115 protein-coding genes (2 of these 115 cut by a window edge) are annotated in these 109,523 nt (G+C 65.6%); 51 read left to right on the forward strand and 64 right to left on the reverse strand.

Going from position 1 to position 109,523, the window contains the following annotated elements:
* The 3 genes from WBR68_RS09080 to WBR68_RS09090 all read left to right on the forward strand — a co-directional run.
* Nucleotides 1–381, forward strand: the 3' portion of a protein-coding gene (locus tag WBR68_RS09080) for an aspartate carbamoyltransferase (protein WP_230694002.1). It extends 174 nt beyond the left edge of the window; 381 of the gene's 555 nt are visible here — the last part of the coding sequence; the start codon falls outside the window, past its left edge; the stop codon is at nt 379–381.
* Between the two features lie 114 nt (nt 382–495).
* Nucleotides 496–1,278, forward strand: a complete 783-nt coding sequence (locus tag WBR68_RS09085; protein ID WP_127184125.1) for a hypothetical protein — start codon at nt 496–498, stop codon at nt 1,276–1,278.
* 3 nt (nt 1,279–1,281) lie between these two features.
* Complete coding sequence (locus tag WBR68_RS09090) at nt 1,282–1,641, forward strand: alpha/beta fold hydrolase (RefSeq protein ID WP_050448587.1); 360 nt, start codon at nt 1,282–1,284, stop codon at nt 1,639–1,641.
* Between the two features lie 52 nt (nt 1,642–1,693).
* Here the strand turns inward: WBR68_RS09090 and WBR68_RS09095 are convergent, their stop codons facing one another.
* Nucleotides 1,694–2,083, reverse strand: coding sequence for a hypothetical protein (locus WBR68_RS09095; RefSeq protein WP_050448586.1), 390 nt, complete (start codon nt 2,081–2,083; stop codon nt 1,694–1,696).
* A 181-nt stretch (nt 2,084–2,264) separates the two neighbouring features.
* On the opposite strand from WBR68_RS09095, the gene WBR68_RS09100 reads away from it, so the two are divergent.
* Complete coding sequence (locus WBR68_RS09100) at nt 2,265–3,179, forward strand: PhzF family phenazine biosynthesis protein (protein WP_230694003.1); 915 nt, start codon at nt 2,265–2,267, stop codon at nt 3,177–3,179.
* 303 nt (nt 3,180–3,482) lie between these two features.
* Nucleotides 3,483–3,917 (forward strand): GNAT family acetyltransferase, encoded by a 435-nt coding sequence (locus WBR68_RS09105; protein WP_050448584.1) that lies wholly within the window; start codon nt 3,483–3,485, stop codon nt 3,915–3,917.
* A gap of 53 nt (nt 3,918–3,970) precedes the next feature.
* Here the strand turns inward: WBR68_RS09105 and WBR68_RS09110 are convergent, their stop codons facing one another.
* Nucleotides 3,971–4,924 (reverse strand): succinylglutamate desuccinylase/aspartoacylase domain-containing protein, encoded by a 954-nt coding sequence (locus tag WBR68_RS09110; protein ID WP_050448583.1) that lies wholly within the window; start codon nt 4,922–4,924, stop codon nt 3,971–3,973.
* Between the two features lie 257 nt (nt 4,925–5,181).
* Here WBR68_RS09110 and WBR68_RS09115 point away from each other — a divergent pair, with 257 nt between their 5' ends.
* Entirely contained in the window at nt 5,182–5,436 is a 255-nt protein-coding gene (locus WBR68_RS09115) for a hypothetical protein (RefSeq protein ID WP_050448582.1), read from the forward strand.
* 210 nt (nt 5,437–5,646) lie between these two features.
* Nucleotides 5,647–6,240, forward strand: a complete 594-nt coding sequence (locus WBR68_RS09120; RefSeq protein ID WP_050448581.1) for a BPSL1445 family SYLF domain-containing lipoprotein — start codon at nt 5,647–5,649, stop codon at nt 6,238–6,240.
* A gap of 84 nt (nt 6,241–6,324) precedes the next feature.
* On the opposite strand, the gene WBR68_RS09125 is transcribed toward WBR68_RS09120, so the two are convergent.
* Together WBR68_RS09125 and WBR68_RS09130 are read right to left on the reverse strand one after the other, a co-directional pair.
* The gene (locus WBR68_RS09125; RefSeq protein WP_050448580.1) at nt 6,325–6,558 is read right to left on the reverse strand and encodes a hypothetical protein; all 234 of its coding nucleotides are present in this window, start codon (nt 6,556–6,558) and stop codon (nt 6,325–6,327) included.
* A 114-nt stretch (nt 6,559–6,672) separates the two neighbouring features.
* Entirely contained in the window at nt 6,673–7,143 is a 471-nt protein-coding gene (locus WBR68_RS09130) for an Lrp/AsnC family transcriptional regulator (RefSeq protein WP_006218755.1), read from the reverse strand.
* Nucleotides 7,144–7,302: 159 nt separating this feature from the next.
* Here WBR68_RS09130 and WBR68_RS09135 point away from each other — a divergent pair, with 159 nt between their 5' ends.
* The 6 genes from WBR68_RS09135 (at nt 7,303) to WBR68_RS09160 (ending at nt 11,438) form a co-directional block, all read left to right on the forward strand.
* Complete coding sequence (locus tag WBR68_RS09135; protein ID WP_230694004.1) at nt 7,303–8,214, forward strand: DMT family transporter; 912 nt, start codon at nt 7,303–7,305, stop codon at nt 8,212–8,214.
* 60 nt (nt 8,215–8,274) lie between these two features.
* A complete protein-coding gene (locus WBR68_RS09140; RefSeq protein WP_230694005.1) occupies nt 8,275–9,021 on the forward strand; it encodes a sulfite exporter TauE/SafE family protein in 747 nt (248 codons plus the stop codon).
* Between the two features lie 55 nt (nt 9,022–9,076).
* The gene (locus WBR68_RS09145; RefSeq protein ID WP_050448577.1) at nt 9,077–9,301 is read left to right on the forward strand and encodes a hypothetical protein; all 225 of its coding nucleotides are present in this window, start codon (nt 9,077–9,079) and stop codon (nt 9,299–9,301) included.
* A 348-nt stretch (nt 9,302–9,649) separates the two neighbouring features.
* On the forward strand, nt 9,650–9,862 hold the full coding sequence (locus tag WBR68_RS09150; protein ID WP_006218759.1) for a hypothetical protein: 213 nt from the start codon (nt 9,650–9,652) through the stop codon (nt 9,860–9,862).
* Nucleotides 9,863–10,010: 148 nt separating this feature from the next.
* Nucleotides 10,011–11,120 (forward strand): AGE family epimerase/isomerase, encoded by a 1,110-nt coding sequence (locus WBR68_RS09155; RefSeq protein ID WP_050448636.1) that lies wholly within the window; start codon nt 10,011–10,013, stop codon nt 11,118–11,120.
* A 102-nt stretch (nt 11,121–11,222) separates the two neighbouring features.
* Nucleotides 11,223–11,438, forward strand: a complete 216-nt coding sequence (locus WBR68_RS09160) for a hypothetical protein (RefSeq protein WP_025135384.1) — start codon at nt 11,223–11,225, stop codon at nt 11,436–11,438.
* A 110-nt stretch (nt 11,439–11,548) separates the two neighbouring features.
* Here WBR68_RS09160 and WBR68_RS09165 read toward each other — a convergent pair whose 3' ends face one another.
* Nucleotides 11,549–12,484, reverse strand: a complete 936-nt coding sequence (locus WBR68_RS09165) for a LysR substrate-binding domain-containing protein (protein ID WP_230694006.1) — start codon at nt 12,482–12,484, stop codon at nt 11,549–11,551.
* 115 nt (nt 12,485–12,599) lie between these two features.
* On the opposite strand from WBR68_RS09165, the gene WBR68_RS09170 reads away from it, so the two are divergent.
* The 3 genes from WBR68_RS09170 to WBR68_RS09180 all read left to right on the forward strand — a co-directional run bounded on the left by WBR68_RS09170 (nt 12,600) and on the right by WBR68_RS09180 (nt 14,923).
* Complete coding sequence (locus WBR68_RS09170) at nt 12,600–13,592, forward strand: Bug family tripartite tricarboxylate transporter substrate binding protein (RefSeq protein WP_050448574.1); 993 nt, start codon at nt 12,600–12,602, stop codon at nt 13,590–13,592.
* 2 nt (nt 13,593–13,594) lie between these two features.
* Nucleotides 13,595–14,473: an N-formylglutamate amidohydrolase gene (locus WBR68_RS09175; protein WP_230694007.1), complete on the forward strand. Its 879-nt coding sequence runs from the start codon at nt 13,595–13,597 to the stop codon at nt 14,471–14,473.
* 147 nt (nt 14,474–14,620) lie between these two features.
* Nucleotides 14,621–14,923, forward strand: a complete 303-nt coding sequence (locus WBR68_RS09180) for a hypothetical protein (protein WP_050448572.1) — start codon at nt 14,621–14,623, stop codon at nt 14,921–14,923.
* A gap of 8 nt (nt 14,924–14,931) precedes the next feature.
* On the opposite strand, the gene WBR68_RS09185 is transcribed toward WBR68_RS09180, so the two are convergent.
* Nucleotides 14,932–15,774, reverse strand: a complete 843-nt coding sequence (locus WBR68_RS09185; RefSeq protein WP_127184132.1) for a LysR substrate-binding domain-containing protein — start codon at nt 15,772–15,774, stop codon at nt 14,932–14,934.
* Nucleotides 15,775–15,889: 115 nt separating this feature from the next.
* On the opposite strand from WBR68_RS09185, the gene WBR68_RS09190 reads away from it, so the two are divergent.
* On the forward strand, nt 15,890–16,873 hold the full coding sequence (locus WBR68_RS09190) for a bile acid:sodium symporter family protein (RefSeq protein ID WP_230694008.1): 984 nt from the start codon (nt 15,890–15,892) through the stop codon (nt 16,871–16,873).
* 21 nt (nt 16,874–16,894) lie between these two features.
* Here the strand turns inward: WBR68_RS09190 and WBR68_RS09195 are convergent, their stop codons facing one another.
* Together WBR68_RS09195 and WBR68_RS09200 are read right to left on the reverse strand one after the other, a co-directional pair.
* On the reverse strand, nt 16,895–17,293 hold the full coding sequence (locus WBR68_RS09195; protein ID WP_230694009.1) for a Rieske (2Fe-2S) protein: 399 nt from the start codon (nt 17,291–17,293) through the stop codon (nt 16,895–16,897).
* A gap of 51 nt (nt 17,294–17,344) precedes the next feature.
* Nucleotides 17,345–19,150, reverse strand: a complete 1,806-nt coding sequence (locus WBR68_RS09200; RefSeq protein WP_230694010.1) for an ABCB family ABC transporter ATP-binding protein/permease — start codon at nt 19,148–19,150, stop codon at nt 17,345–17,347.
* Nucleotides 19,151–19,435: 285 nt separating this feature from the next.
* Here WBR68_RS09200 and WBR68_RS09205 point away from each other — a divergent pair, with 285 nt between their 5' ends.
* Entirely contained in the window at nt 19,436–20,263 is an 828-nt protein-coding gene (locus tag WBR68_RS09205) for an aldo/keto reductase (RefSeq protein WP_230694011.1), read from the forward strand.
* Nucleotides 20,264–20,337: 74 nt separating this feature from the next.
* Here WBR68_RS09205 and WBR68_RS09210 read toward each other — a convergent pair whose 3' ends face one another.
* Complete coding sequence (locus WBR68_RS09210; protein ID WP_050450087.1) at nt 20,338–20,541, reverse strand: hypothetical protein; 204 nt, start codon at nt 20,539–20,541, stop codon at nt 20,338–20,340.
* On the reverse strand, nt 20,538–21,713 hold the full coding sequence (locus WBR68_RS09215; RefSeq protein ID WP_050450086.1) for a PepSY-associated TM helix domain-containing protein: 1,176 nt from the start codon (nt 21,711–21,713) through the stop codon (nt 20,538–20,540). Before WBR68_RS09215 ends, WBR68_RS09210 begins: the two co-directional genes overlap by 4 nt.
* 243 nt (nt 21,714–21,956) lie before the next feature.
* Between WBR68_RS09215 and WBR68_RS09220 the strand changes: the two genes are divergently transcribed.
* Entirely contained in the window at nt 21,957–22,670 is a 714-nt protein-coding gene (locus tag WBR68_RS09220; protein ID WP_230694012.1) for a metallophosphoesterase, read from the forward strand.
* A gap of 63 nt (nt 22,671–22,733) precedes the next feature.
* On the opposite strand, the gene WBR68_RS09225 is transcribed toward WBR68_RS09220, so the two are convergent.
* Both WBR68_RS09225 and WBR68_RS09230 read right to left on the reverse strand, forming a co-directional pair.
* A complete protein-coding gene (locus WBR68_RS09225) occupies nt 22,734–25,394 on the reverse strand; it encodes a PBP1A family penicillin-binding protein (protein WP_230694013.1) in 2,661 nt (886 codons plus the stop codon).
* A 261-nt stretch (nt 25,395–25,655) separates the two neighbouring features.
* Entirely contained in the window at nt 25,656–26,474 is an 819-nt protein-coding gene (locus tag WBR68_RS09230) for an AraC family transcriptional regulator (RefSeq protein WP_050450083.1), read from the reverse strand.
* Between the two features lie 165 nt (nt 26,475–26,639).
* On the opposite strand from WBR68_RS09230, the gene WBR68_RS09235 reads away from it, so the two are divergent.
* Complete coding sequence (locus tag WBR68_RS09235; RefSeq protein ID WP_230694014.1) at nt 26,640–27,878, forward strand: MFS transporter; 1,239 nt, start codon at nt 26,640–26,642, stop codon at nt 27,876–27,878.
* A gap of 424 nt (nt 27,879–28,302) precedes the next feature.
* On the forward strand, nt 28,303–29,544 hold the full coding sequence (locus WBR68_RS09240; RefSeq protein WP_127184139.1) for a GGDEF domain-containing protein: 1,242 nt from the start codon (nt 28,303–28,305) through the stop codon (nt 29,542–29,544).
* Here WBR68_RS09240 and WBR68_RS09245 read toward each other — a convergent pair.
* On the reverse strand, nt 29,541–31,457 hold the full coding sequence (locus tag WBR68_RS09245) for a S9 family peptidase (protein ID WP_370641208.1): 1,917 nt from the start codon (nt 31,455–31,457) through the stop codon (nt 29,541–29,543). The two genes, WBR68_RS09240 and WBR68_RS09245, sit on opposite strands and share 4 nt — an antisense overlap.
* 137 nt (nt 31,458–31,594) lie before the next feature.
* Between WBR68_RS09245 and WBR68_RS09250 the strand changes: the two genes are divergently transcribed.
* On the forward strand, nt 31,595–32,050 hold the full coding sequence (locus WBR68_RS09250; RefSeq protein WP_050450079.1) for a BPTD_2524 family lipoprotein: 456 nt from the start codon (nt 31,595–31,597) through the stop codon (nt 32,048–32,050).
* Nucleotides 32,051–32,089: 39 nt separating this feature from the next.
* Here WBR68_RS09250 and WBR68_RS09255 read toward each other — a convergent pair whose 3' ends face one another.
* Nucleotides 32,090–32,506, reverse strand: coding sequence for a PaaI family thioesterase (locus WBR68_RS09255; RefSeq protein WP_050450078.1), 417 nt, complete (start codon nt 32,504–32,506; stop codon nt 32,090–32,092).
* Between the two features lie 117 nt (nt 32,507–32,623).
* Here WBR68_RS09255 and dinB point away from each other — a divergent pair, with 117 nt between their 5' ends.
* Complete coding sequence (gene dinB / locus WBR68_RS09260) at nt 32,624–33,706, forward strand: DNA polymerase IV (protein ID WP_050450077.1); 1,083 nt, start codon at nt 32,624–32,626, stop codon at nt 33,704–33,706.
* A gap of 12 nt (nt 33,707–33,718) precedes the next feature.
* Here dinB and WBR68_RS09265 read toward each other — a convergent pair whose 3' ends face one another.
* The 19 genes from WBR68_RS09265 to WBR68_RS09355 form a co-directional block, all read right to left on the reverse strand.
* The gene (locus WBR68_RS09265; RefSeq protein ID WP_050450076.1) at nt 33,719–34,180 is read right to left on the reverse strand and encodes a GatB/YqeY domain-containing protein; all 462 of its coding nucleotides are present in this window, start codon (nt 34,178–34,180) and stop codon (nt 33,719–33,721) included.
* A 50-nt stretch (nt 34,181–34,230) separates the two neighbouring features.
* Complete coding sequence (locus tag WBR68_RS09270; RefSeq protein WP_050450075.1) at nt 34,231–34,671, reverse strand: hypothetical protein; 441 nt, start codon at nt 34,669–34,671, stop codon at nt 34,231–34,233.
* Between the two features lie 55 nt (nt 34,672–34,726).
* Nucleotides 34,727–35,953, reverse strand: coding sequence for a beta-ketoacyl-ACP synthase (locus WBR68_RS09275; protein WP_050450074.1), 1,227 nt, complete (start codon nt 35,951–35,953; stop codon nt 34,727–34,729).
* Nucleotides 35,953–36,684 (reverse strand): 3-oxoacyl-ACP reductase FabG, encoded by a 732-nt coding sequence (gene fabG, locus WBR68_RS09280; RefSeq protein WP_050450073.1) that lies wholly within the window; start codon nt 36,682–36,684, stop codon nt 35,953–35,955. Before fabG ends, WBR68_RS09275 begins: the two co-directional genes overlap by 1 nt.
* Nucleotides 36,681–37,169 carry an ApeP family dehydratase gene (locus tag WBR68_RS09285; RefSeq protein WP_127184142.1) on the reverse strand — a complete coding sequence of 163 codons (489 nt, stop codon included), beginning with the start codon at nt 37,167–37,169 and terminating at the stop codon, nt 36,681–36,683. The genes fabG and WBR68_RS09285 overlap by 4 nt, the downstream gene beginning before the upstream one ends.
* Complete coding sequence (locus tag WBR68_RS09290) at nt 37,166–38,380, reverse strand: beta-ketoacyl-ACP synthase (protein WP_230694015.1); 1,215 nt, start codon at nt 38,378–38,380, stop codon at nt 37,166–37,168. Before WBR68_RS09290 ends, WBR68_RS09285 begins: the two co-directional genes overlap by 4 nt.
* 74 nt (nt 38,381–38,454) lie before the next feature.
* Nucleotides 38,455–39,009 (reverse strand): hypothetical protein, encoded by a 555-nt coding sequence (locus WBR68_RS09295; RefSeq protein ID WP_230694016.1) that lies wholly within the window; start codon nt 39,007–39,009, stop codon nt 38,455–38,457.
* 8 nt (nt 39,010–39,017) lie between these two features.
* A complete protein-coding gene (locus WBR68_RS09300; protein WP_230694017.1) occupies nt 39,018–40,265 on the reverse strand; it encodes an NAD(P)/FAD-dependent oxidoreductase in 1,248 nt (415 codons plus the stop codon).
* Nucleotides 40,266–40,307: 42 nt separating this feature from the next.
* Nucleotides 40,308–42,635, reverse strand: coding sequence for an MMPL family transporter (locus WBR68_RS09305; RefSeq protein ID WP_230694018.1), 2,328 nt, complete (start codon nt 42,633–42,635; stop codon nt 40,308–40,310).
* Nucleotides 42,619–43,302 (reverse strand): outer membrane lipoprotein carrier protein LolA, encoded by a 684-nt coding sequence (locus WBR68_RS09310; RefSeq protein ID WP_230694019.1) that lies wholly within the window; start codon nt 43,300–43,302, stop codon nt 42,619–42,621. Before WBR68_RS09310 ends, WBR68_RS09305 begins: the two co-directional genes overlap by 17 nt.
* Nucleotides 43,299–43,742 (reverse strand): acyl-CoA thioesterase, encoded by a 444-nt coding sequence (locus WBR68_RS09315; protein WP_230694020.1) that lies wholly within the window; start codon nt 43,740–43,742, stop codon nt 43,299–43,301. Before WBR68_RS09315 ends, WBR68_RS09310 begins: the two co-directional genes overlap by 4 nt.
* Nucleotides 43,735–44,667, reverse strand: a complete 933-nt coding sequence (locus WBR68_RS09320; RefSeq protein WP_230694021.1) for an LpxL/LpxP family acyltransferase — start codon at nt 44,665–44,667, stop codon at nt 43,735–43,737. The genes WBR68_RS09315 and WBR68_RS09320 overlap by 8 nt, the downstream gene beginning before the upstream one ends.
* On the reverse strand, nt 44,664–45,419 hold the full coding sequence (locus WBR68_RS09325) for a glycosyltransferase family 2 protein (RefSeq protein ID WP_230694022.1): 756 nt from the start codon (nt 45,417–45,419) through the stop codon (nt 44,664–44,666). The genes WBR68_RS09320 and WBR68_RS09325 overlap by 4 nt, the downstream gene beginning before the upstream one ends.
* On the reverse strand, nt 45,403–47,103 hold the full coding sequence (locus tag WBR68_RS09330; RefSeq protein ID WP_127184146.1) for an AMP-binding protein: 1,701 nt from the start codon (nt 47,101–47,103) through the stop codon (nt 45,403–45,405). The genes WBR68_RS09325 and WBR68_RS09330 overlap by 17 nt, the downstream gene beginning before the upstream one ends.
* A gap of 3 nt (nt 47,104–47,106) precedes the next feature.
* Nucleotides 47,107–47,655: a COG4648 family protein gene (locus tag WBR68_RS09335; protein ID WP_050450364.1), complete on the reverse strand. Its 549-nt coding sequence runs from the start codon at nt 47,653–47,655 to the stop codon at nt 47,107–47,109.
* Nucleotides 47,652–47,906: an acyl carrier protein gene (locus tag WBR68_RS09340; RefSeq protein WP_050450365.1), complete on the reverse strand. Its 255-nt coding sequence runs from the start codon at nt 47,904–47,906 to the stop codon at nt 47,652–47,654. The genes WBR68_RS09335 and WBR68_RS09340 overlap by 4 nt, the downstream gene beginning before the upstream one ends.
* Nucleotides 47,907–47,921: 15 nt before the next feature.
* Nucleotides 47,922–48,182, reverse strand: coding sequence for a phosphopantetheine-binding protein (locus WBR68_RS09345; protein WP_050450366.1), 261 nt, complete (start codon nt 48,180–48,182; stop codon nt 47,922–47,924).
* On the reverse strand, nt 48,179–49,024 hold the full coding sequence (locus tag WBR68_RS09350; protein ID WP_127184147.1) for a lysophospholipid acyltransferase family protein: 846 nt from the start codon (nt 49,022–49,024) through the stop codon (nt 48,179–48,181). Before WBR68_RS09350 ends, WBR68_RS09345 begins: the two co-directional genes overlap by 4 nt.
* Entirely contained in the window at nt 49,021–49,785 is a 765-nt protein-coding gene (locus tag WBR68_RS09355) for a beta-ketoacyl synthase chain length factor (RefSeq protein WP_230694023.1), read from the reverse strand. The genes WBR68_RS09350 and WBR68_RS09355 overlap by 4 nt, the downstream gene beginning before the upstream one ends.
* A gap of 303 nt (nt 49,786–50,088) precedes the next feature.
* On the opposite strand from WBR68_RS09355, the gene WBR68_RS09360 reads away from it, so the two are divergent.
* The 6 genes from WBR68_RS09360 to WBR68_RS09385 all read left to right on the forward strand — a co-directional run bounded on the left by WBR68_RS09360 (nt 50,089) and on the right by WBR68_RS09385 (nt 55,741).
* Entirely contained in the window at nt 50,089–50,559 is a 471-nt protein-coding gene (locus tag WBR68_RS09360) for a 4'-phosphopantetheinyl transferase family protein (RefSeq protein WP_230694024.1), read from the forward strand.
* 102 nt (nt 50,560–50,661) lie between these two features.
* Complete coding sequence (hmpA, locus tag WBR68_RS09365) at nt 50,662–51,879, forward strand: NO-inducible flavohemoprotein (protein WP_127184149.1); 1,218 nt, start codon at nt 50,662–50,664, stop codon at nt 51,877–51,879.
* A 55-nt stretch (nt 51,880–51,934) separates the two neighbouring features.
* A complete protein-coding gene (locus tag WBR68_RS09370) occupies nt 51,935–52,372 on the forward strand; it encodes an Rrf2 family transcriptional regulator (protein ID WP_127184150.1) in 438 nt (145 codons plus the stop codon).
* Between the two features lie 111 nt (nt 52,373–52,483).
* Complete coding sequence (locus WBR68_RS09375; RefSeq protein WP_230694025.1) at nt 52,484–53,731, forward strand: D-amino acid dehydrogenase; 1,248 nt, start codon at nt 52,484–52,486, stop codon at nt 53,729–53,731.
* 83 nt (nt 53,732–53,814) lie between these two features.
* Entirely contained in the window at nt 53,815–54,810 is a 996-nt protein-coding gene (locus WBR68_RS09380; protein WP_230694026.1) for a proline dehydrogenase family protein, read from the forward strand.
* Nucleotides 54,811–54,850: 40 nt separating this feature from the next.
* The gene (locus WBR68_RS09385; RefSeq protein ID WP_050450373.1) at nt 54,851–55,741 is read left to right on the forward strand and encodes an AraC family transcriptional regulator; all 891 of its coding nucleotides are present in this window, start codon (nt 54,851–54,853) and stop codon (nt 55,739–55,741) included.
* Here WBR68_RS09385 and WBR68_RS09390 read toward each other — a convergent pair.
* Nucleotides 55,666–56,331, reverse strand: coding sequence for a flavodoxin family protein (locus WBR68_RS09390; protein WP_230694027.1), 666 nt, complete (start codon nt 56,329–56,331; stop codon nt 55,666–55,668). The two genes, WBR68_RS09385 and WBR68_RS09390, sit on opposite strands and share 76 nt — an antisense overlap.
* A gap of 133 nt (nt 56,332–56,464) precedes the next feature.
* Here WBR68_RS09390 and WBR68_RS09395 point away from each other — a divergent pair, with 133 nt between their 5' ends.
* Nucleotides 56,465–57,469, forward strand: a complete 1,005-nt coding sequence (locus WBR68_RS09395) for a LysR substrate-binding domain-containing protein (RefSeq protein WP_230694028.1) — start codon at nt 56,465–56,467, stop codon at nt 57,467–57,469.
* Here the strand turns inward: WBR68_RS09395 and WBR68_RS09400 are convergent.
* On the reverse strand, nt 57,426–58,835 hold the full coding sequence (locus WBR68_RS09400) for an MFS transporter (RefSeq protein WP_230694029.1): 1,410 nt from the start codon (nt 58,833–58,835) through the stop codon (nt 57,426–57,428). The genes WBR68_RS09395 and WBR68_RS09400 overlap by 44 nt on opposite strands.
* A gap of 108 nt (nt 58,836–58,943) precedes the next feature.
* Between WBR68_RS09400 and WBR68_RS09405 the strand changes: the two genes are divergently transcribed.
* The 4 genes from WBR68_RS09405 to WBR68_RS09420 all read left to right on the forward strand — a co-directional run bounded on the left by WBR68_RS09405 (nt 58,944) and on the right by WBR68_RS09420 (nt 62,672).
* The gene (locus tag WBR68_RS09405; RefSeq protein ID WP_050448031.1) at nt 58,944–59,909 is read left to right on the forward strand and encodes a LysR substrate-binding domain-containing protein; all 966 of its coding nucleotides are present in this window, start codon (nt 58,944–58,946) and stop codon (nt 59,907–59,909) included.
* A complete protein-coding gene (locus WBR68_RS09410) occupies nt 59,906–60,811 on the forward strand; it encodes a LysR family transcriptional regulator (RefSeq protein WP_050448030.1) in 906 nt (301 codons plus the stop codon). The genes WBR68_RS09405 and WBR68_RS09410 overlap by 4 nt, the downstream gene beginning before the upstream one ends.
* A gap of 139 nt (nt 60,812–60,950) precedes the next feature.
* Nucleotides 60,951–61,580: a glutathione S-transferase family protein gene (locus WBR68_RS09415; protein WP_230694030.1), complete on the forward strand. Its 630-nt coding sequence runs from the start codon at nt 60,951–60,953 to the stop codon at nt 61,578–61,580.
* Between the two features lie 63 nt (nt 61,581–61,643).
* The gene (locus WBR68_RS09420; protein WP_230694031.1) at nt 61,644–62,672 is read left to right on the forward strand and encodes a pyridoxamine 5'-phosphate oxidase family protein; all 1,029 of its coding nucleotides are present in this window, start codon (nt 61,644–61,646) and stop codon (nt 62,670–62,672) included.
* On the opposite strand, the gene WBR68_RS09425 is transcribed toward WBR68_RS09420, so the two are convergent.
* Nucleotides 62,669–63,127, reverse strand: coding sequence for a winged helix-turn-helix transcriptional regulator (locus tag WBR68_RS09425; RefSeq protein ID WP_230694032.1), 459 nt, complete (start codon nt 63,125–63,127; stop codon nt 62,669–62,671). The genes WBR68_RS09420 and WBR68_RS09425 overlap by 4 nt on opposite strands.
* 183 nt (nt 63,128–63,310) lie before the next feature.
* Here WBR68_RS09425 and WBR68_RS09430 point away from each other — a divergent pair, with 183 nt between their 5' ends.
* Nucleotides 63,311–64,504 (forward strand): MFS transporter, encoded by a 1,194-nt coding sequence (locus tag WBR68_RS09430; protein ID WP_230694062.1) that lies wholly within the window; start codon nt 63,311–63,313, stop codon nt 64,502–64,504.
* Here WBR68_RS09430 and WBR68_RS09435 read toward each other — a convergent pair.
* Nucleotides 64,486–66,255: an acyl-CoA dehydrogenase gene (locus WBR68_RS09435; RefSeq protein ID WP_230694033.1), complete on the reverse strand. Its 1,770-nt coding sequence runs from the start codon at nt 66,253–66,255 to the stop codon at nt 64,486–64,488. The genes WBR68_RS09430 and WBR68_RS09435 overlap by 19 nt on opposite strands.
* Nucleotides 66,256–66,297: 42 nt before the next feature.
* A complete protein-coding gene (locus WBR68_RS09440; RefSeq protein ID WP_230694034.1) occupies nt 66,298–68,010 on the reverse strand; it encodes an acyl-CoA synthetase in 1,713 nt (570 codons plus the stop codon).
* Between the two features lie 180 nt (nt 68,011–68,190).
* Between WBR68_RS09440 and WBR68_RS09445 the strand changes: the two genes are divergently transcribed.
* Nucleotides 68,191–68,901 (forward strand): Crp/Fnr family transcriptional regulator, encoded by a 711-nt coding sequence (locus tag WBR68_RS09445; RefSeq protein WP_230694035.1) that lies wholly within the window; start codon nt 68,191–68,193, stop codon nt 68,899–68,901.
* Nucleotides 68,902–68,907: 6 nt separating this feature from the next.
* Here WBR68_RS09445 and WBR68_RS09450 read toward each other — a convergent pair whose 3' ends face one another.
* Entirely contained in the window at nt 68,908–69,612 is a 705-nt protein-coding gene (locus tag WBR68_RS09450) for an aspartate/glutamate racemase family protein (RefSeq protein ID WP_050448022.1), read from the reverse strand.
* A 120-nt stretch (nt 69,613–69,732) separates the two neighbouring features.
* Between WBR68_RS09450 and gorA the strand changes: the two genes are divergently transcribed.
* Nucleotides 69,733–71,091 (forward strand): glutathione-disulfide reductase, encoded by a 1,359-nt coding sequence (gorA, locus tag WBR68_RS09455; protein WP_230694036.1) that lies wholly within the window; start codon nt 69,733–69,735, stop codon nt 71,089–71,091.
* Between the two features lie 2 nt (nt 71,092–71,093).
* On the opposite strand, the gene WBR68_RS09460 is transcribed toward gorA, so the two are convergent.
* On the reverse strand, nt 71,094–71,915 hold the full coding sequence (locus tag WBR68_RS09460) for a DUF72 domain-containing protein (RefSeq protein ID WP_230694037.1): 822 nt from the start codon (nt 71,913–71,915) through the stop codon (nt 71,094–71,096).
* Nucleotides 71,916–72,142: 227 nt separating this feature from the next.
* On the opposite strand from WBR68_RS09460, the gene WBR68_RS09465 reads away from it, so the two are divergent.
* The gene (locus tag WBR68_RS09465) at nt 72,143–72,775 is read left to right on the forward strand and encodes a LysE family translocator (protein ID WP_230694038.1); all 633 of its coding nucleotides are present in this window, start codon (nt 72,143–72,145) and stop codon (nt 72,773–72,775) included.
* Nucleotides 72,775–73,071 (forward strand): hypothetical protein, encoded by a 297-nt coding sequence (locus WBR68_RS09470; protein WP_230694039.1) that lies wholly within the window; start codon nt 72,775–72,777, stop codon nt 73,069–73,071. Before WBR68_RS09465 ends, WBR68_RS09470 begins: the two co-directional genes overlap by 1 nt.
* Here the strand turns inward: WBR68_RS09470 and pdxR are convergent.
* The gene (gene pdxR / locus WBR68_RS09475) at nt 73,068–74,576 is read right to left on the reverse strand and encodes a MocR-like pyridoxine biosynthesis transcription factor PdxR (protein WP_230694040.1); all 1,509 of its coding nucleotides are present in this window, start codon (nt 74,574–74,576) and stop codon (nt 73,068–73,070) included. The genes WBR68_RS09470 and pdxR overlap by 4 nt on opposite strands.
* A 335-nt stretch (nt 74,577–74,911) precedes the next feature.
* Between pdxR and WBR68_RS09480 the strand changes: the two genes are divergently transcribed.
* Together WBR68_RS09480 and WBR68_RS09485 are read left to right on the forward strand one after the other, a co-directional pair.
* A complete protein-coding gene (locus WBR68_RS09480) occupies nt 74,912–75,640 on the forward strand; it encodes a GNAT family N-acetyltransferase (protein WP_230694041.1) in 729 nt (242 codons plus the stop codon).
* On the forward strand, nt 75,631–76,515 hold the full coding sequence (locus WBR68_RS09485; RefSeq protein WP_050448015.1) for a DMT family transporter: 885 nt from the start codon (nt 75,631–75,633) through the stop codon (nt 76,513–76,515). Before WBR68_RS09480 ends, WBR68_RS09485 begins: the two co-directional genes overlap by 10 nt.
* A gap of 313 nt (nt 76,516–76,828) precedes the next feature.
* On the opposite strand, the gene WBR68_RS09490 is transcribed toward WBR68_RS09485, so the two are convergent.
* The 4 genes from WBR68_RS09490 to WBR68_RS09505 form a co-directional block, all read right to left on the reverse strand.
* Nucleotides 76,829–77,719 carry a DMT family transporter gene (locus tag WBR68_RS09490; RefSeq protein WP_230694063.1) on the reverse strand — a complete coding sequence of 297 codons (891 nt, stop codon included), beginning with the start codon at nt 77,717–77,719 and terminating at the stop codon, nt 76,829–76,831.
* Between the two features lie 164 nt (nt 77,720–77,883).
* Complete coding sequence (locus WBR68_RS09495; RefSeq protein ID WP_006226863.1) at nt 77,884–78,219, reverse strand: thioredoxin family protein; 336 nt, start codon at nt 78,217–78,219, stop codon at nt 77,884–77,886.
* 104 nt (nt 78,220–78,323) lie between these two features.
* Nucleotides 78,324–79,619, reverse strand: coding sequence for a Zn-dependent hydrolase (locus WBR68_RS09500; protein WP_230694042.1), 1,296 nt, complete (start codon nt 79,617–79,619; stop codon nt 78,324–78,326).
* Nucleotides 79,620–79,733: 114 nt separating this feature from the next.
* Nucleotides 79,734–80,528 carry an enoyl-CoA hydratase/isomerase family protein gene (locus tag WBR68_RS09505; protein WP_230694043.1) on the reverse strand — a complete coding sequence of 265 codons (795 nt, stop codon included), beginning with the start codon at nt 80,526–80,528 and terminating at the stop codon, nt 79,734–79,736.
* A 137-nt stretch (nt 80,529–80,665) separates the two neighbouring features.
* Between WBR68_RS09505 and WBR68_RS09510 the strand changes: the two genes are divergently transcribed.
* Nucleotides 80,666–81,619: an SDR family oxidoreductase gene (locus WBR68_RS09510; protein ID WP_230694044.1), complete on the forward strand. Its 954-nt coding sequence runs from the start codon at nt 80,666–80,668 to the stop codon at nt 81,617–81,619.
* Here WBR68_RS09510 and WBR68_RS09515 read toward each other — a convergent pair.
* Nucleotides 81,565–82,308: a TetR/AcrR family transcriptional regulator gene (locus tag WBR68_RS09515; RefSeq protein ID WP_230694045.1), complete on the reverse strand. Its 744-nt coding sequence runs from the start codon at nt 82,306–82,308 to the stop codon at nt 81,565–81,567. The genes WBR68_RS09510 and WBR68_RS09515 overlap by 55 nt on opposite strands.
* Nucleotides 82,309–82,413: 105 nt before the next feature.
* On the opposite strand from WBR68_RS09515, the gene WBR68_RS09520 reads away from it, so the two are divergent.
* The 4 genes from WBR68_RS09520 to WBR68_RS09535 all read left to right on the forward strand — a co-directional run bounded on the left by WBR68_RS09520 (nt 82,414) and on the right by WBR68_RS09535 (nt 87,340).
* Nucleotides 82,414–84,036 (forward strand): acyl-CoA synthetase, encoded by a 1,623-nt coding sequence (locus WBR68_RS09520; RefSeq protein WP_230694046.1) that lies wholly within the window; start codon nt 82,414–82,416, stop codon nt 84,034–84,036.
* A gap of 143 nt (nt 84,037–84,179) precedes the next feature.
* Nucleotides 84,180–86,036 carry a phosphoenolpyruvate carboxykinase (GTP) gene (locus WBR68_RS09525; protein WP_050448009.1) on the forward strand — a complete coding sequence of 619 codons (1,857 nt, stop codon included), beginning with the start codon at nt 84,180–84,182 and terminating at the stop codon, nt 86,034–86,036.
* 99 nt (nt 86,037–86,135) lie between these two features.
* On the forward strand, nt 86,136–86,714 hold the full coding sequence (locus tag WBR68_RS09530) for a PDDEXK nuclease domain-containing protein (RefSeq protein ID WP_446697885.1): 579 nt from the start codon (nt 86,136–86,138) through the stop codon (nt 86,712–86,714).
* Complete coding sequence (locus WBR68_RS09535) at nt 86,711–87,340, forward strand: class I SAM-dependent methyltransferase (RefSeq protein ID WP_230694047.1); 630 nt, start codon at nt 86,711–86,713, stop codon at nt 87,338–87,340. Before WBR68_RS09530 ends, WBR68_RS09535 begins: the two co-directional genes overlap by 4 nt.
* Before the next feature lie 36 nt (nt 87,341–87,376).
* Here WBR68_RS09535 and WBR68_RS09540 read toward each other — a convergent pair whose 3' ends face one another.
* The gene (locus tag WBR68_RS09540; RefSeq protein ID WP_050448006.1) at nt 87,377–88,246 is read right to left on the reverse strand and encodes a pirin family protein; all 870 of its coding nucleotides are present in this window, start codon (nt 88,244–88,246) and stop codon (nt 87,377–87,379) included.
* Nucleotides 88,247–88,547: 301 nt separating this feature from the next.
* On the opposite strand from WBR68_RS09540, the gene WBR68_RS09545 reads away from it, so the two are divergent.
* From WBR68_RS09545 to WBR68_RS09560, 4 genes are all read left to right on the forward strand, one after another.
* On the forward strand, nt 88,548–89,081 hold the full coding sequence (locus tag WBR68_RS09545) for a DNA-deoxyinosine glycosylase (RefSeq protein WP_050448005.1): 534 nt from the start codon (nt 88,548–88,550) through the stop codon (nt 89,079–89,081).
* Nucleotides 89,082–89,268: 187 nt separating this feature from the next.
* Complete coding sequence (dsrO, locus tag WBR68_RS09550) at nt 89,269–90,039, forward strand: sulfate reduction electron transfer complex DsrMKJOP subunit DsrO (protein WP_230694048.1); 771 nt, start codon at nt 89,269–89,271, stop codon at nt 90,037–90,039.
* A gap of 19 nt (nt 90,040–90,058) precedes the next feature.
* Nucleotides 90,059–91,093 carry an NrfD/PsrC family molybdoenzyme membrane anchor subunit gene (nrfD, locus tag WBR68_RS09555; protein WP_050448003.1) on the forward strand — a complete coding sequence of 345 codons (1,035 nt, stop codon included), beginning with the start codon at nt 90,059–90,061 and terminating at the stop codon, nt 91,091–91,093.
* 20 nt (nt 91,094–91,113) lie between these two features.
* Complete coding sequence (locus WBR68_RS09560) at nt 91,114–94,317, forward strand: tetrathionate reductase subunit A (protein WP_230694049.1); 3,204 nt, start codon at nt 91,114–91,116, stop codon at nt 94,315–94,317.
* A gap of 179 nt (nt 94,318–94,496) precedes the next feature.
* Here the strand turns inward: WBR68_RS09560 and ccmI are convergent, their stop codons facing one another.
* From ccmI to WBR68_RS09640, 16 genes are all read right to left on the reverse strand, one after another.
* Nucleotides 94,497–95,984, reverse strand: coding sequence for a c-type cytochrome biogenesis protein CcmI (gene ccmI / locus WBR68_RS09565; protein WP_230694050.1), 1,488 nt, complete (start codon nt 95,982–95,984; stop codon nt 94,497–94,499).
* A complete protein-coding gene (locus WBR68_RS09570) occupies nt 95,981–96,427 on the reverse strand; it encodes a cytochrome c-type biogenesis protein (protein WP_370641210.1) in 447 nt (148 codons plus the stop codon). The genes ccmI and WBR68_RS09570 overlap by 4 nt, the downstream gene beginning before the upstream one ends.
* 77 nt (nt 96,428–96,504) lie before the next feature.
* The gene (locus WBR68_RS09575) at nt 96,505–97,026 is read right to left on the reverse strand and encodes a DsbE family thiol:disulfide interchange protein (RefSeq protein ID WP_083447438.1); all 522 of its coding nucleotides are present in this window, start codon (nt 97,024–97,026) and stop codon (nt 96,505–96,507) included.
* Nucleotides 97,023–99,047, reverse strand: a complete 2,025-nt coding sequence (locus WBR68_RS09580) for a heme lyase CcmF/NrfE family subunit (RefSeq protein WP_230694051.1) — start codon at nt 99,045–99,047, stop codon at nt 97,023–97,025. Before WBR68_RS09580 ends, WBR68_RS09575 begins: the two co-directional genes overlap by 4 nt.
* Nucleotides 99,044–99,571, reverse strand: a complete 528-nt coding sequence (gene ccmE, locus WBR68_RS09585; protein ID WP_230694052.1) for a cytochrome c maturation protein CcmE — start codon at nt 99,569–99,571, stop codon at nt 99,044–99,046. The genes WBR68_RS09580 and ccmE overlap by 4 nt, the downstream gene beginning before the upstream one ends.
* Nucleotides 99,568–99,759 carry a heme exporter protein CcmD gene (ccmD, locus tag WBR68_RS09590; protein ID WP_342490495.1) on the reverse strand — a complete coding sequence of 64 codons (192 nt, stop codon included), beginning with the start codon at nt 99,757–99,759 and terminating at the stop codon, nt 99,568–99,570. Before ccmD ends, ccmE begins: the two co-directional genes overlap by 4 nt.
* On the reverse strand, nt 99,756–100,505 hold the full coding sequence (gene ccmC, locus WBR68_RS09595) for a heme ABC transporter permease CcmC (RefSeq protein WP_050448034.1): 750 nt from the start codon (nt 100,503–100,505) through the stop codon (nt 99,756–99,758). The genes ccmD and ccmC overlap by 4 nt, the downstream gene beginning before the upstream one ends.
* A 101-nt stretch (nt 100,506–100,606) precedes the next feature.
* Nucleotides 100,607–101,272, reverse strand: coding sequence for a heme exporter protein CcmB (gene ccmB / locus WBR68_RS09600; protein WP_050447999.1), 666 nt, complete (start codon nt 101,270–101,272; stop codon nt 100,607–100,609).
* Nucleotides 101,238–101,927, reverse strand: coding sequence for a heme ABC exporter ATP-binding protein CcmA (gene ccmA / locus WBR68_RS09605; protein ID WP_230694053.1), 690 nt, complete (start codon nt 101,925–101,927; stop codon nt 101,238–101,240). The genes ccmB and ccmA overlap by 35 nt, the downstream gene beginning before the upstream one ends.
* Complete coding sequence (locus WBR68_RS09610; protein WP_230694054.1) at nt 101,914–102,567, reverse strand: cytochrome c3 family protein; 654 nt, start codon at nt 102,565–102,567, stop codon at nt 101,914–101,916. The genes ccmA and WBR68_RS09610 overlap by 14 nt, the downstream gene beginning before the upstream one ends.
* A 16-nt stretch (nt 102,568–102,583) precedes the next feature.
* A complete protein-coding gene (locus tag WBR68_RS09615) occupies nt 102,584–103,072 on the reverse strand; it encodes a nitrate reductase cytochrome c-type subunit (RefSeq protein ID WP_050447996.1) in 489 nt (162 codons plus the stop codon).
* 19 nt (nt 103,073–103,091) lie between these two features.
* Nucleotides 103,092–105,587: a periplasmic nitrate reductase subunit alpha gene (gene napA, locus WBR68_RS09620; RefSeq protein ID WP_230694055.1), complete on the reverse strand. Its 2,496-nt coding sequence runs from the start codon at nt 105,585–105,587 to the stop codon at nt 103,092–103,094.
* Complete coding sequence (locus tag WBR68_RS09625; protein WP_230694056.1) at nt 105,571–105,888, reverse strand: chaperone NapD; 318 nt, start codon at nt 105,886–105,888, stop codon at nt 105,571–105,573. The genes napA and WBR68_RS09625 overlap by 17 nt, the downstream gene beginning before the upstream one ends.
* Nucleotides 105,889–105,911: 23 nt before the next feature.
* Entirely contained in the window at nt 105,912–106,070 is a 159-nt protein-coding gene (gene napE / locus WBR68_RS09630) for a periplasmic nitrate reductase, NapE protein (RefSeq protein ID WP_127184184.1), read from the reverse strand.
* A gap of 218 nt (nt 106,071–106,288) precedes the next feature.
* Nucleotides 106,289–107,143 (reverse strand): 3-keto-5-aminohexanoate cleavage protein, encoded by an 855-nt coding sequence (locus tag WBR68_RS09635; RefSeq protein WP_230694057.1) that lies wholly within the window; start codon nt 107,141–107,143, stop codon nt 106,289–106,291.
* On the reverse strand, nt 107,140–108,102 hold the full coding sequence (locus WBR68_RS09640) for a 3-hydroxyacyl-CoA dehydrogenase family protein (RefSeq protein ID WP_127184186.1): 963 nt from the start codon (nt 108,100–108,102) through the stop codon (nt 107,140–107,142). The genes WBR68_RS09635 and WBR68_RS09640 overlap by 4 nt, the downstream gene beginning before the upstream one ends.
* Nucleotides 108,103–108,225: 123 nt before the next feature.
* Here WBR68_RS09640 and WBR68_RS09645 point away from each other — a divergent pair, with 123 nt between their 5' ends.
* Nucleotides 108,226–109,134 carry a LysR family transcriptional regulator gene (locus WBR68_RS09645; protein WP_050447990.1) on the forward strand — a complete coding sequence of 303 codons (909 nt, stop codon included), beginning with the start codon at nt 108,226–108,228 and terminating at the stop codon, nt 109,132–109,134.
* A gap of 57 nt (nt 109,135–109,191) precedes the next feature.
* Here WBR68_RS09645 and WBR68_RS09650 read toward each other — a convergent pair whose 3' ends face one another.
* Nucleotides 109,192–109,523: the end of a hypothetical protein gene (locus tag WBR68_RS09650; RefSeq protein WP_230694058.1), read on the reverse strand. Its footprint extends 784 nt past the window's final position; 332 of the gene's 1,116 nt are visible here — the last part of the coding sequence; its start codon lies off the right edge, out of view — the gene reads right to left on this strand; the stop codon is at nt 109,192–109,194.

Here is a 109,523-nt window from a genome sequence, read left to right on the forward strand (position 1 = left end):
ATGCCCTTCAGCTTGTCGGCCACGACCCATATCTTCACCAAGAGTGCGGACGGTGGAGTTCAACGTGTGGTGGTGAAGGACGCGTCAGACGCCGACCAAGTCGAGCAGATTCGGCGGCATTTGCGGGAAATCCAGGCGCAGTTCTTGAAAGGAGACTTCTCGGGTCCGAGCCACATCCATGGCCAAGACATGCCAGGCTTGGCTGAGCTAAAGAAAGCCAGCCCTGGGCAACTCGAGATTGCCTACCAAGACGTCAAAGGCGGAGCGCAACTGACGTACAAAGCGAACGATGCGCATCTGGTAGGTGCGTTGCATAAGTGGTTTGATGCCCAGCTTTCTGATCATGGCAACGATGCTGTTGAAGCGCTTGATCCTCATTGACTGATAGCCTTTCCGGCGTCTTGCCTGCCGGAGCCACCATTGCGTTCATGACAACGAAAATCGCGGACTCTGGTGTAACGTACTGCTCCATCTCAGTCACCTAAAGGCAAGCCTGTGGCTAGCAAACTCGCTGGAACCCGGTTTATCGCGTTGACCTTCAAGGCCATCCGCCAACAAGGCCGTCGAATGATGACGGTCGCGCCTGGGTCATTGGCCGCATTCATTGTTTCGCTGCCCTTCGCGTTGCTGGTGTCCACCTCCGTGGGCACGATGCAGTTTGTGTTTCTACTGCTGGCCATGGTGAGCCTGCTGGCGTTGGCGCGGTTGACCTTTACTTGGCTTGCGATGCTTGTCGGCCGTGACGAGGCAGCGACACAGCTTGCGCGAGGGGGTAATGCCGAGGCCAAGCATCTGGCCTTGCTGGTGCTCTTTGTGGTCGTGGTGGGCGCGATATTGCGGGCGTCTGCTGATATTCCAATATTGCTTTACTTCGCGATGAAGGGCGTGGGCGATACCGGGTTCTTCCTCGCGCTGTTCATTGTGCTGGGCCTGCTTTGGGTGCCGTTTGTGTATGCCGGCGCGGTGGTGGCGTTGAGCTGGGTGCACGCCGTGGCGGCGGGTGAATATGGCTTCAATGCAATGCGGGGGGCGATGCGTTTCAAGCGTTGGCCTTTGGTGACTGCGCTGTTTGTCTTGCTCGTGTCCGTGGGCTTTACCAAGGCCATGGTGGCGGACGTGGCGCGTTTCCCGACGACGTCTGGCGTTGGGTTCAGCGTAGCCGGCATGCTGATCAGCATCGGCATGCTTGTGATCGTGACGATGATGTGCGCAGTGGCGTATCGCGAGTCCGTGCCGCGGGCTCCCGATACCTCGAGCGATCCCGGCGTGCTTGTGTGAGCCATGCGTACGCAACATCAAATCCGTTGCGGTCGTGCGACGCTTTTTGCGGAAGCTGAGGGTAGCGGCGACCCGGTGGTGTTCTTGCACGCCGCCATATTGCAGTCGCCGTATGGTGGGGCAAGCCTAGATGATTTGCCCACCTACGACCGTCTGAACGAGATTCGCAAGCCGGCGCTGGTGATGTGGGGTGACCGCGATTTTCCACATATTCAGGCACGTAGCAGGCAGGTGGTGACGATGCTGGCGAAGGGCACCGGTCAGGCGTTGCCAGGCACGGCCCATTTGCCCAGCTTGGATCGACCGGTCGAACTGACCGCCGAGATCTTGGCGTTTATCAATCGCATCGCCAACCAGGCCTGACCGCGCGCCACAGACGTCAGCGCCACCGACTTCAGCGCTACAGGACTTGGTTTCAACGCTTCTTGCCAGCCCCGCGCGGCATTGGCGCCAGCGGGGTGCCGACGTGCGAGGCCAGCCAGTGTTCGATCTTGTCGTCGCGGCGTGCTGCCCAGTCCTTGCCTAGTTCCAACACCAGCATGTTGCGAGTATCGCCAAGGTCTTGGCCGGGTTCCTTCTGGAACATGGCGCGCCAGATTTCCGAGGCCACCATATCCGTCGTGAGCAAAACGCCAATACCCTTGGCATCGATCCATAGAGGCGCGGCGCGGTCATCTACGTGCTTCTTCAGGTTTTCAAGCTGCTTTTGGGCGAGTGAGGCGTTGTCTTTGGACGCCGCGATCAAGATCAGATATTGCCGGTGGCCGATGGCGGGTTCTTCGGCGTCGCCAAAAGGGTTTTCCATGGTGCATTCCTTGCTGGAGTAAGCGCGCTGCGAGCCGCGAGGACGGCTCAGGAAGACAGGGTACTCGACCTGCGCGCCCGTGCCGCGCTGTTATGGCGAAAGTCCTTGCATTCTGTGCCTGTCGCCACGCATGCAGCGGCGCGCATACTGTTTCCATTCACACGCCAATGAGAGACCTTTGATGCGCTACCGCTATGTGACGGCCGATGTATTCACCACGCAAACCTATTGCGGCAACCCTCTGGCGGTGGTGCTGGACGCCGACGGGCTGGATAGTGCGCAGATGCAGCGCATTGCCCGCGAATTCAACTACTCCGAAACCAGCTTCGTATTGCCGCCGAAAGACCGCGCCAATACGGCCTGGGTGCGGATATTCACGCCGGATCGCGAGGTGCCGTTCGCGGGGCATCCCAACGTAGGCACCGCGGTGGTGCTGGCGCGCGAAATGGTTGCGGCTGGCCGCCCGGCGCCGGAGGCCTTTGTATTTGAAGAAGCGGCGGGCCTGGTGCGTATCGCCTTGCGCTCGGGCGCGAAGGGAGTGGAAAGCGTGGAGCTGCAAGCGCCGCAGCCGCTGATGCGTGCAAGCGAGGTTTCCGCCGAGGCCCTGGCTCGTGCACTGAAATTGGAGCCGTCCGACATCGACACGTCCGAGCACGCGCCGCAGGTGGTGTCGGTAGGGCTGATCTTCCTGGTGGCGCAGTTGGCCAGTCGCGACGCCTTGCGCCGTGCATCGCCGGATTCGAACGGCTACGCGGCGCTGCTGCCGTTGGATGGGGCGAAGTCGATCTACGTCTACACCACCGACACGCGTGGCGATACCATCGACGCCCCAACCGATATTCAGGCGCGGATGTTTACCGGCCGCATGACGGAAGACCCCGCGACGGGCAGCGCCACGGCTGCCTTCACGGCGTTACGCGCCGCCTTGCGCGGGCGCGGGAAACTGGAATTGCGCGTAGGACAGGGGGTGGACATGGGGCGGGCCAGCCTGTTGCTGGCGCATGCCGAACCCCGCGCCGATGGCGTATGGGCGAGCGTGGCGGGCAATGCGGTGGTGGTGATGGAAGGCACGTTGCCCGCGCCAGAGCAGGGCTGAATCCATCTTGATTGCGCGCGGGGGCCCGTGTATGCTGGCTCGCATGAGTTCACTGCATTCAGCTCCCGCATGCCGGAAATGCCGGAAATGCCGGACAGGCCGGGCAGATTACCGACGAGTCACTCGACGCTTACGTTGAGTGGCTGGTCACGACAAGGCGCTGCGCAGGCGGCGCTGTCCCCTGAAGGCCACGATACCCCTCGTGGCCTTTTTGTTTGCAGGTTTGTGGTGCCCACTTTGCTTGCAATGCCGTGTTCGAGGCGGTTCGTCCGGTCTTCGTTTTCCTCTCTACAGGAACGAAGCATGACTATTCAAACCTTGGCCATCCGGCCATATCACTCCGCCGATGAGACGGCCCTGATCCAGTTATGGCGCGACTGCGGCCTGACGCGCCCTTGGAACGATCCAGTCAAGGACATCGCGCGCAAGCTCACCGTGCAAGCCGATCTGTTTTTGGTGGGCGAGATTGGCGGCGCCATCGTTGCGACGGTGATGGGCGGCTATGACGGGCATCGCGGCTGGGTGAACTACCTGGCGGTGTCGCCTTCGTATCAACGGCGGGGTTACGCCACGATGCTGATGCACGCCCTTGAACGCCGCTTGCACGATATGGGTTGCCCGAAGATCAACCTGCTGATTCGTTCGGGCAACCTGGGCGTGCAGGGCTTCTACAAAAGCCTGGGCTTTCAACTTGATGAGGTCGTAAGCCTGGGCAAGCGCCTGATTCCGGATATCTGAGAGCGGTGCTTACGACACCCAGGGATCCGATTTTGAACGCTTGGTCATGACGCTTAGATGGCAACCGTCAGATAAACCGCTTCGCGGCCCACGATGGGCATGCGGGTGGGCATGAAGATCGTGCAGGCGTCGCATGGCGAGCGGATTTCTTCGGCGCCGTTGATGGCGATCAGCTCGCCTTTGTCGAAGGTCTCAAAGCCGATGACGGGGCGGGTGAAACGGAAGTCTTCAGACTTCACCATGTGTACTTCAAGCAGGCGGTAACGCTGCGGCACGGGCGGGGGCGCGGCGTCCTGGGGCGCATCGATCAAGCCGGTGTGGGCCAGAAAGCGCAGCGTCACGTCGGTGGCCAGTTCGGCCGCCGAACGCGCGAAGTGCTGGCCGCATTCGACCACCAGCGCGCCGCCGCTGTCAGACGCCGGGTCACCATGGTGGCCATAGCCCATGACGCCCGTGCCGGGAAACTTGTGCTGCGGCATCACCAGATGTATGGCCGGCGCCCCCACCGCCGCGGCCAATGCTGTGTTGCGGTCCATCTCGTTGTAAACCCAGAAGGGTTGCACCGGCGCGCGGGTCGAGTGGATGTCCAGGACGAAGTCGGCCGCGTCCAATACCGGCCGCAACTCGCGCGCGCGACGCAATTCGGGGCTGTCTTCGGCACCATCCAGCATGGACGCGGACCAGATGCGGTTCAAGTTGTGGACAAGCTGGCGGTTTTCGTAGGGGTTGTCGATGTCGAAGGCTTCATAGGCTTCGACATGGGCAAAGCTGACGGTCAGCGTACCGATCTTGGGCCGCACGCCCGTGTCCAGCAAATGGGTGGCGGCAACCATGCCACAGATTTCGTTGCCGTGCGTGATGGCGTTGATCAGTACATGGGGGCCGGGCACGCCGGACTCGAAGCGATGGACATAAGGGATGCCGGTGTTGCCTTCGCGGTATGCCGATAGGTCGCGCGGCAGAACCTCAAGGGGAGCGGTGTCGGGTTCGAAAGCTGTGGTTTGCATGGGGATGGTTGGTTTCTTGTTGAACGTTGCAATATACCCCCGGGTATCTGGCGCGGGTCTATCGCGTGTTTTTTCCGCTGTCGCAAAAAATCTGAAAATGGCACAAAACGGGGGAAATTTCGTTGCCCTCCACCATTCGCAAGATGCGTCCGTACTAGGCGGCATAGTGCTTCATAACCCATTGAAACCATTGCTTTTCAGCGCGATTTTTTTTTGGCATATTGCGCGCGGTGAGTTCGATTTCAGGAGCGAGAAGAATGGGCGCGGTGCCTCAACGGCATATCGATGGTTTCCAAGTGGGTTGTGAAATCGTAAGCCTGGATGCAGGCGTGTTGGCCATCGAGATAATCGTGAGCCGGGTGGGCAATGACGGTGGACAGCAACGCTGGTCGCTGCCGCGTTTCGTGACGTTCGCCGACGCCGATGTGGCGCGGCGTCATGCTGAACTGGTCTTGTCGGCGATTTTGTCGGTGGACTCGGCGACTGGCGAGCCCCGCTACGGCATTCTGTAGCCATGTCGCAGGGGAAGTGATTCCTCTACGAAATGTTGCAGTGGCCATGCGCGTGCTTTCAGGTGCGCAGGCGCATGGTTGTTGAAAAATACCCGCCGTGGTCGAGGCGGCAGCAGGTAGGTTTTGTTTCGTTTATCACAATCCGACGCCGTGCTCCGACGGGTTTGGCCGGTACATTGGTGGCGGATGACAACAAGAAAGGAGAGTTCCATGCTTGATACTTTTCCTGTCCTGCGTCGTGCAGGCCTTGCGGCCGCAACGATTGGCGTAGCGGGCCTGCTGTTCGCGGGTTGCACCACTACCACGCCCCAATCCTCCGCCACGGCCACGGAGAAGCGCGACTCGATGAATAGCGCGGCCAACGCAACGCTTACCAAACTCTACGAGGCGTCGCCCCAATCCAAGGAACTGGTGGCGCGTGCAAAGGGCGTACTGGTGTTTCCTGATGTGTTGAGCGGCAGCTTCATTGTGGGCGCCGAGCATGGCAAGGGGGTGTTGCGTGTGGGCGGTTCCAATGCCGGCTACTACAGCACGACGGCCGGTTCTATCGGCTTCCAGGCCGGTGCGCAATCCAAGGCCATGGTGCTGTTGTTCATGACGGATGACGCCTTGACCAAATTCCGCAATAGCAGCGGTTGGACGGTGGGCGCGGACGCCACGGTGGCTGTGGTGAATATCGGCGCAAATGGCCGCATTGACACCAACACCGCGCAGCAGCCGATTGTTGGCTTCGTCATGAATAACGGCGGCCTGATGGCAGGCGTGTCGTTGGCGGGCACCAAGATCTCCAAGCTCGACTGGTAAGATCTTTCCCCATGAAAAACGCCGCGGATCATTCGTTTCCGCGGCGTTTTTATATTCGGCTGGCCATTAGTGAATCATGGCAAATCAGCCGATAAGGTTGTCGCCGTTATGGCGCACAGCGCTTTCGCGCTGGATTTCAGCTTCTTCGATATCGGGGTCCAGGCCGCGCCAACGCAGGATGCGCCCGCGTTCGGGCTCGGGTTCCCAGCCCAGCATGCCGTAGCGCGTGATTTCGGTTTCGCCTGTGTCAAATTCCACTTCAAAGTAACCCTGACGATCGGGTAGCGTGCTGCCGGGGGACCATTCTGTTTCGGGCATGGTTGCTCCTTGCTAAGCGATGGGAGGGAGGCCGGCGCACCGTCGGCGCCGACGCAAGCATTGTGCGGGCGACCGCCTTATCCCGCAAGCGCGTCGATCACGCTGCGACGTCCGTCAGGCAAGCGGGACGGCGGTGGTGTAGAGCACCTGCTTCAACGCAAAGCTTGAGCGGATGCTGGCAACGCCCGGGATGCGGGTGATGTGTTCGACGATCAGGCGTTCCAGCGCATCCACGTCGGGCACCAGCGCGCGGATCAGGTAATCGGCGTCGCCCGACATCAGATAGCACTCCATGATTTCCGGCAGCACGGCGATTTCACGTTCAAAGACGTCCAGTGCCGCCTTGCGTTGCTTGTCCAGCGAGATCTGGATGAAGACGTTGACCTTCAACCCCAGCTTGCGCGCGTTCAGCAGGGTGACGCGGCGGTCGATCAGGCCATCGGTTTCCAGGCGCCGCACGCGGGCCAGACAGGGTGAGGCCGATAGGTTGACGCGGGCGGCAAGCTCCACATTGGTCAGGCGGGCATCACGTTGTAGTTCGTTCAGGATTCGGATGTCGGTTGCATCCAGGTTGATTTCCGGCATAAGTCACCTAGTTTTGTCGATCGGCAGTGCATTCATGCTGAGGCAGGAGTTTATCGGAGTCTATTCAGGTGAAATGTGCTGGGGTTTACCCTATAGACTATTCCTTCCTTTTGCCAATCGGCAAAAGTGCGGAATATTCAAGCGGTAGATCGGGCAGTGATGAGTCAGCAAAGTACGTTGCGCAGGTTTTTGCCCTTGGCGGGCGCGGTCCTGATCTGGGGCGGCAATTGGCCCGTCATGAAGATGGGGCTGGCGCACATGAGCCCGCTTTGGCTGGCGGCCAGCCGTTTCGGATCGGCCGCGCTGATCAGCGTGGTGGTGCTCGCGATGCTGGGACGGATGCGCTTGCCCACGCGGCAGGAATGGCCGCTGGTGGTGGGCGTGGCGTTGCTGCAAATGGCCGCGTTCACGGCATTGGCGCTGTGGGCGCTGCAATACGTGGCGCCTGGCCGGGCTTCCGTCATTGCTTATGCCACATCGATATGGGTCATTCCGTTGTCGGCATTGATTCTGAAAGAGCGCTTGAGCGCGGGCCAATGGCTGGCAACGGCACTCAGTTATGCGGGCATAGCCGTGATCGTGGCGCCCGCGTTCAGCCCGTGGCAGGCGCATACGGCGATCGGCCTGATCATGCTGCTGGGCGCCTCGTTCGCGTGGGCGTGCAACATCATCCAACTGCGCGGCAGCCGCCACGTGCGCTTGGGCGCCGACATGATCCCGTGGCAGACCGCGCTGGCCACGTTGCCGTTAACGGCGCTGGCCTGGCTACGTGACGGCGCGCCCACGTTCCTGGCGGTGCCCGACGCCTGGCCCATTATTCTGTACACCGGCCCGCTGGCTACCGCGCTGACATTTATCGTGGTGCTGGGCATGACGCAAAAGATGCCGCCCGTGGCGACGTCCATTGCCATGCTGTGCGTGCCGCTTATTGGTTTGCTGGTGTCATCCGCGGTCTTTCATGAACGCATCTCGGCAGACCTGGCGCTGGGCCTGTCCTTGATCGCGGCAAGCGTTGCGGCCTCCGCCCTGGCGGCGCGCATGAAGCGTCCGCTTGCGCTGCGGCCGTCTTAGAACGCTTTAGAATGTCGTGCGCCGGGCGGGGCCTGGCAACACCTGTAGGTGCGCGGCAGAATGGACTCGTTATATGTATTGGTCGTGGTCGGCGCGGTGGCGGCCGGCTTCGTGCAAGGGTTGTCAGGGTTCGGCTTCGGGCTGGTGGCCATGTCATTCTGGGCGTGGACGATAGACCCCCGATTGGCGGCGGCGATGACCGTGTTCGGTGGGCTGACCGGCCAGTTGCTGGCGGCGTTCACCGTGCGCCGAGGGTTTTCGTGGGCGCATCTGCTGCCCTTCGTGGCGGGCGGGCTGGTGGGCATACCCGTTGGCGTGATGCTTTTGCCCCATCTGGATCCGGTGATATTCAAGGTTTGTATCGGTAGCTTGCTCGCGGTCTGGTGTCCGATGATGTTGTTCGCCACACGCTTGCCCCGCATCACAGCGGGCGGCAAGACGGCTGATGGGCTGGTGGGCGCGGTAGGCGGCATCATGGGCGGCATCGGCGGCTTTACAGGCGTGATTCCCACGCTGTGGTGCACCTTGCGCGGCTTTGACCGAAACGTGCAACGTTCGGTAATCCAGAATTTCAACCTGTCGATGCTGGTTGTGACGATGGCGGGCTACATCTATACGGGTGTGGTGACGAGCGACATGTTGCCGCTTTTCGCCATCATCGTGCCCGCGATGCTGTTACCGACGCTACTGGGCGCCCGTCTGTATGTGGGAATCAGCGATGTGACGTTTCGCCGCGTCGTGCTGGGTTTGCTGACGCTGGCGGGCGTGGCGATGCTGGCCTCTTCGGTTCCCAAGCTGTTGGCGTAGCCAGGCGGCCTTGACGGGCATGCTATCGTTTACGCCATTGAAGAGAGAATTACGCATGGCATTGCATCGTTTCCAGAAAGGTGAATTGAGTCATTGGCTGCGCATCGTGGCCGACAACTGTGAACCTGACGCCGCTCAAGCCGTGGTGCCTGCTGAAATTTCGCAGGCGCTGCAAACGTTGCGTTGCATCCAGCCCGGCCCCGATGGCCGTTGGTTGATTACCGAAAAGGGCAAGCTTGCCCTGCGCATGGAAGAGCCTGGCGCCATCCACGTACGCTGAGCGCCGCCAGGCAAAGAAGCGCCCCGCCGGTCAGTCCCTGGCCGCGCTTTTCTTTCAACTCCCTTAAATCTTTCTGCTTACTGCGCATTGAAGCAAGATGCGCGGAATTGCCGCACATCTTGCGAATGTTTTCGCCTTATGTCGCACTCAAGGGGGTATTTATGGGCCAGTACGGGAATCTCCTGAGACGGAATGTGCGATTTGGCATCTTCCGGACGTACCGCGCAAGTTATGTCGCCGGTAAGATGAACTTGCGTGACGCTTTCAGGTCTATTCATTTCGCGGGAATTTGCTCCCGCAACGTCACGCGTGGTTCACGCGTTTAGGTAACCGACTGGGAGGTAGCACATGCAGCATCGTGACCAGGAAGTACTGATCGACGTTTCCACGGCGGCCATGGATACCGGCGGATATGGCGTCTTGCTGACGGTAACGGCCGAGGGCGGCACCGAGGTGGATGCCGCGTTTTCCCACTTGGGCAACTGCGCTTCGTTGGACGAAGCACGTGATCGCGCGGAAATATTCGCGCAGAACTGGGTCGAGGAAAACATCTTCCGATAGGGCGCAAAGCTCTCGACGAAGCTGATCGGTGGGACCGGTCTGTGCTGGCATGAGGCTGCGGAGAATACTCAAAAAATTGCGACGAAATTTTCGGTTATCGTTGCTGCTCCGAAACCTGGAGCCCTTTTCGGGTATGCGTCGTTCCAAGATGACTGCCGCACAGACCACTCTTACTCTTACGGAACACGCCCGCGCCTTGCGGGCGCATTTTGATTCCGTGATCCTGCCTCTGTGGATGGGGCGGGGCTTCAATCAAACACTGGGTCTGCCCTACGAATCGTTGGATGGCGCGACGGGTGAGCCGTTGGCGCCCACCCGGTATCGTGCGATGGCTTGTGCGCGGCAACTGTATGTGTTTGCCCAGGCGCCAAGCGCTGAAGCCGGCCTGCATGCCGACCGGCTGTTCAATTCGCTATGTCGCGTGTTTCGCAATGAGCAAGGGGGCTGGTTGTACAGCGTGGACACCGATGCGCGCCCCTTGGATGACACGCAAGATCTTTATACGCATGCTTTCATTGTGCTGGCCTGCGCCGCGTACTTTCCGCGCAGCCGCAATGCCGACGCGCGTAAGCTGATGTTGTCGACGGCGGCCACGATCGAGTCGCGATTCAAGACAAATGACGGGCTGTACCACGCGGCGCTAAGCGCGGATCTTCTGCACCCGCTGAAAGCGCCGGCGCAAAATCCGATGATGCATCTGACCGAAGCCTATCTGGCTGCCGCGCAAGTGGCGGAACCCGCGCTGTTTGCACAGCATCTGCGTTCGCTGGCGCAAGGCGTCAGCCAGTTTTTCGTGCATGGGCCCACGCAGTGCATATCGGAGGCCCTGCAGGGCTCGGCCGGCAACCGGCTGGAACCCGGGCATCAGTTCGAATGGTTGTCGCTGGTGCACGGCGCGGCTGAAGTGTTCGAGGGCCTGGAGTTGGTGGAATCCTTGCCCCGCGCCGTGCGGTGGTCTCGCGAGCATGGCGTGGACGTGGGCGGCGCGGGCGTCGTGGCGTCGTTGGATGAGGCGGGCGCGGTCATCGATGACACTCGGCGCATCTGGGCGCAGACCGAATATCTGCGCGCATTGGCAGTGTTGGGCGATTGGCCCGCTCTGGAATCCGGCATGGCCGGTTTCCGCGCCCGTTTCCTGCACGACGGCGGTTGGTACGAGTGCCTGGACGGCCAGGGCGCGGTGGTGCGCGGCGATATGCCGTCAACGTCGCCTTACCATTTGGCAACCTGTCTTGCGGCATTACCAAACGTTGTTTAAACGCTCATTTAACAATTATTGTCATTCGATTGATATAAATTGATAGAAAAACATTGGTGAAATCCCTTACAATTCCGTAACACTGTTTGTGGGGAAGCATCAATGAGCGTCATGTGTTTGGCTTGCCAACGCATTAACCCGGGCCTTGCCGGCGTTGCGCCGCATTCGCATCTGGGACATCAAGGTTTCACCAATCCCACACAAAAAGGGCGCGAAGAGAGTCGCGAAGATCACTTCCGCTGCCTGAGTTGTGGGGCGAAATGGTTGCGTGAAACCGATAAGTGGGGCGTGGATCTGGGATTCAAGCTGGCGCCTTGAGCGTCGCGCCGCCGCATGTGAGCCGGGCCTCTGGAAAGAGGCCCGTTTTATTTGGTTGCACGAATTTCCTTACGAACGAAACCAGACGTTTCTGCCGAAGCAAGGCGCACTCAGCGGACTTGGTCCGCCGCCACGACGTCGGGGTCCGCCTGCGCGGTTTGCAGTAACCATTGCCGAAAGCAATCCAGCGCATAATGGTCACGCCGCTGAGCCGGGGCGCACAAGTGATAGCCACGGCGCAAGCGTATCGGCAGCTTGGGAAAAGGCGCGGCCACGCGGCCGGCCTGAAGCTCATCGCGCACCAGGCAGCGCTGCAGCACGGCAATGCCCATGTCCGCCATGACCGCCCGGATCAGGATGGACACCTGATCGAACCCCTGTGACAACGTGACGGCAGAGCGCGGTGCGCCAGCGGCAGTGAACCATTGCACCCAGTTGTCTTGCCCGTTGGTGTGGTAAAGCAGCGGCTCACCCAGCAGGCCCTGCGGCGTGTCCCATAGCCCTGTGGCCTGGCGCGCGGCCAGGCGGTCCGGGTGGCAGATCACCACCACTTCGCGTCCGATCACGTAGTCGGCCTGCCATCCCGGCCATTGCTCGGGCGTGCCCGCCAGGATGCTCGCGTCCGGCGTGGCGCCCGAAAAGTCTTCATTGCGGCGATAAGGCGAGAAGTTGAGCTGGATGTCGGGATGGCGCCGATGGAAGTCGGGCAGATGCGGTACCAGCCAGGCGCTGGCCAGCGTGGGCACCATGGATAGCGTCAGGTGCCGGCGGCGCTCGTCGGCGCGTAGCTCGGTGCTGAGCTTTTCGATGGCTTGTAGCGGCCCGTGCGCACCGTCGTAGAGTTTCTGGCCCATCTGGGTCAGGGTCAACCCATGCGCATTGCGATGCATCAGCGGCTGGCCGAAATGCGCTTCCAGACGCGAAATGGCGCGGCTGATGGCACCCTGCGTCACGCATAACGTCTGGGCGGCCAGTGTGAAGCTGCCCAAGCGCGCTGCCGTGATAAAGGCATGCAACTCAGACATGGATGGCGAATGCAGCCGCATCGAGCATGATCTTTGGTAATGAAGGAGTGCAATATAGTCGTTTGAAAGGGGACGGTAAAGTTTGGACACTGGCGGCCTGTCTGAAACCCACACCTTCCTTTTTCGGAGTCGACTCATGTCTTGCCGCTTGCTTGGCCGATCCGCGCGTTTCGCGCTTGCTGGCGTCTTCGCCACCCTGTCTTTTGCCGGCGTTGTCCACGCCGCCGATTACCCCTCGCGACCCATCAAGCTGGTGGTGCCGTTCGCCGCCGGCGGCTCGACCGACATCGTGGCCCGCCTGGTGGCCGAGTATGCCGGCCGAGAGCTCAAGCAGACCATCGTGGTGGAAAACAAGGCGGGCGCGGGTGGCTCGATGGGTATGGAGCAGGTGGCGCGGTCCACGCCCGACGGCTACACGCTGGGCATGGCCACGATGAGCACGCACGGCTCGAATCCGGCCGTCTATCGCAAGATGAATTACGACCCCGTGAAGGATTTTGCGCCCGTGGCCAATGTGCTGGCGGTGCCCAGCATTCTGGCGATCAACCCGAATCTGCCCGCCAAGAACATGGCTGAATTCGTGGCAATGGTGAAGGCGGCGCCGGCTGAGCGCTACAGCTTCGCCTCGCCGGGCGTGGGCTCGCTGGGCCACGTGAATATCGAGAATTTCATGATGCTGTCCGGCATTCGCTTGCTGCATGTGCCGTATCGCGGCGCGGGCCCGGCCTTGAACGATGTGATGGGCGGGCAGGTGGACGCGATCACCGACAACCTGTCGTCGACGCTGCCGCAAGTGAAGGGCGGCAAGTTGCGGGCGCTGGCTGTGCTGGGCGCCGAGCGCTCGCCCTTGCTGCCGGACGTGCCCACCTACATTGAACTGGGTTACCCCGACATGGGCACGGGCGGTTGGTTTGGGCTGGTGGCCCCGGCGGGTACGCCCACGGCCGTGATCGACACGCTTAACCAGGCGGTGCGCGCGGCGATGAAAGATCCCGAGTTCCGCAAGAAGGCCGAAGACGTGGGTGGTACGCTGATGCCGACAACCCCCCAAGAGTTCCAGGACCAGATTCATCAGGCCCTGGCCCGTTACGCCAAGGTGGCCAAGGCCGCCAACATTCAGGCTGACTGACGATGACGCTTGCCGATTTCAACGTGGTTTCCGTGCATGAACCCCAAGGGCCGGCGCTGCCGCTGGTCTGTGATTCACCGCACAGCGGCGAGCACTATCCCGATGATTTCGGGGCGGTGGCCACGCGGGCGCAATTGCGCCAGGGTGAAGACACGCACGTGGACGCGTTGTGGTCGGCGGCCCCCGCGCTGGGTGCGACCTTGATTGCGGCGCACTTTCCGCGCGTGTATATCGATCCGAATCGCACGCTGCAGGACCTGGACCCTGAACTGTTGGCCGAACCCTGGCCGCACGCGCTGTCGCCCGGTGAGAAAACCCGCCTGGGCAAAGGGCTGATCTGGCGTCGCATGGACAAAGCCACGCCCATCTACGACCGCAAGCTGAGCCTGGCCGAAGTGCGGCATCGCATCCAGGCGTATTACGAGCCTTACCACGCCGCCTTGGCGCAGGCGATCCGCCAGGCCGAGCAGCGCTTTGGCGCGGTGTGGCATCTGAACCTGCATTCCATGCCCAACGACGCTTACGAGCGCCTGGGTCGGCAAAGCGAACATCCGCTGGCTGATTTCGTGCTGGGTGACCGCGACGGCACGACGTGCGAACCGGAGTTCATCGCGTTGATCGAAAAGGCCTTGCGCGACCTGGGCTATACGGTGGCGCGCAACGATCCCTACAAAGGGGTGCAGCTGATTGCGCAGATTGGGCAGCCCGCGCTGAATCGGCACAGCCTGCAGGTGGAAATTCGCCGCCCCTTGTACATGGACGAGGTCACGCGCGAGCGCAACCCGGGCTTTGAATTGCTGCGCGGGCATCTGTCGACGGTACTGGAGCAGGTGGCCGACTACGTGCGCGTGCGCATGGATGTGGTTACGTCGACAAAATAGAATCGCTTGTGTGGTTGGCGGGCGGAAAAAGCCGGTGTTGATGCAGATCAACCCGGCTTTTTGCATGGCGCTTAAGTTTCCTCGTGCCGCGCCGTTGTCGCTAGGAACAAGCTGCGCCGTGTGTGGCCGTGGCGCGAGGGAACCGCAATGCTAGAGAAGACGATCAACGGATTTTCTGTGGTGGCGTACGCGACGCAGCCGGAAGGGCGCACGCCGCCTCGCGCCTTTTTGGAGACGCGGCGTTTGGCGCCCAAGGCAAAAGCGGGCGATGCGGCGCAGGACGAGGCGGAATCGGAAGAACCGCCGCAGGCTCCGGAAGGCCAGCCCTTCGAGATCTTCGTCAGCCGACGCTTTCGCAGCACGATCGAAGCGATGTCGGCCGCGCGCAATGCCTTGGACCGCGTGCAGAGCGTGGACGAAGACGGCGTGCCCGACCCGTTACCCGAATAGCCGCGCATTCAGGTCAAGGTGCTGCGCATCAGGATTTCCGTCAGCGCGCGGGTGGGCTTGTTGGGCGACGGCGCCGAGATGACGATGAATTCCACCTGCGGCAACGCCGGCAACTGAATCGCGCCGCCCGGCGCGGCCAGGCCCGCCGTGGACAAGTGCGAGGGTTGCACGGTAATGCCCAGGCCCGCGCGGGCGGCCGCCTGGCAACCTGCGTAACTGGTGCTGGTGCACACAATCTGCCAACTGCGCCCCACGCGCGCCAGCGCGTCCAGCGTAAGCGTGCGCGTGACGCTGGGCTCGCGCAGCAGAATCAGCGGCAGCGGCTCATCGGGCGCAAAGCGCAGACCTTCCTTGGCGCGCCACAGCAGTGCTTCCTTGTGCAGCGTCTGGCCCCGGCGGTCGCCCCGGCGGCGCTTGCCGATCATCACATCCAGGTCGTTGTCGTCCAGCAGTCTGTAAAGATCACTGGTGACGCCGATGGTCAGGTCCAGCTCGACTTCAGGGTGCGCCAGGCGAAACGCGGCCAGCACATCGGGCAGCGGACCCATGGCCAGATCGTCCGACGTGCCCAGCCGCACGCGGCCGCGCAGGCGCGGCGCATCAAACAGGCGTTCGGCGCGCTCATGCGCGTCAAGGATGATCTCGGCGTGAACCAGCAGGCTGCGGCCGTCGCTGGTCAGCACCAGCGAATGAGTGTCGCGCAGGAACAGGCGCCGGTTGACCGACTGTTCCAACTGCCGGATATGTTCGCTGACGGTGGGTTGCGTCAGCCCCAGGCGGCGAGCGGCTTCCGTGAAACTGGGAGCGGCCGCCGCGGCGGTAAAGGTCTTGAGCCAGAGGGGATTCAGCATGGAAGGCGCGGCCTGGTCATTATGATTTCCGATGACAGTTAAAGTAATCAGTGGGCTTCACGATGGCAAGCGGCGCGCCTATAGTTTTCCGTAATTTCTTGGAAACCCTTACGCCATGCGCCGCTTCCTGCCAGACCAGTTCACTTTGATCCTGCTTGCCACCGTGGCATTCGCCAGCTTTTTTCCCGCCGTGGGCAAGGGCGCGTCATTCATGATGGTGGCCAGCAATGTGGCCATTTCGCTGTTGTTCTTCCTGCACGGCGCGCGCCTGTCCACGGATGCCATCGTGGCGGGCGTGAAGGATGTGCGCCTGCATGCCCTGATCCTGGCGTCCACCTTCATTCTGTTTCCGGCGCTGGGGCTGGGCTTGCGTGCGCTGTTTCCGGGCCTCTTGACCCCATCGCTGTGGTTAGGCGTGCTGTTCGTGTGCACCTTGTCGTCGACCGTGCAGTCGTCCATTGCGTTCACCTCGATGGCGCGCGGCAATGTGCCCGGCGCCATTTGCGCGGCGACGGCGTCGAACCTGCTGGGCACCGTGCTGACGCCGCTGCTGGTGGCGGTGCTGTTGCATCGGCAGGGCGGCGGGCACGGGCTGGCCGATGCGGGCCGCATTCTGGTGCAACTGCTGTTGCCGTTCGCCGTGGGCAGCTTGCTGCGGCCGTGGATTGGCGCTTGGGCGCAGCGCAACAACCGCACCTTGTCCAAGGTGGACCGCAGCTCGATTCTGCTGGCCGTCTACACCGCCTTCAGTGAGGCCGTGGCGCAGGGCATCTGGCACGCCTTTCCGGCGATAGACCTGGCCACGATGGTGCTGGTGAATGCCCTGCTGTTGGGGGCTGTGCTGGTGATTACCACCTGGGGCAGTCGCAAGCTGGGCATGTCCAAAGAGAACGAAATCACGCTGGTGTTCTGCGGATCGAAGAAGTCGCTGGCGTCGGGCATTCCGCTGGCCACGGTGCTGTTTGGCACGTCGCAGATGGGCGTGGTGGTGCTGCCCTTGATGGTTTTCCATCAGATGCAGTTGATGGTGTGCGCGGTGCTGGCACGCCGTTATGCGGAACGCCAGCCCCCGGCCCAGGCGGCGGTGGCCGGGGCCTAAGCCCCCGGCGCCTGATAGACGTCAAGCGTCGTTACGCGGAACGATCTTGCCGCTGGGGTGCCAATAAACGGCGCCGTCTTGTTCGGAAACCGTCAGCACGGTCAGCCGGCCGTTCTTGCAGGGGCCGCCCACGCAAAGGCCCGTGTCGGGTTGATACGTGGCGCCGTGGCGCGCGCACATGATCAGGTCGCCGGCGCGGGTGAAGAAGCTGCCTTCCCAATCCAGTTCAACGCCAACGTGGGCGCAGCGGTTCAGGTAGCCGTGTACGCGGTCTTGGTAGCGCACGAAGAACGCGGTGGTCTGGCCCGCGCCATCGGACACGGGCACTTTCACGCCCAGGCCGCCGTTGACCAGGTCGGCGGAGGCACAGACGTGGACACCAGGGGCCGTCGTGGCGTCAGGGGCGGAAGAATCCTGCATGGCGGGCCTTTGAAGAAAAGGGTGCGATCTTCGGATAGCGGGCCAGGCTTGTCAATCCGCCGGGGCGCTGTGGCTGCTGTCTTGCTGACGCGCCCACATGCCCGCATACACGCCGCGTTGGGCCAGCAACTGCGCATGGCGCCCGCGCTCGATGATGCGGCCTTCCGACAGCACGATGATCTCGTCGGCGTCCGCCACGGTCGACAGCCGGTGGGCAATGATCAGCGTGCTGCGCCCTGCGCTGACTTCGCGCAGGTTCGCCTGGATTTCGCGTTCGGTATGGGTGTCCAGCGCGCTGGTGGCTTCGTCGAACAGGAAGATGACGGGGTTCTTCAAGATGGTGCGGGCGATGGCCACGCGCTGCTTTTCCCCGCCCGACAACTTCAGGCCGCGCTCGCCCACCATGGTCTGGTAGCCGTCGGGCATGGTCATGATCAGGTCATGGATGTGCGCCAGGCGCGCGGCGGCTTCGATCTCGGCATCGGTGGCGCCGGGGCGGCCGTAGCCGATGTTGTAGTGGATGGTGTCGTTGAACAGCACGGTGTCTTGCGGCACCACGCCAATAGCCGCCCGCAGGCTGGCCTGGGTGACGCCGCGCACGTCTTGCCCGTCCACCAGAATGGCGCCACTGTCGGCGTCATAAAAGCGAAACAGCAAGCGGGCGATGGTGGACTTTCCGGCGCCCGAGGTGCCCACCACGGCCACGGTCTTGCCGGCGGGGATGCTGAAGCTTACGCCCTTCAAGATGGGCCGGCGCGCGTCATAGCCAAAGTACACGTCGCGGAATTCAACCTGGCCGCCCGCCAGGTGCAAGGGTTGGGCGTTGGGGCGATCGGCCACTTCGCGGTCTTGGCCCAGCAGCTCGAACATGCGTTCCATGTCGATCATGGCCTGCTTGATTTCACGGTAGATGAAGCCGAAGAAGCTCAGTGGCTGGTAAAGCTGTAGCAGGTAGGTGTTGACCAGCACGAAGTCGCCCAGCGTGTAGCGGCCTTCGGCAATGCCGGTGGCGGCCATCCACATCACCAGCGTCAGGCCGACCGAGATGATGGCGGCCTGGCCCACGTTCAGGATCGACAGGCTGACCTGGCTGCGCACGGCCGCGCGTTCGTAGCGGGTCAGCGAGGCGTCGTAGCGGCGCGCCTCGTGCTCTTCGTTGCCGAAGTACTTGACCGTCTCGTAGTTCAGCAGGCTTTCGATGGCCTTGGTGTTGGCTTCGGAATCGGTTTCGTTCATCAGGCGCCGGAACTTGGCGCGCCATTCCGTCACCGCAAGCGTATAGGCCATGTACAGGATGACCGTGGCGCCGGTGGCCACGGCCAGCCAGATGTCGAACATCTTCCACAGCACAATACAGACCAGCCCGATCTCGAAGAACGTCGGCAGGATATTGAACAGCAGGAACGACAGCAGCGTCTGGATGCCCTTGGTGCCGCGTTCAATGGCGCGGGTCAGCCCGCCGGTCTGGCGCGACAGGTGAAAGCGCAGCGCCAGGGCATGCAGGTGCCGGAAGATTTGCAGGCCGACTTCCCGGATGGCGTGCTGGCCCACGCGGGCGAAGATGGCGTCGCGCAGTTCCGAGAACAGCAGCGACAGCACGCGCGCGGTGCCATAGGCCAGGATCAGGCCCAACGGCACCGTCACCGCACCGGGCGCGCCTTTGCCCAGTTCGTCAATGGCGTGCTTGTAGATCAGGGGGACATAGACGGTCGCCGCCTTGGCGGCGAACAGGCACAGCAGCGCCAACACCACGCGCACCTTGAGTCCCGTTTTACCTGGCGGCCAAAGGTAGGGGAACAGGGTTCGCAAGGTGGAAAAGCCGCCGCGATTCTTGGGCGGCGCGTCAGGGGAATTCATGGCGGGGCTTGGGGGCGCACGAAGGCGGGATGAGGGGCGGGATGAGGGGGAGGGCGGGCGGGATGAAGGGCATTATCGGGCACGGGCGCTATTATTTGGGAGATAACCCCTGGTAATTCCGGACCATTGCCAGGGGATGAGGGTTTGGTATTACGGCGCGGGCGCAGCTCGGCAAGCCCGTTTTTTTATCTCTTCAATTCGGGGTTGGCCGGGCTGGACCCTGGATTGCGCGACCTGGCGCGTATTCGCCGCGCGAGCGTTGCGGTGCAAGTTTCGGAGGGTCTTATGGCGAAGGTACCCGCAGTGAAATTGAACGACGGCAATAGCATCCCGCAGTTGGGCCTGGGGGTGTGGCAGGTGCCCGACGACCAGGCGGCTTCCGCGGTCAAGGAAGCGCTGGCGGCCGGCTACCGGTCGGTGGACACCGCGGCCATCTACGGCAACGAAGCTGGCGTGGGCACGGGCCTCCGGGCCGCGGGCGTGGCGCGCAAGGATCTGTTCATCACCACCAAGCTGTGGAACGACAAGCATGGCTACGACGATGCCCACAAAGCCATGGACGAAAGCCTGGAGAAGCTGGGCCTGGCGTATGTGGACCTGTACCTGATCCACTGGCCCGTGGCGGGCAGCACGAAGTTCCTGGACGCCTGGCGCGCCATGGTCGAGATGAAGGAAGACGGCCGCGCGCGTTCGATCGGCGTGTCCAACTTCACGCAGGCCAACCTGGAGCAACTGATCGAGTCGTCGAAAGTGGCGCCGGCGGTGAATCAGATAGAACTGCATCCGGGGTTCGCACAGCATGAACTGCGGGCGTTCCATGCCAGGCACGGTATCGCGACCGAGTCCTGGAGCCCCTTGGCGCAAGGCGGAGTCACCAAGGAAAAGGTCATCGTGGACCTGGCTGAAAAACACAATAAATCGGCCGCCCAGATCACGCTGCGCTGGCACTTGCAGAGTGGGCTGATCGTGATTCCGAAGTCGGTCACGCCTGCCCGCATCCGCGAGAACATCGACGTGTTTGATTTTGAGTTGTCCGCCGACGAGATCGCCGCCATCGATGCCATCAAGGACGGCGCGCGCTTGGGACCGGACCCTGAGCAGTTCGGCCGATAGCTGGCCAGGTACGAGAGGGGCGAGGCCAGGGGTGGGGCAGCGGGGCCCCAAGACCCCACGGCCCGGCCTGCAATCTAGTGCTTCAGCGGGAACACCCAGTAGCGCAAAATGACCACCAGCAGGATGGTCAGCGTGATCCACGAGGCCCAGTGCCAGGCGCCCGTGCCCAATAGCGCGGCCAGCAGGCCGAACACGCTCAGCACGCCCAGCAAAATGGGCGCGCCCCATACGAACATGAAACCGCGTCCACCGCGGCTTTTGCTTTGGCGCTTGCTCATGCCGGCGTCCTTTGCGGCGTGGCGGCGGCCTGGTGCCTTTTCACGAGTTCGTTGATGCGCGCTTCCGTCGCGCGGCGCCGCGCGATCCACAGGTAGAGGCCGCTGACCAGAACCACGATGGTGATCAGGTCCAGCAGCGCCCAGATGATCTTCAAGGGCAGGCCGGCGTAGTCACCGAAGTGCAGCGGGCGGGACACCTCAAGCGCGGTCAGGTACCACGGCATTTTGGCCACGGTGGTGAGTTCGCCGGTTTTGCCGTCCACCAACACGGGGGTGTTCAGCTTGGAGGTCAGCGGCGTGTCGCCGCGCATCCAGGCAATGTAGTGGTGCGGGCTGCCGAAGGCGTTGCCGGGGAAGGAGATGAACGACACCTCGTTGCCGGGCATGGCTTTCTTGGCGGTGTCGGCGGCAAGCTGCGCCGAGGCCAGTTGCGTGGGCACGGTCTGGCCCTTGTAGGGCTCAAGAATGCGGACCAGCTCGGTGGACTGCCACAGGCGGAACAACGGCGTCGACAGTTCATTGATGACGCCCGTGAACCCCACGACGAACGCCCATACCAGCGTCACGATACCCAGCAGGTTGTGCAGGTCCAGCCATTTCAGGCGGGTGGAGCGCGCGGCGCGCACGGTGCCGAATTCCAGCTTCTTCATGAATGGGCCGTACAGCACCACGCCCGACACGATGGCCACGCAGAACAGCAGACCCATGAAGCCCAGGAACAGTTCGCCGGGCAAGCCCGCGAACAGGTCCACGTGCAGGGCCAGCATGATGCCCATGAACGAGAATTTGTCTTCGGTATAGAGCGGGCCGTCCAGCAGCACCTCGCCTGTGCGGCCGTCCATGCGGACGGCGTGGCCGGAGGCCTGGCCGTCGCCCGGGGTTTTGGCCATGCCGACGTACACCTGGGGTTCATCGGGGTCGAAGAAAAGGTAGTCGACGACCTCGCCCGGGTACATCGTCAGGGCGCTGGCAACCAGCTTGTCCAGGTTGGCGGGCGGTGTGTCGGCCGGTACGTTGGACAGCGGCTTGCCATCATCCAGCCAGTGTTCGATCTCGTGATGGAACACCAGCGGCAAGCCGGTGAGGCAGATGATGAGCAGGAAGATGGTGCAGACCAGGCTGGTCCACTTGTGGATCCAGTACCAGGTTTTGATGGTGGACGCGGCTGTCATGGCGGCGGGAGGGCGGCGACGCGCGCGGCCCCCTTTAAGGTATTTGTGAGGAAGTACGGAACATTATCACGAACAATAGCGATTCTCGTAACGGATTATTTGACCTCGATGGCGGCGGGGCTGCAAGGCTTGCGTAATCCAAAGCGGGTTAAAAAGACAGGTCGGGGTTTACCGGGCGCGCGCCGCCACGGTGTGTTTCAAGGGACGGTTCATGTCCCCCTCAACCGCTTGTCGAGAATCATCATGGAGCAGCGTTTTGTGAAAGTACCGCGCAACGAGCTGGGCCGCGATTTTGCGGTGGGCGACGTGCACGGGCATTTTTCACGTTTACAGGAAAGCTTGGACCGGCTGGGTTTCGACCCCGCCCGCGACCGGCTGTTCTCGGTGGGCGACCTGGTCGACCGTGGGCCGGAATGCGAGGCAGCGCTGGACTGGCTGGCCCGCCCGTGGTTCTACGCGGTGCAGGGCAACCACGAGGACTATGCGATCCGCCATGTACGCACGGGGCAGGTGGACGTGAAGAACTGGCGTGGCTATGGCGGCGGCTGGTTCCTGGACCTGCCCGCGGATCGGCAGACGGTGTTTGCCGAGGCCTTTGCGCAACTGCCCATCGCGATCGAAGTCGAAACGTCCGAGGGCGCGGTCGGCTTGCTGCATGCGGATTGCCCGGTGCTGTTCTGGCCGCGCCTGGAATTTGCGTTGCAGGATCGCTACAAGCGCACCAGCGCGGCCTGCCAATGGTCGCGCGAGCGGCTGCGGCAGATGAACCGAACGGGCATCCAGGGTGTGCGGGCGGTGGTGGCCGGGCATACGCCGGTGGCCTCGCCCTTGGCCTTGGGCAATGTCTATCACATCGATACCGAAGGTTGGCGCGCGGGCTACTTCACTTTCCTGGACCTGGAGTCGCTGTCGGCATGGCCGTGCGAGGTGGTGACGGAACTGGTGGTCGAAGCATAGGGCTACCCCTGAAACGAAGACGGGCGCCGCAATGGCGCCCGTTGGCATGTCAAGACCCGAGGATCAGAGCGGCCGCGCGACGACGGCGCTGGATGGCGTGATTGCGCTGGCGCTGGCCGCGGCGCCATCGGCGCCATTGACCGGCGCGGCGACGGGTACGCCCGAAGCCGGTACGCCCGCAGCCGGTATGCCCGCAGCCGAAGCCCCCGCCGTCGGGACCGCCGGCAGCGCATTGCCGGCGCTGGGCGCCGGGATAGGCTGTAGCGGCGCCTGGATGGGGCTGTTCAAACTAGGCGGCGGCACGGCGCTGCCGGGGGCCGGCAACGGCTTTACCGAGGTATCCACGCCGTCGGTGCTGAGGTTGTTGTTCAGGAAGTCGGTCAGTTCATCCCCGGAAGACAGGTCCAGCGACGCCACGGCCTGGCCGGGCGGGAACTCCGAGAAATAGTATTCACCGTTATCCACCAGCAGGCCGTCGGGACGCGGCGCCGGCTTGACTTCGGGCACGCCCTTCAACACCGGCTGCATGTAGTCCAGCCAGGTGCTCAGCGCCAGGCCGCTGCCGAACTCGTTGGTGCCCAGCGATTTGGGCTGGTCAAAACCCATCCAGACGGTCGTGGCCAGATCGGGCGTGAAGCCCGAGAACCAGACGTCCACCGCGTCGTTGGTGGTGCCGGTTTTTCCGCCCACGTCGTTGCGTTTGAGCACCTGGTGCGCGCGCGCGGCCGTGCCGTTGGTGGTGACGCCTCGCAGGATGTCGTCCATGACCCAGGCGGTGCGCGGGTCGATGGCGCGCGCCGTTTCGTCGCCCGCCTTGACCGGTTGCGCCTGCATCAGCACCTTGCCCGAGCGGTCCGTAACGTGATCCACCAGATACGGCGTGACGCGGTAGCCGCCGTTGGCAAACACCCCATAGCCGTTGACCACTTGCAGCGGGGTGGCGCCGCCCGCGCCCAGCGCCAGCGGCAGCACGGCCGGCCAGCGCGACTTGTCGAAACCGAAGCGGGTCAGGTAGTCCTGTGCGTATTGTGGGGAAATGGCCTGCAGGATGCGGATCGACACCATGTTCTTGGACCGGTACAGCCCCTGGCGAAACGTCAGCATGGGTTCGTACTTGTTGCCGTCGTTCTTGGGCTGCCAATCCTTCGAGCCGGTCTGGGCGGCGGTCAGCATGAAGGGCTGGTCGGAAATCTGCGTGGCGGGCGTGAAGCCGCGTTCCAGCGCCGCGGCGTAGACGAAGGGCTTGATATTGGAACCGGGCTGGCGCCAGGCTTGGGTCACGCGGTTGAAGCTGCCGCGGTGGTAGTCGAAGCCGCCGATCATGGCGCGGATGGCGCCATCCTGCGGCGCCATGGACACCAGCGCCGCCTGCAGCGTCGGCATGTTGATGATTTCCCAGCCGTCGCCGTCCTTGCCGCCGGTCTTGTGGATGTAGACGACCGAGCCGCGGCGGATGCGCTGGCTGTCGCTGGCCTTGGGGTTCAGGGCGCGCGCCACCACGGCCAGCGCCTTCTTGTCTGAAATGGTGATGATGTCGCGCGCGCTGCGGGCAACCTTGACCTCGGTGGGGCTGGCTGACAGCACCACGGCCGTCAGCAGGTCGTCGCTGTCGGGCGTGGTGTCCTGCACGCCGTCCAGAATGTCATCCAGCGCCTGCGGATCGCTTTCAACGTCATCGGGCAGGTCGATCTGGTCTTCCGGGCCGGGGTAGACGGCGCGGCGCGTGTAGTCCAGCACGCCATCGCGTACCGCGCGGTAAGCGGCCTCCTGGGCCTTGGAATCGATGGTTGTGTAGACGTCGATGCCCTTGGAATAGGTGTCTTCCTGGAACACGCCATACATCAGTTGGCGCGCCAGTTCCGACGGGTAATCTCCATGCACGGCGAAGCCGCGCGCGCTGGTGCCGTCGGCGCCACGGATGGTCAACTGCTGTTGCAAGGCCTGGTCGGCCTGCTCAGGCGTCAGGTAGCCCAGCGTCTTCATGCGGCCCAGCACATAGTGCTGGCGAATTTCGGCGCGCGGGAAGTTGGTGATGGGGTTGAAGCGCGATGGGGCCTTGGGAATGCCGGCCAGCATGGCGGCTTCGGCCGGCGTCACTTCCGACAGCGGCTTGCCGAAATAGGTGCGCGACGCGGCGGCGAAGCCGTAGGCGCGGTGGCCCAGGTAGATCTGGTTCATGTAGAGCTCCAGGATCTGGTCCTTGGTGAGCTCGTTCTCAATCTTGAACGTCAGCAGCAGTTCGTAGAACTTGCGCGAATAGGTCTTTTCCGACGACAGGTAGAAGTTGCGCGCCACCTGCATGGTAATGGTGCTGCCGCCCTGCGACTTCGACCCCTTGACCACGTTGGTCAGCACGGCGCGCGCCACGCCCATCCAGTCGACGCCGCCGTGGCTGTAGAAGCGGTCGTCTTCGGCCGCCAGCACGGCCTGGCGCATGACGGGGGGAATCTCGTCAAAGCGCAGCACGTTGCGGTGCTCTTCGCCGTATTCACCGATCAGGACTTTGTCGGCGGTGTAGATGCGCAGCGGCACCCGTGGCCGGTAGTCGGTCATGGCGTGCAGGTCGGGCAGGGCGGGCCAGGTCAGCGCCAGCGCCAGTCCAAGCGCAAGCGCGCCGCAGGCGCCGACGCAGGCTGCGGCGATGCCCGTTTTGACCAGGATGCGTTTCCAGGGAAGGCCCGATTTGCCGCCCGGGGTGGCGGAGGATTGCTGGGGGGTGCTCATTGCAGGCGATTCTAGGACAGAACGCTATAGACCGGCCAGGGTGCAATAAGGTTTCGGTAACCAAACTTGCCCGAGCCGGGGGGTGGCGTGTGCCAGGTAATTTGAGGGACGTGGTCCAGGATACGCAGAGAAGGGCCTTGCGCGTGGGGGCAATGGGAAATGTGCGGCGAAATGCGCTGTGAACCGCGCTATGAAATGTATTTCGCGCGGTGACAAACGGCAAGACTGGTTGCAAGCGTTTGTCGCGATCAGCCCAGTTGTTCAGCTTCCATTCAGCATTGACGCGTTGCGCTGATAGCGTTGTGGCGGCGCGCCCAGCGCGCGGTGAAACATGGCGCTGAACGCGCTGGGGCTGCGGTAGCCCAGGTCGGCGGCGATGCGCGCCACCGGCTCTCCCAGCGACAGCCTGCACATGGCATCCGCCAGGCGCACCTGCTGCACCCACTGCCGATAGTTCAGCCCCAGCTCGGCCTGGAACAGCCGGATCAAGGTGCGGGCGCTGGCGCCGACTTCGCTGCCCCAGGCTTCGATACCGTGTTGCAGGCCTGGCTGGGCCAGAATGGCCGAGCAGATGGTTTGCAGGCGGCGGTCACGCGGCCAGGGAATCTGGACGGGCACCACGCGGGCCGCCATCAGTTCCGTCAGGATCAGCGCGGCAATCTGCTCGCTGCGGCCGCCCAGCGGGTAGTCGATGGGTTCGGCGGTCAGCGCCAGGATCAGCTCGCGCAGCAGGGCGCTGACTTCAATCACCTGGCACTGTTGCCAGTATCTGGCTGCGGCATCAGCCTGGATGTAGAGCGAGCGCATGGCCACCGTGCCCACCATTTCCACGCCGTGCGGCACACCGGCCGGCACCCACAGCGCGCGCAGGGGCGGCAGCGCCCAGAAACCGCTGGGCGTGGTGACGCGCATGACGCCTTCGGCCGCATAGATCAATTGCGCGCGCGGGTGGGAATGCGCGCCGGTCTGCGCACCCGCCCGAAATTCCTTGGCCATCGCGGTGACCACCCGCGGGCGGTCCTGGTAGTCCTGGGCATTTACGCTGCGCGAAAGGTCTGGCGGAGGCAGGCGGATGGGCATGATGTCACTTCCGACGAAAGGAGTAGGGCGAAGTTGAACGCGCAATGCCGCTATTTTGTCACTTAGGCGACGAATATTGGCAGATCGTATCCATGGCGCGTTTTTACACTGTGGGCTGGTCCTGGCGGTTGGCCGGGCATACCCCTCTTTCCCTTCCGCATAACCATGACTTCCGTCCAGAACCCCGTTGCCGGCATCTCTGACGCTAACCTGCCCGCACCCGCCGCCGCCCCGTCGACCGCCTTCAAAGTGCTGGGCGCGATCAGCGTGGCGCACTTGATGAACGACATGATCCAGTCGATCCTGTTGGCCATCTACCCCATGCTGAAGGATTCGTTCAGCCTGTCTTTTGCTCAGATCGGGCTGATCACCTTGGTGTATCAACTGGCGGCATCGTTGCTGCAACCGTTCATCGGCTTTTATACGGACCGTCATCCCAAGCCGTATTCCTTGCCGGTGGGCATGGGGTTTACCTTGCTGGGCCTGCTGCTGCTGTCGGTGGCGCCGTCGTTCGGCTGGCTGCTGGTGGCGGCGGTGCTGGTGGGCACGGGGTCGTCGGTATTCCATCCGGAATCGTCGCGGGTGGCGCGCATGGCCTCGGGCGGGCGGCATGGCCTGGCACAGTCCTTGTTTCAGGTGGGCGGCAATGTGGGGTCGGCGTTGGGGCCGCTATTGGCGGCGTTGTTCATCATTCCGCATGGGCAGCGCAGCGTGGCCTGGTTTTCCTTGGCGGCCTTGTTCGGCATCGTGGTGCTGACGGGCATCGGCCGTTGGTATAGCGCCAACCGCATCAGCCTGAAGCCGCGCGCGCGCCGCGATGGGGCCGGCAATGGCCTGACGCCCAAGCAGGTGACGGGCGCGCTGGCCGTGTTGGGCGTGCTGGTGTTTTCCAAATACTTCTATCTGGCCAGCCTGAACAGCTATTTCACTTTTTATTTGATCGACAAATTCGGCCTGTCGGTGCGCGAGGCGCAGCTCTACCTGTTTCTGTTCCTGGCCGCGGTCGCGGTGGGCACGGTGGTGGGCGGCCCCGTCGGCGACCGCATCGGCCGCAAGATCGTGATCTGGGTGTCCATCCTGGGCGTGGCGCCGTTCACCCTGCTATTGCCGTACGCCAACCTGTTCTGGACAGCCGCGCTGGTGGTGATTATCGGCATGGTGTTGGCGTCGGCATTTTCGGCCATCGTGGTGTACGCGCAGGAACTGGTGCCGGGCAAGGTAGGCATGATTGCCGGGCTGTTCTTCGGCTTTGCGTTCGGCATGGGCGGGGTGGGCGCCGCCGCGCTGGGCAAGCTGGCTGACGCCACCAGCATCGGCTATGTGTACCAGGTGTGCGCCTACCTGCCGTTGTTGGGCGTGGTGGCGATTTTGCTGCCGAATGTGGAAAAACGGTCGACACGGTAAAAATAGTCTTATCCGCGGGGCACACTACCAAAGCATGGGTGCCCCCACCGCGCACTAGCCCTTATGGACGACTATGAAGGGCGGCCCATAATAATTAATCTAGGGCCTGCCCGTGGCTCATGCCAATGGCGGACGGCAGCAACGTTTTAACTGTCAAATACTGCAAACGTTCAACCGGGCGCCGCGGCCTTGGCGTATTCTGCGTGCTTACCGCGCAATCGTCTTGGCGCGGGAGGTAAAGGTTCCGGACAAATTGTGCCCTCGCTACGACGCTTGACCGTCTTGCGGGGATAGTGCCCTTTTGTTCGTCTGGTAACAAAAAGCATCAAACATGCTGACGTGTAACGCGTTTCCACTTACGAACCCAGTGCAACAGCAGGTCAGAAGCGACGGCGCATGCCCACAAGGCGGCCCGGCAAAAACCATGACGACTTCCTTGTTCTTCCTGATGTGGGGGCTGGCCACGGCCTTGGCTTTACCGCTGCTGCTGCCGTTTCAGGCGCGCGGGGTGCGTGGTATCCGCATGTTCATTGCCGCGAACGGTTTGGCGGTGCTGTCTTTGCTGGCCGTTGCCGCCGCCAGCCTCATTCCGCCTGGCGTCTCCGTCATCGTGTCCAACGCGGCGTGGGTGGGCGCCATCAGCCTGGTCTACGTGGGCGTGCGCCAATTCTTTTCGCTGCGCCCGCATAGTCTGCGCACGGCGGGAATCAGTGCGCTGTGTGTGCTGGGTTTTGCGCTGCTGTGGTTCGGCACGGATGATCTGACCAGCCGCATGCTGCTGTATTCCGGCTTTACCTGTGCCAGCGCGCTGATGACGGGGCGGGTGGTCTTTCAGCAGCGCAAGCAGATCCGCACGCGCGGCGTGGTGCTGTATCTGATGTTGTCCATTTTTGCACTGGCCGTGCTGCATGGGCTGCGCGTGCTGGTTTATGGCGCGGGCTGGGTGGCGCCGGTATCGTTGACGGAGCCGTCGCCGTGGGCCTTGTTCTTCATCGTATGCGGGTCGGTCACCGTGCCCGCCCTGTTTCTGGCGCTGCTGTTGCTGGTGCAGACCCGCTTGTCCGAGCAGATGCAGGCGGCGCTGACCTTTGACGGCCTGACGCAGGTGCATTCCCGCCGCAGCATCCTGGATGAACTCGAACGCGAACTGCAACGCTGCGGGCGTTCGGGCGGGCCCCTGGCGGTGCTGGTGCTGGACATCGACCATTTCAAATCCATCAACGACCGCTATGGCCATGCGGCCGGCGACACGGCGCTGCGCCATTTCGCCAAGGTGGCGCAGAACGCGGTGCGCGCCACCGACCGTGTCGGCCGATTGGGAGGCGAAGAATTCGTGCTGCTGATGGTGGACTGCGACCCCGCACGCGCGCTGGTGCATGCACAGCGCGTGTGCGATGCGCTGCGCGACACGCCGCTATACCTGCAGGGGGTGGAAGTGCCCATGACCGCCAGCGGCGGCCTGGCTTCTTATCAGGATGGCGATAGCGCCGACGTGATCCTGGCACGCGCCGACGTGGCACTGTACCGCGCCAAGGAGCAAGGGCGCGACCGGGTGGAAATGGCGTTCGGGGGGCGCGCCCCAAGCCGCATGCAGGTGAGCAGCCTGATGGGGATGGCGCCAGCGGCGAATGGGCCGCTGGTGACTCAGGAAGGCGCCGGACGTTAAGGCTTGAGGTGCTGCGTCAGGAACTTTTCCATGGCTTCGTAGAACTCGAACTTGTTCTCGTCGTTGTGGAAGCCGTGGCCTTCGTTGTCCTTGACCATGTACTCCACTTCAACGCCGCGCGCCCTTAACGCGGCCACCATCTGGTCGCTTTCGTCTTTGTTGACACGCGGGTCCTTGGCGCCTTGCGCCACGAACAGCGGCGTCTTGATCTTGTCCGCATGCAGCGCGGGCGAGGTCGCGGCCAGCCGGTCCTTGTCGCGTTCGGGATGGCCGACCATGTCCTGCATCTTGTCCAGCATGGGCTTCCAGTACGGCGGAATCGACTTCATGAACGTGAACAGGTTTGACACGCCCACGTAGTCCACCGCCGCGGCGTACAGGTCGGGCGTGAAGGCCACGCCGGCAAGCGTGGCGTAGCCGCCGTAGCTGGCGCCGTAGATGCCGATGCGCTTGGGGTCGGCAATGCCCTGCTTGATCAGCCACTGCACGCCATCGGTGATGTCGTCCTGCATCTTCAGGCCCCATTGCCCGAAGCTGGCTTCCCAGAAGGCGCGGCCATAACCGGTCGAGCCGCGGAAGTTCATTTGCAGCACGCAGAAGCCGCGGTTGGCCAGGAATTGCGTTTCGGGGTTATAGCCCCAGCCGTCGCGCGCCCAGGGGCCGCCGTGCGGGTTGACGATGCAAGGCAGGTTCTTGGGGTCGCGGCCGGCGGGCAGCGTCAGGTAACCGTGGATGGTCAGCCCGTCGCGGCTTTGGTAGCTGATGGGCCGCACGTGCGACATGTCGCTTTCCGGGATGGCCGGGTTGATGTCGGCCAGCTTGGTCAGCGTGTCGGAGGTGGCGTCGTACAGATAACGCGAGCCCGGCGTGCGGTCGTTGTAGGCGGCGACGATGAACACGTTTTCGTCACGGTTGGAGCCTTGCAGCGCGATCTCGTAGCCCGGCAGCTTTTCCGTCAGCGTCTTGAACAAGGCTTCGGACTGCGCATCGAAGAACTTGAATTGCGGCTTGTCGGTCTGGTAGGCCGCCAGGGTCAGCACGCGGCGCTTGCGCGAGTAACCCGCGCCGTCCAGGTCGACGGTGTCGGGGGTGAAGATCTCTTCTTCGGCGTCGGGGCGCGCCGGGTCGATGACCACCAGCGACAGCTTGTCGCGACCGCGGTTGCTGAGCGCGTAGATCTTCTTGTCGTCGAACGTGAAGAAGGACGGGCTGACGTTGGTGCGGTAGTCGGTGGTGATCAGCGGGCGGAATTCCGAGGCTTCGTCGTCGCGGTAGAGCAGGGTGGTGTTCAGGCCGTCGCTGGTGACGGCGGCGCGCACCTTGCCCGCGTGGTCGGTCTGCCAGCCAACGATGTTGCCCGGGTTCTGCGCCACCAGCACGGCCGCGCCGGTGTGGACGTTGACGCGGTAGACGTCAAAGACCTCGGGGTTGCGCTGGTTGTGGCTGATCAGGACGTGATCGGGGTCGTCTTCGAGATCGTCTTCGATGCTGGCGCGCGCGCCGTCATACGGGGTCAGGTCGGTGATCTTGCCGGTCTTGGCGTTGACGGCCAGCACGTGGTAGTTCTCGTCGCCGCCAAAATCCTTTTGATAGAGCACCACGTCGGCGCCCTTCCAGAAATAGTTGGAGATGTCGCGGGCGGTTTCGCTGGTGAGGCGGCGGGGTTCGCCCACCAGTTTGCTGCCTTGCAGCGCCTGCACATAAATGTTCATGCGGGCCGGCTGGCCGTCCACGCTGGTGGGCTGCATGAAGCCCAGCGTGCGGCCGTCGTCGGCCAGGCGGAAGAAGCCGCGTTCCGGATTGCGGAAAAAGTCCTTGAGGGGATAGGCGCGGGGCGGCGGCTGGGTGGCGCAGGCGCCCAGCGTGGTGCCGACGATGCCGGCCATGCTGGCGGCCAGGACGGTGCGCGTCATGAATGAAAACAAGGCAAGACCTCCGCGTTTTGGATGCGGTTGATAATGCCATAGTCGCGCGGACGGTGTCGAACCGGCCCCACTTATGCCGCTGTGCGGTTTGCGGGATAATCGCGGCAGTTCATCTGGAGAATTACATGGTCAGGAATTTGGTCGCGGCATCGGCGCTGGCGCTGGGCCTTGCGGGTTGCTCGCTGGGCATCTCGTCGGACAGCGCGTCGCCGCACAGCGAATTCAAGGCGCCGGTTGCGTTCAAGGACGCTTACGCCGCGGTGATCCGGCAGTCGAACAACTGCCTGCGCAGCACCGACAACGCCTATCGCGTGGTGTCCGATCTGAACGAGGCGGCGCAGACGGGCGTGGTGCGCGTGCTGGCGCCGTATAGCGACAACGTCATGTCGCGGGTCGACCTGAAGGCCGCTGGCCCGAAGAGCACCGACGTGCGCATCGTGATGTGGGGCAAGGGCACCTGGGACGCGGCGGCAATGCGCGCGATGCAAGACGCCATCTACTACAGCATCACGTCGTGCAGCAGCTACATGCCGCTGGACCCGCGCACGCCCGTCAAGCCTTCACGCGACCTGCCGGACTAAGCCCCGGCGCCGAGGGCGGGGGGGCTGGTCAGAAACTCGTCAGTCGCCGCCCGGGCGGCGGCGCACGATCTTGAACGTGGCAGTGGCGCGCGCCACCAGTTCGCCATCAGCACGGCGGATGTCGCCTTCACAGAAGGCGATGGACCCGCCGCGGCGCAGGCAGCGCGCTTCAATGACCAGGTCGCCCGTGCCGGGCGACAGGAACGTGGTGTTCATGTCGATGGTGGCCATGCCTTCGGTGGCGTCGGCCGACCCGCGTGCCGCCGCGCTGAGGGTGAAGTCCAGCACGCTCATGAGCGTGCCGCCATGCACATCGCCCCGGCTGTTGGTCAGGTCCTGGCGCCAGGGCAGCGTGGTGCGGGCGAAGCCCGGCGCGATGCTTTCGGGCACCAGGCCAATGAAGTGCATGAAGGGGATCGTCAGGCCGAAGTAGTCGGTGGAAGCGGTTGCGGTCATGGAAGGTGGGTGGGTAGGCAGTGGGTAAGCGATTCAGCCGGTCATAATATATTTTTTTGCAGTGCCCGCCAGCGTCCGCCAGCACGACGCGTTGGCGGCCACCTGGTCTTCATCGGAATGTCTGAACTCTTGCGCAAGATCGTGCACGTGGATATGGATGCGTTTTATGCGTCCGTCGAACAGCGCGACAACCCCGAGCTGCGTGGCAAGCCCGTCGTTGTGGCGTGGACCGGGCCGCGCTCGGTCGTGTGCGCCGCGTCTTACGAGGCGCGGCGCTTCGGCATTCATTCGGCCATGTCCGCCATCCGCGCCGAACGCCTTTGCCCGCACGCCATCTATGTGCCGCCGGACTTCAACCGATACCGCGACGTGTCGCGCCAGATCCGGCAGATCTTCGCCCGCCATACCGATTTGATCGAACCGCTGTCGCTGGACGAGGCCTATCTGGATGTGACCCAGAACAAATACGGGTTGCCGTCCGCGACCGAGGTGGCGCAAGTCATCCGCCAGCAGATCAAGGAAGAAACGGGCCTGACCGCGTCGGCCGGCATTGCGCCCAACAAGTTCCTGGCCAAGATCGCGTCAGACTGGAACAAGCCCGACGGCCAGTTCGTGATCCGGCCTACCAAGGTGCTGGAATTCTTGCAGCCCTTGCCGGTGCGCAAGGTGCCAGGGGTGGGCAAGGTGACGCAGGCGCGCCTGGAGCAATTGGGCATTCAGACGGTGGGCGACCTGGCCACGCACAGCGTGGAAGAGCTGTCGCATTATTTCGGCCGTTACGGCCGGCGCCTGTACGAGCTGGCGCGCGGCATCGACGAACGCCAGGTTCAGACCGACCAGCCCTTGCAGCAGGTGTCGGCGGAGACCACGTTTTCGGAAGATATCCGCCTGAACGCCTTGGGCGACGCCATCGACCGCATGGCGGACAAGGTCTGGGATCAGGCTTTGAAGAAGGGCGCGCTGGGGCGCACGGTGGTGCTCAAGCTGAAGACCGACCGGTTTCGCATTCTGACGCGCAGCCAGACCAGCTTGAACCCGCCCGGTTCGGCGGCCGAACTGGCCTCGGTGGCCAGGCTGCTGTGCGAGCGTGTGGAACTGCCGCCGGAAACGCTGTACCGGCTGGCAGGGGTGGGGATGAGCAATTTTGCCGACCCCGCCGAACAGGCGCGCCAGCCAGATCTGTTTGGCGGCGCGTTCTGAACGGTGGCGGGATCAGGCCAGGCGCGCCTTGACCTGCTGCGACAGCGCCGTCATGTCGGCGCGGCCAGCCAGCGCCTGCTTCAACAGCGCCATGACCTTGCCCATGGCGGGCGCGCCGGTCACGCCTTGCGCGGCCACTTCGGCCAGGGCGGCGTCGATGGCGGCGGCCACTTCTTCAGGCGTGGCGGCTTGCGGCAAGAATTCTTGCAGCACCAGCAGTTCGGCCTTTTCCTGTTCCGCCGTTTCGGTGCGGCCGGCCTGTTCAAACGCGGCGATGGACTCGCGGCGCTGCTTGACCTGCTTTTCGATGATGGCGGTGATTTCGGCGTCGTTCAGCTCGCGGCGTTCGTCCACTTCTTTCTGTTTGACGGCAGCCAACAGGAAACGCAGCGTGGTCAGGCGTTCCGAGGCCTTGGCGCGCATGGCGTCCTTGACGGCATCAGAGAGGCGGGTCTTGAGCGTAGCAGTGCTCATAAGTGAACCTTTTGGGTGGTGTTGCGGCAATCCGCAAGTGTAAATCGGGTTTACTTCAGCCGGGTCAGGTCGCCGCGCAGCGCCACGCCCGCCACCACTGCGCCAGCGTGGCATTCGTAGTCGGTCTTGCTGCTGTATTCTTTTTTGCGATAGTAGCTGACGATATTCGTGACGGCGTTGGCGTTGGCCTTCTTGGCGGCTTCATGCAGCGCGATCACCGCCGATTGGGCCACCCACAGGCAGGCGTCCGCGTCTTTCTTGGCAAAGGCGTTGGTCTTGCGGTTGGTGACCACGCCCGCTTCCAGCACCTGGCCTTTCGGGCCGGTGCCCGCCAGGTAGAACTTCACGCTGCCGTCGATCTTGCCCGCCGCCAGCGCGGCGTCGATGGCGGGTTGCAGGGGCAGGAATACGGTGCGATCCGCCGCCACCGCGTGAGCGGAGCAGGCGAGCGACAGGGACAGGGCGCCAAACAGCTTGTAGGTGATCTTCATGACGAGCGTTTCCGGTTATGAAAGTGAATCAAGGGCTGAAAGAGAGGACGCCGGCTCAAGGCCAGCGGCGAAAAACCAGGGACGTGTTGATGCCGCCAAACGCGAAATTGTTGTTCATGACGTACTCGTTGCTCATGCGGCGGCCATCGCCTTGCAGGTAATCGAGTTCGCCGCAACGCGGATCGATATTGCGCAGGTTCAGCGTGGGCGCGTACCAGTCGCGATTCAGCATTTCGATGCTGAACCAGGACTCCAGCACCCCGCAGGCGCCCAGCGTGTGGCCCAGATAGCTTTTCTGCGAGCTGATCGGCATGCGGCTGCCGAAGAGCGCGTGCGTGGCCTGGGTTTCGGCGATGTCGCCTTGTTCGGTGGCGGTGCCGTGGCCGTTTACGTAGCCGATGGCCTCCGGGGGCAGGCCGGCATCCGCCAGCGCCATTTCCATGGCGACCCGCATGGTGGCGGCTTCGGGCCGGGTGATGTGGGTGCCGTCTGAATTGCTGCCGAACCCGACCACTTCGGCATGGATGCGCGCGCCGCGCGCCAGCGCGTGGTCCAGCGATTCCAGCACCAGCATGCCGCCGCCTTCGCCGATGACCAGGCCATCGCGGTCGCGGTCGTAGGGGCGGGGCGTGAGTTCCGGCGTGTCGTTCTGCTGGCTGGTGGCATACAGCGCGTCGAACACCAGCGCTTCGCTGGCGCACAGTTCTTCCGCGCCGCCGGCCAGCATCATCTGCTGGCGGCCGTAGCGGATGGCCTCGTAGGCATAGCCGATGCCCTGGCTGCCCGAGGTGCAGGCGCTGGACGTGGGGATGATGCGGCCCTTCAGTTCGAAGAAAATGCCGACGTTGGCGGCCGTGGTGTGCGGCATCATGCGCACATAGGAATTGGCGTTCAGATCGTCGGTGACGCCGTTTTGCAGCATATTGCCGAAGGCGCGGATTTCAGCGGTGCTGCCCACCGACGAGCCGCAGGCCACGCCCATGCGGCCGTCGGTGATGCTGGCGTCGCCCAACAGCGCGGCGTCTTCCAGCGCCAGTTCGGCGGCGCGCACGGCCAGTTGCGACACGCGGCCCATGCTGCGCAGTTGCTTGCGGGTCCAGTGCGCGGGCACGCGGAAATCTTCCACCGGCCCGGCCAGCCGCGTATTCAGTTCAGCAAAGCGCGACCAGTCGGGCATGTACCGGATGGCGCTGCGGCCCGATTGAAATGCTTGCTGCACGCTGGCCCAATCCGAGCCCAGCGCGCTGATGCCGGCCATGCCGGTAATGACGACGCGGTTCATCAGCACAAGCCTCCGTTGACGGCGATGACCTGGCGCGTGATGTAAGCGGCGCCGGGCGACATCAGGAAGGCCACCGTGGCGGCGACCTCTTCGGGCTTGCCCATGCGTTGGGCCGGCACCGCCTTCAGGATTTCTTCAACGGGTACGTGCTCGTCGATCATGTCGGTATCGATCAGGCCGGGCGCCACGCAGTTCACGGTGATCTGGCGCTTGGCCAGTTCAACGGCCAGCGCCTTGGCGGCGCCGATCAGGCCGGCCTTGGACGCGCTGTAGTTGACCTGGCCACGGTTGCCCACCAGGCCCGACACCGACGCCATGCAGACCACGCGGCCCGCCGCGCGGCGCCGGATCATGGGCATGGCCAGCGGGCTGAGCACGTTGTAGAAGCCGTCCAGGTTGGTGCGCAGCACCTGGTCCCAGTCGTCGCCGGTCAGCGCCGGGAACGCGCCGTCGCGCGTCAGCCCGGCGTTGAGCACCACGCCGTAATAGGCGCCGTGCGCGTCCACGTCCGCTTGCAGCACGGCCGCGCATTGCGCGCGGTCGGACACGTCGAATTGCAGGATGCGGGCCTGGCGGCCGCGCGCGGTGACCTCGGCCAGCACGGCTTCGGCCTGTTCGCGTTGTTGGCGGCAATGCAGGACCAGGTCATGGCCGGCGTCGGCCAGGGCCAGCGCGATGGCGCGGCCGATGCCGCGGCTGGAGCCGGTGACGAGTATGGGGGCAGCGCTCATGTGAGGGGGGCTTCCTGAGTAAATTCGTTGGGGTCCTTGGGCTGATACACATTCAGCCGGGCGTGCGCCAGCAGAGGGGCGTCGTCGCCTTCGTTGCTTTCATTACGCTCTTCGCGCAATTCGCATTCGAAAACGCTCATGCCGCTGGCGTCGATCAGGCCGCGTTGGACGTGGATGGACAAGGCCATGCCCACGGGCAGGCCATCGCAGTGGCAGTCATAGCGCCGGGTGCCAAGCAGGAATCCCAGCTTGACGGTGGCGCCCGCTTCGCGCGCGTGGCAACCGGCCCAGGCGCCCACGGCTTGCGCCATGAACTCCATACCCAGCCAGGGCGGCAGCGAGCCGTCCGGCAAGGAGTAGGGGCCGGGTTTGACGACGGCGCGGGCGCGCAGGCTGTCGGCGTCGTAGCCCAGCACGTCGTCGATCAGGATCATGTTGCCGGCGTGCGGCAGCAGGCTGGCAATGGGCCAGGGGCATGCGTTCATGGGCGGGCTCCCAGGATCAGGCTGGCGTTGTTGCCGCCGAACGCGAATGAGTTGCTCATGGCGATGCGGGGCCGGCCTTGGGCGTAGCGGTGCAAGCCGTTGCTGAAATCCAGCGCGGGCAACGCCGGGTCGGGCTGACCGTCCCAGACGTGGGGCATGAGCCGGCCATCGGCCGTGCGCTCGGACAAGGTGATCCATGCCAGCGCCGCTTCCATGGCGCCGGCGGCGCCCAGCGTGTGACCGGTCAAGGCCTTGGTGGACGCGCAGGGCACGCCTTCGGGAAACACGGCATGCATGGCCAGGCTTTCCATCGCGTCGTTGTGCACGGTGCCGGTGCCATGCAAATTGACCCAGCCAATGTCGGCGGGCGTAACGTCGGCGGCGCGCAGGGCGGCAAGCATGGCTTGCCGCGCGCCCGCGCCGGAGGGCTCGGGCGCCGACATGTGCCAGGCATCCGAACTGGCGCCGCCGCCCAGCAGGGCCACGGCATCCGCATCAGAGGCGTCGAGTTCCATCACGAACAGAACGCCGGCTTCGCCGATGTTGATGCCACGGCGGTTGGCCGAGAACGGCTGGCAAAGCCTCTCGTCGATGGCTTCCAGCGTGGCGAAGCCATTGATCGTCAGGCGGCAGAGCGTATCCGCGCCGCCGCACACCACCGCGTCGCAAAGGCCCAGGGCCAACAAGCGGCGTGCCGACAGCAGCGCGCGGGCGCTGGATGTGCACGCGGTGGACAGCGTGTAGGCCGGGCCGGTCACGCCTAGATGCGCGGCCAGGAACGAGGCGGGCGATGACAGTGCCTGACGGCGGTAATCGTAGCCAGGGGGAAAGGCGCCTTCGGCGGCAAGCGCCCGGAAATCTGGCGCATTGTCGTTCACGCCCGACGTGCTGGTGCCCAGCACCACGGCAACGCGGGCCGGGCCATGGCGGGCGATGGCGCGTTGCAATGTCGGCGCGATCTGGTCCGCGCAGGCAAGCAGCAGGCGGTTGTTGCGGCTGTGCAGATGGGCGGGCAGGGCGTCGGACACCGTCGGCAAGGCGCCGTCATAAGCGCCCAGCGTCAGGCTGCGGCCGTTGACCCAGCCGGCCTGCCTGCGCATGCCGTGCGTATCGCCGCTGAAGGCCGCTTGCGCAACGGCGTCCACGCCCGCGCCCAGCGCGCAGACGATGCCGGGGGCGCTCAGCCAACTGGTCATGGGGCTTTTATTCATGTCGGCTCCCGTTCATGTCGGCTCCCCTTCATTGCAGCCCGGTCCATTGCAGCCCGGTCCATTGCGGCTTCCATTCATGGCGACTCCTTCAGCGGTTCGACCCGCCACATGACGCCATCGGCGCCGCTGATGGTAAAGACGTCGGGCCGCGCGGCTTGCGGCCAGCGCACCATCCATCGAACCTGGGCGCCATCCAGCAGGCTGCGTTCAGCAGTGCCGTCATCGTGCCGCTGCGCGCGCCACGCGCCCGCGCCGTAGGCCGCGTCCAGCTCTGCCTGCGGTGTCCACGCGAACATCAGCGCGGCGAAAAGATCGCGGGCCTGGGCGTTGGGACGCAGAAATCCATCGTTGCGCCAGCGACCGGCTTCCAGCATCTGCCGCGCTTGCGGCACACCCATCGGGTCAAACAGCGACCAGCGCAACGCCGCGCCTTCGCGCTGCACCACCAGCATCGTGTCCACCCGTGGCTGGCCGGTGGCCGACTGCACCACATGCAACTGGCGCGGCAAGGAAAAGTGGGCGTCGCGCGCGGGAACGGGCGGGGCGCTGGCGCAACCGGCCAGCGCGGCAAGCAGCATCGCCGTGGCGATGGCGCGGCGCGGAGACAGGAGGGTTGAAAGGGGATGCATGATGCGCGTCAGACCGCTTCCGCTTGCGTGGCGGCGACACGGCAAAGTTCGCTCAGCATGCGCAGGCGGCGTTGCGGGCTGGCGACGAAGGGGTTGGCCGTGTCCCAGGCGTAGCCGGCCAGGATGGAACTGATCATGCGGCGGATTTCCGGCTGCGGGTTCTTGTGGAACACCACGTCCTGGAATTCGCCGCTGTACCAGCCCTGCACATAGGCGCGGAAGGTTTCCACGCCCAGCATCAGGGGGTTGGCAAAATCGGCCTGCCAATCAACCAGTTCGCCGCCCAATTGGCGGTGCAAGGCGTCGGTGGCCAGCTTGGACGAACGCAGGGCGATGGTGACGCCCGACGAAAACACCGGGTCCAGGAATTCGGCGGCGTTGCCCAGCAGCGCATAGCCGGGGCCGTGCAGCCGCGTGACGCTGGCCGAGTAGCCGCCGATGGTGTTGGCGGGCGTGTCCCAGACCGCGTTGGCCAGCACGCGCTTGAGGTTCGGGGCGGCGTCCGCCATGGCGCGCAGCGTCGTCATCAAGTCTTGGTCGGGGCCGCCGAACAGGTCTTGTCCGCCCACCACGCCGAAGGAACAGCGCCCGTTGGAAAACGGAATCAGCCAGTACCAGATGTCGGGCTGTTCGGGATGCACGCTGATCAGGATCTTCTCGCGGTCGAAACCGGGGTCGTCGATGCGGTCTTCGATGTGCGTGAAGATGGCCTTGCGCGGGGGCATGGACGACGGACGTTCCAGGTCCAGCAGACGCGCCAGCACTCGGCCGTAGCCGCTGGCGTCCAGCACGAAGCGGGTCTGAACCTGATAGTTGTCGCCGTTGGCGCCACGCACGTTCAGCACGGGCTGCTCGCTGCTGAAATCAGCGGCGGTCACTTCCTGCTGGTAGCGCACGTCCACACCCTGGCGGGCGGCGTCGTCGGCCAGCACCTTGTCGAACTGCGCGCGCTGCACCTGGAAGGTGGTGCCGGGGCCGGCGGTGAATTTGTCGCGGAAGTCAAAGTAGGTGTAGTCGTCGCCGCGCGCAAAGGCGGCGCCGTTCTTCACTTGAAAGCCCGCCGCGTTCACGGCGGGCATCATGCCGGCTTCTTCCACGAATTCCAGGCAGTGGGCCAGCAGGCTTTCGCCGATGGAAAAGCGCGGGAACTGTTGGCGTTCCAGCATCAGCACATCGTGGCCTTGCCGCTTGAGCAGCGCGGCCGCGACCGCGCCAGCGGGGCCTGCTCCAATGACGACGACTTCACGATGTTCCATGCGAGTTGATTCCATGTCGGTGCAATAAAAGTTCGGCCACGATCAGGCCGCCGGGGGCGGACGCACCCAGGGTGACCACAGCAAGGAAAAGGCGACGCCCAGCGCCACCGCCATGCCGAAGTTGGCGATGGCGGGCGTCAGGCTCACGGCCAGCAAGCCGAACGACAGCAGCGTGGTGACGGCGCCCAGCAAGATGCCGACCAGGCTGGCTGCCGCGCCCGCCACGCGCTCGTACATGAAGATGGCGTAGTCCACGCCGATGGCGGACACCAGCAGCAGGCCGAACAGGCTGAACAAGGTCAGCGGCTGGCCCAGGTATCCCAGGGCCGCCAGGGCGCAGGCGGTGGCGGCCACGGGCACCGCCAGGATGCGCCAGGTGGCGGCGCGGCCCAGGGTCAGCAACAGCAACGCCGCCGCCACCACGTAGGACAGCAGCTTGAGTTCGGCGGCTTCGATGCGGGTGGACGCGAACATCCGGTTCAGGTCACCACTGCGGTCCACCAGTTCGACTCCGGGCAGCCCTTGCGTGATGCCCTCCAGCGCGGCGGTGTTGCGCAGGCCCAGCAAGGTGACCATGCCGGCTGCCTGGCCGCCGTGCAGCCCCAGCCACTGCGCGCGCCAGCGTTCGGCCAGCGGCCCTTGCAGTGCGGCGTCGATGCTAAGCGTGGGCAGCGCCGCCAGGGCTTGCAGTTCGTGTTGCACGGCGTCGAAGGGGATGCCAATGTCGGTCAATGGCTTCCACACCTGCGGCTGTTGGGCCAGGGCTGCCAGGCGTTGGCCCAGCGCACGCTGGTCTTCAGCGGGCGACACCAGTTGGCTCAGCGCGTTGTAGCCGGCAAGATCGCCGCGCTTGACCAGCGCGTCCAGCTTGTTGGCCACTTGGGCCTGCCTGCGCAGCAGTTCATCAGCGTTGGCGCCGCGCACCAGGAAGAACTGGCTGGTGGGCGTGTAGCCGGTGATCTCGCCGATCTGGCGCGCCTGCTGCAACAGCGGCGCGGGCAGGCTCAGCCATTGGCGCAGGTCGTCCTGGATGACAAGGCGGCTGATGCCGCCGACCGTCGCGGCGCTGAGCGCCAGCGCGCCGACCACCAACAGCACGCGCCGGCCCGCCAGGCGTTCGCGCAGGCGCAGCGCGGCCTCGGCGGCTTGCAGCAAAGGCGGCCAGGGGCGGGGTTGCCAGCCGTTCATCCAGACCGGCAACTGACACACCGTGCAGGCGTAAGCGCCCAACAGGCCAGCCGCCGAAAACACGGCGGTCTGTGTCAGTGCGGGAAACGGGGTGAAGGCCAGCGCGATATAGCCGACCAGACTTGCCGCCAGGCTGATGCTCAGCCCCGGCAACACGCGGCGCAACGCGGGCCACGCTTGCCAGTCGGGCATGCCATAGCTTTTGCCTAGCCAATGCATGGGAAAGTCCACCGCCACGCCAATCAGGCTGGCGCCGATCACCAGCGTCAGCACATGGATCGAACCGAACACCGCAACGCAGGCCACCGCGCCGGTCAGCAAGCCCACCGCCACGGGCACGAACGCCAGCAGGGCGCGCACGCGGCGCAAGGCCAACAGCAGCACCAGGACGATGGCCGCCAAGGCGATGGACCCGATCCATGCACTTTCCGCCATGGCCTGCGCCCGCCCGGCCGCGGCGTATAGCGGGCCGCCCGCCACCAACAATTCAGCGCCGTCGGCGCGCAGCGCTTGCCGGGCGTCATCGATGCGGGCCGACAGGTCTTGCGGCGCGTCGGTATCGAAAGCGTCCGCGCGGGTTTCGGCCCGCACCAACACCCAGCGCCTACCGCCGTGATCGGCTTGCAGCGTGCCGCTGCCCATGTCGTATTGCACGGTGCCGCCCGGGCGCAGCGCCTGTTCGGCGCGCCGCGTCAGGCCCAGCCAGTCTTGATCCACGGACACCAGCCCCGACGATGAAAACGGGTCGGACAACTCACGCGCGCGCCGCTGGGCGTAGGCGGTGGGGTCGGAGGCCAGTTGTTCGCGGTCAGCCACCGGCAGCATGGCAAGCCGGCCCGCCAGCAGTTGCGCGCGCAGCGCGGGCACGTCCACATTCAATTCAAGCTGTACCGACGCAAACAGGCCGCTTGCCCGCAAGCGCTCGGCCAAGGCGCGCGCGGGCGCAACCGGGTCGGCGCCAGGCGGCGCGGCCACCAGCGCCAGCAACTGCCGCGACAGCGGCTCCTGGATGCGGGCTTCGGCCAACTGCCGCGTGGCGTCGGCCTGGGCGTGCGGCACCAGTTCCATCAGGTTGGCGGACACCGGCCAGCCATGGCGGCACTGCCAGGCGCCCGCGCACAGCACCAGCAACAAGCCCAGCTTGAAGAGCCGTGGCAGCCAGCGCTCAATCGGCAAACGCACGTTGCTCCTCGGGGGTCAGTGCATCGGCGGGGGCCGCGTCCGTCATTTGCAGGACGCTGCGGTCGCCCTGGGTTTCGCGTAATTCGATGCGGTCGACAAGCTTGCCGCCGTTGATCTGGATATTGTCGAAGATCTGGCGCAGCAAGGCGGAGCGGGGTGTCAACAGCAACTGCCAGGCGTGGGCCTGGCCCGTGAGCGTGAGGTCGAAGTTTTCTTGCAAGCCCTTCGTGTCGCCCGCCAGCACCGCCAGGAACAGCTGGTTCTCGCGGCTGGAGCCGGTTTGCTGCGGCAGGGCTTGCCAGGCGCCGGATTCGTCGCGCCGCGCAATGCCCTTGGCGTTGATGCGCAGATCTTGCGCGATGGGCGTGCGCAGCAGCCACAACAGTCCTTTGCCGGCGGCCAACGTGAAGTCGCCCCGGCTGGTCAGCGGTTGCGGCAGCGAGCGCAGGAATTTTTGCTGCACGAAGTGGCCGCGCACAATGGGCGTGGCGCGCAACTGGGCTTGCAGGTCGTCCAGGCCAAACGCCTGGGCGTACGCGGGCAGGGCGGCCAGCAACAGCAGCAGAGCCATGCGATGCGCGGCGGTGCGCGTGGCCTGAATCCAAGTGGCCCGGTGCAGGGAACGGAATACGTTCATGCCGAGCGCGTTGATGTTCAGCATGCTCATGCCGCGGACTCCAGCGCTTGCAGCTTGCGCCGCACGGCGTCCACGAAAACGGTGGGCGACGTCAATTGCATTTCGCGGGTTTCGATGCACACCGCGACTTGCTCCGAGGTGCCGCGCGTCAGCCGCTGGCCGGTGGCCGCGTCCAGGATCAGGTAGTTGATCTTCAAGCGGTTTTCCCATTCCACCAGTTCGGCGCGCACCGTCAGGCGCTGGCCGAATTGGGCGGGCTGGGCGTAGCGCAGATGCAGGTCGATCACCGGCCAGGCGTAGCCGCTGGCGCGCATGGCGTCGTAGTTGTGGCCCAATTGGTCCAGCAGTTCGCAGCGCGCCTGTTCCAGGTACTTCACGTAGTGGCCGTGCCATACGACGTTGAGCGAATCGACGTCGAAGAACGGCACGCGGATGTCGATTTCCGCGCCGATAAGGCCTCGTTTACGCATCGTCTTTCCAGAAAGGGTAGAAGTTGAACCACTGCAAGGGCGCTTGGCGGCAATACGCGGCAAGGCGGTCGGCGTAGCGTTGCGCCCAGTGGGCGATGCGTTCCTGGCGCGTTGCGCGCGTCCAGTCGATGCCATCGGACAGGCGTTCCATGGCGACGCGATAGCGCGCGCCGTGGCGCGTGCAGAACAGCACGTTGACGGGGCAGCGCAGCAGGCCGGCCAGTAGCCACGGCCCTTGCGGCAGGGCGGCGCGGGCGCCCAGAAAATCAACCAGGGTTGTGCGGTCGCCTTGCAGCGGCACGCGGTCGCCGGCAATGGCTAGCCATTCGCCACGATCCAGCCGCTGCGCCAGGTCCAGCATGACGGGCGCATCCAGTTCGCTGACTTGAATCATGCGCAGCCCGCCGCCCGCTTCGCCCAGCAGGCGGTTGAAGTGGACCGCGTGCTTGCTGTGCACCAAAACGTTCAGCCGCAGCAGGCCGGACTTTTCCGCCAGCGCGCGGCAGACTTCGATATTACCCAGGTGCGAGCCCACCAGGATCTGGCCACGGCCCACGCCCATTTGCGCGTGCAGGCCGTCCGGGTCGGACATGTCCAGGTGCGACATCGTGATCTTGCCTTGCCAGACATCCAGCTTGTCCAGCATGGCGTCGGCAAACGCCAGGTACTGGCGGTACACCGGCAGGGTGCGTGGCAGCGGTACGGGTTGTGATGGACGCGCCGTGCTTTGCGTCAACCGCTGCTGGTACTGCGCGATGGCGCGCCGCGCGCGACCGCCGAAGGCGTAGAAGTACAGCACCACCAACCACACCACCGGCGCCACGACGCGGCGGCCCAGCCTGCGGGCGGCCCAGGCCGTCATGCGCATCAGCGTGGGGCTGCCACGCTCGGGCTGGTGCGCCCAGTGGGGATCTGTGGCGCTCACGATCGTGCCTTTTGCGCCAGGCGGCGCCAAAGCAAGGCGGGCGCGCGGCCCAGCATGCCGAAGAACAGCCGCGCATGCATGCGGCTGATCAGCAGGTTGTCGCGCAGGCCCTTGAAGTGCGAGACGCCGCCTTCGGGGTAGCTGACGTGGGTGGGCAGCCAGGCCATCGGCACGCCGCTCCAATGCAGGCGCACCAGGATGGCGATGTCGAAATCCATGCGGCGGCCCACGCTGGCCTGCTCAATGACCGGCAGCACGCGCGCCAGCGGATAGACGCGAAAGCCGCACATGGCGTCGGGGATGTCTAGCGACAGCGTGTTGATCCATACCCAGACGCGGGTCAGCCAGCGCCCATAAAGACGGCTGCGCGGCACGTCGTCGCCATAGACCGGCGCGCCGCAGATCACGGCTTGAGGCTGGGCGCGGGAAGCGTCGGCCAAGGCCACGGCGTCCGTCAGCGCGTGCTGACCGTCGGCGTCCACCTGCAAGGCGTGGGTATAGCCGAACGTGGCGGCGGCGCGCAGGCCATCCTGCACCGCCGCGCCCTTGCCGCCGTTTTCGCTGCGGCGAATCAGATGCGTGCGCGGTTGCGCGGCCAATGCGTCCAGCACGGCGGCGCAGCCGGGTTCAGAGCCGTCGTCCACCAGCACGCAGGGCAGGCCCTGCGCCGCCAATTGCGCATGCACGGCCGCGACGGTGGCGCCGTGGTTATAGACGGGGATGACCGCGCAGAGTTTATGTTGTTGCGCCATGGTCGTCTTGATGCGGAATGCGGCCGGACGAGCAAGGGGCGTCGTCCACCGTGCAGGTGAAATACAGCTTCTGTTTGGTGTCGTCCCAGCGCAAGGCAAGCAGGGCGCGGTCGCCCGGGCGCAGCAGGCGCTGGAACTTCAAGGCTTCCATGCCGCTAAAGCGCAAGCCGGGGCACAGCTCGCGTTGGGCGATCGATACGGCCCAACTGATCTGGGCCACGCCAGGCACCACGGGCACGGATGGAAAATGCCCGCTGAAGAAAGCCAGGTCGTAGGGGATGTCCAGCGTGTAGCGGCGTTCGTTGGCGGGCTGGCCGGGTATTTCCTGAGCAATCGGGTCAACCGGGCGTGGGCCGGCCGCCGCGTCGAACAAAGCCTGCGGCAGCTTGCCTTGAGCATTGCTGGGCAGGTGCCTGAAAAAGCGCCACGCGCGCGGAATGGCCAAGGATTCGAAACCGGCGCCCAGGTGCGCGCGCAGCGCCTCAACGACGGTTTTGCGGCCCTGGTTGCGCAGTACGTGCAAGCCCGTGGCCGACAGCGCCACCAGCCCCGTCAGGCGCGTGGCGCCGGTGGCGCTGCCCACGCGCGCGTCGCTGACATAGGCGTGGCGCATCAAGGACAGTTCCAGCATGGGCAGCGAGATGCGCTTTTCTTCAATCTTGACGATGCGGTCCAGGCGGCCCAGTAGCTGGAAGCCGTTGGCGCTAAGCTGCGCGCCGTCGGCAGTTTGCTCGTCGGCGGCATGCACCCACGGCGATTGCACGCGCAAGGCGCCGTCGGCGTTCACGCTGATGGTCGCGCCCGGCAGCGGCTGCCAGTCCGCCGACCCGCGCCGCCACGCGACCGCGCCGGTTTCAGAGCTGCCGTAGATTTCGGTGGGACGCAGGCCCAGTTCGCGTTCAATGTCGTCGGAAACCTCGGTCGGCAGCGCGCCGCCCGACGAGTGGATGCGCAGCAGCCGGCCGCGCAGTTGCGCCCAGTCCAGCCGTTGTCCCAGGCGGCGCAGCAAGGCGGGGCTGGCGATCCAGGTGAAGGTCGGGTAGCGCAGGCTGGCCTTTTGCAGTTCTTCGGGATAAAGCCGTTGGCGGCGGTCGATCAGCCGGCCCGCGCATAGCGGCCACAGCACGCGGAAAGGCAGGCCATACATGTGCTGGGCCGAGACGCTGCCCAGCACGGGCGCATCCAGGTCGGGCCATTGCTGCTGCAAGGCCTGGACCTCTGCCGACAATTGCCGCCACGGTTTGTGCAGAGGCTTGGGCGTACCGCTTGATCCCGAGGTACACAGCACCAGGCCCACGGACGGGTCCAGGCTGGCGGGCGCCAGCGGGGGATGGTCTTGCAGCTCGGCCAGCCGCCATTGTCGGGCAGGCGGCAGGGGCAGGTCGGCGTCGGTGAGCCATCCGGCAACTTCCGGGTCCAGCGCGGCGCAGGTGGCGGGCTGCGCGTCGCCGGGAAGCACGGCGACGACGCCCGCGCGCCAGCAGGCGAAGAGAGCTACGGCCAGCGCCGCGGCGTCGTCGAACCACAGCGCCACTCGGCGCGGCGCGCGCGCCTGCAAGGCCGCGGCCACGCGCAGACTGGTTTGCGCGAAGGCGGCGCGCGCAAGCGGCGGGTCGTCGGCGATGCACAGGTTGTCGGCGGTGTCCGACGGCAGCAGCAGGTGTTCCAGCGGTGTCCAGCGCATGGCTTAAACCGCCTTCGCGGCCGCTGGACGCAGCAGCCATTCGCCTGCCATCAGCAGGCCCATCAAGCCATAGCTGATGGCGCCGTTATAGGCCATCCACCAGCTCCACGGCCCCCACGCCGCCAAACCCGCCGCGACCGCGCCGTTCAAGGCGAAAAACACGCACCAGGCGCGCGTGACGTTGCGGGTATAGCGCACGCCTTCGGGTGGCAGGTTGGGGTGGCGCAGGCGCGCCAGCTGTTCGACCACCGGGCGGCCCACGCGCAGGCTGGCGCCGAAGATGGCCAGCATCATCGCGTTGACCATCACGGGATACCAGCGCAGCCATGCCTCGGTATTGCACAGGGCAAGAATCAGGCAGAAGGTGACGGCAACGGCGGGCAGCAAGCGGCCGCCGGGCTGTCCGGCGCGCGCGGTGAGGCCGCGCAACAACCACAGCACGGCCAGCGGCAAGGCCAGCCACGCGGGGCTGACCCGGCCCAGCGTCGCATGCACCACGAAGGGGTACGCCACGCCAGCTACGGCCAAACCGGCCGCCACGCCGCGCCTCATGCGTCGGGAGCCTGCTTTTGCCACATGGCCTGAACCACGTCCTCGACGGTGCGCACCGTGCGGAAGTCGTTCGCATCCAGCTTGCGGCCGGTCTGGCGGCGCACGTGGTCGATCAGGTCGATGGCGTCGATGCTGTCGATTTCCAGATCGGTGTACAGATGGGCCTCTGGCGTGACGCGCTCGGGTTCGATCTCGAACAGTTCGACCAGCGCATCGCGCAACGTATTGAAGATGTCCTCGCGGGTATGCATCGTGGACTCCATGCGTCAGGCGCGCCGCTGGGCGGTGACAAAGGCCGCCAGGCTGTTGATGCTGGTGAAATGCTCGCGCATGTTGCGCGTTTCAGGGTCGATGGCGATGCTGTAGCGCTTTTGCAGCGCCAGGCCCAGTTCCAGCGCATCGACCGAGTCCAGCCCCAGGCCGTCGCCGAAGAGTTGCGCGTCGGACGCGATGTCGTCGGGGCTGATGTCTTCCAGCCCCAGTGATTCGATGACGAGCGTCTTGAGCTCAAGTTCCAGTTGGTTCATCCCGCTTCAACTCCGCTGCCACCCGCCGGGGTGGCTTGTTCGTTCATGACAGCACCGGCCGGCGCGCGCGCCAGCTCGGCTTCGAAATAGGCATGCAGCCAGGCATTCATCTTGCGTCCGGCGGCGGGCAGGGGGTGCGCGCTGCTCCAGACGGTGGGGTCGATGTCTTCGCCCACCTGGATCACATAGCGCATCCGGCGCGCCGGAATTCGGTACCACGGTTCACCCTTGGTGAGGCTGCGCGGGTTCATCCGGATGACGACAGGTGTGACGACGCGCGCCCCACGCAGTGCAATGGCGCAGGCGCCCCGGTGAAACTGCGGCAAGGCATCGGGGGGCGTGCGCGTGCCCTCCGGAAAGACGATCAGGGTTTCGCCGTTGCGCAGCACATCGGCGGCGCGGTCGAACATGTCGAAGCTTTCGTCGTTCGTGATGTAGCCGGCGTTGGCGATGGGGCCGCGCGTGAATGGGTTGGTGGCCAGGCCGTGCTTGACGATGCAATTGGCGTTCTTGACATGGCCCACCAGGAAAACGACGTCTAGCAATGACGGGTGGTTGGCCAGAATCATCTGCCCGGGCTTGCCCAGGCGTTCAGCGCCCTTGAATTCCACCGTCAGGATGCCGACGCGGACCATGAACCGGATGAACAGGCGGAACGTGCCGTTCAGCGCCCAGCGCGCGCGGCGCTGGCGTTCCAGCTTGCCGCCCGGCAACAGGCGCTGGGGCGGAAAGACCAGCACGCGCAGCAGCACGCCGCCCAGGCCGAACATCGTGAACGCCATGCCGGTGGCCACCAGGCGCCAGAGCCAGAAGTCCTGGCGGGTTTGGGTAGGGCTAGTCATGCGTTGCGGGTCCAGGTCCAGCGTCGAGCGCGATTCACATGCCCCCAGGAGGGCGTGCGCAGCGTCAGGTGGCGCAGCAGATTCAAGGGGTTGGGCCAGGCTTGCGATGCCTCGGCGGCGGGGGGCGCGACGGCATCGGTGGCAGGGCGCGGGTTTGGGCGGGCCGGCTCGGCCGCCATGGACAGCGTCCATTCAGTGCCCGCGCGCAGGTGAAAGGCGGCGGCGTAGGTGTAGGGCACGTCGTCGATCCACGGGGCGTAGGGGGCGGGCGGGCGCTCTTCGGCCAGCACCACCAGCACGTCGTCATGTCCCTGTTCCAACAGCATGGCGCCTTCGATGAAAGCGTGTTCCAGGCCGTCGTCGTCCACGGAAATGGCGACCGATTCCGTGGTTTCGCGGCGTATGATCGACCACTGCGCGGCGATGGCGTTGTGCACGGACAGGCCGAACGCGGTGGGTGACAAGGGCTCATCCGCCGCCAAGGACTGCAGCAGGCCGAAATTGCGGCTGGTTTCACCGTGCCGCGAGGCGAACACCAGCGGCATCGCGGGGCGATCGGCGGCCAGCGGCCACGCGCACTCGAACACCGCGCGAGCCAATGGGCTGAGTCGGCGGCGTTGCATGGGCGGCAAAAAATCCAGGCGGGGCGCGCGAGGGCTATCCAGGGGGCAGTAAGGGTGTTGCGCCCAGTAATACCAGTCGTCGGGCGACTCCATTCCTTGCGTCCAACCTTGCCATTGCGCGATTGAAAACGTCAACATAGCGCGCGATTCTACTATGGCCAGTTGCGCGGACTTTGTTTTTAATGGTTACTTTGTTCTTGTCTATTAGCTACGGGGCAGGTTTACGGTACATATAATCGGTTACCTATTGCTGTGGATATTCAGGAACTATTCATGTATTGGGCGGACAAAGGCGCCGCCGATCACTATCTAGTGGAGAACTTGTCCCTGGAGGACAGGGCGCGCGTGTCCGGGCGGACAGGCCCCAAAGCCCAGGAAGACTGGCGGGTCAGCCGCGCGCTCAAGCACGAGGTCAGGCGGACTGCCGCCCCTGGAGCGGTGATGTCGCTTAGCCACAGCGGCGGCCATGCCGTCTGCGCCAGCGCGCCAGCGGGATGGGCGCTGGGCGCCGACCTTGAAAGCCTGCGCCCGCGAGATTTTGCCCGGCTGGCGCAATGGGTATGTTCGCCGCAAGAGGCCGCCGCGCTGGCGGCGCTGACGGGGCCGGCGCAAGGCCAGCTCTTTTATCTGCTGTGGACGCTGAAAGAGGCCTTCATCAAGGCGGCGGCGCTGGATTTCCCTGCCGATATGGCCTTGTTCGGGCTGGACCCGGGTACAGACGGCCGATGGCGCTTGCGGGCTCCACCCGGTAATTGGCGCGCGTGCAGTTGGCGCCTGGGCAGCGCTTGGATGGCGTCGGTGGTCTGGCGGGGTCCCACTGACTACACAACGTATCCAACATGGCGGGGCGCCGTGGGTTGCGCATTGCCTGCGCTAACACTTGTTGGCGAATGGCTACGCGACGCTGACTGACATTACAAACGTATGGATCTTCGTTTTGTCCTTCGGATTTAAAGATGTATTATTAATGCATGTTTAAAAAGCGATCCCCGATCGCCCTTCAAGGAGCAGCAGATGTTGAGCCCCCAAGTCCGCGCGCTGGTCAAAGCCACGGCCCCCGTCCTCAAGACGCACGGCGTGGCGTTGACGCGCCATTTCTATGCGCGCATGTTCGAACACAACCCCGAGCTGAAGCAGGTTTTCAATCAGGGTCATCAGGCCGGCGGCCAGCAGCAGCACGCCTTGGCGGGCGCGGTGACGGCGTATGCCGAACACATTGACGACCCGTCCGTGCTGGCGCCCGTGGTGACGCGCATCGTGCACAAGCACGTCAGCCTGGGCATCCGGCCCGAGCACTACGCCATCGTGGGCAAGCATTTGCTGGCGTCCATCCGCGAAGTGCTGGGTGCGGACGCTACTGATGAACTGGTCGACGCCTGGGCCGCCGCCTACGGCCAGTTGGCCGATCTGCTGATTGCCGAAGAATCCCGCCTGTACGCGGAATCGGCCGCCAAGCCGGGCGGCTGGACGGGTTGGCGCGCGTTCCGCGTGGTGGGCAAGCAGCCGGAAAGCGCCGAGATCACGTCCTTCTACCTGGCGCCGTCCGATGGGGGCGCCGTGCCAGCGTATCGCCCGGGGCAGTACGTGTCGGTGCGCGTGTATGTGCCCGAGCTGGGCCTGATGCAGCCGCGCCAATACAGCTTGTCGGACGCGCCCGGCCAGGACCGCCTGCGCATTTCCGTCAAGCGCGAAGCGGCGGGGGCCGACACGCCGGCGGGGCGCGTGTCCAACGCCTTGCATGACCGCCTGCAAGAGGGCGGCGTGCTGGACGTAGCGCCGCCGCAGGGCGATTTCCATTTGAAGGACGACAGCGATGCGCCCGTGGTGTTGGTCAGCGGCGGCGTCGGCCTGACCCCCATGGTGTCCATCCTGAATCACCTGGTCCGCGCCAACGACGAACGCCAGATCCGTTTTGTTCACGGCTGTCGCAACCGTTCGGTGCACGCCATGAAAGACCATGTGAACCAGATTGCGGCCGAGCGCGGCAACGTGCGCAAGGCGGTTTTCTACGAAGAGGTGGGCCACGGCGACCAGGCCGGGGTGGACTACGACCATCGCGGCCGCGTGGACCTGCGCGCCATCACGGACGACGCCATCGTGCCCGGCGCCGACTACTACCTGTGCGGGCCGGCGCCCTTCATGGCCGCGCAACGCGCTGCCTTGCTGGAACTGGGCGTGGAGCCGGGCCGCATCCATGCCGAAGCGTTCGGCACCGGCGGCGCGCCCGCCTGAGCGGTGTATCCTGGCGGCCTGATATTCCCAGGCCGACCAGGGCCCCAACCACGCCATGCAACTGACCCGATTCACCGACTTCGGCTTGCGCGTCCTGATGTACCTGACGCAATGCCGTGACCGGCCCGCCGCCGTGACCATCCCGGAGATCGCCGGGCGGTTCGACGTGTCGCGCAATCACCTGGTCAAAGTGGTGCACTTCATGTCGCAGCGTGGCTGGGTCAGCACCGTGCGTGGCAAGGGCGGCGGCATGCGCCTGGCGCGCGAACCGTCCGCCTATCAGGTGGGCGACCTGATCCGCGAACTGGAACAGCAAGGGCCTTTGATCGACTGCCGCGAGCCGCCCTGTGCGCTGGACGGCGCCTGCCGGCTGGCGGGCGTGCTGGCGCAAACGCTGGCGGCGTTTTATGACGCGCTTAACGCCTACACCCTGGCCGATCTGGTGCGCGACCCCACCGCCGCCGCCATCATCAAGCTGCACCGCGCCGCCTGAACTGAACCCAGGGCATGATGTTTTGTTATGGATGCTGCGGCGTTTGGCATTTGCCGGGCGGCCCGCGCGCGCTCCAGAATGGAGGCGTTCCCTGTTCTCTTGGATGAAGGCATGCGCGTTTGCGTAATCGGTGCGGGCGTGGTCGGTGTGACGTCCGCCTATTTCCTGGCGCGCCAGGGCCACGACGTGGTGCTGGTGGACAGCCAGGCGCGTCCGGCGGAAGTCTCCAGCTACGCCAACGGCGGCCAGCTCAGCTATAGCTATGTGGCCCCGCTGGCCGGCCCGGGCGTGCTGCCCAGCGTGCCCGGCTGGCTGCTGCGCCAGGATTCCCCGCTGCGCTTTCGGCCCAGGCTGGACCCCCATCAATGGCGTTGGTGCCTGCAATTTGCCCTGGCGTGCCGCGCGTCGGTCGCCAAGGCGTCCACCGCGCAATTGCTGGGCTTGTCCTACCTGAGCCGCGACGTCATGCACACGTTGCTGGAACAGGAAAACCTGGATTTCGGTCACCTGAAAAACGGCAAGCTGATCGCCTATCGCAGCGCGGCCTTGCTGGACAAGGCGCGCGCGCTGGTGGCCTACCAGGCGGACCATGGCGCCCAGCAGCAGGTGCTGGACGCCCCGCAGACCTTGGCGATGGAACCCGCGCTTGCCGCCATGGGCAGCAAGCTGGCCGGCGCCATCTACACCCCCAGCGAAGAAACCGGCGACTGCCGCCAGTTCACCGAAGGCCTGTTCGACCGCCTGCAATTGCTGGGCAACGTGGAATGCGCGATGTCCAACCCGGTAACCGGATTGCAGCGGGAGGGCCGCCGCATCGTGGCCGTGAACACGCGCAACGGCGATATCGGCGCCGACGCCATTGTGCTGGCCACCGGCATCGGCACCCGCGCGCTGCTCAAGCCGCTGGGGCATGACGTGCCCCTGTATCCGCTGAAGGGCTACAGCCTGAGCGTGCCCTTGTCCGACGACGACACCGTGGCTCCGCGCATCAGCGTCACGGACTACGAACGCCGCATCGTCTACGCGCGCGTGGGCAAGGTGCTGCGCATTGCCGCCATGGTGGATATCGGCAGCGACAACGCCGATATTGATCCGGCGCGCGTGGCGCTGTTGAAGCAGCAGGTGCACGAGGCATTTCCGGGGCTGGACCTGTCCCAGGCCATTCCCTGGGCTGGCCTGCGTCCCGCCACGCCGACCAGCAAACCGCTGATTGGGCGCAGCCCCGCGGCCGACAACCTGTGGCTCAACATTGGCCAGGGCGCCTTGGGCTTTACCTTGGCCTGCGGCAGCGCCGCGCTGCTGACGGCGCAGATGGCCGGCCTGGAATTGCCGCTGGACCCCGGGCCGTTCCGGCCTTGAATCCGAAGGGGTTCCGGATTCACGGGCGTTCAATACAAGCCCACGCCGCGCCGCCATAGTGTTGCTCTCTAGCGGGAGCATCCATGAGCATTTTCCAAAGAACCACCATCGCGCTGGCGCGTAGCCCCGCGATGGGGCGCGCCATGCGGGCGGTGGCGGCGCGCACGTCGCTGGCGCAGCGCTTTGTGGGCGGGGCGGACGTGGACACCGCCGTGCGCACCGCGCTGCGGCTGCGCGACACGCACGGCATCCGGGCATCGCTGTTCTACCTGGGCGAATACGTGGCCGATCCGGCCGCCATCGAGCACAACGTGTCGCAGGCCATCCGCGCGTGCGGCGTGCTGGGCGCGGCGGGCCTGGACGTGCATGTGTCGGTGGACCCCACCGCCATCGGCTACATGGCCAGCGATGCCCTGGGCGAGGCCAACGCGCGACGCATCGGCCAGGCGCTGCGGCAGGCGGCGGGGCCGGGGACGGCGCAGGCGGTGGGACAGGCGGCGGGCGCGGGACAGAACTGGATGGTGTTGGACATGGAAGATGCCGGCATCCGCGAACGCACCTGCGCCTTGCACCGCAGCTTGCTGGAAGCGGGGTTGCCCGCCGGCCTGACCTTGCAGGCGCGACGGCGGCGCACGCCGGAAGACCTGGCCTGGGCAATCCGCCAGCACACGTCCTTGCGCCTGGTGAAGGGCGCGTTTCCCGAGCGCGCGCTGGACCACGCGGGCCGCGACCGCATCGACCACGCCTATCTGGACGCGGCCGCCATCATGCTGTCGCGCGAAGCCCGCGAGGCCGGTTTCTACCCCGTGTTCGGCACGCATGATGACCGTCTGGCCGGCGCCATCATGGCCTTGGCGCGCGAGCGCGGCTGGTCGCCCGACGCGTTTGAATTTGAAATGCTTTATGGTGTGCGGCCGGACTGGCAACTGGCGCTGCGCGGCTTGGGCTATAACGTCAGGGTTTATCTGCCCTTTGGCGGCGACTGGTGGCCCTACGCCATCCGCCGCGTGGGCGAAAATCCCGGCAATGCGTGGCTGCTGGCCCGTTCGTTGAAGGCCGACGGCGGGTACTTCGGCTAACGACGGTATTGCGTTCTTCCAGCGTTTTTTTGGCGATCCCATGGCGGTTTCCCAACACATCTGGCATTGCGGCGCGGGTTTGCCCGGCGACGTGCTGATCGCCGACCTGCGCGCGTATCGCTACGCGCCGCATTTTCACGACGCCTGGTCCATCGGCGCTGTCGAACACGGCCACTGCGCGTTCACGGTGCATGGCGTGGAGTATTCGGCCGCCGCGGGCGACCTGGTGGTGATCGCGCCAGGCCAGGTGCACACGGGCGGCACGTCGGATGCGCCCTTGGCCTACCGCATGGCGTACATCGACGCCGCCTGGTTCGACGACCACGCGCAGGCCTGGTTTGGCGCCGCCGCGCGCTTGGCCGCGCCGGTCATCACGGCGCCCGCGCTGTGCGCACAATGGCTGGCCGCGCTGACGCCTGCCCCCATCCCCGACGCCGAACGCCGCGAACGCATTTCGGCCGCCTTGTTCGGTCTTCTGGCGGCGCACGGCGACGCCATCGGCGCGGGGCATATGGAGGGCGCCAATGGGGCTGACGGCGCCAATGGCACGGACGATGCCGACAGTGCCGGCGGAAAGAACGAGCCGGACGTCTGCGCCTTGCTGCGCGAATGCATGGCCGCCGACCCCGCTTGCGCGCCGGACCTGGAAGCGCTGGCGCGCGCGCAGGACCGTCATCGCACCACGCTGGTCAAGCAGTTTGCGCGGCGTTACGGGCTGCCGCCGCAGGCCTGGCTGCGCAATTGGCGGGTGGCGCGGGCGCGGGTGTTGTTGCGCGCTGGCTTGCCCCTGGCGCAGGCCGCCCAGGCCGTGGGCTTTGCGGACCAGGCCCACCTGACCCGTGTGTTCAAACAGGTTTACGGCAGCACGCCCGGCGCGTTGCTGCGCGCGGATTCCCAGACGTTGCGAGCGCGCGGCGTTTCGATCCGGTAATCCGAGTATTTCCGGCTGAAGAACGTGGCGCCCAGTTGCTCGGCCGCCAACAAGGGCGCGCGCGGGTCGGCCGCGATTTCGCCGCGCAGGTTGCCGGCGCCATGCACGAACCCCACGAAATCCGAATGCGTATAGCGTGCGTATTCCTGCACCTGGTGCACGATGCCCAGCGCCGCGCCGGGGTAGGTTTCTTCAGACGCCACGGCCAGGCCCAGCCGCTTGCCGGTCATGCGCGCCTTGACCCGTTCCGGCTCTGGCCCGCTGCCCGCGTAGTGGGTGAACGAGCGGTCAAAGAAGGCTTTGGTCTGCGCCGACATGCCGTACCAATAGATCGGTGTGCAGATCAGGGCACCGTCGGCCGGCAGGAAATGTTCAAGGAACAGCTCCGGATAGCGGTCGTCAGGCGCGGGCTGATGCCGCAGGTCCGACAGGAAGCCGTGGATGTAGTCGTCCAGAAAGAGCAGGGTGGTGGCAAGCCCGGCGGCGTTCGCGCCGCGTTGCGCGGCCGCGCCCAGGGCCGCGCTGTTGCCGTCGCGGCGGGGGCTGCCCACCAGGATAAGCAAGCGTTGAGTGGACTGATTTGAATTCATGGTGAGTCCTTGAGTTAGGTGCAGGTGCAATGCATCAATGTACGGACCACCCGTTCCGGCGACAAATGACGATTCCTTGATTAAGATGAATTCAATTCATCCAAAGGAAGGCTCGACAAGGAGCCCCAGACCCATGTTTGCCACCCTGCCCGTTACCGCGTTGCGTGCCTTCGAGGCGGCCGCCCGGCTGCGCAGCTTCAAGCTGGCCTCGGCGGAACTGGCCGTGACGCCCACCGCGGTGTCGCACCAGATCAAATTGCTGGAGCGCCAAGTGGGTGTGGCGCTGTTTGACCGCGTGCCGCGTGGCGTGCGCTTGACCGACAGCGGCGCGCGTCTGTTCGCCAGTGTGCATGGCGCCTTGCTGGAAATTGCGCAGACGCTGGACGCCTTGCGTCCCGAACCGGCATCGGGCGCGTTGACGCTGTCCACCACGCATTCCTTCGCGGCGCTGTGGCTGGTGCCGCGCCTGGGGCGGTTTCACCAGGCCTGTCCGCAATACCAACTGAACCTGCAAACCGGCGCGGACGCGGTTGACCTGTTGCAGGACGCCAGCGTGGACGTGGCGGTGCGCTACAGCCGCCAACGGTATCCGGCCCTGCATACGGCGGCTACGTTGCCGGAATGGTTCGGCGTCTACGGTGCGCCGTCGCAAATCGCCCAGTTGGAAAAAAGCGAGGAAGAACGCACGCAAAAGCGCACGCAAATGCGCACGCAAATACGGCCAACGAAGCACCCCGATAAGCGCTTGGAAAACCGCACCGAAAACCAGACAGCGCAGTCCCCGCCCCCGCCCGCCCCGGCGTTGGTCACCGTGCGCTGGCGCGATTCCGATCTGTACGACCAAGGCTGGCGCGCCTGGTGTCAGGCGGCGGGTTTGCCGGCATGGCAGGCGCCGTCGGCGGTACACGCCTATGAAGAAGAACACTATGCCTTGCAGGCCGCCATCGCTGGACAGGGGCTGGTGCTGGCCAGTTCCGTGATGGTGTCCGACAGCGTGCGCGCCGGCACACTGGCCGCCTATCGGCCACAGGTGCGGGTGCCGGGCGCGGCCTACCAGGCGTTGTGCGCGCCCGGGCGCGAACGCCATCCGCCGGTCAAGGCTTTCCTGGCGTGGCTGGCGCGGGAATTCCAGGCATGACATCGGCGGCTTGCCGAAGGGCGGGGCGCGGCAACAAGGGCAGCGCCGCCAGCATCAACACGCCCGCCAGCACCCAGGCGGCGGGCCATGAACTGGCCGCGACCACGTGCGGAATGGCAAGCGGCGTCAGGAACAAGCCCAGGTAGACGCAGCTATTGGCCATGCCCAGCGCCGTGCCGGTGCGCGCGGCGCCCGCCAGCGTGGCCAGTTCGGTATACGCCACGCCATGCCAGGCGGACGCGCATATGCCTGCCGCCGCCAGCAGCCCCGCCATGGCAAACACCGCGCCCGCCGCCGTGGGCGCACCGCTGACCGCCCACGCCACCGCGCCCAGCCCCGCAAACAGCAGAAAGCTGAATTGCGCGCAGCGGCGCAGATAGGCGCGCCGGTTGCCGTGGCGATCGGTCCACCGGCCGCTGGCAATGCGCGCCACCATGGCGCCCAGTTGCACCGCCACCATCACCGCGGTCAGCGTGCCGATGCCGGCATGGCCGACGTCGTGCAGGAACACCGTGGCGAAGGTCAGCACGGCAAATTGCGGGCAGCACATCAGGCCGATGGCGGCGGCGGCGCGCCAGACGCGCGCGTCGCGCAGGGGCGAGGGGCCGATGCTTGGGCCCGTGGCCGGCAAGCGGTGGGCAGGTATGGCGCGTTGGGCGGATTGGGCGGACTGGACGGATTGGCCGTGCTGGGCGGATTGGACCGATGGGACGGATTGGACGGATTGGCCGTGCTGGGCAGGTTGGCCCCGCTTGACCGGCTCGCGCAGCCAGCAAGCGGCAAGCAGCGCCGCCACGGCGCACATCAGCGCCAAGGCACCGAACACCGCCGCGAAACCCGCGTGCGCCGCCAGCCAGGGCAGCAGCAGCGCGCCCAGGCCGCCGCCCAAGGGCACGGCGGTCTGGCGGATGCTCATGGCCAGGCCGCGCTCGCCTTCGTCAAACCAGGCCATTACCGCCCGGCCGCTGGCGCCGTTGACACTGCCGCCCAGCACACCGACCAGCACCAGGCCCACCGCCAACAGCCACAGGCTGGGTACGGTGACGCCATCCGGCGAGGCAAAGCCGCTCATCCAGGCCAGCGCCGCGGCGGTTGCGCCCAGGCCGGTCAACAGCACCGGCCGGTCGCCCCAGCGGTCGGTCAGCATGCCCCAGGGCAGTTCGAACAGGGCCACGCCCAAGCCCATCAAGCCCAGCGCCAAGCCCAACTGATCGTTGTCCAGGCGGTAGCCGGCGCGCATGAACACCGCCGTGGTGGGCAAGCCCGCCGCCGCGGCGGAAAAGGCGGCGTTGGCGGCCACGCCCACCGCCAGCACTTTCCAGCGATGGGTGGGGCGGGCTGATTCGGACGCAAGGGGCACGAACATGCAGAACTCCAAGGGCAGGTAACAAGGACCCAGCTAGTTTGCGCATCTGCTATCGTTTTGAAAATCAGGAAATATTGAGTCAATTGTTTTGAAAAACGGGACTATTCCATGCGGCCGGTGACCTTTGACCTGGATGTGCTGCGCAGCTTTGTCGCGGGGGTGGAGTTGGGCAGCTTCGGCCGTGCGGCCGACCGCCTGGGCCGTTCGACTTCCGCCATCAGCGCGCAGATGAAAAAGCTTGAGGAACAGGCCGGCGTGCCGCTGCTGCGCAAAGCCGGGCGCGGGCTGGCGCTGACCGAGGCCGGGGAAACCATGCTGGCCTATGGCCGCCGCTTGTTGGAATTGAACGACCAGGCCGCGCGCGCGGTGCAGGGCGGCGAGCTGGCCGGCCGCGTGCGGCTGGGCATGCAGGAAGATTTCGGCGAAATGGTATTGCCTCAGGTGCTGGGCCAATTCGCCAGGGCGCATCCCAAGGTGCGGGTCGAAGCGCGGGTCGCGCGCAATGCCGAGCTGCTGGAACGGCTGGCGGTGGGGCAGTTGGACCTGGTCCTGGCCTGGGACCACGACGCGCGTGTCCCGCATGCACAGCGTTTGCTGGATCTGCCCATGCGCTGGATCGGCCCCGCGCAGCCCACGTACGCGGCCAGCAGCCATGGCGACAGCAATGGCGATGGTAATGGTGACCTGCCGCTGGTGGCGTTCGAGGCGCCTTGCCTGTTCCGCACTTGTGCCACGGACGCGCTGGAGCGCGCCGGCCTGCCTTGGTTGCCCGCGTTCACCAGCCCCAGCCTGGCGGGGTTGTGGGCGGCGGTGTCGGCGGGTTTGGGCCTGACCGTGCGCACGCCCTTGGGCCTGCCCGCCAGCGTGCGGGCTCTGGCGCCGGGCGAACAGGGCCTGCCGGTTTTGCCGTCGATTGCGTTGTCGCTGTATCGTGCCCAGGCGCAGCCCGACGCCGTCACCGCCGCCTTGGGCGATATCGTGCGGCAATGCATCCAGGACAGCGCAAGGGCATGGGCGGCCTCGTCTCCCTCGTCCTCTTCATTCAACGCCCCGAGCGCCAAGGTCCAGCCATGAATCGCTTCCAAGAAATGTCGGTGTTCCTGGCCGTGGCCGAGGCGCAGAGCTTTGCCGCCGCCGCGCGGCGCCTGGATATGTCCGCGCCCACCGTGACGCGCAGCGTCGCCGCGCTGGAGCGGCGGCTGGGCGCCTTGCTGCTGGTGCGCACCACGCGCAGCCTGCGCCTGACCGAAGCCGGCCAGCGCTACGCCGCCGATTGCCGGCGCATTCTTGAAGACGTTGAGCAGGCCGATGACGCCGCCGCCGGCGTGATGGGGGTGCCGCGCGGCGCGCTGCATGTCACTGCGCCGGCTCTTTTTGGCGAACTGCATGTAATGCCGGTGGTGCTGGGGTATCTGCGCACCCACCGTGAAGTCTCGGTGCGCACGCTGTTGGTGGACCGCGTAGTGAACCTGCTGGACGAGGGCGTGGACGTTGCGGTGCGCATCGGCGCCTTGCCGGATTCCACGCTGACGGCGGTGCCCGTCGGGCATGTGCGCCGCGTGGTGTGCGCCGCGCCCGCGTTTTTGCAGGAACACGGCGCGCCCGAGCATCCTGATGCGCTGGCGCGTTTTTGCACGATCACCGCGGCCATGGAAGGGCGCGGCGCGCAGTGGCGCTTCATGCAGGACGGCGAGCCACGGCGGATGAACGTGTCATCGCAACTGACGGTCACGTCGTTCCAGGCCGCCGTGCTGGCCGCGTGCGAAGGGTGGGGGCTGACGCAGGTGGTGTCGTACCAGGTGGCCCGCCACCTGAAAAGCGGCGCCTTGCAGGTGGTGCTGCGCGACTTCGAATTGCCGCCGATGCCGGTGCACGTGGTGTACCCGGAAGGCCGCCGCAGTTCGGCCAAGGTGCGCAGCTTTGTTGAATTCTGCGTAGAGGCCTTGCGCCGCGATCTGGCGGCGCTGCCGGTTTGAGCCGCCGCGCACGGGCGGCGCTGCGCTTTCCTGGCCTTCCTTTCAGTTTCCGCAATAGTGTCTTGTTGCGGCTGGCCGTTCACGCGGCGGGCGGGGAGGGTCAACATGGAGTCCTCGTTCACCCACCCTGGAAATCTCCATGTCCGCTGCCCCCTTGGTCTTCTATAGCTTTCCCCTGTCTGGCCACGCGCACCGCGTTGCCTTGATGTTGTCGCTGCTGAACGTGCCGCACCAGCGTGTTGACGTGGACCTGCGCGGCGGCGAACACAAGCGTCCGGACTTCCTGGCGCTGAATGCGTTCGGCCAGGTGCCGGTGATTGATGACAACGGCACGGTGGTGGCTGACTCGAACGCCATTCTGGTTTACCTGGCCACGCGCTACGGCGGCCAGGCCTGGTTGCCCAGCGACCCTGTGGGCGCGGCCGCCGTGCAACGTTGGCTGTCGGTGGCGGCGGGGCCCTTGGCCTACGGCCCGGCCACTGCGCGCCTGATCACGGTGTTTGGCGCCGCCCACGACGCGGACACCACCTTGGCGCGCGCGCATGCCTTGTTGCAGGTCATGAACGGCGAACTGAGTGGCCGCGATTTCCTGACGGGATCCACGCCGACGATCGCCGATGTGGCTTGCTATGCCTACGTGTCGCATGCACCCGAAGGCAATGTGTCGCTGGCGGATTACCCGCATGTGCGCGCGTGGTTGGACCGCATCGAGAACCTGCCCGGCTTCGTGCCCATGGCGCGTACCGCCGCGGGCCTGCAGGCGGCTTGAAGCCTCTATCGGCGTATTGGTATCAACGCTTTCGGCAGTATCCCCAACGGCAAGGACCGCATCATGACGAACGCTGACGCTATTTCGCACAACGGGTCTCCCTGGCATGCGGGCGAACGCCTGCTGCAAACGCGTGTCGGCGTGGCCGAACGCATGGCGCAGATTGGCCCCAAAGTCATCCGCGACTACATGCCGGACCAGCACCGCGCGTTCTTCGCGCAACAGCCCTTCCTGGTGATGGGGTCGGTGGACCCGCAGGGCGACCCCTGGGCCAGCGTGCTGGAAGGCGAACCGGGCTTTGCCGTATCCCCCGACCCGTACACGCTAAGCGTGGCCGCCGCGCCCGATGCCGACGACCCGCTGCGCGCGGGGCTGGGTCTGGGCCAGCCGGTGGGCCTCTTGGGGATTGAATTGCACACGCGCCGCCGCAACCGCATGAACGGCCGCATTGCCGCCTGGGATGGCCAGCGCTTTGATGTGGCAGTCACGCAGTCGTTCGGCAACTGTCCGCAATACATCCAGGCCCGCGACTTCAGCTTTTCGCGTCCGCCCTCGTTGCGCCTTGCCACGGCGCAAGCCGAGGCCAGCCAGTTGGACGAGGCAGCGCGCACGCTGATTCGCGCGTCGGACACGTTTTTCGTGGCCTCGTATGTGGATGCCGAGGTGAACCCCGAGGTGAACCTCGATGAGAATCCCGATGTGCCCCTGGACATGGCCAACACCCCGCGCCGCGGTCGGGCGGTGGATGTCTCGCACCGGGGCGGCAAGCCCGGCTTCGTGCGGGTGGACGGCAATGTGCTGACCATTCCCGACTTCTCGGGCAACCGCTTTTTCAACACCCTGGGCAATTTGACGGCGAACCCGCGGGCCGGGCTGCTGTTCATCGATTTTGAACAGGGCGACGTGTTGCAGGTATCGGGCCGCGCGGAAGTGGTGTTGGACAGCCCCGAAATTCAGACCTTCGCGGGCGCGGAACGGCTGTGGCGCGTGCACGTGCGCCGCGTGGTGCGCCGCCCCGGCGCCTTGGCGCTGCGCTGGCGGTTCAACGACTACGCCCCGACGGCGCTGGCCACGGGGCAGTGGCCAGCCTAAGTGGCGGGCTGCGTCGTCTTCTGCACGACCGTGTCGTCGGGCTCCAGCAGGCGGCCGTCCTGCGCGCGGATTTCCAGGCGCCGCACGGCCTGACCGCGCTTGCGGTCGATCAGCGTCGAATGGGCTTCGGCGGGGCCGTAATAATGGTCTTCGCCCCATTGGCGCAAGCCGACGATCACGGGAAACAAGGCGCGGCCTTTGTCCGTCAGCACGTATTCCTGGTAGGCGCTGCCGTCCGAGGCGGGGGCCACGGCAAGAATGCCGTGGGCGACCAGCGTGCGCAGCCGGTCGCTAAGAATGTTCTTCGCCACGCCCAGGCTTTTCTGGAATTCGCCAAACCGCCGGATGCCGTCAAACGCATCCCGCACGATCAGCAGCGACCACCAGTCGCCGATGGCGTCTAACGAGCGCGCCACCGGACAGGCGGCGCCTTCAAGGCTGGTGCGTTTGACCATGGTGGGTCCTTGGAAGGAAGTAAAGGCAAAGGGATGGTGGAAACGGCACAAACTGAACGGTTGCATTATAAAACCTAAAGATCTAGCATTCTGGTTTCGTAATAAAACCATGTAAATGACATGCCAGATCCATCCCACACCCATGCCACCTCTGCCGGCTCAGCGGATTCCGTACCCAGCGCCATGCCGACCTCGCTGGTCATGTTGCTGGCCGTGGCTTGCGCCTTGAGCGTGGCCAACGTCTATTACGCGCAGCCCTTGCTGGACGCCATCGGCCGCGAGTTCGCGCTGGATCAGGGGGCGGTGGGCGTGGTGGTCACGGCCACCCAATTGGGCTGCGCGGTGGCGCTGCTGTTGGTGGTGCCGCTGGGCGATCTGCTGGACCGGCGCCACTTGATGCTGGGCCAGTTGGGCCTCTTGATGCTGGCCCTGGTGGCGGTGGCGCTGTCCGCCAACACGCCCTGGCTGCTGGCGGGCATGGTGGCCCTGGGCCTGCTGGGCACGGCGATGACGCAGGGTTTGCTGGCCCTGTCCGCCGCCCTGGCCGCGCCCGACGAACGCGGCCGGGTGGTGGGCGCGGCGCAGGGTGGGGTGGTGATCGGCCTGCTGCTGGCGCGCACGGTGGCGGGCGTGGTGTCCGATGCCTGGGGCTGGCGGGCGGTGTACGGGGTGTCGGCCGTATTGGCTGCCGTGCTGGCGCTGGTGCTCATGCGTCGTTTGCCTCAACGCCGGCTGCCCACGGCAAGTCTGTCTTACGTTGCCCTGCTGCGTTCGATGGCGACGCTGCTGGCCACGGAACCCGTGCTGCGTGTGCGGGGCATGATCGCCTTATTGATGTTCGCGGCCATCAGCGCGTTTTGGACGGCGCTGGTGTTGCCGCTGAGCGCGCCGCCGCATTCCTTGTCGCACACGGCGGTGGGCGCGTTTGGCCTGGTGGGCGTATTGGGCGTGCTGATGGCGGCGCGCGCGGGCCGTTGGGCCGATCGCGGCCTGGGCCAGCGCACCACCGGCGCGGGCCTGTTGCTGCTGTGCCTGGCGTGGGCGCCCATCGCGCTGCTGGACCACAGCCTGTGGGCCCTGGCGCTGGGCGTGCTGGTGCTGGACGTGGCGCTGCAAGCGCTGCATGTGACCAATCAGACGATGATCTTCAGCATCAGCACGCAGGCGCATAGCCGGCTGGTCGGGGGCTACATGATGTTCTACGCCGTGGGCAGTGGACTGGGAGCGATTGCGTCAACGGCGGTGTATGCCCGCGCGGGCTGGCTGGGCGTTTGCGCGCTGGGCGCCGCCATCAGCGTGACGGCGCTGTTGTTCTGGGTGGCGACGCTGCCCGCCAAGGCGGCGCCGCCACCATCCGGTCAGGGCTGCACCGCGTAGTCCTTGGACCCCAGCACCACGGCGGCCAGGCCAGGGGCCTGGGTCAGCTTGTGCAGGGCATAGGTCTGCACCGTGGCGATCTTGGCCTGATGGAATTCAGGGTCTTCAGCCTGGTGTTCCAGGCTGGCCAAGAGCGCGCGCGCCATCTGCCAACCCGCCAAGGTGGTGCCCGCCAACAGCAGATAAGGCACGGCCGAACCGAACACGGCGTTCGGCGCGCTGGCGGCATTGGCTAGCACGAAGTCCACCACGTTGGCCAGCGCCAGACGGGCTTGGCGTAGCGGCTTCAGCACCAGGCCAGCGGCGGGTTCGCTGCGCGATTCCAGTTCCGTTTCTGTCTGGCGGATGGCTTCCAGCAGGCCTTGCGCCACCGCGCCGCCGTCGCGCAGGGTCTTGCGGCCGACCAGGTCATTGGCCTGGATGGCGGTGGTGCCTTCATAGATGGTCAGGATGCGGGCATCGCGGTAGTACTGCGCCGCGCCGGTTTCTTCGATGAAGCCCATGCCGCCATGCACCTGCACGCCCAGGCTGGCGACGTCGATGGACATTTCGGTGCACCAGCCCTTGACGATGGGCACCAGGAATTCCTGGATGGCCAGATGGCGCTTGCGTTCGTCGGCGTCGGGGCTGGCGTGGGCCAGGTCGGCGTGTCCGGCGGTGACGTAAGCCAGCGCGCGGCCGGCCTCGGTCAAAGCGCGCATGGTGCCCAGCATGCGGCGCACGTCGGGGTGATGGATGATGGTCACGGCCTCGCGCGCCGATCCGTCCACCGGGCGGCTTTGCACGCGGTCGGCGGCATAGGCCAGCGCGTGCTGGTAGGCGCGGTCGGCAATGGCGATGCCCTGCACGCCCACCGCGTAGCGCGCGGCGTTCATCATGATGAACATGGCGTCCAGCCCACGGTTTTCCTGGCCGACCAGATAGCCCTGCGCGCCGCCCGCGTCGCCAAATTGCAAGGTGGCCGTGGGGCTGGCCTTGATGCCCAGCTTGTGTTCGATGGACACGCAGGTGACGTCGTTGCGCGCGCCCAGCGAGCCGTCTTCGTTGACCAGGAACTTGGGCACCAGGAACAGGGAAATACCCTTCACGCCCTCGGGCGCGTCCGGCAAGCGCGCCAGCACCAGATGCAGGATGTTCTCGGTCAGGTCGTGGTCGCCATAGGTGATGAAAATCTTGGTGCCGGACAGGCGGTACGTGCCGTCGCCCACCGGTTGCGCGCGCGTGCGGATCATGGCCAGGTCTGACCCGGCTTGCGGCTCGGTCAGGTTCATGGTGCCGGTCCACTGCCCGGAAATCATCGGGCCGATAAAGCGTGTTTTCAGTTCCGGCGAACCGGCCGTCAACAACGCCTCGATGGCGCCGTTGGTCAGCAAGGGGCACAGCGCGAAAGACAGGTTGGCGGCGTTCAGCATTTCAGAGCAGGGCGAGCCGATCAGGCCGGGCAAGCCCTGGCCACCGTATTCCTGCGGATGCGACATGCCTTGCCAGCCGGCTTCCGTGTATTGGCGAAACGCCTGCTTGAAACCGGGCGAGGTGGTGACGGCGCCGTCGCGCCAGGCGCTGGGTTCGCGGTCGGCCGGGTGGTTCAGCGGGGCCAGTACTTCAGCGGCGAAGTGGGCGGATTCTTCCAGCACGGCTTGGGCGGTGTCGGGCGTGGCCTCCTCGAAACCGGGCAGGGCGGCAACTTGCGGCAGGCCGGCCAGATGGTTCAACACAAACAGCATGTCTTTCACGGGGGCTTGGTACGTCATGGCCGAAAAACTCCTGGATGAAGGTGGCTGGGGCGCCGGCGTTCAGGCGGCTTTGTTGGGGGTGTCTTGGGTGGGGGCGGCGTCGGCGGAAGTGTCGGGCGACGTGCCTGCCGACGGGCCGGCCAGGTCAATGGCCTGGGTCGCGCCGATGGCGGCGCGCAGTTCAAACTTCTGGATCTTGCCGGTAGAGGTCTTGGGCAGTTCGCCGAAGCGGACCGCGCGCGGCACCTTGAAGCCCGCCAGCAGCAGCTTGCAATGCGCAATGATCTCTTCGGCGGTGGCGGTGCTGCCGGCCTTCAGTTCGACAAAGGCGCACGGCGTTTCGCCCCACTTCGGGTCGGGCATGGCCACCACGGCCACGGCCGCCACGGCGGGGTGGCGATAGAGCGCGTCTTCCACTTCGATGCTGGAAATGTTTTCGCCGCCCGAGATGATGATGTCCTTGCTGCGGTCCTTGATGCGCACATACCCGTCCGGCGTCATCACGCCCAGGTCACCGGTGTGGAACCAGCCGCCCGCGAAGGCCTCGTCGGTGGCGCGTTCGTTCTTCAGGTAGCCCTTCATGCAGATGTTGCCGCGGAACATGATCTCGCCCACGGTCTGCTCGTCGGCGGGCACTTCCTGCATGGTGTCGGGGTTGCGCACGGACACGCCCGCCTGCAAGTGGTAGCGCACGCCCTGGCGCGCGGTCAGCATGGCGCGGCGTTCGTCGTCCAGCGCGTCCCAGGCTTCCTGGCGGGCGCAGACGGCGGCCGGCCCGTAGACCTCGGTCAGGCCATATACGTGGGTCAGTTCAAAGCCGATCTCGCGCATCTTGGCGATGACGGCGGGTGCCGGCGCGGCGCCCGCCACCATGGTGCGCACGGTGTGCGTGATGCCCGCGCGCAGTTCGGCCGGCGCGTTGGCCAGCGCGCTTTGCACGATGGGCGCGCCGCAGTAGTGGGTGACGCCTTCGGCGCGGATCAGGTCGAATACCGTCTTGGGGTCGAACTTGCGCAGGCAGACGTTCACGCCCGCGCGCGCGGCGACGGTCCAGGGAAAGCACCAGCCGTTGCAATGGAACATGGGCAGCGTCCACAGATAGACCGCGTGCTTGGGCATGTCCCATTCAAGAATGTTGCTGATGGCGTTCATATAGGCGCCGCGATAGTGGTAGACCACGCCTTTGGGGTCGCCGGTGGTGCCCGACGTGTAGTTCAGTGCAATGGCGTCCCATTCGTCGGCGGGCGGCTGCCAGTCGTAGCGGGCGGGAGCGTCGGCCAGAAAGGCCTCGTAGTCGATGGCGCCGGGCAGGGTGGCGGGCGCGCCATCCAGGTCATGGACCGAGATAACCGTCAGGTGGGGGAATTCGGCGCGGGCGCGTTGGGCGATGTCGGCGTATTCGGTGTCGATGATCAGCGCGCGGGCTTCGCCGTGGCCCAGCATGAACAGCACGCTGGGCGCATCCAGCCGGGTGTTCAGCGTGTTGAGCACGGCGCCCAGCATCGGCACGCCAAAGTGGGCTTCAACCATGGCGGGAATGTTGGGCAGCATGACGGCAACGGTGTCGCCGCGCTTGATGCCGGCCCGTTCCAATGCATTGGCCAGCCGCTGGGCGCGTTCGTAGGTCTGGCCCCATGTGCGCCGTACCTGGCCGTGCACCACGGCCAGCCGGTGGCCATAGACTTCCGCCGCGCGGGCGATGAAGTCCACGGGCGTCAAAGGGGTGTAGTTGGCGTCGCGGCGCCCCAAACCATGGTCGAACATGCTGCTCATGCCTAGTCTCCGAATGGGGCTCGTCGTGCGGCCCCTGTCTTGTTCGAGGTGTGCTGATTGCGGGAAGCTTGATTCCCGTCGCTTGCGTGAGCTTAGGGGCGGCCGGAAAATACTGTCTGTCGCCTGCATGACAGACCGCCGGCCGACCCCGAAAACTCCCAGTTTTACACGGTTCCGCCCATGTCCGACGTTTCAAACATTGTTTCCGATGCCGAGCTGGCCAGCCTGTTCCGGGCCTGTGCCTGGTTCGGCGCGCTGGAGGCCCGACATCAGGATCTGGTGCTGGCGACGTCACGGGCGGAGCACGTGGCGAACGGGGCCTGGATTGCGCGGCGCAACGCGCCCTCGGACTACTGGCTGGGCGTGCATACGGGGCTGCTGAAGCTGGCCATCTATAACGAATCGGGGCGCAGTTGCACGTTTTCCGGCGTGCCGCGTGGCGGCTGGTTTGGCGAGGGCAGCGTCATCAAGCGCGAACTGCGCAAATACGATGTGGTGGCGATCCAGCCGTCGCTGGTGTTGTTGGTGCCGGCCGCGACCTTTCACGCGCTGCTTGCCGCCAGCCTGCCGTTTTCGCATTTCGTCATTGGCCAGTTGAACGACCGCATGGGCGAGTTCATTGCGTCCATCCAGAACCACCGCTTGCTGGACGCTGATGCGCGCGTGGCGCAATCCCTGGCGCAGTTGTTCAACCCGCAGTTGTATCCGTCCACCGACCTGACGCTGGCCATTTCGCAGGAAGAACTGGGTTTCCTGACGGGCTTGTCGCGCCAGCGGGTGAACCAGGCTTTGCAGACGCTGGCGGACGCCGGAATCCTGGCGCTGGCGTACCACCAGATCAAGGTGCTGGACCTGAACCGCCTGCGGCAGTTCGGGCTGGACCAGATTTAGGCGAGCTCAGCGCGGCGCCAGGGCGCGGGCCAGCGCGGCGCGCGCCAGGATGCGGGTGGAATCCAGCGTGGGCAGGGCGCAATTGCCGTCGTTCAACACCAGCGGCAACTCGGTGCAGCCCAGCACCACGGCATCGCAGCCGGCGTCGCGCAGGCGTTCGACGATGCCTTGCAGCCGCGCCACCGATTCGGGTTTGAATTCACCGTAGACCAGTTCGTCCATGATGATGCGGGCCAGCGTGATGCGGTCTGCTTCGGCGGGGCGCAGGTAGTCCAGCCCCTGTGCACCCAGCTTGTCCGGGTAGACGCTGCTGTCGACCAGCCAGCGCGTGCCCAGGATGCCGATGCGCCGGTAGCCGCGCGCACGCGCCTCGGCCGCGACCTCTTCGGCGATATGCAGCCAGGGCAGCGGGGAATCCGGCAGCACATGGCCCAGCGCCTGGTGAATGGTGTTGTCGGGGCAGATCAGGAAGTCGGCGCCCGCGCGCGCCAGCTTGCCGGCCGACGACAGCATCAACGCGCCCACGCCGGGCAGGTCGCCCTGGTCCAGGCAAACCACGTAATCCGCCAGCGAATGCGTATGCAGGGAAATTTCGGGGTGCGCATGCGGCCCCATGCGCTGCGCGCCTTCCGCGCACAGCGTGCGATAGCACAACGCAGCGCCCTCGGCGGAGCAGGCGACGATACCGATGTGCAGGGGGGAAGTGTTCATGGTGTGGTTTCCTTTGGGGAATCTTGCCAGAGCTTAAGGGCAGGGCGCGCCCCGGTAGTGTTAAATACGGTTTTCCCGGAAAGCGAACGCGGGCCCTCGGGCTTTAGCGAAGGAAACTATATGGCATTCGATTTTGATCTGTTTGTGATCGGCGCGGGCTCGGGCGGCGTGCGCGCGGCGCGCTTTGCCGCGGGCTTCGGCGCGCGCGTGGCCGTGGCGGAAAGCCGCTACCTGGGCGGCACCTGCGTCAACGTGGGCTGTGTGCCCAAGAAGCTGCTGGTCTACGGCGCCCATTACAGCGAAGACTTCGAGCAGGCCCACGGCTTTGGCTGGACCACGGGCAAACCGTCCTTCGACTGGGCCACGCTCATCGCCAACAAGAACCGCGAAATCGAGCGCCTTAACGGCATTTACCGCAACTTGCTGGTCAATAGCGGCGTGACGCTGCTGGAAGGCCATGCCCGCATCGTCGACCCGCATACCGTCGAGATCAACGGCCAACGCCACACCGCCGCCAACATCCTGGTGGCCACGGGCGGCTGGCCCAGCGTGCCAGACATTCCGGGCAAGGAACACGCCATCACCTCCAACGAGGCCTTCTTCCTGCCGGCGCTGCCGCGTCGCGTGCTGGTGGTGGGCGGCGGCTACATCGCCGTGGAATTTGCCTCTATTTTCAATGGCATGGGCGCGCAAACCGTCCAGGCCTATCGCGGCCCCTTGTTCCTGCGCGGCTTCGACCAGGGCGTGCGCGAGCATCTGCGTGACGAGCTCACGAAGAAGGGCGTCGACCTGCGCTTTTTCACGGACCTTGCCCGTATCGATAAGCAGCCCGACGGCTCGCTTTCGGCCACGCTGAAGGACGGCTCGGTGATTGAGACCGACTGCGTGTTCTACGCCACCGGACGCCGGCCCATGCTGGACAACCTGGGCCTGGAGAACACCGGCGTCAAGCTGCGTGAAGATGGCTTTATCGAGGTGGACGACGAATACCGCACGGCCGAGCCCTCCATTCTGGCCATTGGCGACGTGATCGGCCGCGTGCCGCTGACGCCGGTGGCGCTGGCCGAAGGCATGGCCGTGGCGCGCCGCCTGTTCCGCCCCGAGGAATACCGCAAGGTTGACTACAAGCTGATTCCGACCGCCGTGTTCAGCCTGCCGAACATCGGCACGGTGGGCATGACCACCGAAGAAGCACGCGAGGCCGGCCACGAGGTCAAGCTCTTCGAAAGCCGGTTCCGGCCGATGAAGCTGACGCTGACGGAATCGCAGGAAAAGACGCTGATGAAGCTGATCGTGGACGCCAAGACGGACCGCGTGTTGGGCGTGCACATGGTGGGCCCGGATGCCGGCGAGATCATCCAGGGCATCGCCGTGGCGCTGAAGGCGGGCGCCACCAAGCAGGTGTTTGACGACACCATCGGCATTCACCCCACGGCCGCCGAAGAGTTCGTGACGTTGCGCACGCCGGTCGCGCAATAAGGCTACAGCCGTTCGATCATGGCGCGCGCCGCCGCCGGTGCGCGTTCCTTCGCCCCGTTGATGAAAAAGGCATAAACGTCCTGCGGGCGGGCCGCCCCAGACGGCGGCTGGCCGATGCGGGGCAGGTCGGCCGGGTCGGCGCCGCGCGCCCAGGTGCGCAGGCGTTCGGCCCAGGCGTCCAGCACCTTGGGCGCATAGCCCGCCCTGAACGCGGTGCTTGCGCGCATCAAGCGTGCGTAGACAAAGTCGGCGGTGCGATCGGCAATAGACGGAAAATCCTCGCTATCGGTGTAGACCGTGGCGGCGCGGTGGCGGCGGGCCAAATCCAGATATTCCTCGCAGGCAAAGCTGGGGTGGCGCACGTCCAGCACGTGGCGCAGCGGCAGGCCATCGACTTCGTCCGGCAGCAGCGCCAGGAATGCGCCGAAATCCTCGGCGTTAAAGGTCTTGGTGGGCGCAAACTGCCACACCACCGGCCCCAGCTTGGGACCCAGTTCGGCGATGCCGCTGTTCACGAATCGAAGGATGGAATCTTTCGCGCCCGCCAGATCACGCCGGTTGGTCGCGTAGCGCGAGGCCTTCAGCGAAAAGACAAAGCCGTCCGGCGTCTCGTCGCGCCACTTGGCGAAGGTGGCCGGCTTCTGCGTGCTGTAGTAGGTGCCATTGATTTCGATGGCGGTGAGCCGCTGGCTGGCATATTCCAGTTCGCGCGCATGGGGCAGGCCTTCCGGGTAGAAGGCGCCGCGCCAGGGGGCGTAGGTCCAGCCGCCGATGCCGACTCGGATGATGGGGCCTGCCCCTCCGGACGGATGACGCTTCGGCATGTCCAGGTGCTCCGTACAGTCGAACGATTCGGTTCAATGTATCGCTAGCCTGGCACGGTCGTAAAGGCGCGAATGCTGAACGGCAGGCCCTGTCCACGTGGGTGTGGCATCGGCGATACGAGATGAAAGCGGGTTTGGGAACATCAAAAAAATTCCTGTTCCGATACAGTTTTGCGATAACGTGTGCGAATCGATTTTCGACGACACCCGGCGTGCGCCGGCTCAACATGCCTGACCTGACCCATCTTTTGACGTTTGCCCTGGTTTCGCTGGGCATGGTGCTGACCCCCGGCCCGAACATGATCTACCTGGTGTCGCGCTCGATTTCACAAGGCGCGCGCGCTGGCCTGATTTCGCTGGGCGGCGTGGCGGTCGGGTTCATCTTCTATGTCTGTTGCGCGGCCTTCGGCATCACGGCCTTGCTGCTGACAGTGCCCATGGCCTATGACGCGCTGCGTATCGGCGGCGCCCTGTATCTGCTGTACATGGCCTGGCAGGCCATCCGGCCGGGCGGCCGTTCGCCGTTCCAGGTGCGTGAGTTGCCCAAGAGCAGCCCGCGCACCCTGTTCACGATGGGCCTGGTCACCAACCTGCTCAACCCGAAGATCGCGGTGATGTATGTGTCCCTGCTGCCGCAGTTCATCCAGCCGGATCACGGCAGCGTGTTCACGCAGTCGATTGCCTTGGGGATGACGCAAGTGATGATCAGCCTGTCGGTCAATGCCGTCATCGCCATCACCGCGGGTTCCATCGCCGGCTTCCTGGCGGGGCGCCCGTTGTGGATGGTGATACAGCGCTGGCTGATGGGAACCGTGCTGGCCGGCCTGGCCGTGCGCATGCTGATGGACACGCGCCGCTGATGCCCCAGGACGACGGATTCTTCGGGTCGCTGGGCGTCATGCTCGGCGAAGCGCTGCGCGCGGTGGTGGCGGGCATCAAGTGGCTGCTGGGTGGTTTGGGCGGCGCCTTGGGCGACTTCTATGGCGGGCTGTCCAAGGCCATGGGCATGAGCCCATCGATATTCAATTTTGTCTTGCTGGTGCTGGGGCTGATGTTCCTGTGGGCCGCCGTCAAGGCCTTGCTGCGCCGCTCGATCCTGGGCTTTTTGTTCTGGCTGGTGCTGGCGGTGCTGGTGCTGGGCGGCTTGGTGAATTAGCGGCGTGCCTGGCGCGCAAAGTCCCCCAGCCGTTTGATCAGGGTGGGGAAATGGTCGGCGCTGGTGTTGCCGTAGCCGATGACCAGGCCGTTGTCTTCGGGGCGCGGCGTTATGGCGAACGACGATAGCGCGCTGGGGTTCATGCCCGCTTGCCGCGCCTGCGCCACGATGGCCTGATCCGGAATGTCGGGGGGCAGGCGCACCGTCAGATGCAGCCCGCTGTGCCCGCCCAGCACCTCGTGGTCAACGCGCAAATGGGTGGACAATGCGTCGCGCAAAGCGGCTTGCCGTTCACGGTATAGGCGCCGCATGCGGCCCAGGTGGCGCGAAAACTGGCCGTTGTCGATGAAGGCGGCCAGGGTCAGTTGTTCCAGCCGATGGCCGCCGCGCAGCATCTCAACGACCGAAGGCAGCGCCGTCTGTGCAAGCGCCTCGGGCAGCACCAGAAAGCCCAGCCGCAAGGCGGGGAACAGCGTCTTGCTGAAGGTGCCCACGTACAGCACGGGCGCGTTGGGCACCAGCCCCTGCATGGCGGCGATGGGTTCGCCCTGATGGCGGAATTCGCTGTCGTAATCGTCTTCGATGATCCATGCGCCCGCGCGCCGCGCGCGTTCCAGCAAATCCAGCCTGCGCGCCACCGACAGCACGGCGCCCGTGGGGTATTGGTGCGTGGGCGTGGTCTGGATCAGGCGCGGCGGTTGCGTGCGCCAGGCGTCTTCGGGGATGACGATGCCGTCGGCGTCCACACGCATGGCCACCACGTTCAGGTCACCAGCATGAAAGGCCGACTTGGCGCCGCGATAGCCGGGGTCTTCCAGCCAGGCCGTGTCGCCCGGGTTGGTCAGCAATTGCACGCACAAGGCCAAGGCGCCTTGGGCGCCTTCGGTGATGATGATGCGCGAGGCGTCGCAGTGCACGCCTCGCGACACGCGCAGGTATTGAGCGATGGCTTCGCGCAGCGCGGGTTCACCTATCGGGTGGCCGTAGCCCAGCGTGGCGGCGGGCGCGGCGTGCAGGGCGCGCTCTTGCGCACGGCGCCAGGCGTTCAGGGGAAATTGGGTCAGGGCCGGCGTGCCGGGTGTCAGCGGCAGCGAACTGTCGCTGGGCGCGCGCGTGGCCACAATGCGCGACAGGCGCGTGGCGGTGGCGGGAGCAGGGGGCAAGGTGCGCTTGGCGGTGCGGGCCGCTGAAGGCAGGCGAGCCGTGGACAAGGACGCCGACAGCGGCGCCGACAAGGGAGCAACGCGCGTGCCCTGGCGGTCGGCAACGACATAGCCTTCGGCCGTCAATTGCTCATAGGCGATCAGCACCGTGTTGCGCGAAATGGCCAGGTCTTCGGACAGCGAGCGCGACGATGGCAGCTTGCCGCCGGCCGGCAATTGACCGGCCAGGATGGCTTGCTTCAAGCGCTGGATTAGCTGGCGCTGGCGGGGCAGCGCGCCGGGGCCACGCGCAAGCGGGCTGGATAGCAGGGCGCTGTCGGCGGGAATGTTCGGGCTTGGCATTTGGGTTGGTGTTTGGGTTGGCGCCGGGCTTGACGCTTGCGATGGCGCCTGGGCTGGCACGTGCAATGGCGCCGGGGTTGGCACATGTGATGGCGCCGGGGTTGGCATCTGCGATGGCGCTGGGGTTGGCACGTGCAATGGCGCAGAGGATGGCACCTGCGATGGTGCCGGGGCTGCTGCCTGCGTCGGTGCCTGTGCTGGCATATTCATGGCCCCATTAAATTCCGCAGACGTGGTGCTTTTTATGATGCCACGATTCCGATATCGTGAGGCCATGCGTGTTGCGTCCGCCACGGTCGGCGGCGCGCGCTTACCCCTTGATGAGGCCCCGCCGCATGCCACCCCGCGTCAATGCTTTCCAACAACCCATCGGCCCCGACGTACCCGGCTGGACGCCGCGCCCGCGGCCTCCGCTGACCCCGATCACCGGCCGCTACTGCCGGCTGGAACCGCTGTCCGCCGAACGTCATGCGGCGGACTTGTACCGGGCTTTCAGCCAGGCGCCGGACGATAGCGACTGGACCTACATGGGCGTCGGCCCCTTCGCCGACGAAGCCGCGTACCGCGCCTTTGCCGAAGCCGCCCAGGCGGGCAACGATCCGCTGCATCACGCCATCATCGACCTGGAAACGGGTCGGGCTATCGGCACGCTGGCCTTGATGCGCATCGACCCGGCCAATGGCGTCATCGAGGTCGGCTTCGTGTCGTTCTCGCGCCAGCTCAAGCGCACCCGCATCGCTACCGAAGCGCAGTTCCTGCTGATGCGCCGCGCGTTCGACGAGCTGGGTTACCGCCGCTACGAATGGAAGTGCGACAGCCTGAACGCGCCGTCGCGCCAGGCCGCCGCAAGGCTGGGGTTCCAGTTTGAAGGTGTCTTCCGCCAAGCGACGATCTACAAGGGCCGTAGCCGTGACACGGCGTGGTTCTCGATCATCGATAGCGAATGGCCAGCGTTGCGCGCCGCTTACGAGCGCTGGCTGGATCCCGCGAATTTCGACGAGCAAGGCAAGCAGCGCCAGGGGCTGTCCGAACTGAGCGCCATGGAAAAAGCCGCGTGCGCCTGATCCCGGTGGCGTTGGCCCTGTTCTGGGGTTTGAACTGGCCGGCGGTGAAAATCATCTTGGCGATCTTCCCGCCGTTTACGCTGCGCGTGCTGGGGCTGGGCAGCGGCGCCATTCTGTTGCTGCTGCTGGCGCGCGCGAAACGGTTGGCGTTGCTGCCGCCGCGCGATTCCTGGCCAGGCATAGTTGTCGGCGGCGTGCTGGCCGTGGCCGTCTTCAATCTGGCGGTGGCCTGGGCGCAGCTCAGCACCAGTACGTCGCGCGCGGCGGTGCTGACCTTCACCATGCCCATGATGTCGGCGGTGCTGGCGTGGCTGGTCCTCGGCGAACGCCTGGACCGGCGTCGCGGGCTGGCCTTGACGCTGGGGGCGATAGGCGTGGCGATCCTGGCGTGGCCCGTGCTGCACGCGGTGTTCGCGGACCACGATCTGGCGGCAACCAAGGGTTTGATCTTTCCGCTGGTGGCGGCGTTCGGCTGGGCGGCCGGTACCGTCTATCTGAAGCGCTGGCCCGTGAACGGGCATCGCATCGTCATCACGGCATGGCAACTGGCCGTAGGCGCCGCCTGCGCGCTGACCGGTGTGTTGATCGCGGGTGAGTCGTTTCCCACCCAGGGTTGGAACGGTCGCATCGTGGCGGCGCTGTCCTTCCACATCATTCTGGGCACCGCGGTGGCGTATTGGCTGTGGTTTGTGCTGAGCGAGCGCGTCAGCGCCACGGTCGCGGCGTTGACGACATTGATGGTGCCGGTGGTAGGCGTGCTGGGCGCAATGGCCCTGGTTGGCGACAGACCCGGCGCGGCCGACTGGTGGGGATTCGCATTCGTGCTGGCGGGCGCGGCGTTGATCGTGTTGAACCTGGGGCGCGGGCGTGGCTGAGCGAGATGGGTTACGTGCGCTGGACGGCAGTTCCCCGGTGCGTAGCATCTCGCACTCCACCCATCCTACGAACGTCCACCCGTACGATGGCCCGTAGGATGGGTGAAGCGCGGCAAGACCGGCGCAAGAACACCCCGCCAATCGCGCGCAACCCATCACCAACCGTCGCCCGTAGGATGGGTGAAGCGCGGCAAGACCGACGCAAGAACCCCCCCACAAATCGCGCGCAACCCATCACCAACCGTCGCCCGTAGGATGGGTGAAGCGCGGCAAAACCGGCGCAAGAACACCTCCGAAAATCGCGCGCAACCCATCACCCCCGCCGTCTACGCACCCACTCCCTGACCATTTCACCGCCACTCACCAGCGTGATGCCGATCAGCACCAGCACGGCCCCAACAGCGAACCCGGGGTCCAGCGGCTCATCAAGAATCAGCACGCCGAAGCTCACGCCAAACAACGGCGTCATGAATGACAGGATCGACAGCCGCGACGCGAGGTACCTGCGCAAGAGCCAGAACCACGCCAGATAACTCGACAGCGCCACCACCACGGATTGAAACGCAACGCTCAGGATGGCGGCTTGGGTTGCGTGGATGACATGCTGGCCTGTGGCCGCGGCATAGGCCAGCAGGCCGACTGCCGCAACCGCCATTTGATACAGCAGCGTCTTGGACGGCGCGGCCTCTGACAGCGATGTTGCGCGGATGGCGACGGTGGTGGCCCCCCACAGCAGGCCGGCCGCCAAACCCATCGCGTCGCCCAGCAGCATGTTGGGGGCGCCGGCCGCCGCTTGTGACGCATCGCCCTTGACCAGGAACGCGACCGCGATGCCGCCGAACGCCACCGCCACGCCCAACCATTGCAGCGGTTGCATGCGTTCTTCGGGCAGCAGCCAGTGCAGGCCCAGCGCGGCGAAGATGGGCGCCGTGTACAGGAACACCGACATATGCGATGCCGTGGTGTGCAGCAGCCCTTGCGCCACGAAGAGAAATTCGCCCGCGAACAGCAGTCCTACGATCAGCCCGGGCAGCGCCGTGCGGTCGCGCACGGCGCGCAAGCCTTCGGCTCGCCACACCACCACGCCGAGCACCAGCGCAGCGAAGGTCGAGCGCAGGCCGATCTGCATGATTGGGGCAATGTCGGCCGCGACCAGCTTGATGGCAATCTGTTGAAACCCCCAGCACACGCACAGCAACAGCATGCCGGTGGTGGCCAGCGCGTCCAGCGGCAGGCGCAAGGGTTTTGAAGCCGGGGCCGGGTCAGGGGAAGACCCGGGAGCAAACCCGGAACCAACGCCAGAAGCAGACCCGGCAGTCGACCCAGAAGTCGACTCAGAAGTCGACTCAGAAGCAGGCACTCGCGTGCTCACGGCAGTTCGGCGGGATAGCTGTCCAGCGCCAGGCCGATCTGTTGGCGCAGGTCCCATTCGGCCAGCGTGGATTGCACCGGACCGAAGAACGCGCCATCGCGCGTGACGAACATGGCGGGCAGGTGAAAGACTTCGTAGCGTTCCACCAGGCCGCGGTTGTCGCCCGCATCCACCCAACACACGCGCTCCACCGGCAGTTCCAGCGCGGGCAACTGTTCGCGCGCGATGCGGCAGGTGCCGCAGGTGCGGCTATGGAAGACCAGCAGCGTAAGACCAGGGGCGTCCAGCAGGAAGCGGTCGGCGGTGCTGTCGTTGAGTTCTATCTGTTCCATGGCGTATCAAATCCGGGGCAGGGCAGCGAGGCAAGGCAGCCATTATGGCAGCGCGCCGCCCCGGTGCCGCCGATAACCTCGGGGGCGAGATGGACGGGCGCTGTTCAGGTGCCGCGCAGCACCCGGTCCAGTTCCAACACCGATTGGTACAACACCCGCGTGCCGTCCAGCAACTGTGCCGGTTCAATCCATTCTTCCGGGCAATGGCTGCGGCCGTTCAGGCACGGGATGAAGATCATGCCGATGGGGCCGGTGGGCGCCATGTAGACGGCATCGTGGCCGGCGCCGCTGGGCAGGCGCATCGACGCGTAGCCCAATTGGTCGGCGGCCGCCTTGACGGCATCCATCACCAAGGGCGAGCAGTCGGTGGGCTGGGCGCGGCTCAATGCCGTGAAGCCCGCCGTCAAGCGCAAGGCCTTCAGGTCGCTGGCCACGCCGGCCATCAGCGTTTCGGGGAAGGAGTCCAGCACCGCGTTGCTATCGCTGCGCACTTCCAGCGTCATCTCCACGCGCCCCGGCACCGCGTTCGCGGCGTTGGGTGTCATCGACAGCCGGCCCACGGTGGCCACCACGTAATGCGGGTTGCCGCTGGCGGCGCTGGCCTGGCGGCTGGCCGCGTCGATGATGCGGGCGGCGCCCACCAGGGCATCGCGGCGGATGTCCATGGGCGTGGTGCCGGCGTGGTCGGGCTGGCCTTCCACCACGATCTGCACGCGGCGAATGCCCACGATGTTGGTCACCACGCCAATAGGCAGGTTGCGGCTTTCCAGCACGGGGCCTTGTTCGATATGCAGTTCGACGAACGCGGCGGTGCCCCCGGGACCGCGCAGCGGCGCGTTCAGCGCGGCGGGGTCCCCGCCGATACGCGCGATGCCTTGCGCCAGCGATTCGCCGTCGGGGTTACAGGCGGCCAACATGTCGGCCGTGAGCTGGCCGCTGAGCGCGCGGCTGCCCACGCAGGAAATTCCGTAGTCGCTGGGTTCTTCGGACAGGAAGTCGATGACTTCAAACGAGTGCGCCAGTTCGATGCCGTGCTCTTGCAGCGTGTGCGCGACTTCAATGCCGGCGAGCACGCCGATGATGCCGTCAAAGCGGCCCCCGGCCATGACCGTGTCGCAATGCGAGCCGGTGGCGATGGGTTTGCGCAAGGGGGCGCGGCCAGCGCGGGTGCCGACCAGGTTGCCGCCCGCATCCAGCCGAGTCGCCAGGCCCGCGGCTTCGAATTCGCCGCGCAACCAGGCGCGCGCGTCATCGAACAGCGGCGAAAAAGCGCGGCGCGTCCAGGGGACGTCGGGCAGGGTGAACTGGGACAAGGCTTCAACGCGGGCCCACAGACGCTCGGCGTTGAGCGGCGGGAAGGCGGGGGAGGAGGCGGGGGCGGGGGAAGTCGGATGCGGCATGAAAAATTCCTGAAGATGCGCCAGGGATTATGTCATGCATGCAAGTGGCGTCCTGCTAGGGGGTGACCTATTCAGCCCGCTGCGGGCTTTGCAACGCCGCCTGGCAACCCCGCCTCAAGAACCGCGCCGCCAAGACGGTTCGCGCTTTTCCAGAAAGGCCGCCACACCTTCGCGCGCTTCGTCGGTGCTGCGGCAGGCCGCAATGCGTTCGACCGTGTCGGCGATCAGCGCGGCGTTGATGGGGGCGCCGGCAAAGTCGCGTACCAGCCGCTTGCTGGCCTTGACCGCGTCGGGACCATTGGCGCAAAGCGTGCGGCACACGGCGTCGACCGCCTCGCCCAACTGGTCGGCGGGCACGACGTCATGCAGTAATCCGAGGCGCAGCGCGGTGGCGGCATCAAACCGCTCGGCGGTCAGAAAGTAGCGATTGGCGGCGCGTTCGCCCATGGCGCGGATCACGTAAGGGCTGATGGTGGCCGGCAGCAGCCCCAGGCGGGTCTCCGACAGGCAGAAGTGCGCGCTGTCGGCCGCGATGGCGATGTCGCAGGCCGACAGCAAGCCCATGCCGCCCGCATAGGCGTCGCCGTTCACGCACGCCACCACCGGTTTTGAACACGCCCAGATGGTGTGCAGCATGTTCGCCAACCGGGTGGCGTCGGCGCGGTTGTCCGCGTCGGTATGCGTGGCCATCTTGCGCATCCAGTTCAGGTCGCCGCCCGCGCAAAACGCCTTGCCGGCGCCGGTCAGCAGCAGCACGCGCACGTTGGGGTCTTGCTCGGCTTGCCGGACGGCGTGCGTCAATGCGGCGATAAGGGCCTCGTCGAAAGCGTTGCGCATGTCAGGCCGGTTCAGCGTCAGGCGGGCGATGGCGCCGTCGCGCGCGACGTCCAGCGGGGCGTTTGCAGTCATGCCAGTCTCCTGTTTCTTTGAATTGTGCTCAATAAATAAGAGGAATTCAGTCAGAAGATTCTATGGGTAAATCCTCCTGTCTAGGATGTGTTGATTGTAAATATTGAGTTATCCTCAAAAAAATTCCGGAGCAAACCATGGACCCCAAGGCAAACCACAATGCGGCCCCTCAACCGGGCGGCGACACCGCCACTGCCCGCTACGCCTCGGTCTTTCGGCCGGGCCTGTTTGACGGCAAGACCCTGGTGGTGACGGGCGCCGGCAGCGGCTTGGGCCGTTGCACCGCGCACGAGCTTGCATCGTTGGGCGCGAACCTGGCGCTGGTGGGGCGCAAGCCGGAAAAGCTGGAAGCGGCAAGCGCGGAAATCGTGCGCATCTATCCGGAAGCAGCAGGGCGCATCAGCCTGCATGCCTGCGATATCCGCGACGAAGCCGGCGTGCGCGGCACGGTGGCCGATGTGCTGGCGCGCCATGGCGCCGTCGACGGTCTGTTCAATTGCGCGGGCGGGCAGTTTCCCGCGCCGTTGGACCGCATCAGCTTGAATGGCTGGAACGCCGTGGTGCAAAACAATCTGCACGGCACCTTCCTGATGGCGCGCGAGGTCTACACGCAGCATATGCGCCAGCACGGCGGGGCCATCGTGAACATGCTGGCCGACATCTGGGGCGGCATGCCGGGCATGGGGCATTCCGGCGCGGCGCGCGCCGGCGTGTGGAACCTGACCGAAACCGCGGCCTGCGAATGGGCGCATGCGGGTGTGCGGGTGAACGCGGTGGCGCCCGGTTGGATCGCGTCCAGCGGCATGGACAGTTACGACGACAACTACCGCGCGGTGCTGCGCGAATTGAAAACCAAGGTGCCGCTGCAACGCTTCGGCACCGAGGCCGAGCTGGCGGCGGCGGTGGTGTTCCTGCTGTCGCCCGCGTCCGCCTTCATCAACGGCTCGGTCATTCGCGTGGACGGCGGCGTGCCTAACGCCCGCCATTCCTGGACCTTGCAACCGGCCGAACGGGGCGAGGTCTATAACGGCTTTCCTCAGTACGTGCCGCCATCCTTGTTTGCGGAACCGTCCGATTCTTCCGCGGCCTGAAGCCGATGCAGCGCGTCGCGCACTTCGCCGCGAAAGCGGGCCAGCGCCAGGGCATGCTGGCGCGGGGGTTGCAAGGCCTGCCACAAAAAGCCGACCAGTTGATCGGCAGTGACGGCCACGTCCACGCGCGCGCCACGCAGAATGGCGTCCCACAGCACGTGCTCCATCGGCCCGTACACGGTAGAACGCAGCAGACGCAACGGCATGTCTTGCCGGATGTCGCCATCCGCTTGCCCCTGGGCCAGAATACGCATCAGCGGCGCGGTATAGCGGCGCTGCAAGCCGGCGTAGATCTCGCCGAAATCGTCGTTGCGCGCGCGCCCCTCAGACAGAATGAACGCACACAGCCCCGGCCCTTCGGCCAGCAGGTGCCGCAAATGCGTGTGCACCAGGTAGTGCAATTGCGCACGCGCGCCCTGCACATGCGGCAGGTTGTCTTCCACCTTGGCGATGATTTCGTCATACCAATCGCTGATCACCCGCACGCACAGTTCCCGCTTGCCGCCGAAGTACGTAAAGATGGTGGCTTCGGACACGCCCAGCCGCTGGGCAATCTCGGTCGTTGTGGCGGCCTGGAACCCGGCTTCGGAAAAGACCTGGCGGGCCATGTGCAGAATGTCGCGGATGCGTTGCTCGGACTTGGCGCTGGCCGGCGGGCGGCGGGTCGGGACGACGGGGGTTTTTTCCATGCGGACGGCAATAGGGCGGTGGGGCGGAGCTTATTATTGAGCCAGGGTCAAGCAAGTTGAGCAAGCCCTGGATGATCCATACATAACAACATCAGAGACAAAACCATGCTGTCCCGAGCCGAATCCTACAAGCAGCTTGTGTCCCAATTCCAATGGCAGGTGCCGGAATTCTTCAACATTGGCGTGGACGCTTGCGACAAATGGGCCGACGGCAGCGGCCGCCTGGCCCTGATCTTCGAAAAAAGCGACGGCGCGCAAACGCGCTATTCGTTCGACGACATCAAGGCGCAATCCAACCGCCTGGCGCATAGCCTGACACGCCACGGCGTAGCGCGCGGCGACCGCGTGGCTGTGTACCTGCCGCAAGCGCCCGAAACCGCGGTCACGCATATTGCCGTCTACAAGATGGGCGCGGTGGCGGTGCCGCTGTTCACGCTGTTCGGCGTGGACGCCATCCAGTTCCGCCTGGCCAACAGCGGCGCGGTGGCGCTGGTGACGGACGCCGAAGGCTGCCGAAAACTGCGCGAGATACGCGCCAGCCTGCCGGACTTGAAGGTCGTGTATTGCATCGATGGCGACGGCGAGGAGGGCACTGTGCCGTTTCACGCGGCCTTGGCAGAAGAGTCGGACGACTACACGCCGGTGAACACCGCCGCCGACGACCCTGCCGTGATCATCTACACGTCGGGCACCACGGGCAAGCCCAAAGGCGCGCTGCACGCGCACCGCGTCCTGCTGGGCCACCTGCCGGGCGTGGAGATGTCGCACGAATTCTTTCCCGAAAATGCCGCCCTGATGTGGACGCCGGCCGACTGGGCCTGGATCGGCGGCCTGCTGGACGTGTTGCTGCCGGCCTGGCACCACGGCGTGCCGGTGCTGGCCCGGCGCTTTGAAAAATTCGACGGCACGTCGGCCTTGGAATTGATGGCGCGCCACGGCGTCACCCACACCTTCCTGCCGCCCACCGCGCTGAAGATGATGCGCGGCTCGGCCTACCCGCAAGGCGCCGGCCCGCTGGCGCTGCGCTCGGTGGCCAGCGGTGGCGAATCGCTGGGCGCCGAACTGATCGACTGGGGCCGCCGCGTGCTGGGGGTGACCATCAACGAGTTCTACGGCCAGACCGAATGCAACATGCTGGTGTCGTCGTGCTCGTCGCTGTTCGACCCGGAAATCGGGTCGATCGGCCGCGCGGCGCCGGGGCATCGCGTGCTTATTGTGGATGACCAGGGCGTTGAAGTGGCCGATGGACAAGAGGGCAACATCGGCGTACTGCGGCCCGACCCAGTCATGTTCCTGGGCTACTGGAACAACCCCGACGCCACCGCCGAGAAATTCGTGGGCGACACCCTGCTGACCGGCGACCTGGGCGTGCGCGACGCGCGCGGCTTCATCCGCTTCGTGGGCCGCAACGACGACGTCATCACCAGCGCCGGCTACCGCATCGGCCCCGCGCCCATCGAAGACTGCCTGATCGGCCACCCGGCCGTGCGCATGGCCGCGGTGGTGGGCGTGCCCGACGAACAACGCACCGAAATCGTCATGGCGTATGTGGTGCTGAACGATGGCTTCGACGGCGACGAGGCCTTGGTCAAGGCCTTGCAGGCGCATGTGCGCACCCGTCTGGCCGCGCACGAATACCCGCGCGCCATCCGCTTTGTAACCAGTTTGCCAACCACCGCCACCGGCAAGATCATCCGTCGAGAGTTGCGCGACGGCAGCTACCGTTGAGCTCGTCTCAACCCGTGACAATCTCGTCCATGTGGATGGGTTGACGGGTTGCCCGGCGCTGCAAGTATGATGGCGCAAATTACATACGGCCCCACGCAATCGGGGCCGTATCACCATTTGTCTAAAGCATGGAGATAGCCCCAATGAATAAGCCATTGGATGGGGGTTTGGCTGCGTTGAACGTGCCTGCCTACGTCAAGCATCGCGGCCTGATCGACTGGGTAGCCAGTTTTGTTGCGCTGGCCAAACCGGATCACGTCGTATGGTGCGACGGCTCGCAAGAAGAATACGACCGCCTGTGCGAACAAATGGTCCAGGCCGGCACGATGCGCAGGCTCAACCCCGCCAAGCGGCCCAATTCCTTCCTGGCCTGCTCGGACCCGTCCGACGTGGCGCGCGTGGAAGACCGCACCTTCATCTGTTCCGACCGGCCCGAAGACGCCGGCCCCACCAACAACTGGGCTGATCCGGCCGAGATGCGCGACACGCTCAACGGCCTGTTCGACGGCGCCATGCGCGGCCGCACGCTGTACGTGGTGCCGTTTTCGATGGGCCCGCTGGGTTCGGACATCGCCCACATCGGCGTCGAACTGTCCGACAGCCCCTACGTGGCCGTGAACATGCGCATCATGACGCGCATGGGCAAGCAGGTGTACGACGTGCTGGGCACCGATGGCGACTTCGTTCCCTGTGTGCATTCCGTGGGCAAGCCGCTGGCGGCGGGCGAGGCCGACGTGGCCTGGCCGTGCAACCCCACCAAGTACATCGTGCACTTCCCCAAGAGCCGTGAAATCTGGAGCTTCGGTTCCGGCTATGGCGGCAATGCGCTGCTGGGCAAGAAATGCTTCGCCTTGCGTATTGCGTCCACCATGGGTCGCGACCAGGGCTGGCTGGCCGAACACATGCTGATCCTGGGCGTGACCTCGCCCAAGGGCCGCAAGTACCACGTGGCCGCGGCGTTCCCGTCGGCCTGCGGCAAGACCAACTTCGCCATGCTGATTCCGCCGCAAGGCATGGACGGCTGGAAGGTCACCACCATCGGCGACGACATCGCCTGGATCAAGCCCGGCCCCGACGGCCGCCTGCACGCCATCAATCCGGAAGCCGGCTATTTCGGCGTGGCTCCGGGCACCAGCGAGCAGACCAACTTCAACGCCATGGCCACCTTGAAGGCCAACGTCATCTTCACCAACGTGGCGCTGACCGATGATGGCGACGTCTGGTGGGAAGGCATGACCGACACGCCGCCCGCGCACCTGATCGACTGGCAGGGCCAGGACTGGACGCCCGCCATCGCCCGCGAAACCGGGCGCAAGGCCGCGCACCCCAACGCGCGCTTCACCGCGCCGGCCGCGCAATGCCCGTCCATCGACCCCGAATGGGAAAACCCCAAGGGCGTGGTCATCGACGCCTTCATCTTCGGCGGCCGCCGCTCCACCACCGTGCCGCTGGTGACCGAAGCGCGCAACTGGGTCGAAGGCGTGTACATGGCCGCCACCATGGGTTCGGAAACCACCGCCGCCGCCGTTGGGCAGCAGGGCGTGGTGCGCCGCGACCCCTTCGCCATGCTGCCGTTCTGCGGCTACAACATGAGCGACTACTTCAACCACTGGCTCAAGCTGGGCAAGCAACTGGAAGCCACCGGCGCCACCTTGCCGCGCATCTACTGCGTGAACTGGTTCCGCAAGGGTCCCGACGGCAAGTTCGTCTGGCCGGGCTTTGGTGAAAACATGCGCGTGCTGCGCTGGATGCTGGGCCGCATCGACGGCGAATCCAAGGGCGTGGACCAGGTGTTTGGCGTATCGCCCAGCTACCAGGACATCGACTGGACCGGTCTGGAATTCACGCCGGACAAATTCGAACAGGTCATGTCGGTGGACGCGGACGCCTGGCGCGATGAACTGGCGCTGCACCACGAACTGTTCGGCCAGTTGTCGCAAGGCTTGCCCGAAGACCTGCCGGCTACCAAGACCAAGATTGAAGGGCGCCTGGCCGCCTGAGCGCTGATTTGGTCCGATAAGCCCGCGTGCTCTGTAGGCGCGCGGGCTTATCTATTTCATGATGGCGCTCTTGACTCGGCTAACTGAGGAGTTGTCGTCGTGGCGAAATGGAATCTGGACCAAATCGGGAGCGAATCGTGGGGCGAATCCTGGGGTCGGCCGCACGCCGAACCGCGTGGGGCGGCGTTGCATCGCCGTGGCCAGGATGGCGACCTGCAACTGGCCGTGGTCCGCGACATGGAGTCCTTCCTGCTGGAGCTGGACATCGGCTTTGCCTTCATTGCCCGGCAGAAGCGCATTCCCGCTGACGGCGATGACGGCTGCCTGGACCTGCTGTTCTACCACCGCAAGCTAGGCCGGCTGGTGGCGTTTGATTTGAAGGTGGATGAATTCAGGGTGGCCTACAAAGGGCAGATGGAACGCCACCTGCATTGGCTGAACAATTTCGAACGCCAGCCCGAGGAAGCCGCGCCCTTGGGCATCATTGTGTGCGCGGGCAAGCAGACCGAGCAGATTGAATTGCTGGAACTGGACAAAGACGGCATACGCGTGGCGCAGTACCTGGCCGACTTGCCGCCACGCGCGGTGCTGGCGCAACGGCTGCAACAGGCGGCCAGGCGGGCGCGTTCGCGGATCGAGCAGCGCGCAATGCACGAACGAGGCACAATCCATCCATGAAACTCGACCCGGAAGACCTGGCCAAGATCACTGCTTTGACCTTGGCGAATTATGAAGAGAATGCGGCGGCCTTCGAGGCCGGCACCCGCGCGCATGACGTCAGCCAGAACGTGGCCGCCTTATTGCGTCACATCCAGGGGGCACCTCCCTTCGACCTGCTGGACCTGGGTTGCGGCCCCGGCCGCGACTTGAAGACGTTCGCGGCGCTGGGCCATCGGCCGGTGGGGCTGGACGGCACGCCCAGCTTTGTCGAGATGGCGCGCGCCGCCTCTGGCTGCGAGGTCTGGCACCAGGACTTCCTGCAACTGTCCCTACCGCCGGAGCGCTTTGACGGTGTGTTTGCCAACGCCGTGCTGTTCCATGTACCCGGCCAGGAATTGCCGCGCGTGTTGCGCGACCTTTGGGCCACGTTGCGCCCGGGCGGCGTGCTGTTCTGCTCCAATCCGCGAGGCGGCAACCAGGAAAGCTGGAATCGCGGGCGCTATGGCGCTTACCACGATCTGGACGGCTGGCGTTCGCTGATGACGCAGGCTGGCTTTGACGAGCTTGAACACTATTACCGGCCTGACGGCCTGCCACGCGAACAACAGCCGTGGCTGGCGAGCGTGTGGCGGCGAGTCGGCTAGGGGGCAGGGCGAGCGGGCGCTTCAACCCCAATACCGTCAGTGCATCTGCCCGTAGCGGCCGGCGTTGAAGTCCTGGATGGCTTCGATGATTTCGGCTTGCGTGTTCATCACGAAGGGGCCGTAACCCACCACCGGTTCGCTGATCGGCTCGCCGCTCAATACCAGGAACACCGCGTCGTTGTTGGCTTCGACGGTGATGTCTTCGCCATCCTGGGAGAACAGCGCCAACTGCGCATCGCGCGCTACCGACTCGCCATTGATCAGCACCGTGCCGCGCAGCATCACCAGCATGCTGTTGCGGCCCGCCTCGATCGGAAAACTTGCCGACTTGCCGGCATTCAGGCGCACGTCCCACACGTCCATGGGCGTAAAGGTGCGTGCCGGGCCGGCCAAGCCCGCGAAGTGGCCCGCGATCACCCGCACACTGCCGGCGCCATCGGGCAGGGCAGCGGTGGGAATGTCGGCGTTCAGAATGCTCTGGTAGCCCGCCGCCGCGGTCTTGTCCTTGGCCGGCAGGTTGACCCATAGCTGCACCATTTCCAGTTCACCGCCTGAACGCGTGAACGCCGGCGAGTGGAATTCTTCGTGCAGGATGCCCGACGCCGCCGTCATCCATTGCACGTCGCCGGGGCCGATGACGCCGCCGTTGCCGGTGGAGTCGCGATGCTCGACTTCGCCGCTGTAGACGATGGTGACGGTTTCAAAGCCGCGATGAGGGTGCTGGCCCACGCCGCGCGGGTGCTCGGCCGGCTCGAACCTGGCCGGGCCGGCGTAATCCAGCAGCAAAAAGGGGCTGACATTCTTGATCTTGTCGTTGTCGTGATACGAGAACATCGAGCGCACGGGGAACCCGTCGCCCACCCAGTGGGGGCGCGGAGCAGCGTGCAGGCCGAGGATCTTCTTCATGGCATCTAATTCCTATTGCGCGGCCCCTTCGGGGCCGTTCGTCATGGGGGTAAAGATAGGGGCGGAACAAGGATTCAGTAGTACCGGATTCTGATAAGGACTGTTCCATGAATCGGACGATTACCGGCTCTGGCTGCCGGGGCGACCGAGTGCGGTGAGACCGCATTGATCCGGCTTCGATACGCCGTTGAACCTGCTTCCCACTTATCTTTTCTGGCCTGGATCACCAGCAGCGAGGCCAGGATTTTTAAGAATAATCCGAATTTTTGAGCCGGGCCCTGGTCTGACGTATCCTGCCGCCATGGAACACCGCGTTACGCTTGCGCCCGCCGGGCGCTCCGATCAGGTTTGGGGCTTTGCCCCGGTTGCCGCGCCCGATGCGCGGGTGCTGGTGCTGGGATCGATGCCCGGCGTTGCATCGCTTGAACAGGCCCGCTACTACGCCCATCCACGCAACGCCTTCTGGCCCATTGCGGCGCAAGTGCTGGGCTTTGATCCGGGCCTGGACTATGCGCTGCGCTTGCAGGCCCTGAAGGCGGCGGGCGTCGCGCTATGGGACGTGCTGCATGCCTGCGAACGCCCCGGTAGCCTGGACGCCGACATCCGCCGCGACACGCTGGTGCCGAATGATTTTGCGTCGTTCCTGGACCGTCATCCGGACATTGCGCGCATCTGCTTCAACGGCGGCAAGGCCGCCGCGCTGTATCGCCGACACGTCCTGCCCACCCTGGCGCGGCCAATGGACTACCTTGACCTGCCATCCACCAGCCCGGCCCACGCCGCCGCCTCGTTCGATGTGAAGCTCGCGGCGTGGCGGCGCGCATTGACGCTGTAGTGGCGAACGGCTAGCCCCCCGTTCAAGCCCCACACCCAGGCCCGCACCCAGGCCCGCCCCAATCGGCGGGCATTTTTATCGTCCGTTGCCTCTTCTCTGTCCCCGATTTGATTCATATCAACGTCCTATATAACCAGGAGTGATAAGTTAATAGCAACAAGATGTTATCTGTCCGGAGTTCTCCGCAATGCCTGCCTCACCCGTTCCCCCCGACCCTGCCCAACGCGGTAAACGCGGTTTTCTCAAAGGGCTGCTTGGCCTGAGCGCCGCCGCCACCATCATCCCCATCCATGCTGAAGCCACCGGCCTGAACGGCCAGCCGCCACGCCGTCCAGGCATGCCCGGCAAGCGCTATGGCATGGTGGTCGACCTGCGCAAGTGCATCGGCTGCCAGGCCTGTACGGTCAGTTGTTCGCTGGAAAACCTGCCGCCCATCGGGCAATTCCGCACCACCGTTCTGCAATACGAAGTCACCCCCGACGCCGGCGGCCCCAGCGCCATGGTCATGCTGCCGCGCCTGTGCAACCACTGCGACAACCCGCCCTGTGTGCCGGTCTGCCCGGTGCAGGCCACCTTTCAGCGCGAAGACGGCATCGTGCTGGTCGACAACGAACGCTGCGTGGGCTGCGCCTACTGCGTGCAAGCCTGTCCCTACGACGCCCGCTTCATCAACCACGACACGCAGACGGCCGACAAATGCACGTTCTGCGAACACCGCCTGGAAGTCGGCCTGCTGCCGGCCTGTGTGGAAAGCTGCGTGGGCGGCGCGCGCGTCATTGGCGACATGAACGACCCCGACAGCGCCATCTCGACGCTGCTGGCGGAACACAAGGCCGACATCAAGGTGCTCAAGCCAGACATGAAGACCGACCCCCACGTCTACTACATCGGCCTGCCCGACGCCTTTGTCCACCAGGTCGATGGCCAGGCGGGCGTGCGTCTGGCTGGCGGACATTGAGCCATTGAAGGGGACTTTCATGCAGATCTCGGAATTGCTCACGCCGGTCTATGACGCCGCCTGGCTGCCTTGGGCCGTGCAGTATTTCTTTCTTATCGGCATTGCCGCCACCACCGCGCTGACCGCCGTCTTTGCCGCCTTTGGCGAGGCCGGCTCGCCCTTGCGCCGCCTGTTGCCGGCCGCGGCCACCGTGCTGCTGGTAAGCGCCGTCGCCGCGCCCGTGTCGCTGTTGGCCGACCTGCACCAGCCCGGCCGATTCTGGCATTTCTATGCGCACATCACGCCCTGGTCGTGGATGTGGCTGGGCGCCTTGCTGCTGCCCGTGTTCGTGGGCTTGTCGGTGCTGTTCTGCGCCGCGTGGTGGTGGGGGCGCATTGTCTGGCTGCGCGTGCTGGGCGTGGCGCTGGCGCTGTCCGCCGCGTCCATCCTGGTTTACACCGGCGCGGAAGTCATGGTGCTGCGCTCACGGCCCTTGTGGCACACGGCGTTCCTGCCCGTGAACTTTGCCTTGACGGCCTGGCTGGGCGCGCTGGGCGCCATGTTCCTGGTGGGCCGTTGGCTGCCGGGCGGCATGAAGGCCTTGCCGGTGGCGTGCTTGCGCGGGCTGAGCGTGACCGCGGTGATCCTGATGGCGGTGGGAGCGGGCGCCTGGGCCGCGCTGGGCCTCGTGGGCGCCGACCCGTCGTTTGATGCGGCCTTGCGGTTGTTCGCGGAATTTCCCATCTGGCGCCTGAGCCTGGCGGGCGCGGTCATCACGGGTTTTTGCATGATCGCCCTGTTGCAGCGGCCCGCGCCCACCTTGGCCGCGCCACTACCTTCTGCCGTCTTGGCGCTGACGATGCTGGGCGCCGCCTGGATCTTTCGCTGGGTGGTCTTCATGAGCGTGCAGGGCGTGCCCAAGTATGGCGCCGGCCTGTACCTGTACGACATGCCCTGGGGCAGCGATGGGTTGCTGGGCATGGTGGGCGTGTTGGGCTTGTGCGTGGCCCTGATCACCGCGGTGACCTGGGCCCTGGAAGCCTACCCGGCGCGTGCACGCGGCATGGCGGCCTGACAGCAATGGAACACAAAGCAATGAACAAGCAACACGAAGACGACAAGCTGGACCAGACCACAACCCCGGACACGCCCCAGGACGCGGCGCGGCGCAAGCTGATGGTGCGCGGCGGCATGGTCGCGGGTGGCATGGCCGCCTTTGCGGCCGGCTATGGCGAAACCGTCACGCGCGCCGTCAAGGGCCTGGCCCACGGTACGGCCGGCGCGCCCACGGCGCATGCCGTGCGCGGCAATTCCTTGACCCCGGAATTCCGCATCGACCCGCTGACGGGCGTACTGAGCCCGCAGCCCGGCCAGACGGTCAGCCCGTCCAGTTGCCTGGGCTGTTGGACCCAATGCGGCGTGCGGCTGCGCGTGGATACGGCGGAAAACCGCATCTTGCGCGTGGCGGGCAACCCTTATCATCCACTGGCCACCACGCGCCCCGCCGCCATGGAAACCCCCGTGCGCGAGGTCTACGCGCAACTGGGCGGTGACAACGGTCTGGAAGGGCGCGCCACGTCGTGTGCGCGCGGCTCGGCCATGCTGGAACAACTGCAAAGCCCGTACCGGGTGCTGCAACCGCTCAAGCGTGTAGGCGCGCGCGGGGCTGGAAAGTGGCAGAGCATCTCGTTTGAACAACTGGTGCAGGAAGTGTGCGAAGGCGGCGACCTGTTCGGAGAAGGCCATGTGGATGGCCTGCGCGCCATCTTCGACCGCGACACGCTGCTGGACCCCGCCAACCCCGAGTACGGCGCGCGCGTGAACCAGTTCCTGTTCACCGACGCCTCCAACGAAGGCCGCACGCCGCTGATCCAGCGCTTTGCCGCGCAGTCCTTCGGCACGGTCAACGTCAGCAACCACGGCTCGTATTGCGGCCAGAGCTTTCGCGTGGGCACGGGCGCCGCGCTGGGCGACCTGAAAGGCATGCCGCATGGCAAGCCTGATTGGGACAACGCCCGCTTCGGCCTGTTCATCGGCGCCGCGCCCGCGCAGGCCGGCAACCCGTTCCAGCGTCAGGCCCGGCAGTTGGCCGAAGCGCGCGTGCGTCCGGAAGAAAACAGCTTCACCTACGTGGTCGTGTCGCCCGTGCTGCCCGCGTCCTCGAGCCTGTCGGCCGGGTCGGGCAACGAATGGCTGCCGGTGAACCCAGCAAGCGACTTGGCCCTGGTCATGGGCCTGATCCGCTGGATTCTCGACCACGAGCGCTTTGACGCCAAGGCCTTGGCGCAGCCCGGCCCGCAGGCCATGCAGGCGGCGGGCGAAGCCGCCTGGACCAACGCCACGCACCTGGTCGTGGCCGAACCCGGCCACCCGCGCCTGGGCAGTTTCCTGCGCGGCGCGGACCTGGGCTGGCCACGTCCGTCGGACGCCGACGACAAATGGCAAGACGTGTATGTCGTGCGTCTGGAAGACGGCACGCTGGCGCCGCACACTGGCGCGTCGCCCGCGACCTTGTTCGTGGATGAGCGCATCGCGGCGCCCGGCATGGCGAATGCGCCGCAAGCCTTGCGCGTGTGTTCTTCGCTGGCGCTGCTGCGCCAGGAATCGCATCGTAAAACCTTGGACGAATACGCCGACCTGTGCGGCGTGCCGGCTGACAAGATCGCCCAGCTTGCAGAACGCTTCACCAGCCACGGCAAGCGCGCCGTGGCCGACGCCCACGGCGGCACCATGAGCGGCGCGGGTTTCTACACCGCCTACGCCATCGCCATGTTGAACACCCTGGTGGGCAACCTGAACGTGGACGGCGGCCTGGTGCTGGACGCCGGCCCGTTCCCGCCCTACGGCTCCGGCCCGCGCTACAACATCGCGGGCTTCGCCAACCGCGCGACGCCCAAGGGCGTCGCGCTGTCGCGCAACCGTTACCCCTACGAGAAGTCCAGCGAATTCAAGCGCAAGCAGGCGGCGGGGCAGCCCGCGTATCCGGCCGAGGCGCCCTGGTATCCGGCCACTGGCGGGCTTAGTTCGGAAATGCTGGCGTCCGCGCTGGCGGGGTATCCGTATCGCGCCAAGGTGTGGTTCAACCACATGAGCAACCCGGTGTACGGCATCGCGGGCTTCAAGTCGGTGCTGGCCGACAAGATGAAGGACCCGCGCATCCTGCCGCTATCGGTGTCGATCAACCCCTTCATCAACGAGACCAACGCGCTGGCCGACTACATCGTGCCGGACACCGTCACCTACGAAAGCTGGGGCGTGTCGGCGCCGTGGGCCGACGTGGTGGCCAAGGCGTCCACGGTGCGCTGGCCGGCCGTGCGGCCGCGCGTGGCGCGCACCGCCACGGATGAACCGGTGTGCCTGGAAACGTTCTTGATCGCCTGCGCCAAGCGCCTGGGCATGCCGGGTTTTGGCGCCAACGCCATCACCGACAAAGACGGCGGCAAGCACGCGCTGGACACGCCCGAAGACTTCTTCCTGCGTGGCATGGCCAACATCGCCTTCGCGGCCGGCCGCCCCGTGCCCGAAGCCAGCGATGAAGACATGGCGCTGACCGGCGTGGACCGCTACCGCCGCCTGCTTGAACACAAGTTGAAGCCGGGCGAGTGGCGCCAGGTGGCCATGCTGATGAGCCGGGGGGGGCGCTTCGACAAGGTGGATGACGCCTGGGTGCAAAGCGACGAGACCCGCCAAACCCGTCAGACCCGCGCCGCCTACGCCAAGCCCTTGCAGCTATGGAGCGAAGACCTGGCGGCGTTCCGACATGCCATGACGGGCGAGCGCTACAGCGGCTGTCCGACCTGGTATCCGCCGCGCCTGGCGGATGGCCGCGACGTGCGCGCCGAGTATCCCGCCACGGACTGGCCTTTCTTGCTGACGTCGTTCAAGTCGAACCTGATGAGCTCGATGTCCATCGGCGTTAGCCGGCTGCGCCAGGTCCATCCGCACAACCCGGTGTCGATCAACCGGCAAGATGGCGAGCGGCTGGGCATTCGCAACGGCGACGCCGTGCGCGTGGTGACACCGGGCGGCGCCGTGACGGGGTTGGCCTTGCTGCGCGATGGCGTCCAGCCGGGCGCGGTCGGCATCGAACATGGCTACGGCCATACCGAGCTGGGCGCGCGCGCGCACGTGGTGGACGGCAAGCCCATGCCGCATGACGCCACGCTGGCGGCGGGCGTCAACCTGAACGACCTGGGCTTTGGCGACGCCACGCGCGGCGAACACGCCAACGTCTGGATCGACTGGGTGTCTGGCGCCGCTGTGCGCCAGGGCCTGCCGGCGCGGATCGAGCGGGTGTAGCGGCATCGCGGCATCGCGGTATGGCGGGTATGGCAGGTATGGCGGATATGGCAGGTATGGCAGGTATGGCAGGGGAGCCGCTTTAGCGCGGCGACCCGGTTTGCCTGGGGTAGCCGGTATAGCGGCTCTAACCGCTGTCGGCGGCTTAGCCCGTAGCCGGCCGGCAACCCGGGAGCGCGTCAACGCACCACGGTGTCGGCCACCAGCTCCAGGTCGCGTGCGTGGATGTCCACGTCGGGCAGCATGCCGGACAGGTCGCCGGGCTGGGCCGCGGCGGTGCCCGAGCGGCTGACGCGGATCTCGACCCGCACGCGGCTGTCCCCGGATAGCGTGGCCTGCGGCGACATGGCGTTGCTGTCATCCAGGACAAAGGCGCGCGGCAGGTCCGACACGCGCCACTGCGTGATGGCCAGCGGCATGCGCGAACCCGAGACGGGACGCGCCAGGATGAAAACCGTATCGCCGGGCTGGACCTGATCGCGCAGCGCGTCGGCGATGCGCGCGGTGCCGGAAATGCGGGCGGGAGCCGAGTGGGCGGGAGACACGCGGTTGGGCGGCGTCGTGGTGGTGGAGCTGGTCGACGGGGCGGTCGACGTGTTGGCCGAAATCATATTCGAAGCGTTGATCGATGAGTTGTTCGATGCGTTGCTCGAAGCGTTGTCCGACGCGTTGATTGCACTGCCGCTGTCTGGTGGCGTGATCGGTGCGCCAGCCGCTGTCGCGCGCGCCTGGGCAATGTTCGACTGGATCTGGCGCGCGGCCTCGGAGCCCGTCGGCAGCAGCGCTTGCAGGCGTTCCCAATGGACCAATGCTTCGGCCGCGTCGCCCCGGCGCAGCGCCATCATGCCCGCCAGCGCCAGGGCCTTGGGCTGGTCCGGGTCGGCAAGCAGTGCGCGCGCCACCGCCGCGATGGCCTCGGCGTCTGGCTTGCCCTGATTGGCCGAGAGCTGGGCGTCGGCCAGGTCCGCCAATACGGCGGGCTGCTCCGGCACCAGCCGCAGCACCTGCCGATACGCCGCCACCGCGTCCGTGTAGCGTCCCAGTGTTTCGTAGGAGCGTGCCAGCGTATACCAGCCGTCGGCGTCATCCGGCGCCGCCCGCAGCCGTTGCGCCAAGGCGTTGATGGCCAGAACCATGTCATTGCCTGCCTCGTTGTCTGCCTCGTTGTGAGCGACGTTGTCAGCCGCGTTGTCGGTCCCATACCCGGCCGAATTGCGGGTCCCGCCGCCGGCCCTGCCCGCCGCTTCGATGCCCGCCATGCTGGCATGCGCGGGCGCGGTGCGCGCCACAGTCATGTCCGCTGCCGCGCGCGGGTTGCCCAGCTTTCCATACAGCAACACGGCAGCAACGGGGATCAGCACGCTCAACAGACAGGCGGCGGCAAGGCCTGCGCGCTGGCCGCCCGCCGGCCCCATCCGAGGTTGGCGTGCCGCCAGATCTTGCAATAGTTCACGCTGTAATTCTTCCTCGGCCCGCGCCTTTGCCTCGGGGCTCAAACTGCCGGTGCGCAGGTCGCGCTGCAATTGTTCGCGCTGCGCCAGGTAGAACGCGCGCAGGGTCTCGTCGGCCGCCGTCGCGTGGGTGGGCGCGCGGCGCAGTAGCGGAGGAATCAGGCACAGCAGGGTCGCCAGCAACAGCAGCACGACGATGATCCAGAGCGTGGTCATGAGCCTGTGTCCAGAAAGTTCGCGGCGCGGGCGCGTTCGTCGGCCGTCAACGGCGCACGGGCCACGGCGCGCCGCTTCAGGGTGCGTATCAACATCCAGAACCCCAGCACCAGCAAGGCGAATGGCCCCAGCCACAGCAGCCAGGTAATCGGCTTGAAGGGCGGGTCATAGCGCACGAAGTCGCCGTAACGGTCTTCAAAAAAACGCATGATCTGCGCGTCGCTGCGACCTTGGGCCAATTGCGCATGGATCAGGTTGCGCATGTCCTGGGCCAGCGGCGCATTGGAGTCGGCCAGGGTCTGGTTCTGGCAGACCAGGCAGCGCAAGCCGTGCGCCAGTTTGTCGGCGCGCTGTTGGTCGGCGGGCGATAGCGTGGGCAGCGAGGCTGCCGAGGAAAGCGTGGCGGCGTGCGCGGCGGGCGCGGCCACTGTCAGCACCAGCATCAATCCCAGCAGCGCAACGCCACACAACGCCGCCCACGACTTCAGCCACAGGCCCATGCGCGTTTGCCGCCGCGCGCTCATTTCAGCGCCTCGACGATCGGCAGGATCCGCATCTGGAAGATCTCTGGCGTGATCAGGCCCAGGTGCTTGTGGCGGATGCGGCCGGCGCCGTCGATGACGAAGGTTTCCGGCACGCCGTAGACGCCATACTCGATGCCCACGCGGCCATCCGTGTCGCTGGCCGAGGCCACGTACGGGTTGCCGTTGCGCGCCAGCCAGGCGACGGCGTCTTCGGGCTTGTCCTTGTAGTTCAAGCCGTACAGCGGAATGGCGTGGCGCTGGGCGGCCTCGCGCAGCACCGGCAATTCTTCCTGGCAGGGTGCGCACCACGACGCCCATACGTTCAGCAACCACACCTGCCCGCGCAGCGCTTGCACGTCCAGCCGTTCGCCGGGCGCCTGCAGCACCGGCAGGTCGATAGGCGGGGCCGGCTTGTCGATCATGGCGGACGGCACGGCGCGCGGGTCGCGTGACAGACCCATCGCCAGGAACACGGCCATTGCCATGAAGACGGCCAGCGGCAGCACGTAGCGCATCAATAGCCCTCCCGTGGCTGGCGCCCTGGCGTCGCCAAACCGCGCTGGGCCTGGCGTGCCACAGCCTCTTGCTGGCGGCGATAGCGCTTGTCGCCCGCGGCCAGCAGACCGCCCAAGGCCATCAAGAGACAACCCGCCCAGATCCACATCATGAAAGGCTTGACCTGGATGCGTACGGTCCAGGCAACCTTGCCGCCGGGTTCGCCCACCGGTTCGCCCAAGGCCACGAAGAGGTCGCGGGTGGGGCCGCTATCGATGTTGGCCTGGCTCAAGGCCATGTCCTGCACGGTGTACAGGCGCTTTTCCGGGTAGAGCGTCACCACCGGATTGCTGTCGCGCGTGACGTTGAACACGGCGCGCTGGGCGTTGTAGTTGGGGCCGGCTGCGGGCGCGATGCCGGCAAACGTGAATTGGTAGCCGCCGGCTTCCTGGGTGGCGCCCAGCTCCATGCGGATCTCGTGCTTGACCTCATAGCCGTTGGCCAATGTGACGCCCGCGATGAAGATGCCGATGCCGGCGTGCGCCAGCAGCATGCCGTACCAGGACCGCGGCTGCCGCCCAAGGCGCCGCAGCCATTCGCCATCGGCGCCGTCGGTCAGCCGCTGCCACGCATGCGAGCCGGCCGCGGCCACCGACCAGGCGGCCAGCCACAAGCCCAGCATGACCAGCGGCGAACCCAGGCGCGCCGGCCCCGGCATGGCCAGCGGCAGCAACACGGCGGTCAACACGCTGACGACGAAGGCTGCGCGCAGCTTGCGCGCCAGGTCGGGCACTTCGGCCTGTTTCCAGCGCGCCACCGGCCCCACGCCCATCAGGAAGATCGCGGGCGTCATCAACGGTACGAACACCGCTTCGAAGTAGGGCGGGCCGATGGATATCTTGCCCCAGTCCAATACGTCGAGCACCACCGGGTACAGGGTGCCCAACAGCACCGCGCCCGCCGCCACCGTCAGCACGACATTGTTGGACAGCAACAGCGATTCGCGCGACAGCAAGGAAAACCCGCCGCCCAGGCCCACCGAGGGCGCGCGCCAGGCATACAGCACCAGCGAGCCGCCCACGATCACGGTCATGAACGCCAGGATGTACAGGCCCCGCCCGGGGTCCACCGCGAATGCGTGTACCGAGGTGAGCACGCCCGAGCGGACCAGAAACGTGCCCAGGATGCTGAGCGAAAACGTGCAGATGGCCAGCAGCACGGTCCAACTGCGGAACGCGCCCCGGCGTTCGGTGACGATCAGCGAGTGAATCAGCGCGGTGCCCGCCAGCCAGGGCATGAACGAGGCGTTTTCCACCGGGTCCCAGAACCACCAGCCGCCCCAGCCCAATACGTAATACGCCCAGGCGCTGCCCAACAGGATGCCCACGGTCAGGAAGGTCCACGCGGCCAAGGTCCAGGGGCGCACCCAGCGCGCCCACAGCGCGTCCAGCTCGCCCGACAGCAGCGCCGCGATCGCAAAGGCGAAGGCCACGGAAAAACCCACGTAGCCCATGTACAGCATGGGTGGGTGCACGATCATGCCCGGGTCTTGCAGCAGCGGGTTCAGGTCGCGCCCGGCCATGGCGGGCGGCATCAGCCGTTCGAAGGGGTTGGACAGGAACAGCAGAAACAGCAGAAAGCCCACGCTGATCCAGCCCATGACCGCCAGCACGCGCCCGGTGAAGGGCAAGGGCAGGCGGCGGCTGAAGACGGCCACCGCCAGGGTCCAGGCCGTAAGCAGGTAAAGCCACAGCAGCAGCGACCCCTCATGTCCGCCCCACACGGCGGCAAAGCGATAGGCGGCGGGCAGGTCGGCGTGCGAGTTGCCGGCCACGTACAACACCGAAAAATCGTTGTCGACGAACGACCAGGCCAGGCAGCCAAAGGCCAGCGACGTCAGGCAGAACTGGCCCACGGCAGCGGGCCTGGCCACCCGCAACCCCGCCTGCCAGCCAGTGGCGGCGCCGATCAGCGGCAACGTTGCCTGGGCCAACGCCACCAGCAGCGCCAGGATCAGGCTGAACAGGCCGATCTCGGGAATCATCGGGCCTCCGGGCGAGCGGTGTAGTCGGCGGCGACGGTGCTTGCCGCACCCACCCGAGCACCGGCGACGTTGCCGGTCACGTCAACCGCGCCACCGGATGCGCCAGCAGCGCGCTTGATTGCATCGGCGGCTTCCGGCGGCATGTAGTTTTCATCATGCTTGGCCAGTACCTGCGTGGCGCGAAACACGCCGTCCGCGCCCAGCTTGCCCGCCACCACCACGCCCTTGCCTTCGCGGAACAGGTCGGGCAGCAGCCCCTGGTAGGCCACCGGCACGGTGTGCGCGGTGTCGGTCACGATGAAGCGCAGGGTCACGCCGTCGGGTTCGCGACGCACCGAGCCCTGTTCAACCAAGCCGCCCACGCGGAAGCTGCCGCTGGCTGGGGCTTCTTTCGCGACGACCTGACTGGGGCTGAAGAAGAACACCAGGTTCGATTGCAGCGCGTTCAAGATCAGCGTGGTGGCCAGGGCCAGCAGCGTCAGTCCGCCGGCAATGGCCCAGGCGCGCCGCTTGCGCGGGCTCATGGGCGCCTCGCTTCAGCGCCTGGGCCGAGGGGCGGGCGCGAGGTGCGCCGAGTGTGCGGGCCGGCTTGCCTGCGCGCGCGGCGCCACAGCAAATAAACTTCCAGCCCCATCAGTGCCGCCGTCACGCCGTAGGCGCCCAGTATGTACGGGCCATGGCCTTGCAAGGAAAACAGCATGTCCCAGCTCATGGCGCCTCCTGGCGCTTTGTGTGGCCCGCGTTCACAGCGCCCGGTTCGCGCTGCGCGATCAACCCGCGCACGCGCGCCAGCGCCACCGCCGCGCTGTAAAGCCAGAACGCCGCCACCATCAGCAGCATGGCCGTCAGCATGATGCGCGCCATGCTGGGTGCGGTGGTCAGGTTGATGGATGCGCCCTGGTGCAGCGTGCTCCACCACCGCACCGAGAAATAGATGATGGGCACGTTGATCACGCCGGCCAGCAGCAGGATGGCGCCGCTGCGGTCGGCCCGGCGGACGTCGTCGGTGGCCGCTTGCAGGGCAATGAAGCCCAGGTACAGAAACAGCAGAATCAATTCCGACGTCAGCCGCGCATCCCAGACCCACCACGCGCCCCAGGTGGGTTTGCCCCACAGCGCGCCGGTCCACAAGGTCAGGAAGGTGAAGAGCGCGCCGGTAGGCGCCAGCGCGCGCATCATCATGAACGACAGGCGCGTGTGGTAGATCAGGCCGAGCGCGGCATAGCCCGCCATCACCAGGTACAGGAACATCGACATCCATGCGGCCGCCACATGAATGAACAGGATGCGATAGACCTCGCCCTGCTGACTGTCCGGGGGAGCGACCACCAGGCCAACGTACAAACCGGCGGCGGCAAAAAGGGCGGCGGCCAGCGCCAGCCAGGGAATCCATCGGCCGGCCAGCGGGTAGAACACAGCGGGCGATGCGTAGCGCATCCAGCCAGGGCGCGAGCGCATGCCAGAGCCTGAGCCCGCGTTCAAGTCCGGGTCCGCGCCCGATGCCGAAGCCGTTGCCACGCCGCGTGGTTCGAAGACAGGGGGCTTGTGCATGGGCCCTCTCATTCCAACGCCACGCGCAGCGCGGCGGACGCGCTCCAGGGGCATAGCAGGATCGCCAGGCACAGGCACGCGCCCAGCAGCGACAGTTGCGGCCCGGCGCCCAGCCCGGCGTGCGTGGCCGACACCGCGCCCGCGCCAAAGATCAGCACCGGCACATACAGCGGCAACACCAGCAAGGGCAACAGCGCGGCGCCACGCAGGCCCAGCGTCAGCGCCGCGCCCAGGCCGCCCACCAGCGCCAGCGTGGGGGTGCCCAACAGCAGGGACAGGACCAGCACGCCGATGGCTTGTGGCGGCAAATCAAACTGCAATGCCAGGATGGGGCTGGCAAGAATCAGCGGGACGCAAGCGCTGAACCAGTGCGCCGCCAGCTTCACGCCCACCAGCAGCGGCAGCGGATGCGGCGACACCAGCAACTGCTCCAGCGCGCCGTTGTCGTGGTCCTGGGTGAAAGGGCGATGCAGGCTCAGCAAGATGCCCAGCAGCGCACACACCCACAGCACGCCGGGGCCAATCGCGCGCAGCAGCACCGGGTCGGGGCCGACCGCCAGCGGAAACAGCGATCCGGCCACCACGAAGAACAAGGTGGCGCCCAGCGTGTCGGCGGGCCGTCGCCAGGCCAGCCGGATGTCACGCAACACCAACTGAGACAGCGTGGCCAGCATCCGCGTAGTCATCCATGTTCAGGGTTTGCAGGCGATCGGGCGCGGTTAGGGGTTGCCGATGGCAGGCCACCACCGCCGCGCCGCCACCGTTCAGGTGCGCGTCCAGCATGGCCCATAGTTGCGCCAGGCTGGCCGCGTCCAGCCCCGCATCGGGTTCGTCCAGCAGCCATAGCGGCTTGCCGCTAAGCATCACGGCCACCAGCGCCACCCGACGCGCCTGCCCTTGCGAAAGGCGGGCCGCCGGGGTATGCAGGCAATCATGCAAGCGCCAGTTGGCCAACGCCGCCGCGATGGCGTCATCGCATTGCGGCACGCCGGAAACATGCAGGCTGTAGCGCAGGTTCTCCAACGCGGTAAGGTCGGCACACAGCCCATTGGCGTGGCCCAGGTACGCCACGCGCGCAAAGTAGGACGATGGGTCGCGCGACACGTCACGGCCCCGTGCATGCAAGGCGCCAGCCACGGGCTGCAGCAAACCGGCCAGCATGCGCAGCACGCTGGTCTTGCCGCTGCCGTTGGCGCCATGCAAGTGCAGCAACTGGCCGGCGTGCAGGTCGAAGTGCAAGGCGCCCAGGCCTTGCCCCGCCACACCGCCACGCGGGCAACACAGGCCGCTGGCGGCCAGCAAGGGCGGCGGTGCGTCAGCGGGTCGCACTGGCTGGCTCCGCCTTGGCGATTTCCTTGGGTGCGATGGCGGCCGGCGTCGCGTTGGACGTTTGCCCCGGCGGAATATGCGGCAGTGTGTGCGCGATACCTTTGTGGCAATCGATACAGGTCTTGGACTTGTTCGCCAGATAGGTCGAATGCATGTTCTGCGCGCGCACGCTCTGGCGCGTGAAGTCCATGTATTCGTAGTTGTGGCAGTTGCGGCATTCCAGCGAATCGTTTGCCTTGAAGCGCGCCCATTCGTGCTGAGCCAGTTCCAGCCGCTTGTCGACGAACTTTTCGCGCGTGTCGATGGTGCCGAAGATCTTGCCCCACACTTCCTTGGACGCCTGCATCTTGCGGGCGATCTTGTCGGTCCAGTTGTGCGGCACGTGGCAGTCCGAACACAGCGCGCGCACGCCCGAACGGTTGGTGAAGTGGATGGTGCCCTTCAATTCCGCATAGACGTTGTCGCGCATTTCATGGCAGCCGGTGCAGAACTTTTCGGTGTTGGTGAGCTCCATCGCGGTGTTGAAGGCGCCCCAGAACAGGATGCCGCCGATGAAGCCGCCTATCGTCAGAAAGCCCAGGCTGAAATGCACGCTGGGGCGGCGGATGATGTTCCAGTAGCGCTTTAGCAGCTTGACCATGGCGGCGTCCTGTCCCTTACTTCTTGTCTGTCGCCGGGGCGGTCAGGCGCTTGAGGATCACGTCGATGTCCTGATAGGTGTTGGACACCAGCGGCTTGGCCTCGGCCTGCGGCACATGGCATTGCACACAGAAATACCGGCGTGGCGAGACCTCGGCCAGCACATTGCTGTCGCGGTCCATGTAGTGCGTGACGCTTAGCGGCGGGGCCTGGGTTTCCTCGGTGTTCACGCGCGCATGGCAGGCCAGGCAGCGGTTGTAGTTCTTGTCGATCTGATAGCCGTCGATCTTGTGCGGAATGGTGGGCGGCTGCATCGAATACGTGCGCATCCGCTTGATGTCCTTGTTTTCGATGGGGCTGATCAGGGGCGGGTCGGCCTCTTCGGCAACGGGCGTGGGCCCTCGCATGGGGTCTACGACCTCGAACGGCGGGGCGGCCCGGGCGGCGGGATTCAACAGGAAACCCGCAACAAGAGCGATGGCGATGGTGGCGGCGTGGTGGTTCATGGCTGTCTCCCCCAGACCTTCAGACTTTGACGATCCTGACCGCGCACTTCTTGAAGTCGGTCTGGAACGAGATCGGGTCGGTGGCGTCCAGCGTGACTTTGTTGATCAACTGGCCGGCGTCGAACCACGGCACGAACACCAGGCCGCGCGGCGGCTTGTTGCGTCCGCGCGTTTCCAGGCGGGTACGCATCTTGCCGCGCCGCGATTCGATTTCAACCTCCACGCCGCGTCGCAAGCCCATCGCCTGGGCGTCGTCGGGGTGCATGAAACAGACCGCGTTGGGAAAGGCGCGATACAGCTCGGGCACGCGCCGCGTCATGGACCCGGAATGCCAGTGCTCCAGAACGCGGCCAGTGGACAGCCAGAAGGGATATTCCTTGTCGGGGGATTCCGGCGGCGGTTCGTAGGGCAGGGCATAGATGATGGCGCGACCGTCGGGGTGGCCGTAGAACTCGAAGCCCGCGCCGGCCTTCACATAGGGGTCGCTGCCTTCGCGGTAGCGCCACAGCGTTTCCTTGCCGTTGACCACCGGCCAACGCAGGCCGCGCACCTCGTGGTAGGTGTCGAAGGGCGCCAGGTCGTGGCCATGGCCCCGTCCGAACTCGGCGTATTCCTCGAACAGGCCCTTTTGCGCATAGAAGCCGAATGCCTTGGCTTCCTGGTTTTCGTATTCCGCGTTCAATTCGCTGTTGGGGAATTTGTTGACCTTGCCGTTGGCGTACAGCACGTCAAACAGCGTCTTGCCGCGATATTCGGGCTTCTTGGCCAGCAGATCGGCGGGCCAGACTTCTTCCACCTTGAAGCGCTTGGAAAATTCCATCAACTGCCACAGGTCGGAACGCGCGTCGCCCGGCGCGTTCACCAACTGATGCCAGAACTGCGTGCGCCGTTCGGCGTTGCCGTAGGCGCCTTCTTTTTCCACCCACATGGCGGTGGGCAGGATCAGGTCGGCCGAAATGGTCGTGACCGTGGGGTAGGCGTCCGAAACCACAATGAAATTGGCCGGGTTGCGGTAGCCGGGCAGCCCTTCGTTCATCAGGTTGGCGGCTGCCTGCATGTTGTTGTTCACCATCACCCAGTAGGCGTTGATGGTGCCGTCCTTCAGCATGCGGTTCTGCAACACGGCGTGCGCGCCCACCTTGTCGGGGATGGTGCCATCGGGCAGTTGCCAGATCTCTTCGGCGTGTGCGCGATGCTTGGGGTTGGTCACCACCAGGTCGGCCGGCAGCCGATGCGAAAACGTGCCCACTTCGCGCGCGGTGCCACAGGCCGATGGCTGGCCCGTCAACGAGAATGGGCTGTTGCCCGGCGTCGAGATCTTGCCGGTCAACAGGTGGATGTTGTAGGCCATGTTGTTGGCCCACACGCCGCGCGTATGCTGGTTGAAACCCATTGTCCAGAAAGAGGTCACGCGGATCTTCGGGTCGGCGTAAAGCTCGGCCAGATCACGCAACTGCTTTTGTGGCACACCCGTCAGCTTGGAGGTGTATTCCAGGTCGTATTTCGAGACGAACTTGGCGAATTCATCGAAGGTGATGGGCTTGGATCCGCCGGCCTTGTCCGCGTTCTTGGCGGCTTTCTGCAAGGGGTGATCGGGGCGCAGGCCATAGCCGATGTCGGTATTGCCTTCGTGAAACACGGTGTGCTTGTCGACGAAGTCGCGGTTCACCCGCTTGGTCTGGATGATGTAGTTGGCGATGTAGTTCAGGATGGCCAGGTCGGTCTGCGGCGTGAAAGTCAGCGTCAGGTCGGCCAGCTCGTAAGAGCGGTGTTCGAAGGTGGATAGCACCACCACGCGCGTCTTGGGCGCGGACAGGCGGCGGTCGGTGACGCGGGTCCACAGGATGGGGTGCATCTCGGCCATGTTCGAACCCCACAGCACGAAGGCATCGGCGTTCTCGATGTCGTCATAACAGCCCATGGGTTCGTCGGCGCCGAAGGTACGCATGAAGCCCACCGCCGCCGACGCCATGCAGTGGCGCGCGTTCGGGTCCAGGTTGTTCGACCGAAAGCCCGCCTTCATCAGCTTGAGCGCGGCGTAGCCTTCCCAGATGGTCCATTGGCCCGAGCCGAACATGCCCACGGCGGTCGGCCCCTTGTCTTTCAGGGTGCGCTTGAACTGCTCGGCCATCACGTCGAAGGCCTGGTCCCAGGACACCGGGGCGAATTCACCGTCCTTGGCGTACTTGCCGTCTTTCATGCGCAACAGCGGCGTGGTCAGCCGGTCGTTGCCGTACATGATTTTTGACAGGAAATAACCCTTGACGCAGTTCAGGCCCTTGTTCACATCGGCATTGAAATCGCCATGCGTGGCCACGACCTGGTTGTCCTTCACCGCAACGTTCACGCCGCAGCCGGTCCCGCAGAACCTACAGGGCGCCTTGGACCATTTGAGCTTGGCGGCCTCGGATTCCGTCACGATGTTCTGCGTCATGCCGACGATGGGTATGCCCGCCACGGTGGCGGCGGCCGCGGCGGCGGACTGCTTGATGAAATCTCTACGAGCCATGGACATCGCCAATCTCCTCGTTCATCGCGGCCAGCGTGTCGGCATGCTGGTAGACCAGCGCCGAAGCCAGTACGCCTTCCAGGCGCTGGATCTCGGAGATCCGCGCCATCATGTCGTCGGTGGTGGGCGCTTCCAGCGTGACGACCAGCTTGCCGGTGTCGGACGCGCCATGGATGTCCGAACCCGCTATCGCCAGGATGGCGGCGCGAACGTCGGGCAAGCGGTGGGGCAGGGCATGCACAACCAGACTGGCGATGTGCAGCTCGGGCGGCGCCGAGAGCGGCGCGTTGGGAGGAAGCGCGGACATGGAGGGGGTTCCGTCGCTTGGCATCAACTGCCCGGGGGGCCGGCGATCAGCTGATAGGCCCAGACGATGAACCCATAGCCCGCCACGATGATGACCGTAAGAACGGGGGCCATGACAGCCGTCAGGAACAGGAAACTGCGAAGCTCCTGAGGCTTGGTATAGCCATCAGACTCGTTTTGCACACACCACCTCACTTTGACAGTTTGGGTATTGCGTTGAACGTGCGGATGTCGAAGTTTTTAGCAGTGCTTTTACATTGCGTCAATGTTGCGTCAATGTCGCGCCACGGTGCAACAGTTTTGCGGCGCTGCAATAAAAATGTGCCTGACACGTTTGCCGATTCAGGTCGGCAAGGCGTCAGGCACGCGACACGCAAGTGGTGTTGATTCGTGTTTTTAAATCAGGCAACCGCACCATAGATGCGGCGCGCGTCAGCGGCGCTGGCGATGGGGCGGCCCAGCGCGCGCGCGCCGTCCGCCGCCTGGCGCACCAGCGCGGCGTTGTCCGGTGCGATGCCGCCGTCGCGCAGCTTCAGGTTGTTTTCAAAGCCCACGCGCATGTGGCCGCCAAACGCCGCCGCCGTCGTCACGCAGGCGTTTTCCTCGGGGCCGAACGCGCATACCGCCCAGGGCAACGACTGATCGTACGCGGCCAGGAAAGGCAACAGGTCATAGGCCGACGAGGTCTGGCCCGCGCTGTAGCGGCCCAGCACGAACAGCACCGACCACGCACCCGGCGGCACCAGCCCGCGGGCGCGCAGTGACAGCCAGCGCTGCACGTCGCCTTCGTCGTACAGGATGATCTGCGTCATGATGCGGCGCTCGGCCAACCACGCCAGGAACGCCGCCAGTTGCGCTTCCGGAATGTCCGGCACGGCAATTTCACGCAGGCCGATCGACACGGCTTCCGGCTGCAATTCGCGCACCAGCGCGATCTGTTCGGCCGCCTTGTACACGCCAGCGGCTTCGCTGGTGACCTGCACCAGCAATTCGCGGCCCACGGCGCGGTCCACGGCGGCCAGCGCGTCGCGGTAGGCGGTGGCGTCCAGCAAATGGCTGCCGTCCGGCTTGCGCACATGCATGTGCATCATGCCGGCGCCCGCATCCAGGCAGGCGCGGGCTTCACGCGCCAGGTCGTCGGCGGTCAGCGGCACGGCAGGATGGTCGGCGGCTTTCTTGTAGGCGCCATTGGGCGCCACGGTGATGATGACGGGGGAGTCGGCCAGCGCGGCGCGCGGCAAGACAGAAGCGTTCAAGGCTGGATCTCCGGCAATTCCGGGTTGATGAGGTCTAGGCCGGCGCGCAGCAGGCGGTCGTAGCGCGCGCGTTCGGCGGCAATGGTTTCGGGCGTCCAGGCGTAGAAGCCTTCGCCCGCCTTCATGCCGTGGCGGCCATCGGCGGCGCGTTCGGTCAGGCAGCGCGCGGGGTGGTCGGCGTTGCAGAACGTGGGGTACATCGTGGCGCCCGCGGCGGCGTGCACGTCGATGCCGGCGTGGTCCCGCTGCATGACGGGGCCGGCGGCCAAAAAGCGAAAGCCAAAACCGAAGCGCACCGCGGCGTCCACGTCTTCCGGAGACGCAATGCCCCGGTCGATCAGGTCGAACGCCTCGCGCGACAGCGCATGCTGCAAGCGGTTGGCCAGGAAGCCGGGCAGGTCCTGCTTGACCTTGACCGGCACGCTGCCGCAACGGCGCATGAAGGCAATCAAGGAATCCGCGCAGGCGTTGTCGCTGGCTTCGCCCAGCACCACTTCCACCAAGGGCACCAGATGCGCGGGCATGAAGAAATGCAGGCCCAACATGCGGCCGCGCGTGTCCAGGCCCTGGCTGATGGCGCTGATCGGAAAGCTGGAGCTATTGCTGGCCAGGATGGCATCGGGACGCGCGCGCCGCGCCAGGTCCGCGAACAGCGCCTGCTTGATGTCCAACCGTTCGGGAATGCATTCGATGACGAGATTCACCGTGGACCAGTCCACCTCGTCCAGGCTGGCGGCCGTGCTCAGCAGCGCGGCGTTGGCCTCGCGCCCGATGGTCTTCAGATTTTCGGCCAAGCGCGCAGGCAGGCCCAAAGCGCGTTCGGTATTGGATTCGATCACGATGGTGCGGCAGGCAGCGCGGGTCAGCACCACCGCCACGTCGGCGCCCATCGTGCCGCCGCCCACCACCACTGCATGCGCCGCGCCCGGGTTGGGCAGCGCCGTTGCGTCCGTCTGCATGGAATGCTCCTGTGATTGCTTCGTTGTTGGGGGCGAGTGTAGAGAAGGGCGTTTGATAGATGAATCAGATTTTTTGGATAGAATGATCGATAAATCAGATCAATGAATGCGGGGTGTAGAGACATGCAGATCAACCTGTCGATGCGCGACATCGATACCACGCTGGTGCTGGGCCGCACTCTGAATTTTCGTCAGGCGGCGGCGCAATTGCATTTGTCGCAATCGGCGCTGTCCACGCAGATACAACGGATAGAAGAAGCCTTGGGCGTGCGCCTGTTCGACCGCACCACGCGCACCGTGCGGCTGACGGCGGCGGGCGAAGTCTTCATGCAGCAGGCCGCGACTTTGCAGGCGGCGTTTCGCGACGCCATCGCGGCGGTCAGCAGCATTACCAGCGCCGAGCAGGGGCAGGTGTCGGTCGCCGCGCTGCCCTCGCTTGCCGCCCGCTTGCTGCCGCGCGTGCTGATGAGCTATCGCCAGGCGCACCCGCATGTCGCCCTGAAAGTGCGCGACACCTTGTCGGGCCCGGCCTTTGACCTGGTGCGCGCGGGCGAAGTCGACTTCGCGCTCACCGCCGCCGACCCGCAGCACGCCGACCTGCACTATGTGCCGCTGATGTCCGACAGCTTCTTGCTGCTGATTCCGGAGTCGCATGCACTGGCCAAGTCGCGCGGCCCGCTGCGCTGGGCCGACACCGCCACGGCCGAGCACGTGTCGATGGTGCAGCCCAGCAGCGTACGGCAATACACCGAATGGGCGTTCTTGCAGAACCGCATCCGCTTCACGCCCGCGTTTGAAGCCGAGCACCTGACGACCATCGTGGCCATGGTCGAATGCGGCTTCGGCGTGGCGGCACTGCCCGAGATCGCGGCGGGCGCCGTGGCGCAGACGGGGATCGTGCAACGCCCGCTGATCGGGCCGGTGGCGGAAAGATCGATTGGCTTGGTCACGTCACGCAATCGCAGCTTGTCGCCGGCGGCGGCGGCGTTGGTGGGAACGTTGAAGGAGTATCTGGCGTTGCAGGGGCGGTGAGGGGGCGCTGGGGGGCGTCAACGACGGCTGCTACCGCCAGCGGCAAGCGGCTGGCGGTTAGCGTTTGCGGTTCTCCCAGCTTCCCTTGAGGGAAAATCGTTTGGGCCGTGGTGGCGGCGAACCCGGCCGCACGACCCATCGATGTGCATTTTCCAGCAGTGCCTCACGAAGCTCGGGCGGGTAGTCATCGATGGTGGTCAACGGCGGCGTCGGCTTGCCGGGCAAGCCAGCTTCCCGAATGATCTTTGGCCAACGCGGACGCCAGCACAACAGCAGCGACACCCAATGCCCCAGCCCGATAACCACCAGTGCCGGAGATATCAATAGCATTCCAAGCCACGTCAACGGGCCGCTATGACGCAGGTAAGGACCCAGCGCCTCGAACTGTG

The organism is Achromobacter sp. JD-1 (genome assembly GCF_038594925.1).
Classification (GTDB): Bacteria; Pseudomonadota; Gammaproteobacteria; order Burkholderiales; family Burkholderiaceae_B; genus Achromobacter; species Achromobacter spanius_C.

Bases quoted from the DNA above. Each gene is read 5' to 3' on its own strand.
- WBR68_RS09145 (WP_050448577.1), top strand. From the start codon at position 9,077: ATGGCATTGCATCGTTTCCAGAAAGGTGAATTGAGTCATTGGCTGCGC.
- WBR68_RS09525 (WP_050448009.1), top strand. From the start codon at position 84,180: ATGAATAAGCCATTGGATGGGGGTTTGGCTGCGTTGAACGTGCCTGCC.
- WBR68_RS09395 (WP_230694028.1), top strand. From the start codon at position 56,465: ATGTTTGCCACCCTGCCCGTTACCGCGTTGCGTGCCTTCGAGGCGGCC.
- WBR68_RS09350 (WP_127184147.1), bottom strand. From the start codon at position 49,024: ATGACTAGCCCTACCCAAACCCGCCAGGACTTCTGGCTCTGGCGCCTG.
- WBR68_RS09150 (WP_006218759.1), top strand. From the start codon at position 9,650: ATGCAGCATCGTGACCAGGAAGTACTGATCGACGTTTCCACGGCGGCC.
- WBR68_RS09265 (WP_050450076.1), bottom strand. From the start codon at position 34,180: ATGAGCACTGCTACGCTCAAGACCCGCCTCTCTGATGCCGTCAAGGAC.
- WBR68_RS09430 (WP_230694062.1), top strand. From the start codon at position 63,311: ATGCCGACCTCGCTGGTCATGTTGCTGGCCGTGGCTTGCGCCTTGAGC.
- WBR68_RS09220 (WP_230694012.1), top strand. From the start codon at position 21,957: ATGGAGCAGCGTTTTGTGAAAGTACCGCGCAACGAGCTGGGCCGCGAT.
- WBR68_RS09250 (WP_050450079.1), top strand. From the start codon at position 31,595: ATGGTCAGGAATTTGGTCGCGGCATCGGCGCTGGCGCTGGGCCTTGCG.
- WBR68_RS09240 (WP_127184139.1), top strand. From the start codon at position 28,303: ATGACGACTTCCTTGTTCTTCCTGATGTGGGGGCTGGCCACGGCCTTG.
- WBR68_RS09255 (WP_050450078.1), bottom strand. From the start codon at position 32,506: ATGACCGCAACCGCTTCCACCGACTACTTCGGCCTGACGATCCCCTTC.
- WBR68_RS09295 (WP_230694016.1), bottom strand. From the start codon at position 39,009: ATGCATCCCCTTTCAACCCTCCTGTCTCCGCGCCGCGCCATCGCCACG.
- WBR68_RS09090 (WP_050448587.1), top strand. From the start codon at position 1,282: ATGCGTACGCAACATCAAATCCGTTGCGGTCGTGCGACGCTTTTTGCG.
- WBR68_RS09435 (WP_230694033.1), bottom strand. From the start codon at position 66,255: ATGACGTACCAAGCCCCCGTGAAAGACATGCTGTTTGTGTTGAACCAT.
- WBR68_RS09645 (WP_050447990.1), top strand. From the start codon at position 108,226: ATGCAGATCAACCTGTCGATGCGCGACATCGATACCACGCTGGTGCTG.
- WBR68_RS09125 (WP_050448580.1), bottom strand. From the start codon at position 6,558: ATGCCCGAAACAGAATGGTCCCCCGGCAGCACGCTACCCGATCGTCAG.
- ccmD (WP_342490495.1), bottom strand. From the start codon at position 99,759: ATGAGCTGGGACATGCTGTTTTCCTTGCAAGGCCATGGCCCGTACATA.
- WBR68_RS09450 (WP_050448022.1), bottom strand. From the start codon at position 69,612: ATGAACACTTCCCCCCTGCACATCGGTATCGTCGCCTGCTCCGCCGAG.
- WBR68_RS09375 (WP_230694025.1), top strand. From the start codon at position 52,484: ATGCGCGTTTGCGTAATCGGTGCGGGCGTGGTCGGTGTGACGTCCGCC.
- dinB (WP_050450077.1), top strand. From the start codon at position 32,624: ATGTCTGAACTCTTGCGCAAGATCGTGCACGTGGATATGGATGCGTTT.
- WBR68_RS09400 (WP_230694029.1), bottom strand. From the start codon at position 58,835: ATGTTCGTGCCCCTTGCGTCCGAATCAGCCCGCCCCACCCATCGCTGG.
- WBR68_RS09195 (WP_230694009.1), bottom strand. From the start codon at position 17,293: ATGCAGGATTCTTCCGCCCCTGACGCCACGACGGCCCCTGGTGTCCAC.
- WBR68_RS09545 (WP_050448005.1), top strand. From the start codon at position 88,548: ATGGAACACCGCGTTACGCTTGCGCCCGCCGGGCGCTCCGATCAGGTT.
- WBR68_RS09440 (WP_230694034.1), bottom strand. From the start codon at position 68,010: ATGAGCAGCATGTTCGACCATGGTTTGGGGCGCCGCGACGCCAACTAC.
- ccmI (WP_230694050.1), bottom strand. From the start codon at position 95,984: ATGACCACGCTCTGGATCATCGTCGTGCTGCTGTTGCTGGCGACCCTG.
- ccmC (WP_050448034.1), bottom strand. From the start codon at position 100,505: ATGCGCTCGCGCCCTGGCTGGATGCGCTACGCATCGCCCGCTGTGTTC.
- WBR68_RS09115 (WP_050448582.1), top strand. From the start codon at position 5,182: ATGGGCGCGGTGCCTCAACGGCATATCGATGGTTTCCAAGTGGGTTGT.
- WBR68_RS09135 (WP_230694004.1), top strand. From the start codon at position 7,303: ATGAGTCAGCAAAGTACGTTGCGCAGGTTTTTGCCCTTGGCGGGCGCG.
- WBR68_RS09175 (WP_230694007.1), top strand. From the start codon at position 13,595: ATGACGCTTGCCGATTTCAACGTGGTTTCCGTGCATGAACCCCAAGGG.
- WBR68_RS09505 (WP_230694043.1), bottom strand. From the start codon at position 80,528: ATGACTGCAAACGCCCCGCTGGACGTCGCGCGCGACGGCGCCATCGCC.
- WBR68_RS09480 (WP_230694041.1), top strand. From the start codon at position 74,912: ATGCCACCCCGCGTCAATGCTTTCCAACAACCCATCGGCCCCGACGTA.
- WBR68_RS09465 (WP_230694038.1), top strand. From the start codon at position 72,143: ATGCCTGACCTGACCCATCTTTTGACGTTTGCCCTGGTTTCGCTGGGC.
- WBR68_RS09540 (WP_050448006.1), bottom strand. From the start codon at position 88,246: ATGAAGAAGATCCTCGGCCTGCACGCTGCTCCGCGCCCCCACTGGGTG.
- fabG (WP_050450073.1), bottom strand. From the start codon at position 36,684: ATGAGCGCTGCCCCCATACTCGTCACCGGCTCCAGCCGCGGCATCGGC.
- WBR68_RS09625 (WP_230694056.1), bottom strand. From the start codon at position 105,888: ATGTCCGCGCTTCCTCCCAACGCGCCGCTCTCGGCGCCGCCCGAGCTG.
- WBR68_RS09385 (WP_050450373.1), top strand. From the start codon at position 54,851: ATGGCGGTTTCCCAACACATCTGGCATTGCGGCGCGGGTTTGCCCGGC.
- WBR68_RS09120 (WP_050448581.1), top strand. From the start codon at position 5,647: ATGCTTGATACTTTTCCTGTCCTGCGTCGTGCAGGCCTTGCGGCCGCA.
- WBR68_RS09495 (WP_006226863.1), bottom strand. From the start codon at position 78,219: ATGGAACAGATAGAACTCAACGACAGCACCGCCGACCGCTTCCTGCTG.
- WBR68_RS09165 (WP_230694006.1), bottom strand. From the start codon at position 12,484: ATGCGGCTGCATTCGCCATCCATGTCTGAGTTGCATGCCTTTATCACG.
- WBR68_RS09155 (WP_050448636.1), top strand. From the start codon at position 10,011: ATGACTGCCGCACAGACCACTCTTACTCTTACGGAACACGCCCGCGCC.
- WBR68_RS09370 (WP_127184150.1), top strand. From the start codon at position 51,935: ATGCAACTGACCCGATTCACCGACTTCGGCTTGCGCGTCCTGATGTAC.
- WBR68_RS09205 (WP_230694011.1), top strand. From the start codon at position 19,436: ATGGCGAAGGTACCCGCAGTGAAATTGAACGACGGCAATAGCATCCCG.
- WBR68_RS09095 (WP_050448586.1), bottom strand. From the start codon at position 2,083: ATGGAAAACCCTTTTGGCGACGCCGAAGAACCCGCCATCGGCCACCGG.
- nrfD (WP_050448003.1), top strand. From the start codon at position 90,059: ATGCAGATCTCGGAATTGCTCACGCCGGTCTATGACGCCGCCTGGCTG.
- WBR68_RS09285 (WP_127184142.1), bottom strand. From the start codon at position 37,169: ATGAACGCATGCCCCTGGCCCATTGCCAGCCTGCTGCCGCACGCCGGC.
- WBR68_RS09185 (WP_127184132.1), bottom strand. From the start codon at position 15,774: ATGCTGAATCCCCTCTGGCTCAAGACCTTTACCGCCGCGGCGGCCGCT.
- WBR68_RS09355 (WP_230694023.1), bottom strand. From the start codon at position 49,785: ATGTTGACGTTTTCAATCGCGCAATGGCAAGGTTGGACGCAAGGAATG.
- WBR68_RS09160 (WP_025135384.1), top strand. From the start codon at position 11,223: ATGAGCGTCATGTGTTTGGCTTGCCAACGCATTAACCCGGGCCTTGCC.
- WBR68_RS09345 (WP_050450366.1), bottom strand. From the start codon at position 48,182: ATGAACCAACTGGAACTTGAGCTCAAGACGCTCGTCATCGAATCACTG.
- WBR68_RS09560 (WP_230694049.1), top strand. From the start codon at position 91,114: ATGAACAAGCAACACGAAGACGACAAGCTGGACCAGACCACAACCCCG.
- WBR68_RS09380 (WP_230694026.1), top strand. From the start codon at position 53,815: ATGAGCATTTTCCAAAGAACCACCATCGCGCTGGCGCGTAGCCCCGCG.
- WBR68_RS09510 (WP_230694044.1), top strand. From the start codon at position 80,666: ATGGACCCCAAGGCAAACCACAATGCGGCCCCTCAACCGGGCGGCGAC.
- WBR68_RS09410 (WP_050448030.1), top strand. From the start codon at position 59,906: ATGAATCGCTTCCAAGAAATGTCGGTGTTCCTGGCCGTGGCCGAGGCG.
- WBR68_RS09210 (WP_050450087.1), bottom strand. From the start codon at position 20,541: ATGAGCAAGCGCCAAAGCAAAAGCCGCGGTGGACGCGGTTTCATGTTC.
- WBR68_RS09640 (WP_127184186.1), bottom strand. From the start codon at position 108,102: ATGCAGACGGACGCAACGGCGCTGCCCAACCCGGGCGCGGCGCATGCA.
- WBR68_RS09140 (WP_230694005.1), top strand. From the start codon at position 8,275: ATGGACTCGTTATATGTATTGGTCGTGGTCGGCGCGGTGGCGGCCGGC.
- WBR68_RS09330 (WP_127184146.1), bottom strand. From the start codon at position 47,103: ATGCGCTGGACACCGCTGGAACACCTGCTGCTGCCGTCGGACACCGCC.
- WBR68_RS09130 (WP_006218755.1), bottom strand. From the start codon at position 7,143: ATGCCGGAAATCAACCTGGATGCAACCGACATCCGAATCCTGAACGAA.
- WBR68_RS09515 (WP_230694045.1), bottom strand. From the start codon at position 82,308: ATGGAAAAAACCCCCGTCGTCCCGACCCGCCGCCCGCCGGCCAGCGCC.
- WBR68_RS09215 (WP_050450086.1), bottom strand. From the start codon at position 21,713: ATGACAGCCGCGTCCACCATCAAAACCTGGTACTGGATCCACAAGTGG.
- WBR68_RS09110 (WP_050448583.1), bottom strand. From the start codon at position 4,924: ATGCAAACCACAGCTTTCGAACCCGACACCGCTCCCCTTGAGGTTCTG.
- WBR68_RS09470 (WP_230694039.1), top strand. From the start codon at position 72,775: ATGCCCCAGGACGACGGATTCTTCGGGTCGCTGGGCGTCATGCTCGGC.
- WBR68_RS09360 (WP_230694024.1), top strand. From the start codon at position 50,089: ATGTCGCTTAGCCACAGCGGCGGCCATGCCGTCTGCGCCAGCGCGCCA.
- WBR68_RS09225 (WP_230694013.1), bottom strand. From the start codon at position 25,394: ATGAGCACCCCCCAGCAATCCTCCGCCACCCCGGGCGGCAAATCGGGC.
- WBR68_RS09420 (WP_230694031.1), top strand. From the start codon at position 61,644: ATGACGAACGCTGACGCTATTTCGCACAACGGGTCTCCCTGGCATGCG.
- WBR68_RS09190 (WP_230694008.1), top strand. From the start codon at position 15,890: ATGCGCCGCTTCCTGCCAGACCAGTTCACTTTGATCCTGCTTGCCACC.
- WBR68_RS09235 (WP_230694014.1), top strand. From the start codon at position 26,640: ATGACTTCCGTCCAGAACCCCGTTGCCGGCATCTCTGACGCTAACCTG.
- napA (WP_230694055.1), bottom strand. From the start codon at position 105,587: ATGTCCATGGCTCGTAGAGATTTCATCAAGCAGTCCGCCGCCGCGGCC.
- WBR68_RS09290 (WP_230694015.1), bottom strand. From the start codon at position 38,380: ATGAATAAAAGCCCCATGACCAGTTGGCTGAGCGCCCCCGGCATCGTC.
- hmpA (WP_127184149.1), top strand. From the start codon at position 50,662: ATGTTGAGCCCCCAAGTCCGCGCGCTGGTCAAAGCCACGGCCCCCGTC.
- WBR68_RS09490 (WP_230694063.1), bottom strand. From the start codon at position 77,719: ATGCTGTTGCTGTGCGTGTGCTGGGGGTTTCAACAGATTGCCATCAAG.
- WBR68_RS09570 (WP_370641210.1), bottom strand. From the start codon at position 96,427: ATGCTGGTGCTGACAGTGGCCGCGCCCGCCGCGCACGCCGCCACGCTT.
- WBR68_RS09100 (WP_230694003.1), top strand. From the start codon at position 2,265: ATGCGCTACCGCTATGTGACGGCCGATGTATTCACCACGCAAACCTAT.
- WBR68_RS09615 (WP_050447996.1), bottom strand. From the start codon at position 103,072: ATGAACCACCACGCCGCCACCATCGCCATCGCTCTTGTTGCGGGTTTC.
- WBR68_RS09535 (WP_230694047.1), top strand. From the start codon at position 86,711: ATGAAACTCGACCCGGAAGACCTGGCCAAGATCACTGCTTTGACCTTG.
- ccmE (WP_230694052.1), bottom strand. From the start codon at position 99,571: ATGAGCCCGCGCAAGCGGCGCGCCTGGGCCATTGCCGGCGGACTGACG.
- WBR68_RS09105 (WP_050448584.1), top strand. From the start codon at position 3,483: ATGACTATTCAAACCTTGGCCATCCGGCCATATCACTCCGCCGATGAG.
- WBR68_RS09500 (WP_230694042.1), bottom strand. From the start codon at position 79,619: ATGCCGCATCCGACTTCCCCCGCCCCCGCCTCCTCCCCCGCCTTCCCG.
- WBR68_RS09275 (WP_050450074.1), bottom strand. From the start codon at position 35,953: ATGAACCGCGTCGTCATTACCGGCATGGCCGGCATCAGCGCGCTGGGC.
- gorA (WP_230694036.1), top strand. From the start codon at position 69,733: ATGGCATTCGATTTTGATCTGTTTGTGATCGGCGCGGGCTCGGGCGGC.
- WBR68_RS09610 (WP_230694054.1), bottom strand. From the start codon at position 102,567: ATGGTCAAGCTGCTAAAGCGCTACTGGAACATCATCCGCCGCCCCAGC.
- WBR68_RS09310 (WP_230694019.1), bottom strand. From the start codon at position 43,302: ATGAGCATGCTGAACATCAACGCGCTCGGCATGAACGTATTCCGTTCC.
- WBR68_RS09200 (WP_230694010.1), bottom strand. From the start codon at position 19,150: ATGAATTCCCCTGACGCGCCGCCCAAGAATCGCGGCGGCTTTTCCACC.
- WBR68_RS09170 (WP_050448574.1), top strand. From the start codon at position 12,600: ATGTCTTGCCGCTTGCTTGGCCGATCCGCGCGTTTCGCGCTTGCTGGC.
- WBR68_RS09315 (WP_230694020.1), bottom strand. From the start codon at position 43,742: ATGCGTAAACGAGGCCTTATCGGCGCGGAAATCGACATCCGCGTGCCG.
- WBR68_RS09300 (WP_230694017.1), bottom strand. From the start codon at position 40,265: ATGGAACATCGTGAAGTCGTCGTCATTGGAGCAGGCCCCGCTGGCGCG.
- WBR68_RS09425 (WP_230694032.1), bottom strand. From the start codon at position 63,127: ATGGTCAAACGCACCAGCCTTGAAGGCGCCGCCTGTCCGGTGGCGCGC.
- WBR68_RS09390 (WP_230694027.1), bottom strand. From the start codon at position 56,331: ATGAATTCAAATCAGTCCACTCAACGCTTGCTTATCCTGGTGGGCAGC.
- WBR68_RS09335 (WP_050450364.1), bottom strand. From the start codon at position 47,655: ATGAGGCGCGGCGTGGCGGCCGGTTTGGCCGTAGCTGGCGTGGCGTAC.
- WBR68_RS09325 (WP_230694022.1), bottom strand. From the start codon at position 45,419: ATGGCGCAACAACATAAACTCTGCGCGGTCATCCCCGTCTATAACCAC.
- WBR68_RS09405 (WP_050448031.1), top strand. From the start codon at position 58,944: ATGCGGCCGGTGACCTTTGACCTGGATGTGCTGCGCAGCTTTGTCGCG.
- WBR68_RS09415 (WP_230694030.1), top strand. From the start codon at position 60,951: ATGTCCGCTGCCCCCTTGGTCTTCTATAGCTTTCCCCTGTCTGGCCAC.
- pdxR (WP_230694040.1), bottom strand. From the start codon at position 74,576: ATGCCAAGCCCGAACATTCCCGCCGACAGCGCCCTGCTATCCAGCCCG.
- WBR68_RS09340 (WP_050450365.1), bottom strand. From the start codon at position 47,906: ATGCATACCCGCGAGGACATCTTCAATACGTTGCGCGATGCGCTGGTC.
- dsrO (WP_230694048.1), top strand. From the start codon at position 89,269: ATGCCTGCCTCACCCGTTCCCCCCGACCCTGCCCAACGCGGTAAACGC.
- WBR68_RS09520 (WP_230694046.1), top strand. From the start codon at position 82,414: ATGCTGTCCCGAGCCGAATCCTACAAGCAGCTTGTGTCCCAATTCCAA.
- WBR68_RS09580 (WP_230694051.1), bottom strand. From the start codon at position 99,047: ATGATTCCCGAGATCGGCCTGTTCAGCCTGATCCTGGCGCTGCTGGTG.
- WBR68_RS09445 (WP_230694035.1), top strand. From the start codon at position 68,191: ATGTCCGACGTTTCAAACATTGTTTCCGATGCCGAGCTGGCCAGCCTG.
- ccmB (WP_050447999.1), bottom strand. From the start codon at position 101,272: ATGCTGGCCACGCTGTCTCAGTTGGTGTTGCGTGACATCCGGCTGGCC.
- WBR68_RS09230 (WP_050450083.1), bottom strand. From the start codon at position 26,474: ATGCCCATCCGCCTGCCTCCGCCAGACCTTTCGCGCAGCGTAAATGCC.
- WBR68_RS09245 (WP_370641208.1), bottom strand. From the start codon at position 31,457: ATGACGCGCACCGTCCTGGCCGCCAGCATGGCCGGCATCGTCGGCACC.
- WBR68_RS09270 (WP_050450075.1), bottom strand. From the start codon at position 34,671: ATGAAGATCACCTACAAGCTGTTTGGCGCCCTGTCCCTGTCGCTCGCC.
- WBR68_RS09460 (WP_230694037.1), bottom strand. From the start codon at position 71,915: ATGCCGAAGCGTCATCCGTCCGGAGGGGCAGGCCCCATCATCCGAGTC.
- WBR68_RS09180 (WP_050448572.1), top strand. From the start codon at position 14,621: ATGCTAGAGAAGACGATCAACGGATTTTCTGTGGTGGCGTACGCGACG.